This is a genomic window from Bacillus sp. OTU530, from assembly GCF_038440375.1.
The window spans coordinates 1-84,839 of the sequence record NZ_JASATP010000024.1 but is presented as its reverse complement, the minus strand read 5'-3'; the positions used below and the strand labels follow the sequence as shown (position 1 = coordinate 84,839).

The 84,839-nt window shown below is 38.5% G+C and carries 74 protein-coding genes, 1 tRNA gene, 6 pseudogenes and 2 riboswitches; of the genes and pseudogenes, 18 read left to right on the top strand and 63 right to left on the bottom strand.

Going from position 1 to position 84,839, the window contains the following annotated elements; translation table 11 throughout:
- The 6 genes from AAHB12_RS31875 to AAHB12_RS18060 form a co-directional block, all read right to left on the bottom strand.
- Positions 1 to 120, bottom strand: a 120-nt coding sequence (locus tag AAHB12_RS31875) for a helix-turn-helix domain-containing protein (protein ID WP_446715582.1), incomplete at its 3' end; no start/stop codon positions are given.
- A 45-nt stretch (positions 121 to 165) separates the two neighbouring features.
- Positions 166 to 933 carry an ABC transporter ATP-binding protein gene (locus AAHB12_RS18080; RefSeq protein ID WP_342046313.1) on the bottom strand — a complete coding sequence of 256 codons (768 nt, stop codon included), beginning with the start codon at positions 931 to 933 and terminating at the stop codon, positions 166 to 168.
- Between the two features lie 26 nt (positions 934 to 959).
- Positions 960 to 1,754, bottom strand: coding sequence for an ABC transporter permease (locus AAHB12_RS18075; protein ID WP_342046312.1), 795 nt, complete (start codon positions 1,752 to 1,754; stop codon positions 960 to 962).
- Positions 1,754 to 2,851, bottom strand: coding sequence for an ABC transporter substrate-binding protein (locus tag AAHB12_RS18070; protein WP_342046311.1), 1,098 nt, complete (start codon positions 2,849 to 2,851; stop codon positions 1,754 to 1,756). The genes AAHB12_RS18075 and AAHB12_RS18070 overlap by 1 nt, the downstream gene beginning before the upstream one ends.
- 61 nt (positions 2,852 to 2,912) lie before the next feature.
- Positions 2,913 to 3,149 carry a 4Fe-4S dicluster domain-containing protein gene (locus tag AAHB12_RS18065; RefSeq protein WP_342046310.1) on the bottom strand — a complete coding sequence of 79 codons (237 nt, stop codon included), beginning with the start codon at positions 3,147 to 3,149 and terminating at the stop codon, positions 2,913 to 2,915.
- Entirely contained in the window at positions 3,130 to 4,857 is a 1,728-nt protein-coding gene (locus AAHB12_RS18060) for a fumarate reductase/succinate dehydrogenase flavoprotein subunit (RefSeq protein ID WP_342046309.1), read from the bottom strand. Before AAHB12_RS18060 ends, AAHB12_RS18065 begins: the two co-directional genes overlap by 20 nt.
- 736 nt (positions 4,858 to 5,593) lie before the next feature.
- Between AAHB12_RS18060 and AAHB12_RS18055 the strand changes: the two genes are divergently transcribed.
- From AAHB12_RS18055 to AAHB12_RS18045, 3 genes are all read left to right on the top strand, one after another.
- On the top strand, positions 5,594 to 6,517 hold the full coding sequence (locus AAHB12_RS18055) for a TauD/TfdA dioxygenase family protein (RefSeq protein ID WP_342046308.1): 924 nt from the start codon (positions 5,594 to 5,596) through the stop codon (positions 6,515 to 6,517).
- A 241-nt stretch (positions 6,518 to 6,758) separates the two neighbouring features.
- A tRNA-Cys gene (locus AAHB12_RS18050) sits at positions 6,759 to 6,831 on the top strand.
- Positions 6,832 to 7,005: 174 nt separating this feature from the next.
- Positions 7,006 to 7,112, top strand: a riboswitch (SAM riboswitch).
- A 70-nt stretch (positions 7,113 to 7,182) separates the two neighbouring features.
- Positions 7,183 to 7,518, top strand: a complete 336-nt coding sequence (locus tag AAHB12_RS18045) for a hypothetical protein (protein ID WP_342046307.1) — start codon at positions 7,183 to 7,185, stop codon at positions 7,516 to 7,518.
- A gap of 96 nt (positions 7,519 to 7,614) precedes the next feature.
- Here the strand turns inward: AAHB12_RS18045 and AAHB12_RS18040 are convergent, their stop codons facing one another.
- The 18 genes from AAHB12_RS18040 to AAHB12_RS17955 form a co-directional block, all read right to left on the bottom strand.
- Positions 7,615 to 7,821 (bottom strand): hypothetical protein, encoded by a 207-nt coding sequence (locus AAHB12_RS18040; RefSeq protein WP_129728901.1) that lies wholly within the window; start codon positions 7,819 to 7,821, stop codon positions 7,615 to 7,617.
- Between the two features lie 733 nt (positions 7,822 to 8,554).
- Positions 8,555 to 9,694 carry an amidohydrolase gene (locus AAHB12_RS18035; RefSeq protein ID WP_446715579.1) on the bottom strand — a complete coding sequence of 380 codons (1,140 nt, stop codon included), beginning with the start codon at positions 9,692 to 9,694 and terminating at the stop codon, positions 8,555 to 8,557.
- Positions 9,695 to 9,831: 137 nt separating this feature from the next.
- The gene (locus AAHB12_RS18030; RefSeq protein ID WP_342046305.1) at positions 9,832 to 10,359 is read right to left on the bottom strand and encodes a GNAT family N-acetyltransferase; all 528 of its coding nucleotides are present in this window, start codon (positions 10,357 to 10,359) and stop codon (positions 9,832 to 9,834) included.
- 33 nt (positions 10,360 to 10,392) lie between these two features.
- Positions 10,393 to 11,163 carry an amino acid ABC transporter ATP-binding protein gene (locus tag AAHB12_RS18025; protein WP_342046304.1) on the bottom strand — a complete coding sequence of 257 codons (771 nt, stop codon included), beginning with the start codon at positions 11,161 to 11,163 and terminating at the stop codon, positions 10,393 to 10,395.
- Positions 11,160 to 11,870, bottom strand: coding sequence for an amino acid ABC transporter permease (locus AAHB12_RS18020; protein ID WP_342046303.1), 711 nt, complete (start codon positions 11,868 to 11,870; stop codon positions 11,160 to 11,162). Before AAHB12_RS18020 ends, AAHB12_RS18025 begins: the two co-directional genes overlap by 4 nt.
- Positions 11,871 to 11,885: 15 nt before the next feature.
- The gene (locus AAHB12_RS18015; RefSeq protein WP_342046302.1) at positions 11,886 to 12,593 is read right to left on the bottom strand and encodes an amino acid ABC transporter permease; all 708 of its coding nucleotides are present in this window, start codon (positions 12,591 to 12,593) and stop codon (positions 11,886 to 11,888) included.
- Between the two features lie 35 nt (positions 12,594 to 12,628).
- Entirely contained in the window at positions 12,629 to 13,459 is an 831-nt protein-coding gene (locus AAHB12_RS18010; RefSeq protein WP_342046301.1) for a transporter substrate-binding domain-containing protein, read from the bottom strand.
- 19 nt (positions 13,460 to 13,478) lie between these two features.
- Positions 13,479 to 14,012 carry a GNAT family N-acetyltransferase gene (locus tag AAHB12_RS18005; protein ID WP_342046300.1) on the bottom strand — a complete coding sequence of 178 codons (534 nt, stop codon included), beginning with the start codon at positions 14,010 to 14,012 and terminating at the stop codon, positions 13,479 to 13,481.
- Between the two features lie 48 nt (positions 14,013 to 14,060).
- A complete protein-coding gene (locus AAHB12_RS18000; RefSeq protein ID WP_342046318.1) occupies positions 14,061 to 14,339 on the bottom strand; it encodes a glutaredoxin family protein in 279 nt (92 codons plus the stop codon).
- A 149-nt stretch (positions 14,340 to 14,488) separates the two neighbouring features.
- Positions 14,489 to 15,823, bottom strand: a complete 1,335-nt coding sequence (locus AAHB12_RS17995) for an LLM class flavin-dependent oxidoreductase (RefSeq protein WP_342046299.1) — start codon at positions 15,821 to 15,823, stop codon at positions 14,489 to 14,491.
- 275 nt (positions 15,824 to 16,098) lie between these two features.
- Positions 16,099 to 17,154, bottom strand: a complete 1,056-nt coding sequence (locus AAHB12_RS17990) for an LLM class flavin-dependent oxidoreductase (RefSeq protein ID WP_342046298.1) — start codon at positions 17,152 to 17,154, stop codon at positions 16,099 to 16,101.
- Positions 17,155 to 17,208: 54 nt separating this feature from the next.
- Positions 17,209 to 19,236 carry an ABC transporter ATP-binding protein gene (locus AAHB12_RS17985; RefSeq protein ID WP_342046297.1) on the bottom strand — a complete coding sequence of 676 codons (2,028 nt, stop codon included), beginning with the start codon at positions 19,234 to 19,236 and terminating at the stop codon, positions 17,209 to 17,211.
- 14 nt (positions 19,237 to 19,250) lie between these two features.
- On the bottom strand, positions 19,251 to 20,141 hold the full coding sequence (locus tag AAHB12_RS17980; RefSeq protein WP_129728889.1) for an ABC transporter permease: 891 nt from the start codon (positions 20,139 to 20,141) through the stop codon (positions 19,251 to 19,253).
- Positions 20,142 to 20,169: 28 nt separating this feature from the next.
- Positions 20,170 to 21,117 carry an ABC transporter permease gene (locus AAHB12_RS17975; protein WP_342046296.1) on the bottom strand — a complete coding sequence of 316 codons (948 nt, stop codon included), beginning with the start codon at positions 21,115 to 21,117 and terminating at the stop codon, positions 20,170 to 20,172.
- A 9-nt stretch (positions 21,118 to 21,126) separates the two neighbouring features.
- Entirely contained in the window at positions 21,127 to 22,761 is a 1,635-nt protein-coding gene (locus AAHB12_RS17970) for an ABC transporter substrate-binding protein (RefSeq protein ID WP_342046317.1), read from the bottom strand.
- A 69-nt stretch (positions 22,762 to 22,830) separates the two neighbouring features.
- Positions 22,831 to 23,856 carry an LLM class flavin-dependent oxidoreductase gene (locus tag AAHB12_RS17965; RefSeq protein ID WP_129728887.1) on the bottom strand — a complete coding sequence of 342 codons (1,026 nt, stop codon included), beginning with the start codon at positions 23,854 to 23,856 and terminating at the stop codon, positions 22,831 to 22,833.
- Between the two features lie 334 nt (positions 23,857 to 24,190).
- Complete coding sequence (locus tag AAHB12_RS17960; protein WP_342046295.1) at positions 24,191 to 25,093, bottom strand: LysR family transcriptional regulator; 903 nt, start codon at positions 25,091 to 25,093, stop codon at positions 24,191 to 24,193.
- Between the two features lie 296 nt (positions 25,094 to 25,389).
- Positions 25,390 to 25,572, bottom strand: coding sequence for a YezD family protein (locus tag AAHB12_RS17955; protein WP_129728885.1), 183 nt, complete (start codon positions 25,570 to 25,572; stop codon positions 25,390 to 25,392).
- 391 nt (positions 25,573 to 25,963) lie between these two features.
- On the opposite strand from AAHB12_RS17955, the gene AAHB12_RS17950 reads away from it, so the two are divergent.
- The 3 genes from AAHB12_RS17950 to AAHB12_RS17940 all read left to right on the top strand — a co-directional run bounded on the left by AAHB12_RS17950 (position 25,964) and on the right by AAHB12_RS17940 (position 28,180).
- Positions 25,964 to 26,737 carry an alpha/beta hydrolase gene (locus AAHB12_RS17950; protein WP_129728884.1) on the top strand — a complete coding sequence of 258 codons (774 nt, stop codon included), beginning with the start codon at positions 25,964 to 25,966 and terminating at the stop codon, positions 26,735 to 26,737.
- Positions 26,738 to 27,213: 476 nt separating this feature from the next.
- Positions 27,214 to 27,387, top strand: coding sequence for a Fur-regulated basic protein FbpA (locus AAHB12_RS17945; protein WP_129728883.1), 174 nt, complete (start codon positions 27,214 to 27,216; stop codon positions 27,385 to 27,387).
- A gap of 346 nt (positions 27,388 to 27,733) precedes the next feature.
- On the top strand, positions 27,734 to 28,180 hold the full coding sequence (locus AAHB12_RS17940) for a hypothetical protein (RefSeq protein ID WP_342046294.1): 447 nt from the start codon (positions 27,734 to 27,736) through the stop codon (positions 28,178 to 28,180).
- A gap of 309 nt (positions 28,181 to 28,489) precedes the next feature.
- Here AAHB12_RS17940 and AAHB12_RS17935 read toward each other — a convergent pair whose 3' ends face one another.
- On the bottom strand, positions 28,490 to 29,890 hold the full coding sequence (locus AAHB12_RS17935; RefSeq protein WP_342046293.1) for a sensor histidine kinase: 1,401 nt from the start codon (positions 29,888 to 29,890) through the stop codon (positions 28,490 to 28,492).
- 6 nt (positions 29,891 to 29,896) lie between these two features.
- On the bottom strand, positions 29,897 to 30,571 hold the full coding sequence (locus AAHB12_RS17930; RefSeq protein ID WP_129728880.1) for a response regulator: 675 nt from the start codon (positions 30,569 to 30,571) through the stop codon (positions 29,897 to 29,899).
- A 756-nt stretch (positions 30,572 to 31,327) separates the two neighbouring features.
- Between AAHB12_RS17930 and AAHB12_RS17925 the strand changes: the two genes are divergently transcribed.
- Positions 31,328 to 32,068 (top strand): hypothetical protein, encoded by a 741-nt coding sequence (locus AAHB12_RS17925; RefSeq protein WP_342046292.1) that lies wholly within the window; start codon positions 31,328 to 31,330, stop codon positions 32,066 to 32,068.
- A gap of 145 nt (positions 32,069 to 32,213) precedes the next feature.
- Entirely contained in the window at positions 32,214 to 32,750 is a 537-nt protein-coding gene (locus tag AAHB12_RS17920; RefSeq protein WP_342046291.1) for an iron transporter, read from the top strand.
- Positions 32,751 to 33,024: 274 nt separating this feature from the next.
- Here the strand turns inward: AAHB12_RS17920 and AAHB12_RS17915 are convergent, their stop codons facing one another.
- Together AAHB12_RS17915 and AAHB12_RS17910 are read right to left on the bottom strand one after the other, a co-directional pair.
- A complete protein-coding gene (locus tag AAHB12_RS17915) occupies positions 33,025 to 33,816 on the bottom strand; it encodes an APH(3') family aminoglycoside O-phosphotransferase (RefSeq protein ID WP_342046290.1) in 792 nt (263 codons plus the stop codon).
- A gap of 211 nt (positions 33,817 to 34,027) precedes the next feature.
- Positions 34,028 to 34,618 (bottom strand): CBO0543 family protein, encoded by a 591-nt coding sequence (locus AAHB12_RS17910; protein WP_342046289.1) that lies wholly within the window; start codon positions 34,616 to 34,618, stop codon positions 34,028 to 34,030.
- A 285-nt stretch (positions 34,619 to 34,903) separates the two neighbouring features.
- On the opposite strand from AAHB12_RS17910, the gene AAHB12_RS17905 reads away from it, so the two are divergent.
- On the top strand, positions 34,904 to 36,055 hold the full coding sequence (locus AAHB12_RS17905) for a type II asparaginase (RefSeq protein ID WP_342046288.1): 1,152 nt from the start codon (positions 34,904 to 34,906) through the stop codon (positions 36,053 to 36,055).
- Between the two features lie 428 nt (positions 36,056 to 36,483).
- On the opposite strand, the gene AAHB12_RS17900 is transcribed toward AAHB12_RS17905, so the two are convergent.
- The 3 genes from AAHB12_RS17900 to AAHB12_RS17890 all read right to left on the bottom strand — a co-directional run bounded on the left by AAHB12_RS17900 (position 36,484) and on the right by AAHB12_RS17890 (position 38,997).
- Positions 36,484 to 36,693, bottom strand: a complete 210-nt coding sequence (locus AAHB12_RS17900; RefSeq protein ID WP_129728876.1) for an alpha/beta-type small acid-soluble spore protein — start codon at positions 36,691 to 36,693, stop codon at positions 36,484 to 36,486.
- Between the two features lie 217 nt (positions 36,694 to 36,910).
- Positions 36,911 to 38,116: a replication initiation protein gene (locus AAHB12_RS17895; protein ID WP_246040275.1), complete on the bottom strand. Its 1,206-nt coding sequence runs from the start codon at positions 38,114 to 38,116 to the stop codon at positions 36,911 to 36,913.
- A gap of 644 nt (positions 38,117 to 38,760) precedes the next feature.
- Entirely contained in the window at positions 38,761 to 38,997 is a 237-nt protein-coding gene (locus tag AAHB12_RS17890) for a hypothetical protein (protein WP_129728875.1), read from the bottom strand.
- A gap of 357 nt (positions 38,998 to 39,354) precedes the next feature.
- Here AAHB12_RS17890 and AAHB12_RS17885 point away from each other — a divergent pair, with 357 nt between their 5' ends.
- The gene (locus AAHB12_RS17885) at positions 39,355 to 39,522 is read left to right on the top strand and encodes a hypothetical protein (RefSeq protein WP_165350819.1); all 168 of its coding nucleotides are present in this window, start codon (positions 39,355 to 39,357) and stop codon (positions 39,520 to 39,522) included.
- Between the two features lie 401 nt (positions 39,523 to 39,923).
- Positions 39,924 to 40,382: an N-acetyltransferase gene (locus AAHB12_RS17880; protein ID WP_129728874.1), complete on the top strand. Its 459-nt coding sequence runs from the start codon at positions 39,924 to 39,926 to the stop codon at positions 40,380 to 40,382.
- 237 nt (positions 40,383 to 40,619) lie between these two features.
- Here AAHB12_RS17880 and AAHB12_RS17875 read toward each other — a convergent pair whose 3' ends face one another.
- Positions 40,620 to 40,997, bottom strand: a complete 378-nt coding sequence (locus AAHB12_RS17875) for a peptide-methionine (S)-S-oxide reductase (RefSeq protein WP_129728873.1) — start codon at positions 40,995 to 40,997, stop codon at positions 40,620 to 40,622.
- A gap of 91 nt (positions 40,998 to 41,088) precedes the next feature.
- Positions 41,089 to 41,202, bottom strand: a riboswitch (SAM riboswitch).
- Between the two features lie 577 nt (positions 41,203 to 41,779).
- Between AAHB12_RS17875 and AAHB12_RS17870 the strand changes: the two genes are divergently transcribed.
- Positions 41,780 to 42,247: a hypothetical protein gene (locus AAHB12_RS17870; protein WP_342046287.1), complete on the top strand. Its 468-nt coding sequence runs from the start codon at positions 41,780 to 41,782 to the stop codon at positions 42,245 to 42,247.
- A gap of 263 nt (positions 42,248 to 42,510) precedes the next feature.
- On the opposite strand, the gene AAHB12_RS17865 is transcribed toward AAHB12_RS17870, so the two are convergent.
- The 12 genes and pseudogenes from AAHB12_RS17865 to AAHB12_RS17815 form a co-directional block, all read right to left on the bottom strand.
- Positions 42,511 to 42,786 (bottom strand): ArsR/SmtB family transcription factor, encoded by a 276-nt coding sequence (locus AAHB12_RS17865; protein ID WP_129728871.1) that lies wholly within the window; start codon positions 42,784 to 42,786, stop codon positions 42,511 to 42,513.
- A gap of 128 nt (positions 42,787 to 42,914) precedes the next feature.
- Positions 42,915 to 43,010: a hypothetical protein gene (locus AAHB12_RS31870; RefSeq protein ID WP_446715581.1), complete on the bottom strand. Its 96-nt coding sequence runs from the start codon at positions 43,008 to 43,010 to the stop codon at positions 42,915 to 42,917.
- 1,135 nt (positions 43,011 to 44,145) lie between these two features.
- Positions 44,146 to 44,352 carry a hypothetical protein gene (locus AAHB12_RS17860; RefSeq protein WP_342046286.1) on the bottom strand — a complete coding sequence of 69 codons (207 nt, stop codon included), beginning with the start codon at positions 44,350 to 44,352 and terminating at the stop codon, positions 44,146 to 44,148.
- Positions 44,353 to 44,705: 353 nt separating this feature from the next.
- Positions 44,706 to 44,927 carry a dienelactone hydrolase family protein gene (locus tag AAHB12_RS17855; RefSeq protein WP_342046285.1) on the bottom strand — a complete coding sequence of 74 codons (222 nt, stop codon included), beginning with the start codon at positions 44,925 to 44,927 and terminating at the stop codon, positions 44,706 to 44,708.
- On the bottom strand, positions 44,902 to 45,240 hold the full coding sequence (locus tag AAHB12_RS17850; protein WP_342046284.1) for a hypothetical protein: 339 nt from the start codon (positions 45,238 to 45,240) through the stop codon (positions 44,902 to 44,904). Before AAHB12_RS17850 ends, AAHB12_RS17855 begins: the two co-directional genes overlap by 26 nt.
- Positions 45,241 to 45,271: 31 nt before the next feature.
- Positions 45,272 to 46,632: pseudogene (locus tag AAHB12_RS17845) on the bottom strand (glycoside hydrolase family 28 protein).
- A gap of 216 nt (positions 46,633 to 46,848) precedes the next feature.
- Positions 46,849 to 47,007, bottom strand: a complete 159-nt coding sequence (locus AAHB12_RS17840; RefSeq protein ID WP_342046283.1) for a hypothetical protein — start codon at positions 47,005 to 47,007, stop codon at positions 46,849 to 46,851.
- A 48-nt stretch (positions 47,008 to 47,055) separates the two neighbouring features.
- Positions 47,056 to 47,310, bottom strand: a pseudogene (locus AAHB12_RS17835) (glycoside hydrolase family 88 protein); the annotation flags it as partial.
- The gene (locus AAHB12_RS17830; RefSeq protein ID WP_342046282.1) at positions 47,247 to 47,435 is read right to left on the bottom strand and encodes a hypothetical protein; all 189 of its coding nucleotides are present in this window, start codon (positions 47,433 to 47,435) and stop codon (positions 47,247 to 47,249) included. The pseudogene AAHB12_RS17835 and the gene AAHB12_RS17830, both read right to left, overlap by 64 nt.
- Positions 47,436 to 47,600: 165 nt before the next feature.
- Positions 47,601 to 48,701 (bottom strand): glycoside hydrolase family 88/105 protein, encoded by a 1,101-nt coding sequence (locus AAHB12_RS17825; protein WP_342046281.1) that lies wholly within the window; start codon positions 48,699 to 48,701, stop codon positions 47,601 to 47,603.
- Between the two features lie 29 nt (positions 48,702 to 48,730).
- Entirely contained in the window at positions 48,731 to 50,260 is a 1,530-nt protein-coding gene (locus AAHB12_RS17820) for an MFS transporter (protein WP_342046280.1), read from the bottom strand.
- A 147-nt stretch (positions 50,261 to 50,407) separates the two neighbouring features.
- Positions 50,408 to 50,539, bottom strand: a complete 132-nt coding sequence (locus AAHB12_RS17815; RefSeq protein WP_342046279.1) for a hypothetical protein — start codon at positions 50,537 to 50,539, stop codon at positions 50,408 to 50,410.
- Between the two features lie 224 nt (positions 50,540 to 50,763).
- Here AAHB12_RS17815 and AAHB12_RS17810 point away from each other — a divergent pair.
- The 3 genes and pseudogenes from AAHB12_RS17810 to AAHB12_RS17800 all read left to right on the top strand — a co-directional run.
- Positions 50,764 to 50,982, top strand: a pseudogene (locus tag AAHB12_RS17810) (DDE-type integrase/transposase/recombinase); the annotation flags it as partial.
- Between the two features lie 289 nt (positions 50,983 to 51,271).
- The gene (locus AAHB12_RS17805; protein WP_342046278.1) at positions 51,272 to 51,955 is read left to right on the top strand and encodes a rhamnogalacturonan acetylesterase; all 684 of its coding nucleotides are present in this window, start codon (positions 51,272 to 51,274) and stop codon (positions 51,953 to 51,955) included.
- 337 nt (positions 51,956 to 52,292) lie between these two features.
- Positions 52,293 to 53,945: an ABC transporter ATP-binding protein gene (locus tag AAHB12_RS17800; RefSeq protein ID WP_342046277.1), complete on the top strand. Its 1,653-nt coding sequence runs from the start codon at positions 52,293 to 52,295 to the stop codon at positions 53,943 to 53,945.
- A 223-nt stretch (positions 53,946 to 54,168) separates the two neighbouring features.
- On the opposite strand, the gene hprK is transcribed toward AAHB12_RS17800, so the two are convergent.
- The 11 genes from hprK to AAHB12_RS17745 form a co-directional block, all read right to left on the bottom strand.
- Entirely contained in the window at positions 54,169 to 55,092 is a 924-nt protein-coding gene (hprK, locus tag AAHB12_RS17795; RefSeq protein ID WP_129728870.1) for an HPr(Ser) kinase/phosphatase, read from the bottom strand.
- Positions 55,093 to 55,858: 766 nt separating this feature from the next.
- Entirely contained in the window at positions 55,859 to 57,004 is a 1,146-nt protein-coding gene (gene mmsB / locus AAHB12_RS17790; RefSeq protein ID WP_342046316.1) for a multiple monosaccharide ABC transporter permease, read from the bottom strand.
- 85 nt (positions 57,005 to 57,089) lie between these two features.
- Entirely contained in the window at positions 57,090 to 58,625 is a 1,536-nt protein-coding gene (gene mmsA, locus AAHB12_RS17785) for a multiple monosaccharide ABC transporter ATP-binding protein (RefSeq protein WP_342046276.1), read from the bottom strand.
- 90 nt (positions 58,626 to 58,715) lie between these two features.
- Entirely contained in the window at positions 58,716 to 59,795 is a 1,080-nt protein-coding gene (chvE, locus tag AAHB12_RS17780; RefSeq protein ID WP_342046275.1) for a multiple monosaccharide ABC transporter substrate-binding protein, read from the bottom strand.
- 358 nt (positions 59,796 to 60,153) lie between these two features.
- Entirely contained in the window at positions 60,154 to 61,431 is a 1,278-nt protein-coding gene (locus AAHB12_RS17775) for a response regulator transcription factor (RefSeq protein WP_342046274.1), read from the bottom strand.
- Between the two features lie 32 nt (positions 61,432 to 61,463).
- Entirely contained in the window at positions 61,464 to 63,239 is a 1,776-nt protein-coding gene (locus AAHB12_RS17770) for a cache domain-containing sensor histidine kinase (protein WP_342046315.1), read from the bottom strand.
- 50 nt (positions 63,240 to 63,289) lie between these two features.
- On the bottom strand, positions 63,290 to 64,303 hold the full coding sequence (locus tag AAHB12_RS17765; protein ID WP_342046273.1) for a substrate-binding domain-containing protein: 1,014 nt from the start codon (positions 64,301 to 64,303) through the stop codon (positions 63,290 to 63,292).
- A 783-nt stretch (positions 64,304 to 65,086) separates the two neighbouring features.
- Positions 65,087 to 65,608, bottom strand: a complete 522-nt coding sequence (locus tag AAHB12_RS17760; RefSeq protein ID WP_342046272.1) for a hypothetical protein — start codon at positions 65,606 to 65,608, stop codon at positions 65,087 to 65,089.
- 404 nt (positions 65,609 to 66,012) lie between these two features.
- A complete protein-coding gene (locus AAHB12_RS17755) occupies positions 66,013 to 67,728 on the bottom strand; it encodes an IS200/IS605 family accessory protein TnpB-related protein (RefSeq protein WP_342046271.1) in 1,716 nt (571 codons plus the stop codon).
- 116 nt (positions 67,729 to 67,844) lie between these two features.
- Entirely contained in the window at positions 67,845 to 69,032 is a 1,188-nt protein-coding gene (locus AAHB12_RS17750) for a hypothetical protein (protein ID WP_342046314.1), read from the bottom strand.
- A 777-nt stretch (positions 69,033 to 69,809) separates the two neighbouring features.
- Positions 69,810 to 71,177, bottom strand: a complete 1,368-nt coding sequence (locus AAHB12_RS17745; RefSeq protein ID WP_342046270.1) for an MATE family efflux transporter — start codon at positions 71,175 to 71,177, stop codon at positions 69,810 to 69,812.
- Between the two features lie 260 nt (positions 71,178 to 71,437).
- Between AAHB12_RS17745 and AAHB12_RS17740 the strand changes: the two genes are divergently transcribed.
- A complete protein-coding gene (locus tag AAHB12_RS17740; protein WP_342046269.1) occupies positions 71,438 to 72,202 on the top strand; it encodes a helix-turn-helix transcriptional regulator in 765 nt (254 codons plus the stop codon).
- A gap of 229 nt (positions 72,203 to 72,431) precedes the next feature.
- On the opposite strand, the gene AAHB12_RS17735 is transcribed toward AAHB12_RS17740, so the two are convergent.
- Both AAHB12_RS17735 and AAHB12_RS17730 read right to left on the bottom strand, forming a co-directional pair.
- On the bottom strand, positions 72,432 to 74,213 hold the full coding sequence (locus AAHB12_RS17735; RefSeq protein WP_342046268.1) for an ABC transporter ATP-binding protein: 1,782 nt from the start codon (positions 74,211 to 74,213) through the stop codon (positions 72,432 to 72,434).
- A pseudogene (locus AAHB12_RS17730) lies at positions 74,200 to 75,970 on the bottom strand (ABC transporter ATP-binding protein). The gene AAHB12_RS17735 and the pseudogene AAHB12_RS17730 overlap by 14 nt, the downstream one beginning before the upstream one ends.
- Before the next feature lie 151 nt (positions 75,971 to 76,121).
- On the opposite strand from AAHB12_RS17730, the gene AAHB12_RS17725 reads away from it, so the two are divergent.
- Positions 76,122 to 77,009, top strand: a complete 888-nt coding sequence (locus AAHB12_RS17725; protein WP_342046267.1) for a helix-turn-helix domain-containing protein — start codon at positions 76,122 to 76,124, stop codon at positions 77,007 to 77,009.
- Positions 77,010 to 77,252: 243 nt separating this feature from the next.
- Here AAHB12_RS17725 and AAHB12_RS17720 read toward each other — a convergent pair whose 3' ends face one another.
- The 5 genes and pseudogenes from AAHB12_RS17720 to AAHB12_RS17705 form a co-directional block, all read right to left on the bottom strand.
- A complete protein-coding gene (locus AAHB12_RS17720; protein ID WP_342046266.1) occupies positions 77,253 to 77,459 on the bottom strand; it encodes an aspartyl-phosphate phosphatase Spo0E family protein in 207 nt (68 codons plus the stop codon).
- Between the two features lie 104 nt (positions 77,460 to 77,563).
- Positions 77,564 to 79,375, bottom strand: coding sequence for a heparinase II/III domain-containing protein (locus AAHB12_RS17715; RefSeq protein ID WP_342046265.1), 1,812 nt, complete (start codon positions 79,373 to 79,375; stop codon positions 77,564 to 77,566).
- 712 nt (positions 79,376 to 80,087) lie between these two features.
- Positions 80,088 to 80,885 carry a beta-galactosidase small subunit gene (locus tag AAHB12_RS31865; protein ID WP_446715580.1) on the bottom strand — a complete coding sequence of 266 codons (798 nt, stop codon included), beginning with the start codon at positions 80,883 to 80,885 and terminating at the stop codon, positions 80,088 to 80,090.
- A 156-nt stretch (positions 80,886 to 81,041) separates the two neighbouring features.
- Positions 81,042 to 81,654: pseudogene (locus tag AAHB12_RS31860) on the bottom strand (glycoside hydrolase family 2 TIM barrel-domain containing protein); the annotation flags it as partial.
- A 58-nt stretch (positions 81,655 to 81,712) separates the two neighbouring features.
- Positions 81,713 to 81,940: pseudogene (locus tag AAHB12_RS17705) on the bottom strand (transposase); the annotation flags it as partial.
- On the opposite strand from AAHB12_RS17705, the gene AAHB12_RS31855 reads away from it, so the two are divergent.
- Positions 81,837 to 82,181 (top strand): transposase, encoded by a 345-nt coding sequence (locus AAHB12_RS31855; protein ID WP_446715578.1) that lies wholly within the window; start codon positions 81,837 to 81,839, stop codon positions 82,179 to 82,181. The pseudogene AAHB12_RS17705 and the gene AAHB12_RS31855 overlap by 104 nt on opposite strands.
- Positions 82,182 to 82,440: 259 nt before the next feature.
- Here the strand turns inward: AAHB12_RS31855 and AAHB12_RS17695 are convergent, their stop codons facing one another.
- Positions 82,441 to 84,012 (bottom strand): alpha-amylase family glycosyl hydrolase, encoded by a 1,572-nt coding sequence (locus AAHB12_RS17695; protein ID WP_342046264.1) that lies wholly within the window; start codon positions 84,010 to 84,012, stop codon positions 82,441 to 82,443.
- Positions 84,013 to 84,839: the final 827 nt, after the last annotated feature.

Below are 84,839 nucleotides of genomic sequence, written 5' to 3'. Positions count from 1 at the left end.
TAGTTCATTCTTATCAAATAAAATTTCTTTACCAATCTTTATAAACGGTAGATGTTTATCCTTTCTCCAACGATCAATGGTCGAACGACTCACACCTAAATAATTAATTGCTAGCTGCATATCCATTAGATTAAAACGGTTGCTTGACATCTGAATATCCCACCTTTAAATATAAGAGGATTGAAATACAGGCAGTGGCGTGATCAAATCTATAATCTTATTACGAATTTGCATAAAGTCCTCCCCTGTTCGCAGACGAAGACGCGGTAAAGAAATTGGTATTATTTCATTAACTCTACCTGGTCCTGGTGTTAAAACAATGACTCTATCAGCGAGATAAATTGCTTCTTCTATATCATGTGTAACGAGAATAAACGTTATATTTTCAGCTTGCCAAATACGTAAAAGCTCTTCTTGTAACTTCTGCCGTAAAAATAAATCGAGTGCTGCAAAAGGCTCATCCATTAATAGTAATTTTGGCTTCAAACATAGGGCTCTTGCGATCGCTACTCGCTGTCTCATCCCTCCAGATAATTGATTGGGATAAAGGTTGGCTGCTTTCTCCAGATCGAGTAAATGTAAATATTCTTCTAAACGTTTTTTCTTTATTACGGTACTCGCATTTGCCATTTCTAAACCAAATAGAATATTTTTTCTGACCGTTAGCCAAGGAAACAGTGCATAATCTTGAAAAACAAATCCTTTTTCTAGAGAAGGCCCGACCACCTTTTGACCTTCAAACTTGACATTACCACTCGTTGCATTGTCAATTCCAGCTATCATTTTTAAAAGTGTGCTTTTCCCACTTCCAGAAGGTCCTACTATGCAAACAAATTCCTTTTCATGAATGGACATTGATATATTACTAAGTGCTTCCACATTTTTTTGACCGACATTATACGCCTTTGTAACTTTCTCCAGCGTAACAAGCATTTATTATCCCTCCCAACTATCAAATGTTATTGCCATTTAATGATGTACGTTTCGATGCTGCGAATAATCCGTACAGAAGTAAATCCAAGAATACCAATTGTGAACATCCCAATAATTGAAAGGTTGTAATCCATTAAATGATAAGCATACCATGTTGCATAGCCTATCCCCGTTTGTCCCGACATCATTTCAGCTGTAATGACCCCCATCCACGATGCCCCAATTCCAACCGAAAGCCCCGTAAAAATTTGTGGCAAAGCCGCAGGAAAATAAATTCTCCAAATCGATTGGATTGGACCACAACCTAAACACCGTGAAGCATCTACAATCGATGACGGCACTCGTTTTACTGCATCCATACTATTAATAAAAATAGGGAAAAATGCACCAATAAAAGTAATAAAAATAATACTGCTTTCTATCGTACTAAATAAGAGCATTGCAATTGGCAAATAGGCGATGAGAGGAATCGGACGAAACAATTCAAGATTTGTATAAAGAGCTTCACTTATTTTAGTGCGCGAAAGCCCAACCCACAGTCCCAATGGTACCCCACTTACTAATCCCAAAAAGATACCAGCTAAGACCCGTAGAGTGCTAGTTACAATATCTCGATAGTACGCAGCGGTAAATAATTTCTGATACCATACTGTTAATACATCTATTGGTTTTGGAAGATTTCCAAATTGTAATGGCCAGTTCACGTTCAGAACAACTAATAAGTGCCATCCAAGAAGAAATGCTAAAACAGCTAAACCCCGGACTAGATATGGTTTGACATTCTGTTGTAATGATGTTACAAGTATTGTTGATCCCATCATTAATACACCCTCTCTTTAATCCACTCTCCTTGAAGTTCAGCATCGGTTACATACTGCTTTCCTTGTTGTTCAACGGCTTCTCTTAAATAGCTATCATCAATAAAGTTCTCTAGCTTGATATTTTCATCTAATCGTTTAATACTCGTTAAAAACTTGATACTACTGTTTAAGGTATCGATATCTTTTTGATAGATGGTTGAATCAAATCTAATATTCTCTACCATTTTTAACGTAATTTCGTAAGGATACTGACTTTCCTCTTGGAAAATTGCAGCTGCTTTTTTTGGGTCATTCAATGCCAGCTGATGTGCTTCATTTAATGCTTGCAGGAAAGCAACAACATAGCTCCGATTCTTTTTTGCCCAATCCGCATTGGCAACAACTCCAGCTAAATAGTCTACTTTTGTTTCTTCTCCAGAAAGCAAAATATCACCAACATCCTTGGATTTAATTAAACTAGGGTATGGTTCCCATGTTGCATGAGCAGAAACTTTATTTTGTTCAATGCTCTGCATACCAACCGTTACAGATTGATCCACAATCTTCACGTCTTGAACTAAATTATGTTGCTTTAGAGCATCGAGAAGCATACGATGAGAACTACTGCCGATCGGTGTTGATACTGTTTTTCCTTTCAGATCCTCTATACTTTTTATTTCACTTCCTTTAGGCACAACAATTGCTTGATTTTTCCCATCATGTCCCTTTCCGTCAAAAGCTAAAAATACAGAATTATAGTTCGATTGCTTTAAACCGGCTCCTGCATTAAGTAATGTCGGCATATCCCCTAAAAAAGAAATTTGAATTTTACCACCTACCATGCTGTTATTTAAAACCGAGCCTGCATTTGCATCAAACCATACAATATTAAAGTCTTTATCTGGGTGTTGTCTTTTCAAATACTTTTCAAATAATCGTTGATTTTTGACGATAAGCGCTCCCCATGTTTGGGCAGTCGGTGTTTGATAACCAATCGTTATTGTTTCCCTTCCATCACTATTAGCAACAGTTGGACTTACCTTACCTGAGCAACCTTGAACAAAGGAGACAACCAGCAGTAGTAATGATACTAAGAACAATTTACTTTTAACGAACATTCTGTTCACTCCTTATTATGGGTGATGGATATTAAGTTATCCATCACCCATAATTTTATTTTCAACGAACTAAGTAAGGTAAATTGACGGTCACGGCACCAACCGGACAATCAGTTTGGCAAGGTGTGCAATACCAGCATTCATCATATTTCATATATGCCTTCTTCTCATCATCAAGCGCCAAAATTCCCATTGGGCATACCTGAACACAAATATCGCATCCGATACATTTATCTCGATCAATAATGATACTCGCTTCTGTGCGTTGAGAAACCAATTTAGTAGATAGATTGCTCATTTTGTATCTCCTTTTCCGCTTCGACATTATTACTTTGATCAGTCTCTAAAATATACTCAGGTAGTTCTCTTGAAAAAATATTCATTGAACCATCTTGCTCTTTTTTCACAATGACTCTTTTTAACCAGTTCTCATCGTCCTTTTTTGGATAATCTAAGAAATAGTGATAGAATCCCCATCTACTTTCTTTTCGATAAAGAGACGCTTTTGCCATCATCTCAGCACAATCTAAAATACTATGAATCTCCAATGCGCGCCCAAGTTCATGAGGGTCTTTTGCTCCTAATAGGTTCATGTCAACCTTACGAAAATGCTCAATTTTCTCTAGAGCTATTTCCAGTTTTATTGTTGTTTTAGGAGGCATCATATATTGTGTGACGATACGACGTATTTTGTATTCTACTTGATGATGTGGAACACCATCAGGATTTTGAAGCGGTTTAAGAATTCGTTCCTTTTCTTCAATAATTTGTACTTCATCCACATCAAGTAATGTTTGTTTTGCTGCAAAATTAGCAGCATTTATCCCAGAGATTTTCCCAAAGGTAAGGGCTCCTAATAAATATTGATGCGGAACGCAAGCCATATCTCCGGCTGCATAAAGACCCTTCATTGACGTTTCAGCTTCATGGTTAACCAGAACACCTGCTGCACTATGTCCACTGCAAAGCCCAATTTCGGAAAAATGAAGTTCAACCATATCCGTCCGATAATCTTTTCCCCTACCTGCGTGGAACGTACTTCTACTAGGTCGTTCATTATTGTGTAAAATTGCTTCAATTTTACTCACAGTTTCATCGTCAAGATGGCTCATCTTTAAATAAAGCGGCCATTCTCCTTTATTAGCAAGCTTCCACATATTCATAATTAAATCGCCGCTCCAATAGTCACATCCGGTTACACGCTTACCTTCTGCATTAGCTGTGAACCCGCCATATGGCCCCGCGACATAGGCACAAGCTGGACCATTGTAATCCTTCATAGTGGGATTAATTTGATAGCATTCAATTCCTGTCAGCTCCACTCCAGCATGATACGCCATCGCATATCCTTCACCAGAATTGGTTGGATTTTCATAAGTTCCATATAAATAACCACTATCAGTAAGACTCATTCGTCCCGCGGCACCAGCGGTGAGGACAACCGCTTTTGCTCTAACAATGATGAAATCTCCTTTGAATACGTCAAAACCTAAGGCCCCAACTACTTGATTTCCTAAAGTTAACAATCTAGTCACCATAACCCGGTTAACGACTTTAGCTCTCATTTTTTTAACCTTTTTAGCTAATATGAGTTTCAAATCATTAGCCTTTGGCATTGGCAGAACATATTTTCCTTTTCGATGGACACGATGAACAACATAATTTCCTTGGCTGTCTTTTTCAAAATCTACTCCCCATGAATCCAATTCTTTAACGATTTCGTAACACTCACTCGCTTGTCGATAAACAGCCCTTTGGTCAATTATTCCATCATTGGAAGCTGTGATCTCTAAGGTATATTCCTCTGGGGTAGCATGACCTGGAATAATAGCATTATTTAAACCATCCATCCCCATTGAAATTGCACCACTTCTTCGTATATCTGCCTTATCTAGGATGAGCACATCCAAATCAGGATTTGTCTCCTTAGCTTTGATTGCTGCCATTGTCCCAGCCGTTCCTCCACCTACAATCAGAACATCTGTTACATACTCTCTTGTCTCCACTTTCCCCTCATTCCCCTCTTTTTCGTTTTGCTGTATTCAGTTTTATTCATCACCTTAACAAAAAAGAGGTACTTATCTAAAAATTAGATGAGTACCTCTGGTTGCCCAGTCGGAATACAAATAAAACCGATGTCTTTAGTTGGTTAAATCTTCAAAACAAATTTATCATAGTTATTATTAAGAGACAATAGCTTGATTACAAATAAAGACTAATGAGGAACAATGACGAAAATGAATAAAATTCATCCCAAAAACACTAACGCCCCTACCTCAGTCGTGTGGAGGGGGAAGTCCAACGATAGGTGGAGGATAATATTTGGTAAGCAATAGTCTCCATGGGTAAAGAACAAATCTTCATTGATAGATTTCTTTGAAATAAGTTCAGTAAAAAGTTCCTTTGCTTCCATGCCGATTCTCACTCTTTATAAGAATAAAAAATTAATAACTTGTAAGAGTGATTTTTTTATATCTTATCCCTTGACAGTATCCTCCATAAGCTCTAATATATTGACTAACCCGATCGGATTAAACTACTTTGACACCTATAGAAAATATGCCGACCAGACACCTGGAGGCCAGAGCTATGCTCTGGCCTCCTTTGTTTATCCAAGCTTTATCGGTCCATAAGGAAGGATGATGTAAATAAAAGCCAATCAGTAATATTAAGAAATCCACATGTGTTCAGGTAACGGCATTTCCGGCACTGGCCAAACAAATTAATCAGGAGGTATTCATTATGAGCGTAATTGATAAAAGTCACCACACTAATAAAGGTTTGGAGATTCATCCGATAGCAGGTCGAATTGGCGCAGAGATCAGCGGGATTCGTCTATCTGCGGATCTTGACACCTCGACAGTTCATGAGATTCGTCAAGCTTTGTTGCGGCACAAGGTAATTTTCTTCCGTGGTCAGAATCATCTTGATGATGAAGGACAAGAATCATTTGCCCGATTATTAGGAAATCCAGTTGCCCATCCAACCGTACCTACGAAACAGAATACTGATTACGTGCTTGAGCTTGATTCCGCTCATGGCGGACGTGCTAACTCCTGGCACACAGATGTAACATTCGTGGACGCATATCCACAGATTGCAACTCTTCGTGCTGTTGTCATTCCATCTGCTGGCGGTGATACCGTCTGGGCAAATACCGCAGCCGCTTATCAAAGTCTTCCTCCGGAGCTGCGTGATCTTGCCGATCGCCTCTGGGCCCTGCACAGCAATGAATATGACTATGCGAGAAACCGCAATAATGTTTCATCAGAAGACGAGAAACGCTATCGTGAAGTATTTACCTCCACTTTATACGAGACTGAGCATCCAGTCGTACGGGTTCATCCGGAGACAGGAGAGCGCACACTTGTGCTGGGACATTTCTTCAAGAAATTTCTAGGCTTATCATCATCTGACTCAGCCCATCTGTTTTCAATCTTACAAGGATACATTACTCAGCTAGAGAACACTGTGCGCTGGCACTGGAATGTTGGAGATGTGGCAATTTGGGATAATCGAGCAACACAGCATTATGCAATTAATGATTATGGCGATCAGCATCGTGTAGTACGACGGATCACGATAGATGGCGATGTACCTGTTAGTATTGATGGCCGACGCAGTGTTACTCGAAAGAAAGCGACGAATCTCCCGAATAAAGCGTAATTAAAACTTGTTCCATATGATACAAATTCATTTCTGTTACTAAGTCCCATGGAGAAAGTGCCGAATAATTCCGCTATCGGAATGAAATCGGATAATGGTAAAATACAAAGCTTTTCGCTAACTGTATGTACGAGATTATATGAAAAACACTTAACGACTTACTGTTAAGAAACCGATAAGTAACACCCACTGTAGTTAGAGTAAGCTTAGGCGGGAATACGTTTTACCCGCCGTTTCTTAAGGGGGTATAGCCAAGTGGTAAGGCATGGGTCTGCAAAACCTTTATTTCCCTGGTTCGAATCCAGGTACTCCCTCCTACGTTTATTTTGTTAAGGGCCTTTTTGTACATTTTATAGTTCACTATTGAACTACCCGCCACTTCCCGACTTTGCGTAAAGTGGACAAATCCTAACTTGGGAATACGATCCCATTGACAATTCCAAGTATATCAATTAGAATAATAAGTAATTAAATAAAAAAGTGAAAATCTCTTATCCAGAGAGGTGGAGGGACTGGCCCTGTGAAACCTCAGCAACCACATGCTTGATTTTGTATGGTGCTAATTCCAGCAAAGCTTAGCTTTGGAAGATAAGGAGAGGTGTCTTTCTAATACGAAAACCCTCTTCTTAGGAAGAGGGTTTTCGTATTAGAAAGGGGAATCTTTAATGAGCATCAGAGAGACACAGTTGGAGGTAAACGATTATTTAGATTTGTACTTGTATGCCGAAAGCATCAATGATACATCATGGCAACAAGAAATTATGGAAAAACTCCAAAATTTCCATAACGAGGTTCAGAAAGAAAATCAATCCTTCGCGCTTGATAATCTTTTAGAAAAATACAAACATCTTAATGAAGAAATTCTTACTCTTTACAATCAAATAAGAAGTCAACCTTCTAATAGCTATTTACAAGATAAAGTTTTGAAACTGAAACAGCAGCGCATTTCATTAGGACGTGAAATTCATTTAGCGAAAAATCAGCCTCCAAAGATTATATAGTAGACAAAACAATTTGGTTTAGATATTTTATACAATGATGAGTATTGATAGAAAAAGTACCCTATCTATTAAGATAAGGTACTTTTTCTATGCTTATTAGCATTTTTCTTTCATAGTAACCATCATATTCATCATAGATGTCATCATCTCATCACATTCTTGCATTTTAGACATCATTTGATCCATAGGCATGTCCATGTTCATATCACACATCTTATCCATCGTCATTTTCATACAATTCATTTCACACATCATTCTTTCCATACACGCCATCATCATCATCTGCATACACATTTTTTCCATTTTACATTCCTCCCCAGATATATGTATTGAATAAACAGGAAATAAAAAGCGCATAAAAAGTTCCGCAAACGTACCTAGTAATTGATTTGTTGCAGCAACATTATAGTACTGGATCATGCAAATCAAATTACTATCATACTTGTGAACTTTTTATGCGCCTCTTGTCGTCAAGTCAGCGTTTCCTTATTTACCCAATATTGATTATATAATGGAAATATGTAACTTTCAATCCAAAATTATACTATTTTACTTACATTTAATACTTTTACTTTTATTTAAAATGTAATTTTCTATATTGTTTTACTGGAATCCGCTTTGATTTTCCACGCCAACTCTAAAAATCCACCTAAATTAGGTAGATTTTTAGAATATTACGCCTGAGTATTCATCTTATCCCCAAATCAAGACCGTGTTGCAGCGTAAAGGTCTTGTTGGCAGGATAACATGTTTTCGAGTGCAAATGAGCATTCTCCTGCTCTCGAATGGCAAAGCATGCCATCACGAGTATAGTTACAAACTGTTGTCACTTTTTTAGGCATAAGAAAATCCCTCTTAGATAAACAGTACTGTCTACTTAAGAGGGACAATATCAAAAGGGGAAGTCTGCCTAAAGCGAGATTCAATTTATATAAGTTATTTGGAGCACTATCATCATTCACAGATAAACAAGTATATTAGGATTCTATGTTCCTAAAAACATATTTACACCACAATTCTATTCATTACAGATTACTTAATCCCATTGATTTAATAATTCCCTCGAACTATTATATAAAAAATAAGCAGCCTTTATAATGGCTGATTCATCTAGGGTAAATGCAGGATGATGCCACTCCTCATTTCCGTTTGTACCAAAAAAAGCAAATGTCCCTGGTATATCGTTAAGATAGTATGCGAAATCCTCACCAGCCATTGATAGTTCTGGATCCGTAACAAGCAGGGATTGCTGCTGAGCAGCATTCCGAGCTATCTCTGTCACGGCCTTATGATTAACCAGTGGTGGCGGACCTGGAAACCAGTCAATCTTAACTTTCTGTGAAAAAGCTGCGGCAACTGCTTCGACAATTGTATAGAATTTTGCTTTTACGTCTTCACGAATCGCAGTGTCAAAGGTACGAATGGTGCCTTCAAGTATGACATCATCCGGAATAACGTTCCATGTGCTGCCGCCTACTATTTTCGTCACACTCAATACAGCGCTTTGGAGCGGAGACACGCTCCTACTGACAACTGTCTGAAGGGCAGTGATAAGATGCCCGGCTGTTACAATCGGATCCTTTCCATGTTGCGGTATTGCTGCATGGCTCCCTTTACCATAAAGAACGATATGAAAACGATCCACCGCTGCCATTAAAGGTCCTTCTTTTAAGCCAATTGTCCCGACAGGCAGCTCTGGTTTATTATGAAGCCCAATAATCGCCTCCACTCCATTCAATTGTTCATCTGCTATCACCTGGTTTGCACCTCCCCCTAATTCCTCTGCCGGTTGAAAGAGCAGGCGCACTGTTCCCTTCAGTTCTGACTGATTTTTTTTCAAAAGATAGGCAGCACCAATAAGAGCCGCTGTATGAAAATCATGACCGCAAGCATGCATGACCCCTTTTACTTTTGAGGCATAGAGAAGTCCTGTTTTCTCCTCGATTGGAAGTGCGTCAATATCTGCACGCACAGCAACTATTGGACCAGGTTTTCCTCCTTGGATGTCTGCAAAGACGCCTGTTTTTAATTCCGTTTCCCGAATCACAATGTCTAGTTCACGCAACCATTTTTCAATGGATTTGGTTGTTTCAAATTCTTGGTTTGATAATTCTGGATATTGATGCAATTGACGACGAATCGATATCAAATGAGCCTCTAATTCTGTCTGATTCATAGCGTGCTCCTTCCTATAAGGTGAAACTTCCATCAGAGGCAGTTTTCCCTCTGATGGTTAGCTGTATCAATCGAGGTTTTACACATTGTTTAGCCCCTCTTAACTTCTTCGATTTTCCTATTCTTTAAGTAGATAGATCACAACCTGTTAAACTCGGATAAATCTAAACGATAGCATTTTACTAAAATATCATTGTTCATAAACTCTTTTGTTTGATCTCGCTTAAAACCAAGCCATTCATATAAACGAATCGCTTTTTGCATTTTATCACTTGAGTGCAAATATAATTGATTTGCTCCTTGAGACTTTGCAAAATGAACACCCGCTTTTAATAATTCTTGCGCCACACCACGTCCTCTTGCCTGAGGATGGACAGCTAACAGGCGAATAATTGGTGAAAAAATTTGTAATTCAGGCTTTTGGTAGGCCTTTTCAGATGACTCGAATAACTGTAGTGTCCCGAGAATATTGCCGTCGCTTTTCGCAATTAATATCTTTTTCACATCTGGATTATCAACCGATGCCTTAATATTTGTTAAATAATTCTCCCAAACTTGAGAATTTGTATATTCATGCTCATACTGCCGATAGCTTTCAACCAATAAACGCCGAACCGTTTCTTTTTCTTCCTCTACTAACTCATCAATTATGATTTGGTTTGTCACCACAACTCCACCTTTTTCTCTATGATTTACTATTTAATTAACCTGTTCTTTTAGAGGTGTAAAGAAAGATTCACTTGATATCCGTTGTAAAAATCGGCGAGTGCGTTCTTCCTTCGGAGCATGGAAAATTTCTAAAGGTGTGCCTTCCTCAATGATTACTCCTTCATCCATAAACAAGACACGATCAGATACCTCTTTGGCAAAACTCATTTCATGTGTGACAACAACCATCGTAATTCCTTCTTGTGCAATAGTCTTAATGACGGATAGAACATCCCCCACTAGCTCAGGATCAAGAGCTGACGTAGGCTCATCAAAAAGAATTACCTCCGGATTCAGCGCTAACGCCCTTGCTATTCCTACTCTCTGTTGCTGCCCCCCTGATAGCTGGGATGGATAGTGATGTAATTTATCACTTAGCCCCACTTTCTCAAGCACCTGCTCACTGTGATTTCTCGCCTCCTTTTTCTTAACCTTCTTTGCAGTGATTAAACCTTCCATCACATTTTCCAATACTGTTTTGTGGGCAAATAAGTTGTAGTGCTGAAACACCATGGCAGATTGTTTTCTTAGTGACAATATTTCCTTTTTCTTCGCTTTTTCTGAATGGACCTGTACATTTCCAATTTGAACAATGCCCGTATCAGGTGTTTCCAAAAAGTTCAGGCATCTTAGTAATGTTGTTTTCCCTGATCCGCTCGGACCAAGAATCGTAACCACTTCCCCTTTTTCTATTTTCAAGTTAATTCCTTTTAGCACAGGCTGCTTATTAAATGATTTTTTTATTCCTTTTAAATAGATCATGATACGCCTCCCCGATTATAGGCTGTCACCTTTTTTTCTACTAAAAATGAAAGACCCTCCACTAGAATGGTAAGACCCCAATAAATAATACCTGCAGCAATAAAAGCTTCTAGAAATTTCAAGTTTGTTGATGCAACAATATTCGCAGCACCTGTCAATTCTTTCTCTGATACGAGAAATGCAATGGATGATGTGTGTAAAAAACCGACAAAAATATTTGTGAAATTCGGAATAGACTGAGCTAATGCCTGAGGTAAAATAATTCGGATCATCGCTTGAAACCTGGTCATTCCAACGGAATAAGCTGCTTCCATTTGTCCTTTTGAAACGCTGATAATACCGGATCGGATCATTTCTGATAAATAGGCACCTGCGGCCAAGGATAAGGCTATTAAAACAAACAAAATAACGGGAATAGAATTAGATTGAATCCCCAAAGCAAACTTTGCAGAAATTCGATCAATGAGCAATGGAAATCCAAAATAAATAAGCATAATATGCATGATAATAGGTGTTCCCCTAAAAAAGGATACATACCCATTTGCTGCATGATAAAGATATCTCACTTTATAGACTCTAACGAGTGCAACACTAATACCTATTAAAAATCCAAGCAATAAGGGAACAATCGTTAAGGTGAGAGTAATAGGAAGGGCCTTGCTAATTTCCTTAAAAGCTACCCAAATAAAGGGAATATCGATTGTCATTTTCACTCCTCCTTTTTAAGCCGCAGCAGATACATCAGCTTTCTGATAACGATTGAAATATTTTTCTAGCTTACTAAATACTTTTTCAAACAATAACACTACAGCATAATAGATAATAGAAAGGGATATATACACCTCTAGTGCATGTGCTGTTGATGCAATAAGTGTATCGCCTCTTCCCATCATGTCCATTACACCGATCGTAAAAGCAAGTGAAGTATCCTTTAATGAGCCGATGACAGAATTCGCCATATTCGGGAATGCAATCCGTATGGCCTGTGGCAGAACAATTCGAAAAAAGTTTTGGCTGCTGGTCATTCCGACAGAATAGGCCGCTTCCGTTTGCCCATAATCAACGGCACGGATTGCTCCTCGAAAAATTTCAGCAAAGCCAGCTCCATTACTAATCGCATACGTAATAATGACAAAATAAATGGCATCCATCTTAGAAATATCAATATGAAAAAGCATAAGAACTGCAGGTAAGCCATAAAAAACAAGGAATAATTGGATTAAAATTGGTGTCCCGCGAATAAATGAAACATATACAATGACCAGTTGATTGAATACAGGAATTTTAAATAACCTCGGTATAGCTGCTGCTATACCGAGGACAAGTCCTAGAAAAATAGATGCTGTTAAAATCTGTAGAGTTACCCCTAGGTAATGAAATAGAGTCGGAATAAACTCGATTATTAGCGTAGGATCAAATGCTTTCCCCATCCTTATACAACCTCCTAAAGCTTACTTCTAACCGATTAAAAGTTAACCGTATAGTCAGCACCTAACCATTTCTTACTCAATTCACTAATTACTCCTTCCTGTTTCAATTCAACAAGTGCTTCGTCGATTCTTTTTTGTAGAGGTGTTTCATCTTTTCTCAGCAGGAAATAAACTTTTGAATTAAGCAGCGGTTCACCTACTACTTTTTGCTGAGCATCAACTGCATCATTGTTAAAATCCACAGAAAACGGTGTTGTGATTGTCGCATCCGCTCGACCGGTTTTAATTTGATTAATCGTGGAATCAGGTCCATTACCTGCATAAACAATTTCAATCCCAGCGTTATTTTCCTTGTTATACTTTTCTAAAAAAACAGCTGAATTACTAGTTGCACCTACGATTACCTTTTTTCCTTTTAAATCTTTAATGGATTGAATATCATTGTTATCTTTACGTACAGTTACATGAAGAGGAAAGATATTATAGGGTTCTTTATTAAAAAGAAACTTCTCTTGTCGCTCTGCATTCACTTCCATTTGGTGGGCAATAAAATCAATTTTCTTTGTTTCAAGACTTAATAAAAGATTTGAAAATTCCATTGTTTTAAACTCAAATTCGTATTCAGGCAGCTTTTCATCAATTTTTCGAACTAATTCAACGTCATATCCGGTTAACTTCCCGTCCTTATCAATAAAGCATACATTAGGAAACTGTGTCCCTGTTCCCACTATGATTTTTTGTACTTTCGATTTCCCTTTAGCAGCTTCCGAGCCTGCACTTGAAGCTGTTTTCGTTTCTTGAGAAGAGCATGCCCCAACCACTACAGCAAGAAGTAATGCCATAAAACTCATTAATGTTTTCTTCATTCTAATTTCCACCCGTCCTTTAGTTACTAACATTCGCTACTGGATTATCAATTACGTGATATAGTGTCTCATCTAAGATTTTGCGAAGGTATACCATTTTGTCTCCATCCTTTTCCTTTTTATAGAAGACCTTATAACCTCTTCTTTCGTAAATAGAAACAAGCCATGGATGCCGTTCAGCTGTTGCTAGATCAACGGCAGGTGCCTTCACCTGATCTCGAAGAACCTTTTCTTCCACCCAAGTTAACAATTTTGAGCCAATCCCCTGCTGTTTGTATGCTGGGTCCACCGCAAACCACCAAATAAAGGGATACGGACTGGAATGCTGAGAATCTGCCCATGGAAAGCGAACTGTGACAGTTGCAATAATGCGGCCGTCTTGCTCTTGCACGTAGGTGGCATTTCGCTCGATATTACTGATAACAAGCTGCAGATCAGCTGTTGCAGCTGTGAATTTAATATTCAATTCACGAATAGGTTCGTAAGCTCGAAGTGTTAAATCAAGCACTGCCGGCGCATCTTCAACTGATGCCAATCGAATATGCTGCGTCATTACTCTACCCCCAGTTTTAACTTATTAAACTTATTAAGTTAGTCGGAATTATTCTAAAACTTTACTCTGATTAAATTTCTCAAGTACCTTTTCAAGATGTTCAATTCCTACTTTCGTTACCCCCTCATATACTTCCCCTTGACCAATTTCCACGACAGGTACATGACGAACACCATACTTGATTTCTAAAATATCCCGGCGCTCATCATGATTAGTAACATCAATTGTTTCATATTCAATTCCTTTATCTTCTAAATATTGTTTAACCTCTCCGCAATAATGACAACCTTCTTTGGCCCACACTACAACCGATAACTCTCTTCGCATCATTTCATTCCTCCCTTTAATTCTTCGTATTATAATGCCTTTAACGAAAAAGGCTCCCCATTCAAGATATAAAACATCTTAAATAGAGAGCCTCTAGTCGTCTAGTCGGCACAAATATCTATCACTTTTAGAATTTTTATTATCTAGTATCAACGGTTTGTAACCCCTTTTGCATAACGATTTTCTGGAAACGGAATTCCTAGGTTGCCAAACAATGTATCTGCCTCATATTCCGTTCTAAACAATCCTCGTTCTTGAAGAATTGGCACAACAAAGTCTACAAAATCATTCAACCCATTAGGAACGCTTGAACCAATAATGAATCCATCAGCCCCCTTACCTTCAAACCATTCCTGAATCAAATCAGCTACTTTTTCCGGAGTTCCGATGAAAGGAGTCCTTGGTGTAGTCTCCTTTAACGCAACTTGGCGAAGCGTTAAATTTTGTTCCTTTGCTTCTTGCTTAATACGATTGGTGTGGCTTTGGAAACTGTTGTTACCTAAGTCGCCCAGTTCAGGAAACGGTTCGTCCAGAGGATATTGTGAGAAATCATGATGTTCAAAATATCGGCCTAGGTAATCAAGGGCTTTATCAATTGATACCAGGTTAGCAAGTTCTTGGTATTTTCTTTCTGCCTCTTCTTCCGTTGCGGCAATAATCGGTGAAATCCCAGGCAGGATGACGAGCTTATCTGGATTACGCCCAAAAGCTTTGGCCCTGTTTTTCACATCCTGGTAAAATTTTTGTGCAGATTCTAATGTTGGGTGTCCTGTGAAGATTGCATCTGCTTCTTTAGCTGCAAGGTTTTTTCCAGCTTCAGATGAGCCAGCTTGAAAAATAACCGGCCGCCCTTGTTTAGATCTACCAATATTAAGCGGTCCCTTTACAGAGAAAAACTCTCCTCTATGATTCAATGGATGCAATTTTGCAGGATCAAAAAACACCCCAGACTCTTTATTGCGAACAAAGGCATCATCTTCCCAAGAATCCCATAATCCTTTTGCTACCTGAAGGTATTCAGAAGCAATTCTGTATCTTTTAGCGTGATCAGGATGTTCTTCAATCGTCTTGCTAAAGTTTAAAGCTGTTTTCTCCAGTGGAGAAGTAACGACATTCCACCCCGCGCGGCCATGACTAATTTGATCAAGCGAAGCAAATTGGCGTGCAACATTAAATGGTTCACTATACGAAGTTGACACCGTTCCGACAAGCCCTATTTTTGAGGTGACAGCAGCAAGGGCGGACAAAATAGTAAGTGGTTCAAAACGATTTAGAAAATGAGGAATAGATTTCTCATTAATATGCAAGCCATCTGCGATAAAGACTAAGTCAAATTTTCCTTCTTCAGCCTTCTGAGCCTGATTTGTATAAAACTCTAAACTGACGCTTGCATCCGCTTGAATATCAGGGTGCCTCCATCCCGCAATATTTCCACCGACCCCATGAACAATTGCACCAAATTTCAACTTTCTTTGATTAGACATCAGGAATCCTTCCTTTCATAATTCGTAGTTTTTAGATAGGAATACTTTTAATGTTGATATGCTCAATCCTATCACTTGCAGAATAGAAATTCTATACTTTAACTGATAGAAAAATTTATTATATTCATTCATAAAATCTATCAAAAAAGTAACAGTTCCGACTTGCCTGAATAGTGTTCAAATCTCTAAAATACCCAAAACTAAGGCTCGTTTACTCAATGAAACGATGACAGGCTCCCCTTATGGCTTGACATGTTTAAGTAAGAACTGCTTTCTTATACTATCGTAGATTGTTTGCTTTCCCAGACTGTACTAGGAATTTCACGTCGAAGCACTGGCATAACGTCAGTAGCAAATCTCTCAAGCTGCTCATGTTGTTCTGCTTTGCTTAGCCCCTCCACACTTATACTTTGTACTTGGTGTCCGAATGCTTGATGATATTCTAATATTTTCTCTATCACTTGATCAGCACTTCCTACTAAAGCTGAACCATTTTGAATATGATCTTCAAGATCCGTAAATGGAGATTGATTGAACTTCGATGCATCTGTCCTCATATACATATCATAATATGGACGATAACGTTTGATAGCTTCTTCCGTTGTATCGGCCAAATATAAGCCCCTAGCGCCCGCACCGACAACAGCTTTACTAGGATCATATCCGTAATATTCCAATCTTTCACGGTAATGGTCAATTAATGCTTTGTACTTAGCCATTGGATGAAAAGTATTAGACGAGAATATCGGTTCATTATTCTTCGCAGCAAGCTCAGTGGATAGCGGGCTTGATGCACTGCCATGCCAAATAGGAATCTGGCTTTGAAATGGTCTTGGTTCGGTCGTCACGTTATTTAATCGTGGACGATATGTCCCCTCCCATGTGATGTTTTCTTCATTCCATAATCGTTTTAGAAGCCCATATCGCTCAGCTAAAGACTCCCACTGCTCCTCCTCACTTATCCCAAATAATGGGTAATGACGCGGGTCATTTCCTTTACCAATCATCATCTCTAATCTTCCTTCTGAAAGATGATCAAGTGTAGCATAATCCTCAGCTACACGTACTGGATCGAGTACACTTAAAACCGATACCGTTGGCAGCAAGCGGATTTTTGAGGTTTTGGCAGCAACAGCCGTTAGCATGACTGCCGGTGAAGAAGATAAAAACGGTGCACCATGCCGCTCCCCTACTCCATAGCCATCAAAACCAAGCGATTCAGCAAAAACCGCCTGTTCTATTACTTGTTGAATTCTTTGCTGCGCAGTTAACACCTCTCCTGTAACACCATTTGGATGATTTGCTATTAAATCAAACAGAACAAATTTCATCTTTAAAGCACCTCCAATAACATCTCACTTTCAATGCAATACTCTTCATTCATCCTAAACAGGATCATGGCAAGCAACCCAGTGACCTTTCTGAATTTCCCTAAATATAGGTTGCTCCTCCCGACAACGTGCTGTCGCTGCTGGGCAGCGGGTATGAAATCTGCATCCAGCCGGCGGATTAGCTGGGGAAGGAATTTCCCCTTGAATGGAAATCCGTTCTCTTGAGCGATTTGGATCGATACTTGGAATCGAGTTAATTAATCCTTTTGTATAATGATGAGCAGGATGCAAGAATAATTCTTCACTCGCTGCCATTTCCACCAATTGACCTAAGTACATCACACCAATACGATCCGATATGTGCCGAACAATATTTAAGCCGTGAGCAATAAATAAATAGGTTAGGCTCCGTTCTCTCTGTAAATCCTGCAGTAAATTAACTATTTGTGCCTGAACTGATACATCTAACGCAGAAACAGCTTCATCCGCTAAAACAAACTGGGGATTTAGTGCAATAGCTCTAGCAATCGCAATACGCTGACGCTGTCCTCCTGAAAATTCATGCGGATAACGATCATATCCACTCTTATTTAAACCAACCACCTCTAATAACTCTTGAACTCTATCCTTTTTTTCTTTCATACCTAGGGATTCATGCACTTGGAGAGGTTCTCCGATAATATCGCCAATCTTCCAACGTGGATTCACAGAACCATAGGGGTCCTGATAAATCACTTGCATATCTTTCCGCTTTTTGCGTAATTCTTTTGCAGCCAGTTTTGACAGATCTTGCCCCTGAAAAAATACCTTTCCACTAGTTAGTTTTTCTAACTGTAAAAGAACGCGGCCCAATGTTGATTTTCCACTACCTGATTCTCCAACTAGACCAAATGTTTCACCTTTGGCAATCGTAAAAGACACATTATCCACTGCTCTTATATATGATTGATTACGAGAAAATACATTCTTGCTGATCGGATAATATTTGCTTAATTCTTGGACCGCAAACAATGTTTCACGGGTATGCGCTGCACTCGTTTGAACAGTTTCTTTTTGAGAGGGCACTTTAATTTTTGCCTCTAGCACGCTTTGTTCTCCACCGTGTTTTTTTACTATTTCCTCAGCATGCCAACAAGCGGTCTGGCGATTATTTATCTCTAATAATGGAGGTGATTCGATAAAGCAGCGCTCTGATGCATACGGGCAACGCGGGTGAAACTCACATCCAGAAGGTAATTCAGCTAACGCTGGAATGGATCCTTTTATCGAATAGAGTTTTTTACTCCTATCACTATCCAATGTCGTTATCGATTGCAATAACCCGTATGTGTATGGATGATGTGGCAATGCAAACAATTGCGATGCTGTTGCATGCTCAACAATTCTACCTGCATACATTACAATGATTCGGTCTGCCATTTCTGCAGCAACACCCATATCATGAGTAATTAAGAGAATCGACATCCCCAATTCTTCTTTCAATTCCTGAAGCAATTGTAATATTTGCGCTTGAATGGTAACATCAAGGGCTGTAGTCGGCTCATCTGCAATGAGTAAGTCTGGATCACAGGCAAGCGCCATGGCAATCATCGCTCGCTGTAACATCCCTCCGGACAATTCATTAGGATATTGGTTCAAACGTAATTCAGCATCAGATATGCCCACTCGTTTTAATAAATAAAGAGCCCGCTTCTTCGCTTCTGATTTACTAGATTGCTTATGTTCAAGAATCGTTTCAATAATTTGGCTGCCAATCGTAAAAACAGGATCAAAAGCTGCCATTGGTTCTTGAAAAATCATCGCTACTTTTTTCCCTCGAATGGAACGGAGCTTTTTTTGAGGAAGTTGTGTTACATCAATACCATCTACTACAATACTTCCGTCTGATATTTTTCCATTTTCATAATCGATCAGCCTCATAATTGTTTTTGATGTAACAGTTTTTCCGCTTCCGGATTCTCCAACAATACAGACCGTCTCACCAGCCCGAATATGCATCGTAACATCTTTGATCGCTGTTAAGGCGCCATCTTTCGTGGTAAAATCAACTTTTAATTGCTGCACATCAAGAAATTTCTCCATTTTTTGTCCCCCCTTTATCTTGTGCTGCTTGTTTTAGGGTCAAAGGAATCACGAAGCGTATCGCCAATAATATTGATTGAAAGAACAAAAAAAGTAATAGCGAAACCTGGAAATGCCGAAATCCACCAGCCTACAGTTAAATATCCCCGTCCCTGTGAGAGCAGTGCTCCCCAATCAGGAATTTCCTTGATAATTCCAAGTCCTAAGAAGCTTAACCCTGAACCAATTAAAATGGATGTTCCAAGGCCGATCGTCCCCATTACTAAGAGCGGAGACCAAGAATTCGGCAGTATATGCCAAATAAAAATCTTCCAACTCGATGTGCCAATAGAGCGAGAAGCATCCACATACTGTCGTTTCTTAATACTCATCATTTGCCCTCTCATTACACGTGCATACCCTGGTATAGCTGACGCTGCAACAGCTAATACAATATTAAATAAACTTGGCCCAAGGGCAGCGGCAATAGCTAACGCCAGGAGAATGCCGGGGATCGTCAGCAAAATTTCAATAATCCTCATCAAGACAACGTCAACAATGCCTCCAATATAACCGGCCAATGCACCTACCATTCCGCCAAGCAGTCCACCAATGAGAACAGACGCCACACCAATAATGAGAGAATCCCGACTTCCATAAACGACTAGACTAAATACATCTCTCCCAAAGTAATCTGTTCCAAACCAATGTGCAGCACTTGGTGCACTTAAAGTAAGCTCCGTATTCATATAGGTAGGAGAATAGGGCGCTATCCACTTTGGAAATACGGCACATATGATGATAAATAGTACAATTACTACGGCAATATATAAAAATAATCTTGATACAGAAAGGTTGGTTTTCCATTTTGTCAAAGTCCATTTCGGGGCCCGCAGCACTGGCTCAGTATTAACCATTTCTTTCATTCCATTTCTCCCCCTTCTTGCTTAATAACTAACGAGATCTGCGTACCCGTGGATCAATCATTGAATAGGATAGGTCAACTAAAAGATTGACAATTACATAAACAATGGCACTGAAAAAGACAACGCCTTGGATAACAGGTAAGTCTTTAGCCATGATGGCATCAGCAACAATCCGGCCAATTCCCTGTCTTGAAAATACGGTTTCAATTACAACAGTACCAGCCATAAGCTCACCAATATTCAGACCGATAATCGTAATCGCAGGAATCAGTGCGTTACGAAGGGCATGACGATACATGACAACCCTTTCTGAAAGTCCTTTTGCACGAAGAGTAACAATAAATGGCTCCTGAATCACTTCGAGCATGCTCGTTCGCACCATGCGGATAATTAATCCAGCACCTACAAAACCAAGAGAAATTGATGGCAGCACAAGCGTTTGCAAACCATCTGATCCCATAGCAGGCAGCCAGTTTAAATAGACGGAAAAAATAAGAATAAGTAATATACCTGACCAAAATGTTGGCATTGAAATTCCAAATAGCCCAATGAATCTAGCAATAAAATCAATCCATTTATTCCTGTAAATCGCCGATAACACTCCAAGTGTAACCCCTATTACCACAGATACTATTGAACTTGTGAATGTTAAAATGAGTGTCGCCAGAAAATGCTCTAAAATCTTTGGCAGGACTGGCTCACTATTGACTAGGGATTGACCAAAATCACCATGAAGAATATTCATAAAATATTCTTTGAATTGAACATAAAGCGGTTGGTTGAGCCCCAATTCCTTGCGTAAATTTGCTACTATTTCAGGCGTGGCAGCAGAGGGATCCAGCATAGAAAGCACTGGATCCCCTGGAAGCAAATAAATGATGAAAAAAACAAGGATGAGGGAGCCTAAAATAGATACTAATGCGGTCGAAATTTTTAAAAGAGTCTTGTTGATAAGCGCCACATGTATCAGCTCCATTTCTCCAGATTATTTAATATTTACATCATTGAACAATGGATATCCTAATGAATCAAAAGTAATCCCGTTTACGCTTTTAGACGCTGCCACCGTATAAGGAAATACATAAATTGGAATGATCCAGGCTTCTTCAATGATTTTTTTCTGTACTTTTTTGTAAATCGCTATACGTTTTTCCTGATCCAATTCTACTGTACCTGCTTCCAGCAATTGATCTAATTCTGGATCAGAACCGCCTCCTAGCCTTTTAACCGTTGCCTCTTCCTCTGGAGTGGTTGAATGATAAAAAGCTCGTAATGCATTTGGATCGGAATTTACCTGGCTGTTTCCATATAAATCGTAATCAGCATTCTGTTGAACGACTGAAGCGATATCCTTTGTAATATTGATTTCCACTTTAATTCCGATCTTTTTTAATTGTTGCTGAATGATAACAGCAATATCATTTCTCTTCTCACGGTTAGGAGTTCCATCCACATAGTTCAATGTCAGTTGCTTTCCATCCTTTACACGAATCCCATCCGCACCTTTTATATAGCCGAGCTCATCAAGAAGTTTATTCGCCTTCTCTACGTCTAGAGTGTTACGCTTTTCAAGCGATTCGTCATAACCTAAAATACCTGGTGTAAGAGGAGACCATGCCCTTGAATATGTGTTTAAGTAAAGTGTTTTTACAATCGCATCAACATCAACAGCAAGCTGTACAGCTTTACGGGCTCTTACATCATTCCAAGGTGCTTTTCTTTGATTGAAAAAGAGTGTATACGGCAATCCGAGTGTGTTTACTTGAAGCAATTGGATTTTTGGATCATTTTTTAAAGAAACAATATTTTGCGGTGGTACAGTCTCAGCGGCAAGCACCTGTCCGCTTTGGACACTACCAATGCGCGTTGCTTCCTCTGGAATGATTTTAAATGTGATTTTATCAAGGTATGGTGCTTCTTTGTTTTCTACAATAGAAGGTCCCCAATGATAATCTTTATTTTTTTCCACAACAATATCTGCATTTTCTGTCCAACTGACAAATTTATATGGTCCAGTCCCTACAGGATGTTTTACAAACTGATCACCATATTTCTCCGCTGCTGTTGGTGAGACAATCCCAAGCATTGCCTGGCTTAAGTTGCTTAAAAAGGCAGTAGAAGGTGTCGCGAGATTAATTTTAATTGTGTAATCATCAATTACTTCTGATGATTCATAGGGCTTAAGAAGGGCTACTGCATTTTTCGCTTTTGTTTTTGGATCAATAATCCGATCAAAACTATATTTCACAGCTTCTGCATTAAATGGGGTTCCATCGTGAAATTTGACATCCTTGCGCAACTTAAATGTATAACTTTTTCCGTCATCCGATATTGTCCATTCTGTAGCGAGCCACGGCTTTATTGAGTTATCCGGCGCTTGAACTACTAAGCTGTCAAAAATCGTTCTGAACGCACGGACCGCTACCGCTAAACCGCTTCGATGCGGATCAAGCGAATCAGGAGATGTGGCGAGCGCATAGGTTAATTCTCCCCCCTGCTTTGCAGCCTTTCCGTTTGTTTCTTCTGAACTATTTTTTGTACTCGTACTATTTGCGCAACCTGATAACAGCAGCAAAAATGCTATGGAAATGGCTAATAACTTTTTCCAATTTACGAACATCACACCAAGTACCCCCTTATCCGTTTTTCACTATTCTCTTCATATAACGATTTTTTGGAAACGAAAGTCCTAGATTGCCTCGTAATTCATCTTATTTCTCGTATCCCGATTAGAATAAAGTGGGCTTAATAGCTTAAATGACTGAAATCTCTCTGCTTCTGTTTCAATCGGTGTATGTAAAATAAATTCATCCACTTGATAAGTTTTTTGAAGTTGCTCTAAAACTTCTTTTACATACATCGGGGTTCCTGAAATAATATCTGCTTCCTGTTCTGAGACTTCATATGGTTCACCTGCTTGCTTTCCAAACTCCTCTGCTTTCTCAAGTGATGGTAAAGTCACGGATCGCCCGCTTTGGAGGTGTACTTTTATTATTTTTCTATCTCCTACAAGCTGCTCTGCTTCTGCCTGAGTAGGAGCCGCAATAACGGCCAATGAGAGGATAAAGCGTCCACTAGGAAAATTGGTCCGATACACATGTGCCGCTTCTTCTAGCACCCTATCATCGCTGTTAATGAATTTAGCAAACACAAATGATATTCCTAGATTGGCAGCAAGCTGAGCGCTTTTTGCGCTTGCACCAAGTAAAAAAACTTCAGGTTTTTCTTGAGGAATCGGCGTTGCTTGGATACCTGCCAGAGGGTGACTATTATCAACAGAATTTCTGATTAATTCCAACAAAAAAGATAACCGTTCTGAAAAATCTTTTCCATTATTGACGGTACCATACTGTAGTGCCCTTGTTGATAACGGCAGACCGCCTGGCGCTTTCCCAATCCCAAGATCAACTCTCCCAGGAGCGAGAGCTGATAAAACATGAAAGTTTTCAGCCACCTTATAAGGACTGTAATGCTGAAGCATCACACCGCCCGAGCCTACTTGAATTGTGTTAGTTCGTGCCAGTAAATATGAAATTAATACCTCAGGCGAAGATCCTGCCAATTGATCTGTATGATGATGCTCGGATACCCAAAAACGTGAATAGCCCCATTCTTCTGCTTTTTGAGCCAGCAGGACGGTGCTCTGTAACGCCTGAGAAGCAGTGCTTTCAGGGAAAATGGGGCTCTGATCTAAAATACTTAGCTTATAACTCATTGATTTTCTCCTCCACTCTTATTCCTACTTAACATATAACAAAAGTATGTTTTATTTGTTGATTTTTATCCTATCACTGTAAATATTGAACTAGCAATACTTTCACTGATAGGAAAATATATAATATTGATTAAAAAAGCCTATCAATAAGAAAGGCTTTCTAAACCAAATTAACTATTGTTCATATTTTCATTGTAAATTTGATCAATAAAGAAAATTTGCCGATTGACGAACCCTGCCTTTGAGCGAAGACAGAGGCATAGTTGCACTTATACTTTATTCCTAAAATTTCTTCCTACGTCGAATGATCTCCCAGCCCGAAATTTATACCCTCTTAAAGCGTGGACATAAAACTTTGCTTCTCAAACTCTTTAACCGATAAAAGAATATCATTCCATAGCAAGGGATGTACAAAACCATTATTTAAGTGTGTCGCAAAAATATGCTGGTCTATTTTAATAATATGGGAAACATCTATTTCAATCAGATCTCCTCGGTCAAGCTCCTCCTTAATGCATAGGTATGGTAAAAACCCTATGCCCTGTTTGCTAAGAATAATAGATTTCGCTACTTCAAGATGGTCAACTAAAAATTCTATCCGTGGATCAACATTTGCCACTTCAAATAATTTATGGACCCGATTCCAGGTAAAAGCGCCGCATTCAAAAAACACCATGGGTTCACTGGCTAATTGCTGAACAGATAAATTCTCTTGAAATTGAAATGGATGTCCAGGATAAACAACCAATCGGACAGAATTGTCTAGAAGCTCATGCTGTTGGACTTCAGGATGAGAAACATCTTTCATAAAGGCAATATCCACTTTCTTCTGAAGAAGTTTATCAATCAATACGTCGTTTGGCGCTGAAATAAATTTAAAGCGCAGTTGAGGATTTGCTTGCTTCCAAAAAGGAAGGGCAAATGGAATAAAATATTGTGATGTAATAGTATTAGCCCCAATGACAATTTCCTCCGGATTATCCCCTTTTTTCAATAGTTTTTTTCCCTGCTGATATGTCCGTATAATTTGCTCTGCGTAAGGGATAAAAGCTTTCCCTTCCTCGGTTAACGTCACACTTCTCGCCTTTCGCAAAAATAATTCGATGCCAAGATCACGTTCTAACGTTTTAATTCTCGCTGTAACGGTTGGCTGAGATAAATATAAAGCTTCAGCTGCTTTATGAATACTTTCCAAATGAACCACATACATGAAAGCCTCAAGATGATCAATATTCATTTTCCCAACCCCTCTTTGATGTACATATAAGATTCTGTTATCCATTTAAAAATCGAAAAGATATCCTTCAATTTCTTTTTGCAAGTTTAAATCAATCTTTCACACCGGACTCTCCATCTTTCCTTTTCAGTTCTTTACAAACAAAAAGGCCCTCAGTTTCAGATGAAATTCACCTTGAAAATTGAGAGCCTCTAGTGATCCAGTTGGCATATTTTTTTCTAAAACATGTATCTCGCATATACTACAATCCCCCTTTAGTATATAACGAAAAATGTCAGTAACCCTCGATGAAGCATTCATCTTGAAGCTTGTACGACCCTTGTACTTGTTGGTTTACTTTTAGGAGCAAAGCGTTTCTTTTCTGTACTATCAACTTGTATAACCTGGCCTTCATGGATGGTTATGACCAACGAACCATATTTAATATCCTGTAACATCCCTACAATATAATCAATCTTTTCTTGGTCTATAGTCGCCATTTATAAATTCCCCCTCCTCAGTACCCAAGAAGTTAAATTCTACTCGAATACTTGGTTTTAAATTTTAAAAAAGATTTTACTACATCAAATTGCTTTGAGACCCTATCCAAATAAACTAGGTTATATTTTCTTACTTTACCTACTTGTTTACTATACATTAAAGCTATTGATTAACAATATATATCTTAATAAAACAGTTGTCAATGATCTTTTGGAAATATTTTGTTAAATTCATCCATTAAAACATACTTGACTCATCGGAATAGTTAGTATATTATTATGTTACTTTATAGCTGATTGGTCTACCAAAGGCGCCTAACTCTTTTGAGAATAGGTGCCTTATTTATTTACTAAAAAGTAGGGAATGAAAAGAACTGAAAGGAGATTTTATATGTTAGAAAGATATCCTATATTATCAGGGGCAGAATCTTTTTTCTTTAAAGGCAATCATATTGGTATCTTGATTTCTCACGGATTTATTGGAACCCCCCAAAGTGTCCAGTTTTTAGGAGAGTATATTGCATCTCAAGGTTACACCGTATATGCAGTAAGATTAAAGGGGCATGGCACGCATTATGAAGATATGGAAAGATGCACCTACCATGATTGGATTCAAAGTCTAGAAGAAGGATATCGTTTTTTACAACAGCATTGCCAAGACATCTTCATCCTCGGTCAATCTATGGGTGGCACATTAACTATGCAGCTTGCTAGTAAATACCCTAAGCTCAAAGGCGTTATGCTAATCAATGCAGCAATGACAACAATTCCTGTAATGGAAGAATTTAAACATAAACAAGAACCCCGGTTTATCGATGAAGGGGCGCCAGATATTAAAGCAGATGATGTATTTGAAATCACATATACAAAAGCACCCATCCGATCTATTCAGCAATTATTAGCTTTAATGGATGATACACGCAGAAAGCTTACAAGCGTTACATGCCCGACACTGGCGTTTCGATCAGAGGATGACCATGTGGTTCCCCCTGAAAACACGGATTATATACTAGCTCATATTCACTCTGGCATTAAAGAAACCATTACACTATATAATTCCTATCATGTTGCTTCGATGGATTATGAAAAGAAATTCATTGCCGAACAATGCTGCTTATTTATTGAAAAATATGCTAGAAAGCAAAGAAGAGCGGAAATATCCTAATCTTGACTCGTTCATAAGGAAAACTCGCCGACTAGCGAGCCCTGCACTTGGGCGAAGACAGAGACGTAGCCCTACTTATACTGTATTCCTAAAATTTCCGACTACGTCGAATCTACTTCTAGCTGGAAATTTATACGTTCTTACAGTGTAAAAATTACTCCCTTTTATATGAGTTTGTTTGAACAACACTGACATTATTAACGTTTAGATAAACACCACTCATACATCAAATGAAGTTATGAATGTGCTTAAAAATAAGTAGCGTAAAATCAATAAGATAATAAAACCTTGTACCTCTAATTCACAGTTAATCCATATGAATAATTTGCATTATGATAGTTAATTAGTTATTGCGGTTAATCATTTACAATCTACCCAATATTACTTTGTATCTCAATATGCCCAATTTGATAGGAGCCGTTTGCTGTTTCTAGGTAACTCCCAAAAATGAATACGGAGATTGGAGGTGCTATAGAATGGGAAATTTACTTCGACATGCTGTTGAGAAGAAAAAACAATACTTAATTGATCAGTTGATCTCACTAGGTTTTTATCAAAAAGATAGCCAATATCTTTTTGAGTGGACATTAAGTGATCTTGAAAAGGAATATAGGCTTTTAAAAATTAAGATAAAGCATCCTTCCTCCTAAAATTACAACTATACGACTATAACAATCCGAGTTTTAGAGACAAAAAGACTGCAAAGCGATTCTTCAAGAAGGCTTTGCAGTCTTTTTGTCTCTTGTTTTGTTTAGATAAAAATCAATGTGGTATTCCCTTCAGAATCCACTGCACAATACAACTACATCTATTGAGCTGTTACTTTGATTAGAGTAGTAATATGGGTTTGTCCAAGTTTAAGAGATTTTTTGTACCAAAATCTAATTAAGTGTTATTAAAGGTAAGAGCCTATTCAATAGATTTACACGACTATCTATGGCAGGATTGCTTATATACCATATACTATAATGAATTCATTAAAAAGGAGTGAAAATAATGCTACCTAAAGTATCTGCAAATGTACATTTAGCCTTGATAAATACAAGGCAGGCCATTCGCTTTGCCAAGAGTGCCTTAAATATCTTTCAACAGCTTAACCCATCTAATCCAGTTAAAATAGCACTATATGAAGCAGCTGTTGATAGCCTCACAACTGCTTTTATTACCCTTCAAACCTTCCCGACTGATCCTACTCTTCCTAACGATCCTACCATTCCCCCTAATGCTGTCTTTCCCCCTCTTGAAGAGAACCAACTGATTATTAAATTATCAGAAAGCCAAATCGTACTGGCCATGGAAAAAACAAACGATGCCATCAAATACCTTGAAGTAGCCCTATTGCTACTTCGTGTTAGAGAAAGTGATATTCTCCATCCCCTTTCTTTAGCTAGACACGATTTAGCAGCCACACAAGACGTACTCATTACAGTTCTAGAACCTTAAGAGTCAATACATGTATCAGCTCATTATCTTTATATCTTAGTGAGTATTATAATTAAATAGAAGTTTGTCTTGCGTATCTTTCAACATATTAAGGTGTAAATTATCCTACAGTTATTTATTTCACAAAGAACGTCTCTAGCCATCGTATCCCATCTTCCTCACTGTTATCAGGAACAGTTTTGGTATAGTTGATACTTTCTCTCTATGTTAGAAAGGAGGAGAAAGTCCCCCTTTCTAACAGTATTTAAATTGCAGCGTTGTTAATTAACACATCGATTCGACTAAATTCTCTTACTGTTTGTTGAACCATTAACTAGCAAGTAACTTTACAATCACTCTTGTTCCCTTATCAGGCTTGCTACAAACCTCAATCGTTCCGTTGTGAACCTCTACAATCCATTTACATAAAGACAATCCCAATCCAGTTCCTCCCTGACTTCGTGATCGAGAATCGTCTACGCGATAAAAACGCTGAAAAATAAACGGCAGGTGTTCCTCTGGAATGCCAATTCCGTGATCAATTACTTCAATATAAGTAAACCCCTCTTTACCCCACGCTTTAATTCCTACTGTTCCACCCTCTGGGGTGTACTTAATTGCATTTTCCAGTAAGTTAATAAATAATCTTCGCAGGAGGTCTTCATCCCCGTATAAAAGGAATGGATCAGGTATTTGGATATGCAATTCAATCTGTTTGTTCATGACTAATGATAATACATGATTCCTTACATATTGGAATAATAACATTCCGTCTACAGTTTTTCGATCTATCTGATTTGAGGTGGAGGTATTTCTCGATACATATAAGAATTTTTCTACCATATCAGATAAATAGATGACCTCTTCCAAAACGGTATGTAGAACACGTTTATATTCCGCTGCAGACCTGTTTCGATTTAAACCAACTTCCAATTCTCCTCGCATAATCGTTAAGGAAGTACGAAGTTCATGAGACACATCGGAAGTAAACTGCTGGATTTGAGTAAAAGAGTCTTCTAGTCTGTCAATCATGCCATTAAGCGTTTTAGATAAGTTCTGCAATTCATCTTCTGGACCCTCAATTGGAAGCCGTTCATGTAAACTGGTTGCCGTAATAGTATTTGTTGTATTAATGATTCTATGAATCGGCTGCAGTGTTTTTTTCGAAATCAACCACCCCATCATGATTGATATTCCTAGGAATCCAAAATTGCAGATGATAATAATGTTCCGCAGCTGATCAATGGCGAAATGCCGTATCCTGTCATTTGTAGCAACTGTAATTTTGTAAGTGAATTTATTTTGTGATTTCAGCTGCATGGACATCGCACGAAGCGGTACTCCATTTAGCACAGGATCCCAGCTGAAGGTATTCTCGTCCATCCTCTTTAAAGTTGTTTTGGAATCCTTGATGTGTTGACCGTACAAATTATGAGATCCTGCAATGATTTGCCCTCGTTCATTTTCAACTTGCCAATAGATTTCATCTTGGTTTACCCTTTTAAAACTTGGCAATAAGTTGATGCGATGTTCAATCTTAGAATACGAATCTCCTTCCTCCAAAGAATAGGCAATCAAACCAAGCTCTCGAGTTAGCACCGAATCAACCTTTCTGGTTAACATATCAGAAAATGTAATATATAAGAATCCGCTAAATAAGAATAAGATGATTATAGACATAATGGTATGCCAAATCGTAATTCTCCATCCGATGCTTTGTAAAAATTTCATGATCGTTTATTCTTCTCCTTTGATGATATAACCAACACTGTAAACCGTTTGTATGAGTTTTACATCAAAGTTTCTATCAATTTTGTTTCGTAAATGATTAATATAAACATCTACCACATTCGTTCCTACGTTATAAGCATCCATCCACACACGTTCTAGAATTAAAGTTCGAGACAAAACCTTACCGGCATTTCTCATCATAAATTCCAAAATTGCATATTCCTTATTGGAAAGAAATATATGGATTCCTCCTCGGGTCACCTCTCTCGTAGCAGGATTCAACGTCAGATCCGCTACTTGCAAAAGAGGTGATGCCATGCCTTGATTTCGTCTTAACAGACTCCGTATACGTGCTAATAGCTCCGTAAAAGCAAAAGGCTTTGTCATATAATCATCTGCTCCTAAATCAAGTCCCCCTACCTTATCTACCACGGAATCTTTGGCACTGAGGATAAGGATAGGAACATTTTCTCCATTCAACCTTAATTCCTTAATCAATCGAAGCCCGTTTTTCTTCGGAATCATAAGGTCAACAATGATAAGATCATACTCTTCCGCATAAGCGAGCTCAGAAGCCTCTTCACCATCGTTCGCTACATCTACAACATAATGGTGCTCTCTTAACCCTTGCGATATAAAACGAGCCACTCTTATCTCATCTTCAACCAATAACAAGCGCATTCCATTTCCTCCATCAAATTATTTAACAAGGTGAAAATGATTATCATTCTCCTAAAATATATAATCATATCTTAGATTAACCCTCTTATTCTGGTCAATCGGGTAATAGTTTCCATAAAGAAAACTCGCCGATTGGCGAGCCTTGCTCTTAGGTGAAGACAGAGGCATAGTTGCACTTACACTGTATTTCTAGAATTTACGACTACATCGAATTCACTTCTCGCTGAAAATTTATACTTTCCTACAGTGTAAAAAAACTCGCCGATTGGCGAGCCCTGCTCTTGGGCGAAGACAGAGGCATAGTTGCACTTACACTATATTCCTAGAATTTACGACCACGTCAAATTGAATCCTAGCCAGAAGAAATTTATACTTCCTTACAGTGTGGAAAAATACAAGAAACCCCTCTTCTTCAGGCAATATTATTATTCCCTCATTGAAATCTATTACCGATACTAGTAATACCCAACTTAATAGTTCATCTCATCCTATTTTGCTTCTAGAAACTGAATTAACAATACTTATTTTTCTCTTTTTTTTAGTTTTAGCAAGAACATTTAAAAGCTAGATCCAAAAATCCTAATCATCATAAGGAAGACGCTCCATGAACATCACAGTAAAAAATTAATACTTTTTAATTTTTCCTTAAATATTTTTTAATTTTTTTTTTGTAATATAACGGCATTGTCCTAATAATCGATAATGATTATCATTACTAGATTCACGTCATTCTATACTATTTAGGAGGGATTTATCATGCAAAAAGTTGTTAAAGCAGCAGTACATGCTGCAGACAGAAATACACTCGAAAAACATGTATTTCAGTATTTAGTTGTTTTAATGCGTATTCTATTTGGGATAGGTTGGCTGTTAGCGGGAGTAACGAAAATGTTAGGTAAAGGAGGTTCCACTGGACATTCATGGTTTGCTCAACCAGGAGTATTTCTTCATGATTATCTAATAAAAGCATTAGATAAACCCAATGTACCAGATTTTTATAAACTTTTTATTGAAGAGGTTGCCATTAAGCAAGTTTGGGTTCTAAATTATGCGATTCCCATCACTCAGGTGTTGATTGGTTTGTTTCTTATCCTAGGGTTTATGACACTTCCATCTATTCTGACTTGTCTCTTTATGCATATTAACTTTCTTTTCTCAGGTAATATAAATTTACTAAGTATCGTTCTTTATACAAGCGCATTCGGCTTATTACTAAGTGGAAAACAAACCTATATGTTAAGCTTAGATCAATATTTTAAATTAGATCATCTATTTAACTGGCATATTAATAAAACTAAAAATCCCACTAGTAATACATTAAAAGAAAATTTTTCTCAAAATGATCTTAAGAGACTTCTACAGGACAGCATTAACGAAATTTCCAATTCCGTTGAAAGGGCTCATATATCTCAAAATGAGCGAATTGAACAATTTATCACTTATATTCAAGAAACTCACTATGGTGAAAATAGTCGTTCTGACAAAAAAATCATATAAGGTTATGAATGCATTAAGAATAAGATTACTGTTACAACCCCTTAGACTATTTTTTATAGGGCTATGTGAATAAAACACAGTAATATTCAATGCGAAAATTAACCCACTACTAATTCGTAATAATTACTATCTGGAGGTATACCTTGTGAAAAAGCTCTTCTTATTTTTGACATCATTATTGATTCTAGTACTATCGGCTGCTTGCACCAATCAGAAGGAACAGGTTTCTGGACACCATGCAGAGGCCGGAGAAGATGTAATGATTGGTCAGGTAGTTAAAAATGGGATGGAAATTCATGCCGTTTACCTGCCTCATGCAGTTAAAGTAGCACCTGTTGAACGTGGAGGAAAAGAAGGAAATATTCATTTAGAAGCTGACATTCATGCAACAAAGGACAATTCCTTTGGATTTCCTGAAGGTGCTTGGATTCCGTATCTAACAATTAATTATAAGATTCGCAATCTTGATACACATGAAGATGTAGCAGAAGGACAATTGTATCAAATGGTAGCAGGTGACCCGCATTATGCTTCTAATGTGTTATTACCTGAAGCGGGAAATTATGAATTAACGTTCCAAATCAGTCAACCTGATTTAGCTCGTCACGCTGAAGATGTGAAGGAATTCTATGAACCCATGACGTTAAAATGGAAATTTAAGTATGATGGAGCTAAAAAATAAACAAAAAGTTTTAAAGAAAACTCGCCGATTGGCGAGCTCTGCTCTTGGGCGAAGACAGAGGCGTAGTTGCACTTACTTTCCAGCTACGTCGGATTCGCTTATAGCTGAAGATTTCTACTTTCTTACATTATAAAAAATTACAGAGGGGACATTCCCCTCTTGCTTTAAAGAATTAAAGGTATTTAACAGGTTTTACGAACATTCAGCTCCACCTATTCATTGGGCTGTGCCTATCTCATTCCTTGAGACAGGAGACTTCTTTTCGGAAAATTTGTTAAAAAAACTCATCCATGAGTTGATAATAAAAGATTTTTAATTCGTCTAGCTCCGTAACACCGTATGTCTTAAGAAAAAGGGGAATCTGATTCTCACCAAAATTATATGCAATACTTCGAATTACTAATGCCAAATCTTGATACCTATCAGAAATTCCTGCTCTCCCCCAATCTATAAAACCACTCACCTTACCTTCTTTAATAATAATATTTGATAAGCAATAGTCACCATGAGTAAAGACCAAATCTTCATTTGTAGGTCTCTTTGAAATGAGTTCATCAAAGAGATCCTTTGCTTTTATGCCTATTCTCACGCTATCAAAATCACCTTCATCAACAAGCCCATTTTCGACCCTTTTTCTTGCTTCTTCAATTTTAACATCCAAATTTTCAATAAAAGGGCAACCTTCAATGCTCAAACTATGTATTTTTTTAAGACCTGTTGCCAATTGCTCTATTAAAAGAGGTAAATTTGTTTCATATGCTTTATCGGAAGCGTTAATCCCTGTTATTTCTGTTGTTAATAAGTATTCGTTTGCTTCATCTTTGTTGTAATATAGAACCTTTGGCACAGACAATCTTCCTTGTAACCACTCTAATCGTTCTTTTTCCTCATATAAGTTTTCAATAAAATGATTGGGTTGTATTTTAAGGTACTGATTGCAAATAGGTCCCTTTAACAAAAATGTCATAGCGTCTGATCGACCAATTGTAATTCTCTCCCAAGAATAACCATCTATCAATTCTGCTAAGTCGTGCGGAACTTCTTTCATCCATTTCACCACTTTCATAAGCTTGCTCTTTTATAATACATTGTTTCTTCGAATCATTTTGCAAGTCCTTCTTTAACCAAACAGCCGCTTTAGCTGAATAAGTATTATACAAATTATTCTTTTTTTTGTTCTTGGGTATCCTTTACTTCTTAAATTGGTGGACATGGGTTCTGGCGGCAAAACTAGGAAACGAAAAAAGCCCCGATTTGGGACTTTTGGTCGATATACGTTAAGTTATCGGCGAAGATGGGTCACTATTCGATTGATCTCCATTAGTATGAGCTTGTATTAGCACTACTCGGTCTATGACTATTTTAGCGATTACAGCCATTACAACCAAACTGATACATGACCAATGTGCATTCCAAGATTTTTCTAAATAAATGCCCACTATTTTGAGAAAAAATAATGCAACATAGGATGTAAAAACCGAAAAAAGTCCTAATGCTATCAGAAAAGGTTTCCATTTTGAATATCGCTGATAAATGATACTTAATGCCATTGGAATAATGAAAAGATTAGCTACTAGCATTGAAGGAATTATACCAGGTTGAAGTTGAATTCTGTAATCATACCAATCCAAAGCAGTTGCAACTTCATCAATGTACTTATTTAGTATGAATATGATTCCAAAGTAAGCTATGGTTTGCACGAGCTTTTCTTTCTTGATCAATATAATAAATAGGATCGATACTACGATGCACAGCCCAAGGAGCATCCACCATTGCCATGTGAACAAAGAATGCTTTGTCCATATTTCCCACCTTAGATCGGTCAGCTGATTGGATATCTTATCAATTTTCTTCCCTAACTCATTCACCCTGAATACCCCCAATGAACCCACTTCAATTGAATAGTATTATTTTCCCCAAATTTGAACAACATTATTATCAAGATAAGTATTGGTTCCTATACAAGCCGAACCGCCAGATTATCTATCCATAGAATTTGAATCAGAGCATTATTCTAAAATTTTAATTTCTAAGTTTTTGTAGCTTTTTGTTTTTTTATGTAGTTTCTATTATAAATTAAAGATACGATTTTTATTAAAGAATGAAAGCGCTTAATTAAACAAATTTATTGTCAGTCAATAGGAGGAATTCTGATGAAGAAACTAACAACAAAGAAAAAAGTGGCCCTTACCACACTAGCATTAATGTCTTCTGGAATTATAGCTATCTCAGCAAATAGTACTTATGCATCAAATCCTGTTGAAGCTAAGTCGGCTACAACATCTAATGCAAAAGATTCTAGTAAGAAAAAGGCCCCTGAAATTAAAATTTTAGCAACAGGTGGTACCATCGCCGGAACTGGCTCTACTTCGACTCAAACCACCGGCTATCGGGCTGGGGTCTTAACTCCAGATCAATTGTTAGAAGCGGTTCCGTCACTAAAGGAGATTGCTAACATCTCCACTGAGCAGGTAGCAAGCATCGATTCTGGTACAGCTAATACCAACGCTGTGATGGTCAAGCTGGCAAAGGAGGTCCAAAAAACATTGGATGATCCAAATTGTGACGGTGTTGTCATTACTCACGGTACGGACACCATGGAGGAGACCGCTTACTTCCTCAACCTTACTGTTCATTCTGACAAACCAATTGTCATGGTCGGTTCAATGCGTCCTTCTACAGCACTTTCTGCTGACGGTCCGTTAAACCTGTATAACGCTGTAGCACTTGCTGGTTCTAAAGAAGCTCGTGACAAGGGCGTCTTGATCTCTATGAATGGCAAAATTGGAAATGCTCGCGACACCTTTAAAACGAGTACAACCGATGTTGATGCTTTTAATAATCCAGAAATCGGTATCCTAGGGTATATGCAAGATGGTAAACCATACTTCTACAACCTGCCGACTAAAAAGCATACCACAGAATCCGAGTTTGACATTCGCAATATTACTGAAGATAAGCTTCCGCGTGTTGATATTGTTTATTCGCATGCCAATGATGATCGAGTCTTGGTTGATGCTGTGGTTGCAGCGGGAGCAAAGGGGATTATTCACGCTGGTACGGGTAATGGTTCCGTCCACGAAAACACACTTCCGGGTCTACAAGATGCTGTGAAGAAGGATGTTGTTGTTGTTCGTGACACTCGTGTACCGGAAGGTATGGTCACTCATGAACAAATAGACACAGATAATGAGTTCGTCAATTCTAGCAACATTAATCCTCAAAAAGCTCGTATCTTATTGATGTTAGCACTCACTCAAACTAAAGATCCAAATAAAATTCAAGAGTATTTCAATGAATACTAAGGATCGGCTATCGGCAGTGGTTCTGGTGCAAACACTTCAGAAGAGAGATTAAAGAGGTAAAACATTCCCTATTGGAATCTATTCGATGTCGGAAGACCAAATAGTTGCTGAATAAGGTTCATTTGATTTCGGACAGACTTCTCCCTTGGAGAGTTTGTCCTTTTTGCATCATATTTGATGGCATGAATATAGACCAAACTCGTATAAAGCGGGGTACTCTCCGTTTTGCCAAACCAAATACGCGAATATACTCATGCATACTTCACCAAGAGCTTTTTATCTTAGTTCTTAACCCGTTGACATACTATCATAAAATAGATGAGAATAAGAGTTGATTCACTTACTAGAGGGAAAGATTATAGCCCCTACTCGTTGTAGACCGAAAGTCAAATAGTCACAGCAGGGGCTAGTAGGATTGAAGAATAATCTTAGGAATATCTGTTTACTCCACCGAGCTGTTGCTCAGCCAATGCTACCAAACGCTTTGTAATTTCTCCACCCACAGACCCGTTCGCACGTGAAGTTGTCTCAGCACCGAGTGTGATACCAAATTCCTGTGCAATTTCGTATTTCATTTGGTCAAGAGCTGCTTCTGCATTTGCTACTAGTACTTCATTGTTATTGCTTCTGCGTGCCATAATATATCACCTCCATTTGTAATTGTAGCATTCACAAACATTTCAATATTTATGTATTATTTAAAATAAAATTTGTTTTATAACTTATATATTTTTCAAACTGGAAATAACACAGCAAATGAAATTACAAAAATAAATACTGGCCCTCCCCTCTAGAAAGCCAGTATTTTTGCATTCTGTTTGACGTATTTATAACTCTCTTTGCTTTATGACAGTTTCACCATTTTCTCCGAGAGTGTTTACTCTTATTATGTTGAATCTGAACGTGTAATTCCTGCATAAAGTGTTCCTGTTCTTGTTCCCAAATCGTAATTGCTTCCTCTTCTGATAGGTGCTGCATAAGTTTTCTAACTACTGCATCCCTGATAAACCAATCTGGGAGCAACTCACTACTGCGGGCATATTCTGCCTGTATATGTTTTAAAGCCTGATACACTTCTAGGTTTTGAGGAGAAGGATTGGGCGGACTCTGCTGAGAGACATCCTCAGCTACTTTATTTTGCAGAATACGCGTAATATAACCTATTGGATTTTCAATTCCTGTTTGAAAACGGAACTCCTCTAATACCTGCAAAACAGTATCTTCCCCATACTTGCTCCACTGTCTCAAAGTCTGATCCTGCAGAATAAACCCTTGCTGCATCGCCACACGTTTTGCCCGTTCAGAGAATGTGTTTGCCGCTTGAAATTCAGATAAACGTTCCTCAAATATACGAGTAGGTTTCTCTCCAGATGTACGACCACGAATAATAAACTTAACTCGATCTACCTTTCTTCCTGTTTTGTATTCTGCAATATCAAACTGAATATCTGTTTTATCCTTCAATTCATTTTGTGCCGGTACTAAAATGCGTTGCTTGAAATTTCCATAGGCCGGATAGATATCATCCGCCCCCAATATGTTCCGCAAATCATCCAGTGTAAACATCCGCTCCCGAATTTTCTCATATTGCTTGAGCAGCTCATATAAACGAATCGCATAGGAGCTTTTTAATTTCACGACATTTTCGAGCCGGTAACTTGTGAAGTTCTTTTTTAATTCTAACAAAAATGGTCGAAGAAATGGGTCAAACCGAACGTCTATCGTCCCTTCTTGTTCGTTATAACTGACATATGAAAGCCAGGCTACCTGCACAACCTTGTTATTGACACGTACTTCAAAAACCTTACGCATTAATTCTTTAGTAATTTTCCGTAATTCTGTGTATTTGGGTGATCCTTTTAATCCAATCAGTTTATGGAATTCTTTAACGGGAAACGTATAGGTCTTAAAGTCCGAATCATTGGGTTGAATGTTACTCGCCACACAAAGAATGATCTTTTGTTCAACTAGTCCGAGTCGATAATTCGCCTCAATTAATAAATTGGATTTCGTTACAAGATTCTTCACGTCCATAACAGTAGAGATTGTTGCAGCATCCATGGGCACCATCCTTTCTTACCCCGCTGTGATACTACCACAAGTATAACTACTTCAAAGACATGTTATACTTATACATCCAAAAATAACCAGAATTAAGACTAGAAATGCAATGCACCATTTTTGTTATAGATACATACGAAACGAGGACGGAAAAAGAAGGAAAAATGGGATAGCGATAGAGGTCAAACCAAAAATGTTATAATTCGCAGCAGCACCTCCCCCATCAGCACCATTTTTGTTAGAATTCAAACCATTTTTGTTATACTTAACTGAAAACTGGAGGCTTTTGCACCATTTTTGTTAGACCTTCACCATTTTTGTTATACATACACCAGTTATGTTATAGATACATCAAAAATGTTACAGTTTAAACCATTCTTGTTATAGACGCCGAACCAAGTCTGTTAGAGAAAGCACCAACTTTGTTATAGCTGACACCAATTTTGTTATCCTTCACACCATTTTTGTTATAGAATGTGCGAAAAAGCCTTGCCAGTATTGAACACTTGGCAACCGAAAACAAAAAAACAAGTGAAAACAATTAAAACAAAAATAAAGAAGAAAACAGTTAAACATAAAAGGTGGAAATGATACACAAAAAAGCCCCATTAACTCCTCTTACAGAATTAATAGGGCTCTATGTACTACTCTTCTTTTTCCAATAACCTTTTATATCGATTTACTATCATCGTTTTTATCAATATGGAGGAACCGTATAACATAATCAGTACAACAGGTACTCTAATATTAGCTGGTGAGGAGGAGAATAAAAAAGCACTGATACTTAAAGCAAGCACAATAAATCCGCTAATAGTTTGTTTCTTCTTTGTTCTTTCTCCTTCTAGATTATATAAACAGGATTCGATAAACTTTTGTTTCATACCTTCACTCCTTTCCTATTTCCTGCATACATCACAATGAGATCCACAATTTTGGGGCCACTAACGTTATAACCAAAATAAACATAGATCTATACTTTAAGCTTGTTCCTCACTTTGCATATTTTGGATGATCAGACTTCTTATGCAGCATACATAAAAAAGATAGTATGTACTACTCTTAGATTTCATCTAGAAAACAATTCCCTAAAGAGCATCGTGCATTCTCTATGTTGTATATACAAATGAATTTTTAGATTGGTTTTATAATCGAGCGAAATAATGAATTGTATTCAACTTCCTCTTTCGCATAATTCCTTCTTAAATATAGAAAAATAAGAGAAAGAAAAGGGGTGCATTATGAAGGAAAAAAAAGAACCGCAATTCAGAAGTGGTGAGCTAGCAAAAAACGAGCTGAAAGGACATTACGGAATGGACCCCGAAGTCAGCCTCCAGTCTGTTAATTTTGCTACGACAGAAAACCCATACTTAAATGAGCATTACCAAGAAGATTCCAAAGAAAATTAAAGAAAACTCGCCGAGTGGCGAGCCGTTAGGCGAAGACAGAGGCGTAGTTGCACTTATACTGTATTCCTAAAATTTCCGACTACGTCGAATTTGCTTCTAGCTGGAAATTTATACTTTCTTGCAGTGGAATAAAGAGCGGGAACACCCGCTCTTTTTACCCTTTATTCGTTAGCTTAGTTAAATATCTTTGTTAACTTTAGCCAAAGAAATTAGACCTCAATCGAGCAAATTTGTCCCCTTCCCTTTCAGAAGAAAAAATGATCTAAAAAAGAAAAATCATGGATTATAAGGATTGTATAATAATTCTTCATGATGTATATTTATTACAGATTAACTAAAGTTATATAGTTTTAATTTAACATAACAAGTAATATATTAATAACACTTCAGGGGGATTTCCTATGCTCATTCGAAAAGCAGTTATGAGTGATACAGAAAGTATCTATAAATTAATATCAGAGTATGCTAAAGAAGGAAAACTTTTAGCGAGAACTTATGCCTCCATCTATGAAGATCTGCAAAGTTTCGTTGTGGCTGTTTTAAATAACGAAGTGGTTGGGATTTCCAGCTTGACAATCCTTGACCGGAATTTAGCAGAGGTAAGATCATTAGCTGTCAACCCTGCTTATGTCGGAAAAGGGATCGGAAAAGCACTGGTAAAGCAAATCATTAAAGAAACAGGAAACTTGGAAATTACTAAGCTAATTTCCTTAACGTATCAAATTGAATTTTTTTCAAAGTTAGGGTTTAATCAGGTGGATAAAAATGAATTACCTCAAAAAATGTGGAAAGATTGCATAACCTGCCCTAAACTGCATTCTTGTGATGAAACCGCGATGTTAATGAATGTTTTACCTTAGGGTATCCCTAAATGCTTCTGTTTTGAGGTGCATTTTTAAAGAAAACTCGCCGATTGGCGAAGGTAGAGGCATAGTTGCACTTACACCGTATTCCTAAAATTTCCTACAGTGCAAGATAGAGTGAATCTTGTATATGCCTAAAACATAAATGCGGTGCTTCCCCTGCTAAAGGAAAGCACCAGGTTGTTGAAGAAAAAATGTACTCATGACACATTGTAGTGCTACTGTAAAGTTTTATTAAGATATTAACTTTATCTCTTCTAGGCTATTTGTATATTCCCATACAGGGGTAATTTCTGTAATAACTTCATCTTTAAATAGGTGTTTTAACTCATTTTTCTTTTGTTTAGCCACTGTTAATTGCTGAATATCAGAAAAGAAAATAAGAGATTGATTTTTAATTTGCTTGTCTCCTCTGGATGTCGGGTTATGCAAATCAAAAAACAATTCTAGTAATTCATTATAAGATACTTTCCAAGGATTAAACCATATCTCTACTATGTCTACATTTTTCCCTTTTAGATGTCCTGTTTGAATATATTCAATACCACGAAAACTTGTAATAAAAGCTTGTTGACTAAAAAATTCACTTGCACCAAATACTGCTCTCTCCATTTTGTTTCGCTCCTTTGAGCGATAAGCCTTCTTTCTCCATTAAAAAACCTCTCTTTAATCTAAAGAGAGGTTAGTATGATTACATACATTCCTCTCATCTTTCAAAGGTTAAACCTTTGCAGGAATTAGCACCGTTCAAGTAATATTTTAACTTGATGGTTGCCGGGTTTCATAGGGCCTGTCCCTCTACCACTCTGGATAAGAAGTTTATCGCTATTTATTTTTTAACTATTTGTTGCTACTAACGATATCATCTATTTATCTAAAATTCAAGTAATATTTTTAGAAAACTCGTCGAATTGGCTTCCAACTAGAAATTTATACCTTCTTACAGTTTAAAAAATAAAACCCTGGATCTAGTGACTTTATTTCAAAGTCACACTTAATGGCACTATTACTATTTTCACTTCTATGTTACCTATGTAAAATAAATGGTCCCTTATAGAAAAATTGGTTACATAATCATCTCATTTCCATAACATTCCTTATATTACACTTTTTCTTTGTTATTCTATAACTCAGCAACACCCCCTTATCCAAAAAAGAGAAGGAGCGTGTTAATCCTATGAGAAAACTTAATAGCAAAATTAGGACAAGCTGCCCAAAAGCACAGATATTCATTACGCCAACACTAACTCTGATGCAAAAATAATTTAGTAGAAACATAAAATAATAATGCCTATGAGCTTTGCGATTACGTATGATTCACTTTCTAATTTCCAGAGTATATCAGAATAAGTAAACAGACCTTCGATTAAAAACGATTTAAGGAGATGAAAAAAATGAAAGCTCCCGTTTTTGAAAAGAGACCATTTGCTAGGATACACTCAATTTTGACAAGTCAAGGATTTACGAAGATTGGCTGGAATCAATCGATAAAGTATAGAGTGAAATTACGTGATTGTTCCACTGAATCCATTTATTGGTTAGAGATTCCTGTTGATCAATACCCACAGGAGCCAAATCAGGCCAAACTTGGAAAACCATCCTTGCTTGGAGAAGAAAGGATTCCACAATCCATTAGGGAAGCCACGGCAAGTAAGCTATATGAAATTGCTGATTATTTGAAAAGTTCAATAAAGGAAAAAGAGAGCCATAGCTTGAACCAAACGGACCATAATGGTTCGATGGCTCAGAATGAGGAAGAGATCAAACGGCTTGGGAAGGAAATGGAGTCAATGCAAACGTATACAGAATTGTACGAAAATGGCTGGATTCCTGACCCTATCCAGTATGAAGGCAAAAAATGAACATTCTAAAATACCAGTCATGGATTGCAGACAAAAACCGGCAGGCCTATTCAGGCCTTGCCGGTTTTGAACAGCCTGCTCTCATTATCTTTTGAATCTATGTCATCTACAAATATCGCATTATCTACCAACCACTGGCCATTATTAGCATCGCATACCATATAAAGCATAACAAAATCCTCTCCTTCTGCTAAATGCTTTGCAGAATAAAAAGCGAACCGCCGTAGCGATCCGCTTTCGAATAATTTATTTGAAAATAGTACTTAAGCACTGACTATCGCATCAAGGATGATTTCTACTCGCTTGTCTTTTACCTCATAGTAAATCTCCAAGCCTTTGCGTGTTCCTGATACAACATTAACAGCCTTCAATTTCGATAAATGCTGGCTAATTGTACTTTGTGGCATACCAAATTCTTCATAAAGAGAAGTTACATTTAACGGACCTTTTTTGATCATGGACTTTACAAGTGCAAGTCTTACAGGATGGGCAACTACTTTTAACATTTCAGCACTATCCTTAAATTGCTCAATATTCATTTCATTATCCCCTTTCCTTCTATTTATTTCTTTATTACTATACAATAATATCAAAAAAATACTAATCCCAAATATTCCCAAACGACTTTTTTCAATTTAATTCAGTTAGATACTACTTGATTTCTTCCTTAATTTTTATCTTTATATAATGCATCGTCAGCTTTACACATTAATTCTGTTGCATCATCTGTACTATCAGGATATGTTGCCACTCCTATAGAAATCGTGATATGTATTTTTCATCCATTCAGTAATTAAAACTTTGATGCATCCGAATTAATTAATGTTTGGTCGTATTATTGATATGCTTTTGCAATGAATAAAATCATAAATATTAGTAAAAATGAGTTGGTTATCAGCAAAGTTGCAACAAAAATCATAAAATAGCCGTTTTGGTCAACTTATGCTCCTTAATGTGCATACGACAAAAAAGATGGCTCAATAGGCCATATCTTTAGTAGGTTACATAATCGCATATTATTTGGTAGTTAGTCTACCTAATTTTAAAGGAAGATAAGCTCCTTTATTTTCTTTAAGCATATTATGTAAAGTACTATGAAAGATTTATAAAGAGTAGGTGAAAACATGGCATTAAATTCTAAACGTATTATTGGCTTCCCTGGCATGGGCATGGGCGGTTTTCCTGGCATGGGCATGGGTGGTTTCCCTGGCATGGGTATGGGCGGTTTCCCTGGCATGGGTATGGGCGGTTTCCCTGGCATGGGTATGGGTGGTTTCCCTGGCATGGGCATACCAGGTATGATATAACTTTCATTTGCAATACCTTATATCGATATAAAGATAATAATACGTATAATTTCCCTAAACTTTCTTAATAAAAATGAGTTGGCTATCAACAAAGTTGTAACAAAAGGCTAAAATAGCCGTTCTGGTCAACTTATGTTCTAATATGCATACAACAAAAAAGATGGCCCAATAGGCCATCTTTAGTAGGTTATATAATATAGTGGAACCTCGGTTAACGTTGTATTTTTTCGCTTTCTGTGATGTAACGGTATAAATACCTCACTTTTACATACCTAAGGATAGGAGCAACTGATATGTTTTAGACTCATAGAAGACATGAGCTGACGAAAAGTTTTTTCACTAGTCCTTAAGATGATAACACATCGTATATATACCTATTTCCATTGAACTACCCTCACCTACTCGCTAACGCTCCTTGAGGTGGGGGATTCCGTATCTTCTTCCTAGGAAGCGAAATACAGAGCCGTTCAACAGGCTTCTCATGGGGCAAATAGGGAGAGCTCCCTTTTCCCTGGCCCCATTAATATATTGGGTTAAATATTCTTGGAATGTCGTATAAGGGTCAGTTCCTCTCGTTTCATCCTCAATTTTTTAGTCGTTGTGACCAAATTGGATAAACAGGAATTCTCCCTCTTCAATCTCATTCAGAGTCTCTTCCAATCGACCTTCATTAATAAAGCTCATGGTACTTCGGCCTCCGGCAGCTTTATTGATAAATTGGACCCCATCTGTAAAAAATGGCGGAATCTGCTGTCCCCAGCCTTTTTTCAATCCCTGCTCCGGTTTGACGTCTTCCACGGTAGAATCCCCTGCTAAAAAGGAACAATTGTGGAACTCGACTTGGTCAGCATCCACATACATGGCCACCGCCTGGCCGACGACACTGCCTTTGCCGGCATTATTATTTCCTCGTTGATAATCTGCAGCCCGGCAAAAGGGGTGAGCCGGTCATGTTTGCCTGCCACACTTAGATGATAGCGGGGAACGATCAGACTCTGAATCTCAGAAGTACGGAAATATTTTAATAGCCCAGGAACATACGAGTAAAAACCATGGTGATCCAACCCGCGGTTGGCAACCAATGTTTCTGCATCGACCATGCCCGTAATATCGGTGCAAACCTTCACCCGCTCATCAAGAGCAGACAGCCACTAGGCCATTAGACCACCCATGGACATACCTAGTGTCGCAATCCTTGAAGTATCTACATCCTCTCTCGTTTCTAAGTAATCGAGAGCGCGGATATTATCAAAGATCATCCTACCCCACATGACCTGCCCTTTCCAAAGCAGTTCTTTAAAAATTTCACTTTCCGTCTTGCCGCGTCTCTCGCCAAAACCAAGCATATCAATACCAAAAACACCATACCCCATGGAAGTTAGCTGCTCGGCATAAGAGGTGGGCTGAAGATAGACACTGCTTTTGGATCATCTCGGTTTTCCCGACAGAATATTGCCCCCAGTGTGAGTGGTTAAATAACACAATCGGAAGCCGCCCGCTAGCTTCCTTCGGCCGGGCAAAATAGGCTGGAACTCGCTCATTCTCATATGGCTCCAACAGCAAACATTCCAGGACGTAATTTCCTTTATCCACTTCGCTTACTGCTGTGACTTCGAGAAAATTGCTATTGGGCAGATCACCCAATAGCGAAAATAATTTTTGACCCTTCATATCTTGTGATTTCATTGTATTTTCTCCTTAAAAACGAAAGGTAAAATTAGTTTGAAATCGTCACATTTTTTAAAACAACCATTGGATCATTGGTGAGCGGATGCTTGGTGCGGCATCCCGTTACTTCAATGTCCTCCCCATTTTCCACGTAAAATGCAGGGCCTTCATGGTTCGATACTGTTACTTGATTAAATCGGATATCCCTGACATTGGAACAGAAGAATCCACGCTGTTTCATTGGTTCAAGTTCTGCCATCATAGCCGGCATCCCAGGCTCAGCATTTTCTGCCATAGCAACCGACACTTGATCAAACGTAATATCCTCCACATACATTTCCGCCAATCCATATAAAAATCCGGCAGCCGCACTTACTTCACGGGCAGTAATGTTGGAAAAATGAATCCGTCTAAATGCAGGAGTTTCTTCTGTAATTGGGTATGGATTCTTATCCCATACATATTTGTCTTTTCCACGTGGCCCGCAGAAATAGTAAAGGTTGGCGATAAACGGACAAATCACACCATTCATGACAATATTGTTTACCCGTACATCCTCTACTACGCCGCCGCGGCCGCGTCTTGATTTCAAGCGGATGCCCCGGTCCGTTCCTTCAAAGACACAGTTGCTTACCGTCACATTACGGATATCTCCGCTCATTTCACTGCCCAGCACCACTGCACCATGGCCGTGGATCATCGTACAGTTGGTGATAGTAATATTCTCACATGGAACTCGTTCAGCCGTATCCTCAGTTCCAGCTTTAATGGCAATACAGTCATCGCCTACGTCAATATGGCAATCCGAAATTCGGACATTACGGCAGGACTCAGGGTCAATTCCATCCGTATTTGGAGAATTGTCCGGGTTGACGATGCTAATATTGTGAACCGTGACATCTTCACAGCAAATCGGGTTTACGGTCCAGCTTGGCGAGTTGATCATTTTCACCCCAGAAATAAGAACATGCTGGCAGTGATCAAAGCTGACTAGCTTTGGTCTTGGATATTCATTTTCTTTTCTGCGGAAAATGTCCCACCAAAATTGTCCATTTCCGTCCAATGTACCCCTGCCGGTTACAGAAATATTTTCAGCATTTTCAGCATAAATGCAGGAGGCATATACTTCTCTTTTGACACCCTCCCAGCGGGATTCCACAACCGGGTATTCGTTTACGTCGTTACTAAACAGCAGAGTTGCACCTGCATCTAAATAAAGATTCACATTGCTTTTTTAAAATCACAGCTCCAGTAAGGAAAGTGCCTGCCGGAACATAAATAGTACCTCCGCCGGCCTCTGAACATGCTTCGATGGCCTTTGCTATAGCTTGTGTATTTACCGATGTTCCGGTCACTTACGGCAGCAAAATCCCTAATATTATAGATACCGGATGCAGAAGTTACTTCCATTTCATTTCCTCCTCGTTGTCTTCCAATATTTTGTATGAAAAATAATTAAGGTCAGCATGTTTTTACGTTCCGAGTAAATCCTGAACGTCAATCCTTTAACAATACTAATTTATTTAAAAACAGGAACAGTCCCTCCTTCAGGTTAAAAAGGAAGGACTGCCTCTTAATCTTGTTATTATTTATTAGCCTTTTTATAAGCTTCTTCGTATTCTTTCCTCATTTGGTCGCCACCTGATTCTTTCCATTTTCCAACCTCAGCGTCAAATCCTTTTTCATTGATTTCACGATTGCTTCTTGAACAGTTTGATAAGCGCCGCTGCAATCTTTGGCTACGGTGATTCTTAAGGATCCTGACCTGCTTTGAACTGTTGTCATTCTCACTTCTCCCTTTATCAGTTATCGTGGGGGCGTTCGCTCCTACTTCTACCATCCCCATAAATGTATATAAAACCTTTTCCTATGCAGCCATAGGAAAAGGTTTTTATAGTCAATCTTATAAAAGACCGGATTTTTCATCCTGGAATTGGACAATAGCTGGAATAAAGCTTTGTAATGACTTAAGGAGCTCCTCTTGGCCGCGTTTCTTGTCGCCAAGAATTTCACAAGTAAGTCAATCAATGCTGTACCGTACCAGCCAACGGAACGTCCCCAGAATTCCGGTGAACATCCTGTTTCAGGATTTGCCCAAGGCTGTACTTTTTTCTCATCCCATGCATGATAAAGGAGGCCGGTTTTTTCTCTGTGCTTGCTTTTTCATCGGTTCCGCCTCCACCCCATGCTGTTAGAAACGTAGTAGATGCCACGAAAACATTTCAATATGTTACCGCTTTCTTAATTTTAATAGAGTTTATTTATTATTCAATGAAGGTTTTATCAAAAATCTTCATTCAGTCTATTAAGTTAATAAATGATTATACTTTACGGTAATGATTATAGGATGGAATAAAGAAATCCTACTCTAAACGCAACTATTCTGAAAGCTTTATCTCATTATAGGCCATAAATAGCGGTGCCACACCATGCCCGTTGTTATCCACTACTTTTTCGCCATGGATATAATACGCAAAGCTGCCATCTCGTACAACTCCAGTATCGGGATGTGTTCCGAGACCTGCACTCGCGCATATACCTCCTATTAACACTTCCCCATTAACCTCCCGTACATACTGTTGTACGGTACCTTCAAATGCCCATTTACCGTATTTAGCGTATTCCTTAGGCAAATACCCGAGCCGTACACCCTTTAAGATGGCATATGCTAACATTAAAGTTCCACTGGATTCCAGGTAATTTTCAGGATAGTTTCCCTTATCCACTACCTGATACCACATGCCGCAGCTATGTTGATAAGTCAGCATGTCTTCCACCGTTTCCTTCAAAAGCACCTTTAATGGTTCCGATTCCACAGGCTCTCCTTCAAGTAATTCAAGTACATCAGCCAATGCCATAACGAACCAGCCCACCGCACGTCCCCATACACTCGGAGAAAGACCGGTCATTTTGTCACACCAAAACATTTCACGGCTCTCATCATAGGCATGATAATACAAGTGTTTCTCTTCGCTGTATATAAATTTTCGCACATTCATAAACTGATTTAGTGTATCAGAGTAATCCTTAATCTCTTCAAACTCCTTAATAAATTGCACTAAAAACGGTTGTCCCATATATAGCCCATCGAGCCAAATTTGATTTGGGTAGTTTTCTTTATGCCAAAAACCTCCAGATTCTGTTCTTGGATAGGTTTTTAGTTGACCATAGATCTGATCAAGCACCCTTTTGTATTTCGGATCCTTCTCTTTTTTATAGAGCGTAAAAAGGACGGACGCCATTCGGATCTGATCAATACTGTAGTAACTCAAATCAATTTCAGGGATATTCCCGTCGAGATCGTACAGACCATCTATGAAATTCTTAACAAAATCGTATTCTTCCTCGTTACCTGTTTGTTCATAGCTATCCAAATATGACTTTAAAATACAAGCCTCAATGTAATGCCATCTTAACGAGTACCATTTTTCTTTGGACCTATATTGTTCCTTGAGTTTATCTATCATTGGGTATGTCATCGTAGTATCCTCCTACATCATTTTTCTAATTAGTTTATTTTTTTCTGAAGATCCATTTGCCCTTTTCCTTGATAACCTACACTGTTATTTCCAAAACATTTTTCATAAGGAAACCCTGTTAATTGTTCAATAACTTCCTTCGTCTTTGACGAAACATTTTCCATTCTTCCACCATTATGAATTCTATCTATTTCTGCTAAAACTATCTGATGTGTTTCATGGTTTAATTTCATCTTATTTGAAAAATAAACACCTATAATGGCTAGACCGGCAACGCCAATGATTAATATACCTAAAATAGCATTAATCGCAGATTCAGGTTGAATATTAGCACCTGATTTAAATCCATAGTGTGACAATACCAAGCCCAAAATCGAAATGACGCTCGCCCGGACAAGTTTACCTGCCATTGTCATTGCACCTGCATATACTCCTTCACGCCGACGGTTTGTAACCACTTCATCAACATCGGCCATAAAAGTATAGACCGACCATGGGATATAATAAACGCCACCGGTTCCAATACCAAACAGGACTGTAATTCCGATAATCAACCATGTTAAATTCTGAATATGTAAAAAGTAAACGGCAGAATATAAAATAACTGCTAGAATAACCACACTTAATGCCCATATAAAGGGTTTTGTAAACCCTTTTTTAACACATATTGCAATAAATATAGCTGTAGAAATTAACTGTAAAATACTGCTTAAACTATTCATTCCAGAAACAAATTCTGCTGGCCTCTGTAAAACAAATACTACAAAGTAAGTAAATACAGCTGCAAACAACCACTCAGCACCAAACCCAAAAAGGTACATTCCCATATGGTGCCTGAAAGTTCTTATTCTAAAGGTTGATAATATATCAATGAATAGTTTTTTAATACTTTCCCAAGTGTTTCCAACAAATTCCGTTTTAACTTCCTCATATGGTCTTTCCCAAGAATTAAAGTACAGAAGTGTTAAAGACACCATCATAATGATACTATAAACAAGCCCTGTGTAAAAAAATGACAATGGCGAGTCTTGACCTAAAGAACCAATAAAGAAACCCGGGATGGCTGCTGCTAAAAAGTTTGCAATTTTCCCGAACACAGCCTTTGAACCTGTAAGATATGTCCTTTTATTAAAGTCAGTTGTCATTTCTACAGCCAACGTTTCATAAGGAATCATGACACTGTTATAGATGATTTCAAACGCAACATAGGTTGAGAGATAATACCAAAAATTCATATGATTTACCCAAAGCATTGGGTACACAAGCATCAAAGGAATACCAATCATAATAAAGAATCTGCGGCGCCCAAATTTTTTCCCTAATTTTGTTTGGTAAAAGCCATCTGTCACAAACCCCATTATAGGATTTAAAATGACATCCAGATAAGTTGCAACTGAAAAAATTAACGTAGCTTCAACAACAGATAATCCGCAAAACGTAGTATAAAAGTAAAGTAACCAAACACCACTAATTGCTAACGCGCCACTGCCTAATAAATTCCCACTTCCATAAGCAAACTGAGTAACCCAAGTAATCTTTCTCGGCCTATTCTTTTTCATAATAACCCTCTCTCCTGAACGTCAATGATCAATGAATCCGCATACATTTCAACTAAAGTGAAAATAAATAAAACTAGATATTTATGCCCTGAAAAATGGCTCCACAAGTTTGCCAAGTATTTACTTACTGATCCAGCCTTAGCTTAGTTAAAGCAAATTGGCAACTACCATACTTGCAAGAATAAAGGCTTCAACGTCGTGTAAATGATTTTCCGATGTAAGGAGGGAAACATCATATTCATAGTCTCCCACAGATGTTAGGATACAGATTCCTTTCATTTTCCAAGCTTCCTCGTCACATACAATTGTCTCATCTTGAAAAACGTTTTTATTTTTCATTGGTAGGTAATACTTGCTAAGCGTTTTCATTTTTCGTTATTGGGTAACACTTCATCATTCCTCCTCTTTAATTAATATTTCCTATAAAGAAATTCAATTTACTATTTGGAAATTGAATAACCTGATTATATATAACAACATTGTAAATTTCAATAGATAACTCAAAAAAGAAATCTTTAAACAATATCGTGGAACAGGAGCATCGTTTTATTAAGAAAAGAGTACACTCCTTGCTGGAATTCGAAACGTATGGAACTGCTACTTCAATAGTACGTGGCATTGAAGCCATGCATATGATGAAAAAAAGGCAAGTTCACCAAGGGGTGAAATCTGTCCAAAATCGAAAAGAATTCATTGATAAACTGTTTGGCATTGCATCATAATCCGTAAGTTAGCAGGAAATTCATGTCCTATGTTTTTTTGAAATCATCTTTGAACCAGAACCCTTTTTATTCAGTGTCCTGGAACCGCCAATTCATGTTTGCCTCCCAATCGCCATTGACAAGGTATAGATTAGATTATAAGATGTTAACGTTAACATAACAATTAAAAAATTTTCTGACAGGTTGCCTACATTTAAGATTTAGGAGCTAATTTCATTGTATATCATTATGTTAACGTGTGCATATACTAAAATGATTCTGTTTCAATATTGTAAAGGGGGCATGAAGGATGGAAAAAATGATAACGATTTATATAGCAAGTGATTCAACTGCTGCTATCAAATTGCCGGACAAGCGTCCAGAAACCGGGTGGGGTGAAGCCTTCCAACCATACTTTAAAGAGAATGTAAGGATTGAGAATCGGGCACTCAACGGCAGAAGTACCAAATCTTTTATAAAGGAAGGTCATCTAGACGAGATTGCGAACAGCATTCAACCTGACGATTACTTCATTATTCAATTTGGCCACAATGATCAAAAAATAGAAGATCCCGAAAGAGGAACGCAGCCTTTTGAAGACTATCAAAATAACCTCTTGAAATATGTGGAGGTTGCCCGCCGAAAGAACGCCTATCCCCTCTTATTCACGCCCGTCACGCGGCGAAAATGGGATGGAGACAAATTGGATCCCCTGTCCGTTGGTGAATTTCCAAAAGCTATGCTCCACTTTGCGAAAAAAAACAATGTGCCTGTCTTAGATATACATAAACGGTCCCAGGAATTTATGAAAGCGATCGGCAAGGAGGAATCGGCTTCCTGCTATTTACATTTAGCCCCTGGCGAATCCAAAAACTATCCTGATGGAATTACTGACAACACCCATTTCAATGAAAAAGGAGCCAAAGCGGTCGCTCAATTAATTGTTAACGCGATTAAAGAAAGCGATCTCTCTTTAAAAAACCTACTAAAATAGCGGAAAGTAGCCTTTTTGTTGATACCCTTGTATCTTAGCAATTCGTGCTTATGACTTGGATCAATCCTCTTTAGAAGTTTGTGTATCCGCTTATAATAATATCAATTTACTAATATTCAATTTGCCATTAAAAAGTCGTTCCCTGACTATATTTCATTCTTAACTACTGTATCAGCAGGAATCGCTAGTTTTTTGGGAGATGATTTTTCTGGCAAAGGGATTAAAATAAGTACCTTAGGTTGCTACGTTACTATCTCCAGCAGTGTTTTAGCAAAGCGTAAAGAGGCATTGGATTGCTTTCAATGTCCGATTTAAACCTTTTTAGGGAGTGAATACTTTGGAGGAGTCAATTGTCCAACAAACCTATAATAAAAATCAGAAAAATTCCTTTAAGGTTCTCATAGGGCTATATAAAGGAAATTACTTAAGAATATTTTTTTCTGCAGTCTTTTTTACGATTAAACATATCCCTGCTTGGGTCATGCCAATTGCAATCGCTAATGTCATCAATGCTGCTACTAAGCAGGACGGAAATGGGATTCGTACCATTTACTTGAATGCGATTATTATGCTCATATTAGTGCTGCAAAATATTGTAACGAATTATTATCATACCAAACTGCACAGTTATGCTATTCGGAGTGTAGAATCAGGATTATGTGCCTCCCTTATTAAGAAGTTACAAGAACTTTCGATACCCTATCAGAAGGAGATGCAATCAGGACGGCTTCAATCTAAAATTATGCGAGATGTAGAGGCTGTCCAGACACTTTCTGCACAGGTTTTTGTCAGCGGTTTAAATATTCTCGTCAATCTAATAGTAGCATTGGGAATTACTTTCTATAATAGCCCGATTGTGTTTTTATTTTTTCTGTTAACTGTACCTATATCAGCCCTGATTATTGTGATCTTCCGTAAAAAAATTAAAACCTCTAATTCAGAATTTCGTCAAGAAATGGAAGAAACATCTGCCCGTGTGATTGAAATGATTGAATTAGTTCCCATTGCACGATCACACGCGCTAGAGAAACAAGAGGTGCGGCGATTAAATCATCGATTTCAACAAATTTTATTAAAAGGGTTTCAATTAGACATTATTCAATCATTATTTGGTTCCGTTAGCTGGGCTTGTTTTCAACTTTTTCAAATCATTTGTTTAGTATTTACCGGAGTTTTGGCTTATCGCGGTTCTATTACTCCCGGGGAAGTGGTGATGTATCAAACATACTTTACTACAGTAGTAAATTCAGTTTCTAGTATGATAACATTAATCCCTACTATTGCTAAAGGACTGGAATCTGTAAACTCCATTGGCGAGATTTTAACTGCTGGAGAGGTAGAAGCTCACGAAAACAAGCCAAAGCTTAATCAAGTATATGGAAACTTTTCTTTACAACACATCAGTTACCGCTATCCACATACCAATCAAAATATCCTCCATAATTTAAACTTAGAGGTTAGACAAGGGGAAACCGTTGCTTTTGTCGGGGAATCCGGTTCAGGTAAATCAACAATACTAAATTTACTCATTGGATTTATTCAACCTACTGAAGGAAACATTCTTTTAGATGGAAACGATATGACCTCGATTGATTTAAGGTCCTTTCGAAATCACTTAGCAGTGGTTCCCCAGGCAACGATTCTATTTTCTGGAACCATTCGCCAAAATATTACCTATGGCATGCCTTCTGTTACAGAAGAAGAGCTAGAAAGAGTTTTAATAGCTGCAAATTTATGGGATGTCATTAAGAAACTCCCTGATGGCTTGGATACGAAAATTGGAGAACACGGGGATAAACTTTCCGGCGGTCAGCGACAAAGGATATCTATCGCGAGAGCATTGATACGGAATCCAAAGGTGATTATTTTAGATGAAGCCACTTCTGCATTAGACAGTCATTCTGAGAGAAAAATCCAGAAAGCTTTAGACATTTTTATGTCAAGGCCGGACTACTTTTATTGTGGCGCACCGTCTTTCAACGATCCGTAATGCTGACAAAATCGCTGTCATCGAAAATGGGCATTGTGTAGAGTTCGGTACGTATGATGAATTACTGACTAAAAAAGGGAAATTTTATGAGTTAAAGCAACTTCAAATGTAAATTTACCTAATAGGTTATAAATTTCTGTTTTTTTAAGAGAAAACAAATCCCTTCTATGTAGACGGTATGTTTTTTCATACTGTCTACATAGAAGGGATCATGCACTGGATCCTACCAGTTAGAATCAGATTCCAGCCGCCTCATGAACTCTTCTGCAGCACTGTATCCTTGCTGCTTCAGCAGCCAGTTATTTGCCGCAGCTTCAATTAACCCTGCCACATCACGACCAGGTTGGAGCTGAATCTCAATATGGGGAATTTGAACGCCCATATACTCTGTAAATGTAGGTTCCTGCTCCAATTCATTATTCAGGGAATTTTTCTCCCATTTTGTTAATTCAATATCGAGCGCGATCCTCGTCTCATCCTGAAACGCTTTTCTTCCATATAAGCGGACCACATTCAACAGCCCGACACTGCGCAGGGCAAGAAACTCCTTCGTTTTCCCATCATGAGTACCGAGAATCGTTCGTGGACTGAGCTTTTTCAACACGACAAGATCATCAGCCACTAGCCTATGACCTCTACCAATCAATGTGTGTGCCGTTTCGCTTTTGCCAGCACCTGATTTTCCTCGAAGTAAAATGCCGATTCCATACACATTGACACAAACTCCGTGGATTGCGATTTCTGGAGCTAGCGTTTTTATCATATAAGCATCAAGTCTCGTAATAAATTCAGAAGTCGTTTGCGGTTCATTTGTACATAACAACGGAATTCCCTCTTCTATACAATACTGAGTCAAATACGTTAGCCCTTCTTGCCCAGCGGTAACGATAAAGCAAGGTGGGTGGTATTTGACAATATTACCTATTCGCAACTGACGCTCCTCTCTGCTTAACTTATGCAAATACGTAATTTCCTTTCTTCCAAGTATTTGAACACGTTCAGTTGGAAAAAAATCAAAGTGGCCAACGAATTCCAACCCCGGACGATGAGACTGTGGTTGCGTAATTGTTTGTTGTAGTCGATTTTCCCCGGCTAATACTTTTAATGCAAACTTGCGAACTAAATTTTCAACAGTTAATACTTTCATGTCTATGGCACTCTCCGTCCTTAATCATTCCCTGAATCTTGATTATACTGAAAAAAAGAAAAAGTTTCCTTAGTATTTATCACCAAACTGCTTAGCTGCATCGCTATTATTACCTGATATAGCCTTAATTGTTCCTTCTATACTTTTTTTACGAGAGCAGCTATTCCTAAAATAATAACCCCACTAAAGTATTTCTTTCAATCTAAAACTGACTAAAACACTACATTTCTCCATAAACTAACAAAAATGATTCGAGGTGAGTAAATGGGATTCTTTAGCGTATTCTATAACTGGCAGGTCCAAAGATATGAAAAACATAAGTCTGAAATGCAATCACTAGGCAAATGTCCTGATTGCAGAGGGAAAGGGATGATTTCCGTTGCTCCTGCATTCAACGATGTTTATATCTCTCCCTATGAATGCTCTAACTGCAGTGGGAGTGGTTTATATTCTGAATGGATTGGACGTACTTAACGTGTAATCCATCGCTATCCCGACAGCAACAATCCGTTTGGAACACCTTTCAAAAAAATAAGGGTCCTGCTATTTTTGCAGAACCCTTCAATCAATTTTGAGTATTCGGTGCAGCTTCTACGATTGTATGTTTGATGGCTTCCCTTTCCTCTGTTAGCTAGCTTTCGTCTACTGAAATGTTTCACTAACAGGCTATATGCATCCCCTATCTCATGAATCGGTTTCCCAGCTGCAGTAATTTCCTTTTCTACAGCTAGGAAATTTCCAATAAATACAATCTTTGCACCAGAACCTAAGAAGCTTTGTTTTTATTATAAATATCAAACGCAACCGCTGCCAATAGGACTAAGCCCTTGATACCTTGCTGCCAGTCAATTCCTAAGCCAAGCAATGACATACCATTATTCATAATCCCCATTACTAGTCCGCCAATAATAGCACCCGCAACCGTACCAATGCCTCCATAAGCCGATGCTCCGCCAATGAAGCAAGCAGCAATAGCATCTAACTCAAATAAGTTTCCAGCTTTCGGTGTTGCAGCATTTAAACGGGCCGCAAAGATAAGTCCAGATAGAGCAGCTAACACTCCCATATTTACAAATACCCAGAATGTGACACGCTTTGTTTTGACCCCTGATAATTGTGCTGCTTTTTCATTTCCGCCAATCGCATACACATGACGGCCTGCTTTTGTTTTATTCGTAACAAATCGATATGCTACAATTAATACAGCTAGAATAATTAAGATATTTGGAATCCCTTCGTACGTAGCAAGAACGTAGGCAAACACATTTATAATAGCGACAATGGCAACAAGTTTAAGTGCAAATAACCCTGTTGGCTGCACAGCAAAGTTGTATTTTCTTTGTGTTCGTCTGCTCTTTATTTCATTGAGCACTAGAATTACAGATAATATAACGCCTAGGACAAGAGTAAATACATGAATTGTACCTCCGCCGAACAAATCAGGAATGAAACCGGAGCTTATTTTTTGAAACGACTCTGGAAATGGAGCAATCGACTTTCCCTCGAGAACAATCATCGTTAATCCTCGGAATAAAAGCATCCCAGCAAGTGTTACGATAAAGGATGGAATTTTGACATAAGCTACCCAAAATCCTTGCCAAGCTCCAATGAGAGCACCTACTAGCAACGAAATAATGATAGCCAGAGCCGGAGAAACTTGGTGATCAACCATTAAAATAGCAGAGATAGCTCCTACAAACGCAGCGATTGAACCAACTGATAAATCGATATGACCTGTAATAATCACGAGTACCATTCCAATAGCCAATACTAAAATATAACTATTTTGCAAGATTAAATTCGTAATGTTTAATGGTCTTAATAAAATCCCATCGGTTAAAATTTGGAAGAGAAGCATAATAAAAACAAGTGACATAATCATACTATACTGTCTCATGTTGTTCGCAAGCATTTTGGTTAACGGTTTTGTATTTGTTCCCCCACCCGTACCCGTGTTATTTTTAAATACCTTTTCAATGAATGTTTGCATATGTGTCCTACCCCCTAATCTTGCTCTTTGTCATATACTTCATAATCCGTTCTTGAGTCGCTTCCGCACCATTCACCTCACCAGTAATTCGTCCCTCGCTCATAACATAAATTCGATCACATATTCCTAGAATTTCAGGGAGCTCAGAGGAAATGACTAAAACTCCTTTTCCTTCCATTGCTAATTGATTAATGATGGTGTATATCTCATATTTTGCACCTACATCAATGCCACGGGTCGGCTCATCCAAAATTAAAATATCCGGTTCGGAGAAAATCCACTTGCTTAATACAACCTTCTGTTGATTCCCACCGCTTAAATTTCCTGTTTTTTGATAAATACTTGGCGTTTTTATTTTCATTTTCTCTCGGAAGCGCTCAGCTTCCATAACTTCTTGGTTTTCATTTAGGATAAATTTATTTGATATCTTGTCTAAGCTTGCTAATGATATATTCTTCTTAATATCATCCATTAAGATAAGACCATTTCCTTTTCTATCTTCTGTCACGTAAGCTATACCTTGACGAATCGCTTTGTTCACATCATCTAAATATATTTCTTGGCCATTTTTTAATGTTTGCCCGCTTATTTTCTTACCGTATGTTTTACCGAAGATGCTCATTGCGAGTTCTGTTCGTCCTGCCCCCATTAAACCGGCAATACCTACAATTTCACCTTTGCGGATATGAAAATTGATATTATCAAGCACTTTTCGATCCGTATGCAAAGGATGATATACATTCCAATTTTTAACCTCAAATATTGGCTCTCCAATTTTCGGTTCCCTCTTCGGATAACGGTTCGTTAAATCTCTCCCTACCATGCCCTTTATGATTCGATCCTCTGTAATGTTATCTTTTTTCATATCCAAAGTTTCAATCGTTTGCCCATCACGCAAAATTGTAATGGAATCCGCAACCTTTGATATTTCATTTAACTTATGAGAAATAATAATAGCTGACATCCCTTGTTTTTTAAATTCTAATAATAAATTCAATAGATTTTCACTATCATCTTCATTTAGGGCAGCAGTCGGTTCATCTAAAATTAACAACTTCACCTCTTTCGATAACGCCTTCGCAATTTCCACTAATTGCTGCTTCCCAACACCAATATTCGTAATTAACATATTGGGCGCTTCATCTAGTCCTACCTTTTGCAGCAATTCACGTGTCTGTACTGTTGTTTCATTCCAATTAATAACGCCGTTCTTTGCTTGTTCATTCCCTAAAAAAATATTCTCAGCTATTGATAAATAAGGGATCAATGCTAATTCCTGATGAATAATCACAATCCCTAATTCTTCACTTTGCTTAATATCTTTAAACTTACAGACATTGCCTTGAAAGAAGATATCGCCTGTATAGCTTCCATGGGGATATACACCACTTAGCACCTTCATTAAAGTGGATTTTCCTGCGCCATTTTCACCGCATAATGCGTGAATTTCACCTTCTTTTACCTTTAAGTTTACATTTTGAAGTGCTTTAACCCCTGGAAACTCCTTCGTGATATTCTGCATTTCTAATATAATTCCTGACATCTTATCACCACACCCTCAAAATTTGCTGAAATGATTTAGCGGTCATCATCCGATAACTACTAAATCATTTCATTCCAGACGATTTACGCTTTATTTTCCGAGCTCTTTTTCTGTGTAGTAGCCACTTTCTACTAATACGGATTTATAGTTTGCAGCATCAACAGACACTGGTTCTAATAGATAGGCAGGCACTACTTTCTTACCATTGTCATATGTTTTTGTGTCGTTTACTTCTGCTTCTTTTCCTTTTAATATTGCATCTACCATTGCAACCGCCTTCTTAGCTAATTCTCTTGTATCCTTAAATACCGTTTGTGTTTGCTCGCCAGCTATGATAGATTTCACGGAAGCTAGCTCAGCATCTTGACCAGTGATTACAGGCATTGGCTTATCTGCTTTTCCGTATCCAACACCCTTTAGAGAGGAAATAATACCGATACTAATACCATCATAAGGAGACAACACAGCATCTATCTTTTCAGTTGTATAGTGGGCACTTAATAAATTGTCCATTCTCGCCTGTGCAACTGCACCGTCCCAGCGTAATGTTGCGCCTTGCTCAAATTTCGTTTGGCCGCTCTTTACGACTAGTTTTCCAGATTCAATATACGGCTTTAATACTGACATTGCCCCATCAAAGAAGAAGTAAGCATTATTGTCATCAGGTGACCCTGCAAATAACTCGATATTAAATGGGCCTTTTCCGTCTTTTAAGCCTAATTTTTGCTCAATATATGAACCTTCCAGAACTCCTACTTTAAAGTTATCAAATGTTGCATAGTAGCTAACATACTTACTATTTTTAATCAAACGATCATAAGCAATTACTTGAATATCCTGTTTATTTGCTTTTTCTAGAACATCTGTTAATGCTTCACCATCAATTGGAGCAACAACTAAAACGCTTACACCCTTGGTAATCATATTCTCTATTTGGGATACTTGGTTCTCTACTACATCCTCTGCATACTGTAAGTCTGTTTTGTATCCCAATTCTTTAAATTCCTTTACCATGTTTTCTCCATCATTTACCCATCGCTCTGATGATTTTGTGGGCATTGAAATCCCTACAAAGCCACTATCTCCTCCACTAGCTCCTTTACTTCCCCCGCATGCTGCCAATGAAAATACTATGACTGCTAAAAGCAATACTGACAACAATTTCTTCATCTGTTTATCCCCCTTTGTCTCTATCATTTGCCCATCGGAAGTAACTTCCCTGATGTAACTTGAATATACCATCTCGTCATTTTTTGGTCTTTTTAATAAAATAACTCTTTTTATAAAAATTTAACTTAAATTAAAACGCTTTCAAAACTAAAGCTTAACCAATCCTGCCCAGCCCTCTCCCCTTCTTCAAGCAGCATTAGCTGGTAAGTTAGGGTAGACCATGACAAGGCTTAAAATAAAAAACAGACTGAATTTTCCGATTCAGCCTGTCCTCTAATCATTATCTAAATTATAAGTACCGTTTCATCTATCCAAGAACCGAACCTATATTCACAACATATACCTTTCATCCAACCATTTACCCATCGATATTGTGTGTGATTTTCCTATCAAGAGTTACCGTAAATTCTTTCCTAATCGGCTCGTCATATAAAAAGCCTGAGCCTTTTCGATACTGATTAGGTGATACCCCCATGACTTTTTTGAAGGCTGTACTGAAGTAATGCTGCGTGTCATAGCCCACCCGTTCAGCAATTTCAAGAATCGATAGGTCAGTATCATTCAGCAGCTGAATTGCCTTTTTCATTCGCAGCTCGGTAACCAATCCCACAAACGACCTCCCCAATTCTTGTTTGATCGTCCTGCTCAAATAAACAGGAGATGCCTGCAGAGACTGTGCTAACAATTCCAATGTAAGATCAGGATCAGAAAAATGGTCATGAATAAACTTTTTCGCACGACGAACCATTGGAGAAATACGTGACTCCTTATCAACCAACCCTTTACAACGTTGATAGAGTTCTGTAATTGCTGTCAATCCGTCTTGAATCGGTTCAAAGTACAGATTCACTGTAGCTCGCAAATATTCCTTAACTGCTTTTTCAATTTCAAATAGGGTATCCGTAGGCACATGTCCCCAAACACATACGATAATGAGTCCAGAATGATCGCAAAACAGGACTTTCTGAAAGGGCTGAAGCAATTCTGAGACAATGTTTTCAATAGAAAATAACAGCATTTTTCTATCATTTTCTTTCACTAGTGGTGTATTGGCATAAAATTCGTGACAGTGAATGATGCCAAATTGCTGCGGACATTTTGCAGGCAACTGTAAAAACCGAAGTTGCTCCAATATTTCTTCCTCTTTCATATGTCCTGCAATCCATTCCAAACAAAAGCGCTCTTGCAGCAACGGAAAATTTTTTGTAATTTGTGTTTCTGCCATTTTTAAATACTCATTCTGCTGTATTGTATCTTCTAGCTCTTTGCGTATGTTCTCCAGCACATTCTTTAATTGTTCAGGATTTGCCGGCTTAAGAATATAATCAGTAACATGTAGGCGTACCGCTTCTTGTGCATACGTAAATTCATCATGTCCTGTAATAATGACAATCTTACATTGCGGGTGCTTTTCTCGGAGATTCTTAATTAAGGTGATGCCATTCATAATGGGCATATTTAAATCGGCTAGAAGAATATCAACAGAATGCTCTAATGCAAGCTCTAACGCTTCCTCCCCGTCTTCAGCTTCTGCTACCACTTCCATTTGAAGTGCTTCCCAGTTTACTGCTTCACAAATCCCCTCTCGAATAATCGGCTCATCATCTGCAATTAACACTTTCCAAGTTTTCTGCAAGAATCTTCACTCCTTTTCCGTTCCCTCGATCCTCACTTCTCTCTAATAATCGGAAGAATTGCTGTGACTGTTGTCCCTTCCCCTTTTTCACTGTCAATGGATAAACCATAGGTATCACCAAACGTCAGCTTAATTCTAGCTTGAACATTCATCATCCCGTATCCTAAATTTTTAATCTCTCGATTCTCTTCATCCATATTAAGAGCAGTCGCTAATCGTTTTCGAAGAGCAGATAAAATTTCGCTCGGCATCCCAGATCCGTCATCGGTAACACGAATCATTAGTTGTTCATTATCCTCCTTAGCTTCTATAAGAATATGACCTGGACCCCTTCGCTCTTTAATCCCGTGATAAATAGCATTTTCTACAATCGGCTGTAATACGAGCTTTAAGACAAATATATCTTGAATATCTGGAGCAATAGCTAAGGTATAATTCAATTTATCCTTGTATCGAGCTTTTTGAATTTTCAAATAGCTGCGGATATGTTTTATTTCCTCCATAAAAGGAATGATATCGTTACCTTTGCTTAGTCCGATGCGAAATAACCTGGATAGCGATTCCACCACTTCAGCAATATCCTCCGCTCCTTTTTTACGTGCCATCCAATTAATTGTATCTAATGTGTTGTAAAGAAAGTGCGGCTTAATGTGAGCCTGCAGACTGCGCAGCTCAGCTTCCCGCTTTTGACGCTCTTGCAGTTCCGTCAGTACAATCAGCTTGTTGATTTGGGTTAGCATGTTATTAAAGCTGCGGCCCAACATCCCAATTTCATCTTGGCGATCCCCTTCATAGCGAATCATTAAATTACCTGCTTCTGCTTTCTGCATAAATGACATCAACTGACCGATCGGCCTTGCCATGGAAGACGATAAATAATATGACGCACCAATTCCAAACAAACAAACGAAGAAGACAAAACTAATGACGTAGAAATGAACTTCTTTTACTGCTAACGCTGATTCGTCCGAAGAAAACACTCCGACTGTCGTCCAGTTAGTAAAAGATGAATTCTGATAAATAAATTGCAGCTCATTCCCATTTACCTCTTTCGAAAATGTTCCGGATGCAGCCTCTCCTAGCCACTGAATAGGAATTTTGTCAATAAAGGGCTGTGTTGGGGAATAGATATTTTTTCCATTTTCATCAATTACTGTCAAATAACCTGATTTGCCTAAGCGAGCATCCTTAGTCGCTTCTGCAATTACTCTAAGCTTTAAGTCAATTAGTATGACGCCCTGCACTTGCTGCGTGTCAGGATCCAAAATAGCCCGTACAACTGATACCACCTCGTTATCCTTATAGTTAGCATGGCTGGTTATATTTCTATTAACCGGATGCCCTATGAATTTAGAAATTCCAGCATTTTTTATTGCCTCTTGATACCATGACTCTTCCGTAAGACTTTTCGAAGAGCGAGCATACATTTCATTACTAATATAGGCACCATTTTTATTAACTACGAGAATACCAGCTATCTCTGGATATAGGGTTGTAAACCCCTGTAAAAATTGCAGTGTACTATACTTATTATTTATTTCCGGTCCTTGCCTCTCGTCACCCTCTTCTAGAAAGCGCTTTATTTCTGGGTTAAATGAAATTAAATAACTAATATTTTGCATATTGCTGGCATAAAACTCCAAGGTTTTGTTCACTTGACCAATTAATTGAAAAGTATTTTGCGTTACTTGCCTCTCAATAATGCGCTCTACCGTCCATCCAGTTAGAAGTCCGAGTCCCATGGACGGGAGAATACTGATAACTAACAATAGACTAATAAGCTTATATCTTATAGGGAGGTTATTCATTTTAAATGACTTTATTCTTTTCAACTATTATCCCTCGTTTTCTCGATGCCTCACTTAGCATAATAATCTTCTACATTCTCTTTCGTAACTATAGAAATTCCAGTATCGACATAGACTGGCAATGCCAGTGCGTCTGAAATGCTCCCCTGTTGAGATGAAGCAAGATTATGATTAAGCTGAAATAAAAACTGCAAGGACCAGTATCCCATCTTCCAGGTACCTTGAGCCAGCGTCGCAGATATTGTCCCGTTCTGTACCATATCAAGAGTATTCTTGTCTGTATCGAAGCTAATAATCTTCACCTGTTTATCAGATTTTACAGATTGCACGGCCTCTCCAACCCCAACCCCGCCATTAGCCTCAGTAGTAAAAATTCCTGCCAGGTCTGGGTATTGCTTTATGGCTTCCTCTGCAACTTGTTTTGAAACAAGCTGGTCTCCTCTTCCATCTTTTACGGCAACTACTTCTATTTGTGGATATTCTTTATAAATTGTCTCTAAAAATCCTTTCGTTCTTTCCTGATGGTTTAATTGATTCAGTAATGTCACAACAGATACTTTCCCTCTACCATCTAACAACTCTCCCATTTTATGAGCCGCGGTTACCCCAGCATTATAATTGTTTGTGCCTAAGAACGTATGCACTTTACTGGAAGAAGCATCCGAATCAAATAATACGACAGGAATTCCTGCATCTATTGCTTTGTTGATTGTAGCTGTTAATGCAGTAGGATTAATGGCTGATATGGCAATTCCTGCTGGTTTCTTTGCAATGATTTGTTCTAGTACTGCAATTTGCTCATGCACATCGTACTGCGTGGCACCGCGATACTCTACCGAAACATTCAATACACGAGCCGCATCTTCAAAGCCCTTCAGAGCAGTTTTCCAATAATCAATCCCTGCTAAGAATGTAACCATGACATATCTTTCGCTAACCTTGCCCCGAAGCCCATCTTGCGGCTGATTGGAGGAGCTAGAGGCAAATTCTTTTAAATGATAGTTATATAAATAAGAAAGAAAGCCAGCAAACAAAAAAACATAGATGAATAATAGCTTTTTCACTAAATGAAACCCCTTTCAAAAAATTCATCTACTAATATTCGTTTCTAATAGCAACCTATTTTACCGATCCACTTCGTTTGATTTACATTAACTAAGAACCTGCTTAGAACACTTCGTCAACATTCAATACCCTTTCAAAAATCCTGTCAATCAAGACATTCCCTTGATTAATACGTATTAATTTCTCTGAATTAACTGTTCCTTCAAGGATTATCCTACATCTATAAAAACTTGTACGTACAAAATATTATAATCAAAAAAATCAGAAAAAGAAACAACTTCCCCATTTTACTAGTTTATTCTCTTCCCCAAATGAACATTTTTAACCTAGTCAAGTGACTTCTGGTTTATCGCTTTTTGATTTATAAGCTTAATGCTACTTTCCCTTTTCCATAACATTCTTCTCTAATAGCAACCTATTTTACCGATCCACTTCGTTTGATTTTACATTAACAAAGAACCTGCTTAGAACATTTCCTCGACATTGAATACCCTTTCAAAAATCCTGTCGATCAAGATATTCCCCTTGACTCATGCGTATTAATTCTTCTGAATTAACTGTTCCTTCAAGGACTATCCTACGAATATAAGAACTTGTACGTATAAAATGTTGTAATCAAAAAAATCAGAAAACAGCAAAAACCTGGGATAAGCATATTTTTTCTCCTACTTATGTCCCAGGTTCGATAATTAACAAAACAGCGCCTTGTGGCAATATTTTAGTTGTTAAGATACAGAATATGAATGATTTAGGGTTAAGACGAGTTACAAGATGTGTTAATACTACTCGCTTGTTTTTTCAATTAATCCCTCTACTGCTTCCTGTAAGGATGTTTTTGCAGTCATTTGCGTACGATTAAAATGTGCATATCCTGCTTGTGTATAATCCCATTTCCCAACATACCCGATTGGATTCAATTTGTCAGTATTGTTCAAAGCTGCTGCTTCTGTCTCATACTTCTTACCCTGTGCACTGTCATATTTATCTGATTCATAGGTGTATCCTTTAATTGGATCTACACGTAAATTATCAATAAGGGTTTCATAATAACCAGACCCCAGCGTAACTCTTCCAGCCATTGCAGTTGAATCAACGTCGGTATAAGCAGCGATTTCTTTTCCATCCAAATAAAGTGTAAATACATTTTTTTTCGCTTCAAACGCTAAATTATGCCAAACCTTGTTATTGAAGCCTTCAATCGTTCCACTGTTTACAACTTTCCCAAGCTTAAGAATTTCGTATCTTCCATCTGAATATACACGTGCATTATATGGCGCAGGGGAATCTGCTCCACCGGCTTTCACTTGTCACACCCCAATTAAGGCATAATTACTTCTTCCTGCTACTTCAGGTGTATGCGTATCTATTGAACTACCCCCACCTACTCGCTAACGCTCCTTTCCCACAAGGGGACTTCCGTTGGTCGAAGGTGGGAGATTCTGTATCCTCTTCCTAGGAAGCGAAATACAGAGCCGTTCAACAGGCTCCTCATAGGGCAAATAGGGAGAGCTCACACTTTCTTGTATGAGACAAAGTCACCGAGGTGACCTTGTCTCATACAAGTAGTGATAGTTGCTTCTCTTTTTTCACCCTATACGTGTTGCGATGTTCTTGCACCAATGCACCCACCATTCTGGAGCTCAATCCTTCTGGCTTTTGCGGCAAAATGATGGTGATGCAAGAACAGATGATGCCATTCCAAACGAAGTCAGGCTTCCCTTTCTTCTAACCAAACTTTTGGTACATACTTCTGCAACATATCACGTTCTGCTTGTGTCAGCCCATAGTTACAAATCTCCTTGTTGAATAATGGATAAGATTGGCCCGATACATGATAGAATATGTGCGAACGAAGTACGCTGAATGCCTTCGTCAAAACACTCCATTGCTTCCAGTGGTGCTCCCCATCCTTGCGTTCTGTATAGGCTTGCAGTCCCTTTGGCACCTGTTCCTTCAAGTTCATGCCGCGCCTGCCAATGACGTAGGACGCTGCTTGATGGATCGAAATATGCATCTGTTTCATATACTTCATCTTCCCGATCTGGCTTGTAAAGGCAGGATTCACCTCAAATACAGCGACTCCCATTTTGGCAGCTCGGCTGTGAATGCCATCCTGCATCTTTTTATAGGCAAACAGGCTCATTCTTCGATTTTGCTTCCGATTGCGGTAACGTCCGGCAGACTTGGAGAGGGTTGTATCCAATGCTTCTAACACAATCGGCTTCTTCCTTTGAACGGCGATGTCCACCAAACGAATCGCTTCTGCTTCTAGAATTTTTGTGATTTGTCCGCTTCGTTTTCCTTCTAAGGAAAAATAGAGACAAGAGGAGGAAAGTAATTGTCCTTGTCCATTCACGTTGGAGAAGGCAATATGATTGTAGTTGACGTCCACACCGATGACACCATCTGCTTTTGCGTGATTGAGATGAGGATGTTCTGGATCTTCTACGATACATTTGATGATATAGTACGTATCATGGTCTTCGATTGACCACCCCATTGACTGGCCATACTTCTTTTTATTTTGACAGGAAAGCTGCGCAGCGATGGATTCTTGCACCCGGTCTTGTCCATAAGGAACATACACATACGGAAGTACAAGCGCTCGCCCCGTGGTACTTCTGATATGTAAGGTTTGGCTTGGCGCATCATATTGGAACACAAAGTTCCCATACTTCGCATCCTTCCGTCCAGAGATGGTCATCTTGGCGTTCCTTTTGTAACGGAATGCATGTCTCCACGCCGCATGACCCTGTTGATCCTTACGCATTGTATATTGCTTACGAAAGAAGGAACGAGAGCCGAACAAAGCCGAAGGAATCTCTCGCCTTAGTTTCTCCTTTTTCCGCTCCTGCCGAAGGAGACGATGCCGGAGTTGTCCGATTCTTGCCTTGAGACGTTTGAGTTCTTTATCTATATGCTGATGTTCAAACAGGTAGAGGGAGAACCAAACCTGTGTCTCGTTCTTACGATGAAGCGCATATACCGCACCGGAAGCTGTTTGATGCACTCGATACCCCATTCGCTTATGCAATTTCGGTTTTCCATCCACAATCGATTGCTTCATGTTTCGCAATGTGGTTAGCTTGCGGCGTTCGTTTTTTAATTTCTTTTGAATCGATTGCACGACACTGTCTACCTGTTTGACATACAACGCTTGTAGTTCCTTTTGAGAGGTACGAAGAGCATTTGCTTGTTGGACTGCGCTATTAGTATAGTAATCATCCAGTTGAAATCGTTTCTTAATCGCAAGGTGAAGAGTGCCTTCATACGGCTTGTTCCCCGTGCGTAGATGTTTTGTTTGCCAAGCATAAGCCGTGCGCATGGCTCTATTATAGAGGCGGAGAGAATGAGAGAGTTCCTGATTCAAATCGTGGGGGATTGTGTGTCTATAGATTCGATTGGAAAAATAGCACTTCTTCATTCCTTCCTTCTCCCTTCTGGTTCATTTTGGTAATTATATATTACCAAAAGAACATACGTTTGTCTAGGTGCATTTCCCTATTTACCAAACAAGCTAGGCGATTGCCTAGCCGACATTCATCCTCCACTTACCACTGGGCTACGCCCATCACGTGCTTGAAGTGAAGGTCTTCTGTCGGAAAATGATAAAAAGTCATACGAAACTTTATAATTCACCCAACGATGATCACCGAGAGTGGTGGTTGGGTTACTGTTAGATGCTGATCCATCTGTTCCGCCCCAAACCGCCCAATCTGCTTCAATTATGTCATGAGTGATTTTCTGCTGCAGCATATTTCCATGAGCCTTTGCATTCGGAATTTCTAGATCAGTACGTGCTGCACTTCCACTAGATAGCGGTTTAGTTGCTTTTTTCACAACTTCAAAAGCAGCAGTCTGATCAGTAGTATAACGTGGTGTGCCTCCGCGACGATCCACATAATCTCTGCCTTTTTCATCGACAGGATATTTCTTGTATTCAAAGTCATCCGTATATGGTAGTGGCAGTATTTTGTCTTGCGATACATCAACTGGTTGTGATTGATACTCAAAGCCTTTAACTTCAGACTTTTTATCTAATGTTGATATAGTCACAATTGAGTAAGGCTTCACTTCAACTTCATATACACCGTCTTTTGGTGTAATTTTGCTGATATTTTTAAACCAATTCGCATCATAATCTTGTCCTGCATCTGCCCCGCGTGTTTCCCAAACATAGACTGGTGCATTCTCTTTTCCATTTAGATTTTTAGTATGAATCTGATATTTACGTGTCTCCTTTGTATTATTTGCAAAGACCGTTGTATAGTCATCCGTTTCTGGATCCTTTAATGTCATATAATTATGAGTACTCGTTCCGACGTCTACACCGCCATCGAAGAAAGCTCCATCACTAAATGTTGCATCCTTAACATACATCCAGCGCTCATTTTCAGGTGTGGTGTGATCATCATATCCGACAAAGTTCATAACATGACGAACTCCTTGTAACCCACCATCTGCTTCATAAAAACCAGACCATGGATCATACGCACTGATGAGATGCTTCGGATTATAGGCAGAACCTTCATAAAAGGCTGCAACTGAAGGTTGAAAATCAAATGAAACTGCATTAAGCGGATTGCTGCCTGCACCTGTCCATGAATATGCTGATATAATACGCGAGGTTACATCGACAATCCCTGTTTTTCCTCCAAGCCCGTTATAGTTTGGCTCCATATTTTCACGGTAACGAGCATTTATCATTGGGGCAATTCCTTCAGATATCCAAACCTCTTTTTACCATTTTTATAATCTATCCTTTCCCCCTCGCTCAATATATAAAACGAAATAAATCGTTTCGATTACAGCGATTTTAGTCTATTAGTTTATTTCTTTTTTAAGAAAACTAGATTTTCCCTCTTATTCATCAAATACATGAATACCAATAAAAGACTCGTTACAATTAATGGGGCCCTGTTGTGATTGTTTGGGATTTGTATTTACTTTTCTGGTGTTATTCTAAGGAGATGAAATAAGGTAAGTTTGTAAAGGTATTACATTTTTCATAAATTCCTCCCTATATATTTTAAAAGGTGTGTATGTTAGCTGAGTGGGGATTTCCCTCATCAGTTCTAACCCTTTTTCATTCCCTAATAAAACCATGCTTTTCTTAAAGGTTTTCCCTATGTACTACCTGATTTTTTAGAGAAATAGTGTTATCGCTTTCATTATGTCATATTCTCTTTCGTTTTTTATGCCATTATATCGACTTCATTTAACGTTTTTTTTACATCTTCGGCCTGTTAATAAAATGAATATATAATAAATAGAAGGGGCTTATTTCTGCTACCTACAACCTGTTAAAAAGCTATGAAGAAACCAGGGAATGAGAAAATTGCTTTGTTATAGGGTATTTCTACCTAGCTTTTTAAATTATGGTCATGGAAAAACAATACACCCCAATCAACCTTCGTTAATTAGGGTGTATATTTCTTAAAAAACTATAGTTAAAAATGCAAGCAATCTATAAAAATCATTATAGTATAGCAAGTGATAAGCATTCTAAAAAACCATCGTTGCGTTTTTCAGTTCCTCCTTAGCATCAGACTTCACTATAAACTTTTTGGCTCTCCAACGGAATAGAACTAACACCCCTCGCAGTAATTCATCTAAAATCATTGCTGCATAGATACCATACAAGCCCCAACTCATCCAAATTCCTAGGCAGTAAGATAAACCTACGGCAATCACCCACATGGAAACTAATCCAACTATCATGTTAAAGCGGGTTTCGCCTACAGCGTTTAAAGCATTGCCTAAAGCCATATTGAGCATTTTGGCCGGCTGCAGCAGCAGATTAACAGCTAGCAGCGAAACGCCGAGAGATACAATCTCCGAGTCAGACGTAAATAATTTAAGGGCCTTATTTCCAAACCCATACAGTAGGAGCGTATTGACCAAGACTAAGGAAAGCCCGATCCACATCACCCGATAGGCACTCCAGTAAGCCACTTGGTCTTGACCGGAACCATGGAGATGGGCGATGCGAATTTGCCCTGCCATAGCAATAGAGAAGCCAACCAAGAAGCAAAATGACTCTAATGTGTTCATATAAGTTCTTGCAGTTAACTCCTTGGAGCCAAGAATGGCAATAAAAGTAAAGATCACTAACTGAGTAAAACACCAAGATGACATTCCCACCCCTAGCGGCCAACTCAATTTCATAGTTTCTCGAAACAACGGTCGATCAAATATCCGTATATCAGTCCAGCTAAAACGCTTCTGGAAGGATTTCCTAAAGATAACAAACAGAATGATGGTACCTATTATGCGGCTAATGGTTGTAGATAAAGCTACGCCTGTCAGACCCCACGCTGGAAATCCTACAGCACCGTGAATGAAAGCATAGTTCATGAGAACATGAATAACATTGATTCCAATGGCAGCATACATAGGACTGCGTGTATCTCCAGTATTGCGGATCACTGTACTAAGTACAACCATGGCTGCCATAAACACCATGCCTCCGCCAACAATGGAAATATACGTTTTCCCAAGAGGCTGTAGATTCTCAGAAAGCTGCAGCAGATTGGCGATAGGCTCCGCTCCGAAAGCAAGGAGAACACTAAGAGCTGCTCCGATCCCAATACAGATCTTTAAGCCCATCATACTAACGGTACGGGCTTCCTCCTCCTTCTTCGCCCCAAGCTTCTGGGCCACAAGTATCCCGGCACCGCTGGCCACTGCCGCAAACAGAATATTTACCGCATTAAACAACTGCGTAGAAATTCCAATCACTGCAACAGCATCATCAGATACATGACTGACCATCAAGGTATCTGTAGCTCCCAGCAAAAACTGCAAAAGCATCTCAAGAAAAATAGGCCACGCAAGCATCCAAAGCGACATATTTTTTTCTTTACGTATCATCTAACCCCCTCCTACTCCCTCGTTGATATGAAAATCTGTCTTTTTCCCAACGACCTAGTCATTTCACATTATAAAAGTTATACTCTAGGTGATGTGGCAGTTTTTAAACCAAAACTTTCACTTTTCAAACCTGACGAGATTGGAGGTATGGGGACATGTCTATACTTCAGTTTATCGCTCCACCCTTGCCGCACTATATCGCTAGCGGTTTTGGGGTGTTCCAGCCTAATCAAAAACACTTCAATCGCAGGGACCTTGGGTTGTTCGATTTACTGGTCGTTACCCATGGCACTCTTTATATCGGAGAAGAAGATCGACATTATGAGGTATCCGCCGGACATGCGCTCATTTTACGACCTGATCAGCACCATTATCCGACGAAGGGCTGCCGTGAGAAAACGGGATATTTTTGGATTCATTTCAATACAGCAGGGAACTGGAGAGATACGGAAAATTACCCTATAGTACCACAAACGGAACCAATGGGATTTGATGCTTTTACGGTTCAAAGCTTTTCTATGAATATCCCGCAATTTGTCCGGTTATTACAGCCTACAACGGTTTATGAGAAAGTACAGCAATTAAATGATTTGGAGCAGCAATCACATAACAATTGGGCACGTTGGAAGCGACAATTAATCTTTCAGCAAATCCTTGAGCTACTGAATGCCTCTCTTGACCTGAACACGGTGACGCCCGGGGAACAAGTTGCCGATCAGGCTGCTTCTTATCTGCGCAAGCATTACAAGGAGGACATTACAGCTGAAAAACTTGGAGAGGTTTTAAACTTCCACCCGGTTTACATAGCACGCTGCATGCAAAAGCAATTCAGCTGCTCCCCTATCGAATATCTTATAAGGTATCGATTAGAGCAAGCCAAGCTGCTTCTCTTGCGAACGGATCTGCCAGTCGCCCGCATCGCTGAAGAAGTAGGATTTCATCAACCCTCTTATTTCAGTTACAGCTTCGCTAAATACGAAGGCCTTTCGCCACGGACTTATCGAAATCGCTTTTCGAATTACTAGGGTATAGAGTCTTTCAGTAGTTTTTCGCGGGGAAATAGAAGAGGAAAAATTGTAGTCGATAAAATCGGTACCGGATAACCTTGTAGAAATGATGAAAGCCCATTGAAGCCCATAAACGATGTAATATCCCTAAGAAAACCAAGCCTCTTCATTATTCAGAGGCTTGGTTATACATTGTTAGTATCAAATCACAGAATCTAACACTCCCATGGCGTGGAAATGACCGTTTTTATCCCACTTCCAGGGATTGATGTTGTGAATGATGCAGTTTCCAATAGTAACTCTCTCGACTCATTAATTCGCTATGGGATCCTTCCTCTATAATTCTTCCTTTATCGATTACGAGAATGCGAGTCGCATTTTGAATGGTGGAAAGACGATGGGCAATAATAAAGGAGGTTCTACCAGCCAGCAACGTTTCAAGTCCCTTTTGCAAGGCCAGCTCTGTTTCCGTATCAATCGATGATGTAGCCTCATCCAAGATTAATATTTTTGGATCTGCTAAAAGCGCACGGGCAAAAGAGATTAATTGCCTTTGTCCAGTCGAAAGCCTTGTGCCTCTTTCGTTAACCTCCGTTTGATACCCATCTGACAGCCCCATAATAAACTGATGAGCCTGAACCGCTTTGGCTGCTGCAATCGCTTCTTCATCCGTAGCATCCAGCCGTCCATAACGAATATTATCCATAATCGTACCAGAAAAAATAAACGGATCCTGAAGCATGACACCCATTTGTTTTCGTAAGGATGGGATGGTGACTGTGTTAATATCGACACCATCGATTTCAATTCGTCCGCTGCTTACTTCATAAAAACGGCTAATCAAACTGATGATCGTAGTCTTACCCGATCCGGTTGCACCAACAAGAGCAATGGTTTCACCAGGATTCGCACAGAAATTAATGGATTCAAGGATTCTTTCACTATCTTCATATCCAAACATAACATCTTTAAATTCAACTTTTCCTTTGATAGGAAGAAGCTCCATAGCATTTGGACGATCTTTTACTGTCGGTTGTTCATCGATCATTTCGAATATTCTCTCCAAGTAGGCCGTCGCATTAATGATCGCATTGTAGAAATTCCCAATATTAGCGATTGGTGCCCAAAACATTCCAATATAGCCAACAAAAGCAACCAATGCCCCCACTGTTACTCCATTGCCAATCAGGGATATACCGACAACATAAATGAAAGAGGTGGTAATAATAGAAATATTTTCAATTGAAGGCCAAAGCAGAAATTGAATTCGTACTGCCCTCATCCATGAGCTTCGATAACTTTCAGATACCTCATTAAATATCCGTTTATTTTCTGCCTCCCTCGTAAAGGCTTGCGTTACTTTGATTCCATTGATGCTTTCATGAATATAAGCATTCATATTCGATTGCTTGTTACTTAACAATTGCCATGCCTTCCGTTGGGCATTTTTTATCAGCAGGATGACGCCGGCAAGGATGGGAAGCCCAAGCATTGCCATAAGCGTTAACTTTACATCAAGCGCCAACATAAACCCTATAATGACGAAAAGGCTAAATAGATCGGTAATCAAATTAATTAAACCATTTGATAATAAATCACTTAAGGAGTTTACATAGTTTACTACCCTTACTAAAATCTTCCCGTGCGGCCTGCTGTCATAAAATGAGAATGATAGCTTTTGCAAATGGGTAAACAAGTCTTTTCTAATATGGAGAACAACACTATGCCCAATTTGAGACATCATTCTAATTCTATATTTCATGCAAATCCCGGTCATAATGAGGGCGATTAAGTAAATGCCTGCAAGAGCTAACAAACCGGCAACATCCTTCTTCGGAATACTTTCATCAATGGCTTTTTTAATCAAATATGGTCCAATTAAATTTGCACCGCTGGCGATCAGCATGATTAAAACGGTTACAAATATCTTTTTTCTGTACGGCTTCAAATAAGCAAACATTCGTTTTAAATGAATAAAACTAAATGGTGATTCCAACTCTTCATCGACATCAAATTTATTTCGCGCCATTGAGATATTTCACATCCTCACCATTATATTGATGATCAAAATTCCCATTTTGGTTGCTAAACACTCTATAGTAATACCCTTTTTTAGCCAAAAGCTCTTTATGCTTCCCTCTTTCAATGATCGTACCATTGTCCATGACCAGAATTAAATCGGCTTCTCTTACAGAAGAAATCCGATGGGCAATAATAAAACAGGTTTTCTCCATAAGAATAGACTGTAATGTTTGTTGAATCCGGAGCTCTGTTTCCATATCTACAGCTGAAGTGGTATCATCCAGAATTAAAATGGATGGATTTTTTAAAATGGCTCGTGCTAAGGCAATCCTTTGTCTTTGGCCTCCTGATAGACCTACCCCTCGTTCCCCAATAATAGTATCGTAACCATTCGGCAGCTTTAAAATAAAATCATGGGCCTCTGCCATTTTGGCAGCAGATTGGACTTTTTCGAATGAGGCATCCGGGTCACCGTACGCAATATTGCCTTCAATTGTATCCGAAAAAAGAAATATATCCTGCATTACCGTTGCCATACTACCCCTCAATTTAGCTAAATCCCATTCCTTTACACTCAGCCCATCTACCCCTTACGTCCCCGCTCGTCACATCATAAAATCTGCTTAGCAGATTGACTAATGTTGATTTTCCGGCACCCGTTGGTCCAATGATCCCCACTGTTTGACCCGGCATCACTTTAAAGCTGACGTCTTTTAAAACCGGTTCGTCTCCATAACTAAAAGATACATTATTGAAATCTACTATCCCCTTAAGGTGTTTGATCTTGAATCTTTTTGCCTCATTAGTAATTTCAGGTTTTTTATTTAACAGATCTTCTACTTTTTCAGCTGAAGCGATAAACCTTTGAACATCATTTATTAACCAGCCGGCCATCCGCATCGGATTATTTAACGCCCAAATCAAGGAATTAAATGTTACTAACTCCCCCAAAGTAAGAGAATCATTAATGACCATCATTCCTCCAACTAAGAGCATTACAACAGTTAACACTCCTGCCAATGAATCGAGAATAGGCAAATACTTTTCCCAAATCCTTGCGGAGACGAGATTTTTTTCCTTAAAGGCCTCATTTTCCACTGAAAACTTCTCAATCTCATAATCTTCCTTTGCGAAGGCCTTCACGACACGATTTCCGCTAATGTTTTCCTGCACCACTGAATTTAACCTTGCAAACTGTCCTCTGATCTCAGAAAAAGTAGGTCTGACAGTAAAGGACAAACGGGTGGCAAAGAAACCAATAATTGGTGTCACCGCGAGCATTGCCATCGCTAACAGCGGATTGATATAGAACATAAACCCAATGGCGAATACTAAAATGGTTAGATTTTCGAAGATCATATAAATTGTCCATGCGGTAAAATGTCTTACAGTCTCCAAATCACCGGTCATTCGCGCCATGATATCTCCAGTTTTGGTCCGATCGAAAAAACTAAAATCTAATTGCTGCAGACGATCGTACAACCGTTCTCTTATCGTGAATATGACACTTTGGGAAACCCGCTCGAACATTAATTGATAATTATATCGAATGACTGTCTTGATAACGGTTATTCCTATCATCGTCCCCAAAAAGGGCCATAACAAACTATTCTGATGGCCATAAATAACCTTATCAACAATTGTTCCTGCCAAATATGGATTCAGCATATTTAGCATGGAAACAGCTAATGCCAGAAAAAGTCCGCTAAATAATCTAATGCGAAAGTTCCGAATATACCCCCACACCCAACGTATACTTTTCACGATCTCACTTCCCCTCCCCCGCCTTTGATTATTAAACATAGATACACTAAAATAAAAACATTTATGAACTTATTATAGTGTTATAATCAAGGAATAAAATGTAAAATCCTAACAAAAAATTGCACAATCCTAACATTAGAGGAGAAATAAAATGTTACAATTGTTTGCTCCGCCTTTACCGACGCTTCTTGCAGCTGGTAAAAATACGTTTAATATCGGTCAATCACACACAAACCGGAACAAAATTGGTGTTTTTGATTTATTAGTTGTAACAAAAGGACGATTATTCATGGGCGAAGACAGTCATAACTTTAACGTTAGTGAGGGATGTGCGCTCATCCTCTACCCTGATCGACACCATTACTCCACTTCACCTTGTGATGAGATAACCGATTTTTTTTGGCTCCATTTCATTGCCGTGAAAGGATGGCAGGATCTTGCCGTCTCTAAACCTTGTTATTACGAGGACAAAGCAGCTGTGGACAGTGAAAACTTTTTATCTGAGAGCCCGTTTGGGATAACGCTGCCTAAGTATTGTAAATTATCAAATCCTGAGACTGTTGAACTCCTATGCTCAAAAATTAATTCATCAGAAAACGATTCCATCCACTCTGGGGAATGGCAGCGGCAAATGCTCTTTCAACAATTACTCCAAGAACTTTCAAATCATATGCATCTGGCCACATCTCTACCTGTATTCGCAGTAGCAGAAAAAGCAGCCATTTACTTAAGGAAAAACTATGCAAAAAAAGTAACCTACGAGGAACTTGGTTATGCTCTAAGCTTCCATCCTAATCATATTGCAAGATGCATGATCCAGGCCTTTGGCTGTACACCGATAGAATATTTAAATAAAATTCGCATTGATCAAGCAAAGATTTTACTTATTTCAACAGATTGGAGTATTGATAGAATTTCAGAAAGCAGCGGGTTTGCACAATCCGCATATTTCAGTAGAATCTTTAAAAAACTAGAAAAGTTAACACCCAATCAATTTCGAAAACAATATGTAGGAAAAATCCCCGTGAAGAACCATTGATGTACTCCTCATCACTGCCATCTATTCCTCTATTAGGTACTTACGAATGAAAAACACCTTCATCTGAGTCGTTTCATTGCGAGTTGAGAAGGTGTTTTTTATATAATACATTCTATTCAATATAATATCTCTTTACTTATTTATTAGTTTTAGAGTGAATTGCAAGCATTTCCTGTTTATTTTTATTAAACAACTTGCTGCTCTTTCACTCTTACGTCCGTCCCGAAAATCTATGTAAGGTTGCTAATGGACTTGATAGTGAGACATTTTTGTATTTTTAGAGCGAATTGCAAGCATCATCTCTTGTAGCAGCGTAATTTTCTTATCTAATTGCTGACTCATATTGAGTACCTCCGGGTTGGAAAAACCTTTATTTTTTGCCAATTCATACATGTCCAAGCGATCATTCTCTATCCCTTTACTTAGCTCTAATGCATTCCTCAAAATCATTACTCATCCTTCCCTTCTCTCCTTTTTAATTTTTATTGATTCATACACTTCATACTAGTTCGACTCAGACATTCTCTCATTTTGGTCAAAAATCTATTTAATTCTTATCTATTTGCAGGAAAACAATAGAAAGAAAAGCTGCCTTCAATTTCTTTATTAACTACTTCCGATTGTAAGACAAGGCGATACACCGTTTGTTTCTGTTCGTAATGATCTAGTATTTCATGGACTTCCAAAGAAGGTGTAAAACACTCTTTATTCCACTGCAGCTTTACTTCTGCATGTTGACTTTTCCAAACAATATAATGATCTGTTATCTCTGGTTTGAGATAACTAATAAAAGCTTCTTGAACTGCTTCTGGTCTATCGACATACCTAAAATAATCATGCATATGTAATACACACTTACTCTCTTCTGTCTTCCAGGTAAAGCTTCTATAAAATTGTTTTAAATTTGCTAATCCGTATGCTCTTGTGACATCTAAGGTATACGAAATTTCATTTTCATTTATAGACTGAGAAAGAATCTTACACTCATATTGAGCTCCTGACCGTTGCTCTTGTCCTCCAATCACTGGTACAGAGTGTCCTTTAGAGCGGTTATTCAATATTTCATAGCGCTTTTCTCCAAAATAATCTTTTGTATATAATCCAGCTCCAAGATCTACTAAGATATCTTCCCCATTCACATGCAAAATAAAATTCCCTAAATCATTGTGATTATGAGGCTCATTATTATGTCCTCCCTTTATTGAAAAAGCAAATTGATCCATTCCCCTTTGTTCACGATGAATCACCCAGCCTGTGTTAGGCAAATAAAAATGTTCCTGTGTGTCTTCTTGTTCCTTATTCAATCCGTCATCTTCCGTCCATATCACATTCCTAAATATATGCGCCCAGCGATAACAATGATCGAAATGATATCCTGTAATCTCCCCTGTACTAGGAACTTCAACCCCTAACATATTACGAAGACGACTTAATAATCCTGTTGGTAGTGTTTGAGCAGCTTGTCCATCTGAATAACTGACAAAATGATTTCGGGAAAGCTGCGTGCGATAGGGAAAGCAGGCAATCTCTTTTACCCTTGCTGCTGACAATAAATCCAATTTTCCTTCTGTATAGTGATATAGCATATCGGCAAAATAGATATAATAACCAAATCCATATCCCCAATATCCAACCCCTTCAGCACACCCTCCATCTTCTGAAAATCCTTCCATAAAGGATTCCAAGGCACCCAATAATCGAGCAAGCATGCCCGCCACTTTATTTTTATCTTCGACCATGAATAATACAGTCATCCCGATTGCTCCGGCACAAACTGCACTCCAATTGTGTGCGGCAGATTCCCATGTAAATGGTACTGGATTGTAAAATAAAGGCTGCAGAACCCTCCGGTGGATTTCCACTTCTATTCGCTGACCGACCAACGGGTGTAAGCGTTCCCCTATTAGAACATAAATTTCTGCTAACATATGTGCTGTTTCTGCTGCAAATAAATCTACAGTTTCCCAAGGGGCATTTCTTTCATTGGAAAATATACAATCGGCTGTTGGAATATGTGCAGGCAAAGCCCAAGTGAATTCATTACAAACCTGCCAAAGTTCGTTTTCCATGTACGAAACATCTTGAGTATCATCGAGAAAAACTTGGAGAGCTAGTGCACATAATCTTCTCCTCCGTTCAAAATACTGATTTTCAAATGTTTTTCGATCGCCTTGCTCGACATAATTTCGATATCCGTCAAAGCTAATAGATGGAAGGGACGTTACTTGAGCCTTTTTTGCTTCCTCAATGATTTGCTCTCCCAATACTCCTAGGGATTCTATCCGCCATTCTAAGTCACCGAATAGAGTTTTCTTATCTTTTCTTTCATCACTAATTGCTTCAAGAATTTTTTTAAAACTAGTCATGTTCTACCTCTTTCCTATCTTTTCGATATGAACATCTTAATAATTGTATAAAAAGAAAAAAATAAACAGGCAATTAAAGCATTTCATATACCTCATTAAGTTTTATTGCAGATTCAACCAATCTAGCGTTCTTTTCAGCTCCATGCCTATCCTTCCTAACTCATGGAAAAATTAAAAGCTTTCCTCTACAAGTCTTTTTTATGTTATTCTTATCATAATTTTAATAAAGCGTTTTCAATAGCTACATTTTAGGACTTTTTATGAAAAAATTTTACCTTTTCTATAGATACCCAAATATTCCTTCGCCAACTAGCTTTCCCTCGTTAAAGAAGAAAAGGAGCTACCGTAGCAGCCCCTTTACCCCTCATTATTTGAAAAATAAATGCTTTAACATATACTTGCTCAGCTACCTAAAGCAATATGATAGTTTCTTTATTTGCTGAAACATTCGATACGTTAGAATTTCGCATCCAGACATCATCGAACCTATTTTCTTCCTCTGCCAATTAGCAAATGTTATGAATGTAAAAAAATTACCATATTTACATAAAATCAGCACAGCCTTTTATTTTCTACTAAAGTCTTTAACAAAGCTTTTTTTACTGTGTATCCTTATAAATAACTATTATGATTACTCTAAACTAGCGAAGAGCCTGTATGTTCCAGACTCCCCACTAGTAAAAATTATTTTACAAGGGTTTCCATATCATCATTAGACCCTTTGAATCATAAATTCGAATGCCATGTCTTCAGCAGCTTGGATGAGGTGTTCGTCATGTACCGGCGCCCCCCAGCTATCATCTCCACCGACGCCCATCTGCCTGCCGGCTACTGTCACAACCGTATAGTGGACATTTGGCAGTTCATAATGATGCTGGGCATGCTCAAGCTCAAATGCTGTATAAGGCGAAATCGTACACTCAAGTGGATCGGTTACAGAGGAAATTCTGATTCCCTGCCCTTCATGGTTCGTCACACTTACTCGGCGCACTCCCGTACGGTTCCCGGATTCTTGCGGCATGACATAGCCAGACACATTGTCGGGCACAGTGTTTTTAAACATCCCGAGCCTTGCTCCCATCACACGATCCGAATAATTTTCTTCTGGACCCATTGCATACCATTCGAGTTGATCATAATCGGCTGGAATCTTGAAGGCTACCGCAAAGATTGGCATCGGCGGAATATTGTCTGCACCATGATATACCGACTTGACACACACGCTGCCATCCGGATATACCGTGTAACCAACCTTTACCTCAAGCTCATTATTGAGTGGTAATTTGTAAGTAAAGGCGACACTAACAGCATCTGTCTTTTCCTCCACACCAATCGCAACACACTTGCGCGACAAGCTAGCCGCGTACCAGAGTCCTGAATGGAAACCTTGTGAATAGCCTCTATCATTATCAGTAGTGGCTCTCCAGAATAACGGTGCGGGAGGAGTTGCTATCATTTCCCTACCAGCATAATTTAATGAAATCAAACTTCCTACTTGCTTCGAGAACATAACCGTGAAATCCCGACCATGAATCCCAATATTCACATCACCATGTACAACTCGTAAGTCTCCTTTTACAGGATACAGATTGTTCTGCCCCGCCTGAAACACAAACTGTCCAAACGCAATCTCATGCCCTGCATCTGCCCAGAGTGTATTTTCCTTCAGATTCAACGAAGTATGAACGCAATACTCCCCGGATTTGCTCATGATATCGACCGGCCACGTAAATTCGGCTCGGCCCTCGCTCTGAGGTGCCACAGCCAGATTCAGCTTGTTTCGATATAATTCCTGGCCTTCAAGGAAAAGGATATATTCCAAATGATGATCAGCTGTATTAGAAAAGAGGCTTTCATTCAAGACGGTTACACCAGTTTGATCAGGCACTAACTTGAAGTCTTGATACAAATATTTTACTTCCTGCATCTTTGGTGAAAGCTCTCGGTTCGCATACACGATTCCATTCGTGCAGAAGCCGTAATCTGTAGGTCGGTCGTCAAAATCGCCGCCATAGGCTAAGAATTCTTTTCCGTAACGATCCTTTTTGATAACGGCTTGATCAATATAATCCCAGATAAAGCCGCCTTGGTACATCGGATACTTTCGCTCTAAATCTGTATATTTGTACATACCTCCAAGCGAATTTCCCATCGCATGCATATACTCGCAGCTAATATAAGGCTTCTCTGGATTTTCTGTTAAATACTTTCTCAATGTCCGCTGGCTTTGCATACATGCGGCTTTCCATATCGCTCGTATCGTTATAATCTCGTGCATGAAATACACCCTCGTAATGAACAAGACGACTTGGATCAACTGCCTTGAAATATCGAGAAACGTTCTACTAGACGATGATAATAGGAGCTAAATACGGATGGGTGTGAATTCACCGCAATGATTATCATTGCCATTTGATGGAGAACACGACGTGCATCTCGAACACCGCTAAAGGTCATTCTCGTGCCCTTTACGGATGTCCCTGATTGTTTATTTCCAGCCGAAACACCGAGATACTCTTTGAACTCTTTGTATGTACTAAATCGCTCAACGTCACCAATAGCTCCGAATTCCACACGACAAGGGTATCACGAGTACCGTCCCCCAAAGGGAAGCTGCGAAGGCTGCCCTTATGCTAGGAAAAGGGATCGAGTCCTTCGTATTTCCGTGTATCAAAATGTATATGATCGTCTGCATTCTCAGCGTCTTTCCCCACGGGGGAAAGTTCTGCGTTCTGTTCGACCTTCTACTGTTGAAAGAAGTTTTGCAAAAAGCAAAGAACTTCACAGGTTTCGCTTCGCACGCTAGCGTGAAGTTCAGAAAGTTACAATCCAAGTTTTGATGACCGCTATATTACAAAACTTGAAAAAACGGACCAAATTGCGTTTGCTGCGCGAATCTGGCATAGATTTAAGTTACCAAAAAAAGAAAAAGAAAAAAGATAGTCCATAAAAAATCTCGGAAAACCTCGAGATTTTTTTATGGACTACTTCTTTTTTCAACAACGTGTAATCCCTCTACTGAGATAGTAGAGGGATTGCTGCTATTTCCATTGTATTGTACGCCTTTATTTTATTAACACTGTTGTATTTGCAGGGATTACTAATGTTTCTTGCTCTTTCTTCGCCCCCTTTTCACTAGAGAAAATCAATTTTCCTTTATTTGAAACCTTCAATGTAACTGGCTGATTTGAAATATTGTGATACACTTGGATAGAGTTTTGTTTATACGTACGGCTATAGGCAATGACTTGTGGATTGTCCACTTGCAGCGACTGTAAATCTCCTTTGACAAGTTCTTCATGCTGCTGGCGAACACGAATCATTTCCCGATAATGATTTAATAGTGAGTCTTTTTGCTTGTTTTCTGCCTCTACTGATATTCCATTATGGCCTGTGTTGTAAACCGGTGTTTCCCAGCTTGTTTGGCCTATTCCGTTTCCTTCATACCAGCGGAACGGCTCACGAATTAGTTCATCTGGCTTTTGGCCTGTCATGCCAAGTTCTTCGCCATAATAAATAAATGGATTACCAGGGAGAGTTAGCAGGATGGAAGCTGCCGACTTCGCTTTATTTACATCTCCACTTAATTCACTCATCACCCGATTTTGATCATGATTTGTTAAGAATATCCCATCAATTTTATTTGGGTTGTATGATTTAAACATTGCATCCGTGGCAACAGCTGCTGTGGCCACCCCTTGATCAGTGCCGCTTTTAACAGAATTAACAATTTTCTCAGCTAAGTCGAAGTTAAATGTAGAATCTAACGATTGATAATATGGAGCGACTACTTCTGGCTTATCCCATACTTCACCAACTAGATATGTATTTGGATTCGTTTCTCTCATCGCGTCGCGGAATTCATTCCACCATTCAATATTTTTCTTTGCTCCCTCAGGGGTTTGGCCTTTGAAGATATGCATGGCCGCATCTAGACGAAAACCATCAGCTCCTTGCTCAAGCCAAAACTTCCCGACGTTAATCATTTCTTCTTGTACTTTAGGGTTATCATAGTTTAAATCCGGCATACCTTCCCAAAATGTTGCGTAGAAATACTCTCCGTTGGATGCTTTGTGCCATACCTGTTGACCCCATGGGCCTTTTTCGTTTAAATCTGTATTTTTATCGGCCCAAATATAATAATCATGGTATTTGCTATTTTTATTTTTTAACGCATCAACAAACCATGGATGTTCATTGCTTGTATGATTGATGACGAGATCCATTATTACCTTCACATTGCGTTTATGTGCTTCTGCCGTTAGCTTACGAAAATCTTGCAAGCTTCCATACTGAGGATCAACATTATAGTAGTCTGTTACATCATATTTGTGATAACTAGGTGAGGGGTTAATGGGCATCATCCAGATCCCATTCACTTGGAGGTCATTCTCCGTTGCTGGATTTCCGTCATTTAAGTAGTCAAGTTTCTTTGTGACGCCTTTTAAATCACCATGGCCATCACCATTCGTATCATAAAACGAATTTACATATAGTTCATAGAAAACACCATTTTTATTTCCCGTTTTTGTTGTTTGTCCCTTATCGCTATGTAACGTTTCTGCATAGGTACCTGTTGATAAGCTAAGAACTAGCGGTAAAGATAGTGCCAAAGTAGTCCATTTTTTCCCTTTCATACTTCCATCCCCCTTGAAATATGAGCAACCGTTTGCATAAATTTTTAAAGATTCTCGAACTGTTAGCAAAACGTAAAAAGCCTGATAATCATGAAAAGTCCTTTATATTCACAAAATAAACTACTGACATACATGTTTTTTACACTTTAAGACTGTGAAATTTCCCATTCAACCTAGCCGAAAACTTTAGGAATAAAGTGTAAGGACAACTACGCTTCTGCCTTCGCCTAACGGCTTACCAATCAGCGAGTTTTCTTTATCCTGAGTGCAAGAAAGTCTCTCTCATGATCATTATCACCTCACTTTAGGAAAACGTTTGCACAATTTGCTGACAATGGAAATATAACACGGATGGAAAGCGTTTGCAATACCTAAAATGTTAAAAATTAACTCATGTGATACATGTAGAGGGTCATCTAACGGATAAGGTGATCTTTTCTCAGGCTAAATGAAAAAACCTTTAAATTTAGTTGCTTCATCAATGGAATAATATGTAAAATTAATGGAAACATACAGAAAGTCCCAGACTTAGTTGTAAACACGTTGCTTAGCTTAAGTCGTCAAAAACAAGGAGTAAATCATAATGACTTCTTCTTATAGTAAGATTCACTAGCCAATTCATGAAAATAAAAACGTGAGTCGGCTTTTTCATGTGAAAAATGCTTCTATTTACGAGTAAAAAACCAGCCCATGGCTAGGCCGGTTAACATAAGATTCGAAAGCGGAAATCGATGTATTTAGAAATCTATAAAGCCTTTTCAATTTCGTTGTTGCTCCAACACTCAGTAAGAGGAACCAACAGTGAAACCAAAAGAAACCGTACAGTA

Coding starts and splice junctions, on each gene's coding strand:
- AAHB12_RS18080 (WP_342046313.1), bottom strand. CDS start 933: ATGCTTGTTACGCTGGAGAAAGTTACAAAGGCGTATAATGTCGGTCAA.
- AAHB12_RS18075 (WP_342046312.1), bottom strand. CDS start 1,754: ATGATGGGATCAACAATACTTGTAACATCATTACAACAGAATGTCAAA.
- AAHB12_RS18070 (WP_342046311.1), bottom strand. CDS start 2,851: ATGTTCGTTAAAAGTAAATTGTTCTTAGTATCATTACTACTGCTGGTT.
- AAHB12_RS18065 (WP_342046310.1), bottom strand. CDS start 3,149: ATGAGCAATCTATCTACTAAATTGGTTTCTCAACGCACAGAAGCGAGT.
- AAHB12_RS18055 (WP_342046308.1), top strand. CDS start 5,594: ATGAGCGTAATTGATAAAAGTCACCACACTAATAAAGGTTTGGAGATT.
- AAHB12_RS18045 (WP_342046307.1), top strand. CDS start 7,183: ATGAGCATCAGAGAGACACAGTTGGAGGTAAACGATTATTTAGATTTG.
- AAHB12_RS18040 (WP_129728901.1), bottom strand. CDS start 7,821: ATGGAAAAAATGTGTATGCAGATGATGATGATGGCGTGTATGGAAAGA.
- AAHB12_RS18035 (WP_446715579.1), bottom strand. CDS start 9,694: ATGAATCAGACAGAATTAGAGGCTCATTTGATATCGATTCGTCGTCAA.
- AAHB12_RS18025 (WP_342046304.1), bottom strand. CDS start 11,163: ATGATCTATTTAAAAGGAATAAAAAAATCATTTAATAAGCAGCCTGTG.
- AAHB12_RS18020 (WP_342046303.1), bottom strand. CDS start 11,870: ATGACAATCGATATTCCCTTTATTTGGGTAGCTTTTAAGGAAATTAGC.
- AAHB12_RS18015 (WP_342046302.1), bottom strand. CDS start 12,593: ATGGGGAAAGCATTTGATCCTACGCTAATAATCGAGTTTATTCCGACT.
- AAHB12_RS18010 (WP_342046301.1), bottom strand. CDS start 13,459: ATGAAGAAAACATTAATGAGTTTTATGGCATTACTTCTTGCTGTAGTG.
- AAHB12_RS18005 (WP_342046300.1), bottom strand. CDS start 14,012: ATGACGCAGCATATTCGATTGGCATCAGTTGAAGATGCGCCGGCAGTG.
- AAHB12_RS18000 (WP_342046318.1), bottom strand. CDS start 14,339: ATGCGAAGAGAGTTATCGGTTGTAGTGTGGGCCAAAGAAGGTTGTCAT.
- AAHB12_RS17995 (WP_342046299.1), bottom strand. CDS start 15,823: ATGTCTAATCAAAGAAAGTTGAAATTTGGTGCAATTGTTCATGGGGTC.
- AAHB12_RS17990 (WP_342046298.1), bottom strand. CDS start 17,154: ATGAAATTTGTTCTGTTTGATTTAATAGCAAATCATCCAAATGGTGTT.
- AAHB12_RS17985 (WP_342046297.1), bottom strand. CDS start 19,236: ATGGAGAAATTTCTTGATGTGCAGCAATTAAAAGTTGATTTTACCACG.
- AAHB12_RS17980 (WP_129728889.1), bottom strand. CDS start 20,141: ATGAAAGAAATGGTTAATACTGAGCCAGTGCTGCGGGCCCCGAAATGG.
- AAHB12_RS17975 (WP_342046296.1), bottom strand. CDS start 21,117: ATGGAGCTGATACATGTGGCGCTTATCAACAAGACTCTTTTAAAAATT.
- AAHB12_RS17970 (WP_342046317.1), bottom strand. CDS start 22,761: ATGTTCGTAAATTGGAAAAAGTTATTAGCCATTTCCATAGCATTTTTG.
- AAHB12_RS17965 (WP_129728887.1), bottom strand. CDS start 23,856: ATGAGTTATAAGCTAAGTATTTTAGATCAGAGCCCCATTTTCCCTGAA.
- AAHB12_RS17960 (WP_342046295.1), bottom strand. CDS start 25,093: ATGAATATTGATCATCTTGAGGCTTTCATGTATGTGGTTCATTTGGAA.
- AAHB12_RS17955 (WP_129728885.1), bottom strand. CDS start 25,572: ATGGCGACTATAGACCAAGAAAAGATTGATTATATTGTAGGGATGTTA.
- AAHB12_RS17950 (WP_129728884.1), top strand. CDS start 25,964: ATGTTAGAAAGATATCCTATATTATCAGGGGCAGAATCTTTTTTCTTT.
- AAHB12_RS17945 (WP_129728883.1), top strand. CDS start 27,214: ATGGGAAATTTACTTCGACATGCTGTTGAGAAGAAAAAACAATACTTA.
- AAHB12_RS17940 (WP_342046294.1), top strand. CDS start 27,734: ATGCTACCTAAAGTATCTGCAAATGTACATTTAGCCTTGATAAATACA.
- AAHB12_RS17935 (WP_342046293.1), bottom strand. CDS start 29,890: ATGAAATTTTTACAAAGCATCGGATGGAGAATTACGATTTGGCATACC.
- AAHB12_RS17930 (WP_129728880.1), bottom strand. CDS start 30,571: ATGCGCTTGTTATTGGTTGAAGATGAGATAAGAGTGGCTCGTTTTATA.
- AAHB12_RS17925 (WP_342046292.1), top strand. CDS start 31,328: ATGCAAAAAGTTGTTAAAGCAGCAGTACATGCTGCAGACAGAAATACA.
- AAHB12_RS17915 (WP_342046290.1), bottom strand. CDS start 33,816: ATGAAAGTGGTGAAATGGATGAAAGAAGTTCCGCACGACTTAGCAGAA.
- AAHB12_RS17905 (WP_342046288.1), top strand. CDS start 34,904: ATGAAGAAACTAACAACAAAGAAAAAAGTGGCCCTTACCACACTAGCA.
- AAHB12_RS17900 (WP_129728876.1), bottom strand. CDS start 36,693: ATGGCACGCAGAAGCAATAACAATGAAGTACTAGTAGCAAATGCAGAA.
- AAHB12_RS17895 (WP_246040275.1), bottom strand. CDS start 38,116: ATGGATGCTGCAACAATCTCTACTGTTATGGACGTGAAGAATCTTGTA.
- AAHB12_RS17890 (WP_129728875.1), bottom strand. CDS start 38,997: ATGAAACAAAAGTTTATCGAATCCTGTTTATATAATCTAGAAGGAGAA.
- AAHB12_RS17885 (WP_165350819.1), top strand. CDS start 39,355: ATGAAGGAAAAAAAAGAACCGCAATTCAGAAGTGGTGAGCTAGCAAAA.
- AAHB12_RS17880 (WP_129728874.1), top strand. CDS start 39,924: ATGCTCATTCGAAAAGCAGTTATGAGTGATACAGAAAGTATCTATAAA.
- AAHB12_RS17875 (WP_129728873.1), bottom strand. CDS start 40,997: ATGGAGAGAGCAGTATTTGGTGCAAGTGAATTTTTTAGTCAACAAGCT.
- AAHB12_RS17870 (WP_342046287.1), top strand. CDS start 41,780: ATGAAAGCTCCCGTTTTTGAAAAGAGACCATTTGCTAGGATACACTCA.
- AAHB12_RS17865 (WP_129728871.1), bottom strand. CDS start 42,786: ATGAATATTGAGCAATTTAAGGATAGTGCTGAAATGTTAAAAGTAGTT.
- AAHB12_RS17855 (WP_342046285.1), bottom strand. CDS start 44,927: ATGGGGTATGGTGTTTTTGGTATTGATATGCTTGGTTTTGGCGAGAGA.
- AAHB12_RS17850 (WP_342046284.1), bottom strand. CDS start 45,240: ATGAAATCACAAGATATGAAGGGTCAAAAATTATTTTCGCTATTGGGT.
- AAHB12_RS17840 (WP_342046283.1), bottom strand. CDS start 47,007: ATGACAACAGTTCAAAGCAGGTCAGGATCCTTAAGAATCACCGTAGCC.
- AAHB12_RS17825 (WP_342046281.1), bottom strand. CDS start 48,701: ATGACATACCCAATGATAGATAAACTCAAGGAACAATATAGGTCCAAA.
- AAHB12_RS17820 (WP_342046280.1), bottom strand. CDS start 50,260: ATGAAAAAGAATAGGCCGAGAAAGATTACTTGGGTTACTCAGTTTGCT.
- AAHB12_RS17815 (WP_342046279.1), bottom strand. CDS start 50,539: ATGAAAGGAATCTGTATCCTAACATCTGTGGGAGACTATGAATATGAT.
- AAHB12_RS17805 (WP_342046278.1), top strand. CDS start 51,272: ATGGAAAAAATGATAACGATTTATATAGCAAGTGATTCAACTGCTGCT.
- hprK (WP_129728870.1), bottom strand. CDS start 55,092: ATGAAAGTATTAACTGTTGAAAATTTAGTTCGCAAGTTTGCATTAAAA.
- mmsB (WP_342046316.1), bottom strand. CDS start 57,004: ATGCTTGCGAACAACATGAGACAGTATAGTATGATTATGTCACTTGTT.
- mmsA (WP_342046276.1), bottom strand. CDS start 58,625: ATGTCAGGAATTATATTAGAAATGCAGAATATCACGAAGGAGTTTCCA.
- chvE (WP_342046275.1), bottom strand. CDS start 59,795: ATGAAGAAATTGTTGTCAGTATTGCTTTTAGCAGTCATAGTATTTTCA.
- AAHB12_RS17770 (WP_342046315.1), bottom strand. CDS start 63,239: ATGAATAACCTCCCTATAAGATATAAGCTTATTAGTCTATTGTTAGTT.
- AAHB12_RS17755 (WP_342046271.1), bottom strand. CDS start 67,728: ATGAAGAAGTGCTATTTTTCCAATCGAATCTATAGACACACAATCCCC.
- AAHB12_RS17745 (WP_342046270.1), bottom strand. CDS start 71,177: ATGATACGTAAAGAAAAAAATATGTCGCTTTGGATGCTTGCGTGGCCT.
- AAHB12_RS17735 (WP_342046268.1), bottom strand. CDS start 74,213: ATGGCGCGAAATAAATTTGATGTCGATGAAGAGTTGGAATCACCATTT.
- AAHB12_RS17725 (WP_342046267.1), top strand. CDS start 76,122: ATGTTACAATTGTTTGCTCCGCCTTTACCGACGCTTCTTGCAGCTGGT.
- AAHB12_RS17720 (WP_342046266.1), bottom strand. CDS start 77,459: ATGATTTTGAGGAATGCATTAGAGCTAAGTAAAGGGATAGAGAATGAT.
- AAHB12_RS17715 (WP_342046265.1), bottom strand. CDS start 79,375: ATGACTAGTTTTAAAAAAATTCTTGAAGCAATTAGTGATGAAAGAAAA.
- AAHB12_RS31865 (WP_446715580.1), bottom strand. CDS start 80,885: ATGTTCTCGAAGCAAGTAGGAAGTTTGATTTCATTAAATTATGCTGGT.
- AAHB12_RS17695 (WP_342046264.1), bottom strand. CDS start 84,012: ATGAAAGGGAAAAAATGGACTACTTTGGCACTATCTTTACCGCTAGTT.